110 protein-coding genes and 1 tRNA gene (2 of these 111 running past the window's edge) are annotated in these 115343 nt (G+C 38.3%); 43 read left to right on the top strand and 68 right to left on the bottom strand.

Going from position 1 to position 115343, the window contains the following annotated elements; genetic code table 11:
• On the bottom strand, window positions 1–130 hold the 5' portion of the coding sequence (locus DN064_RS02665; protein ID WP_115461056.1) for a SphA family protein. 920 nt of this gene lie to the left of the window's left edge; only the first 130 of its 1050 coding nucleotides appear in the window; its start codon is at window positions 128–130; the stop codon falls past the left edge of the window.
• 67 nt (window positions 131–197) lie between these two features.
• Window positions 198–1676 (bottom strand): arylsulfatase, encoded by a 1479-nt coding sequence (locus tag DN064_RS02660; RefSeq protein WP_115461055.1) that lies wholly within the window; start codon window positions 1674–1676, stop codon window positions 198–200.
• Between the two features lie 628 nt (window positions 1677–2304).
• On the opposite strand from DN064_RS02660, the gene rpsU reads away from it, so the two are divergent.
• The 3 genes from rpsU (at window position 2305) to DN064_RS02645 (ending at window position 3918) form a co-directional block, all read left to right on the top strand.
• The gene (gene rpsU, locus DN064_RS02655; protein WP_115461054.1) at window positions 2305–2508 is read left to right on the top strand and encodes a 30S ribosomal protein S21; all 204 of its coding nucleotides are present in this window, start codon (window positions 2305–2307) and stop codon (window positions 2506–2508) included.
• 82 nt (window positions 2509–2590) lie between these two features.
• Window positions 2591–3463: a sigma-70 family RNA polymerase sigma factor gene (locus DN064_RS02650; protein WP_115461053.1), complete on the top strand. Its 873-nt coding sequence runs from the start codon at window positions 2591–2593 to the stop codon at window positions 3461–3463.
• 263 nt (window positions 3464–3726) lie between these two features.
• Entirely contained in the window at window positions 3727–3918 is a 192-nt protein-coding gene (locus DN064_RS02645; protein WP_115461052.1) for a cold-shock protein, read from the top strand.
• A gap of 362 nt (window positions 3919–4280) precedes the next feature.
• Here DN064_RS02645 and DN064_RS02640 read toward each other — a convergent pair.
• The 5 genes from DN064_RS02640 to DN064_RS02620 form a co-directional block, all read right to left on the bottom strand.
• Window positions 4281–4354, bottom strand: a tRNA-Asp gene (locus tag DN064_RS02640).
• A gap of 73 nt (window positions 4355–4427) precedes the next feature.
• Window positions 4428–5357 carry a DUF58 domain-containing protein gene (locus tag DN064_RS02635; RefSeq protein WP_115461051.1) on the bottom strand — a complete coding sequence of 310 codons (930 nt, stop codon included), beginning with the start codon at window positions 5355–5357 and terminating at the stop codon, window positions 4428–4430.
• Between the two features lie 72 nt (window positions 5358–5429).
• Window positions 5430–5747, bottom strand: a complete 318-nt coding sequence (gene trxA / locus DN064_RS02630; protein ID WP_115461050.1) for a thioredoxin — start codon at window positions 5745–5747, stop codon at window positions 5430–5432.
• Between the two features lie 138 nt (window positions 5748–5885).
• A complete protein-coding gene (dnaE, locus tag DN064_RS02625; protein ID WP_115461049.1) occupies window positions 5886–10271 on the bottom strand; it encodes a DNA polymerase III subunit alpha in 4386 nt (1461 codons plus the stop codon).
• 90 nt (window positions 10272–10361) lie between these two features.
• Complete coding sequence (locus tag DN064_RS02620) at window positions 10362–10856, bottom strand: DUF6252 family protein (RefSeq protein WP_157962209.1); 495 nt, start codon at window positions 10854–10856, stop codon at window positions 10362–10364.
• Window positions 10857–11002: 146 nt separating this feature from the next.
• Between DN064_RS02620 and DN064_RS02615 the strand changes: the two genes are divergently transcribed.
• From DN064_RS02615 to DN064_RS02595, 5 genes are all read left to right on the top strand, one after another.
• A complete protein-coding gene (locus DN064_RS02615; protein WP_115461047.1) occupies window positions 11003–11503 on the top strand; it encodes a 30S ribosomal protein S16 in 501 nt (166 codons plus the stop codon).
• Between the two features lie 62 nt (window positions 11504–11565).
• Complete coding sequence (rimM, locus tag DN064_RS02610; protein WP_115461046.1) at window positions 11566–12093, top strand: ribosome maturation factor RimM; 528 nt, start codon at window positions 11566–11568, stop codon at window positions 12091–12093.
• Entirely contained in the window at window positions 12094–12810 is a 717-nt protein-coding gene (locus DN064_RS02605) for a tRNA1(Val) (adenine(37)-N6)-methyltransferase (protein ID WP_115461045.1), read from the top strand.
• Window positions 12811–12873: 63 nt separating this feature from the next.
• A complete protein-coding gene (locus tag DN064_RS02600) occupies window positions 12874–14052 on the top strand; it encodes an acyl-CoA dehydrogenase family protein (RefSeq protein ID WP_115461044.1) in 1179 nt (392 codons plus the stop codon).
• Window positions 14039–14788: an SGNH/GDSL hydrolase family protein gene (locus DN064_RS02595; protein ID WP_232827351.1), complete on the top strand. Its 750-nt coding sequence runs from the start codon at window positions 14039–14041 to the stop codon at window positions 14786–14788. Before DN064_RS02600 ends, DN064_RS02595 begins: the two co-directional genes overlap by 14 nt.
• On the opposite strand, the gene DN064_RS02590 is transcribed toward DN064_RS02595, so the two are convergent.
• From DN064_RS02590 to trmB, 7 genes are all read right to left on the bottom strand, one after another.
• Window positions 14785–15117: a 2Fe-2S iron-sulfur cluster-binding family protein gene (locus DN064_RS02590; RefSeq protein WP_115461043.1), complete on the bottom strand. Its 333-nt coding sequence runs from the start codon at window positions 15115–15117 to the stop codon at window positions 14785–14787. The genes DN064_RS02595 and DN064_RS02590 overlap by 4 nt on opposite strands.
• The gene (locus DN064_RS02585; protein WP_115461042.1) at window positions 15117–16172 is read right to left on the bottom strand and encodes an NAD(P)/FAD-dependent oxidoreductase; all 1056 of its coding nucleotides are present in this window, start codon (window positions 16170–16172) and stop codon (window positions 15117–15119) included. The genes DN064_RS02590 and DN064_RS02585 overlap by 1 nt, the downstream gene beginning before the upstream one ends.
• Window positions 16173–16233: 61 nt before the next feature.
• Complete coding sequence (locus DN064_RS02580; protein WP_115461041.1) at window positions 16234–16473, bottom strand: NifU family protein; 240 nt, start codon at window positions 16471–16473, stop codon at window positions 16234–16236.
• A gap of 2 nt (window positions 16474–16475) precedes the next feature.
• Window positions 16476–17615 carry an Mrp/NBP35 family ATP-binding protein gene (locus tag DN064_RS02575; RefSeq protein ID WP_115461040.1) on the bottom strand — a complete coding sequence of 380 codons (1140 nt, stop codon included), beginning with the start codon at window positions 17613–17615 and terminating at the stop codon, window positions 16476–16478.
• Between the two features lie 112 nt (window positions 17616–17727).
• Entirely contained in the window at window positions 17728–18063 is a 336-nt protein-coding gene (locus DN064_RS02570) for an MGMT family protein (protein ID WP_115461039.1), read from the bottom strand.
• Window positions 18063–18695: a LysE family transporter gene (locus DN064_RS02565; RefSeq protein ID WP_115461038.1), complete on the bottom strand. Its 633-nt coding sequence runs from the start codon at window positions 18693–18695 to the stop codon at window positions 18063–18065. The genes DN064_RS02570 and DN064_RS02565 overlap by 1 nt, the downstream gene beginning before the upstream one ends.
• Before the next feature lie 3 nt (window positions 18696–18698).
• Window positions 18699–19373, bottom strand: a complete 675-nt coding sequence (gene trmB, locus DN064_RS02560; protein WP_115461037.1) for a tRNA (guanosine(46)-N7)-methyltransferase TrmB — start codon at window positions 19371–19373, stop codon at window positions 18699–18701.
• A 145-nt stretch (window positions 19374–19518) separates the two neighbouring features.
• Between trmB and DN064_RS02555 the strand changes: the two genes are divergently transcribed.
• Window positions 19519–20571, top strand: coding sequence for a glycosyltransferase (locus DN064_RS02555; RefSeq protein ID WP_115461036.1), 1053 nt, complete (start codon window positions 19519–19521; stop codon window positions 20569–20571).
• Here DN064_RS02555 and DN064_RS02550 read toward each other — a convergent pair.
• Window positions 20545–21585: a sensor histidine kinase gene (locus DN064_RS02550; RefSeq protein ID WP_115461035.1), complete on the bottom strand. Its 1041-nt coding sequence runs from the start codon at window positions 21583–21585 to the stop codon at window positions 20545–20547. The two genes, DN064_RS02555 and DN064_RS02550, sit on opposite strands and share 27 nt — an antisense overlap.
• Complete coding sequence (locus DN064_RS02545) at window positions 21585–22271, bottom strand: response regulator transcription factor (RefSeq protein ID WP_115461034.1); 687 nt, start codon at window positions 22269–22271, stop codon at window positions 21585–21587. The genes DN064_RS02550 and DN064_RS02545 overlap by 1 nt, the downstream gene beginning before the upstream one ends.
• 216 nt (window positions 22272–22487) lie before the next feature.
• On the opposite strand from DN064_RS02545, the gene DN064_RS02540 reads away from it, so the two are divergent.
• Together DN064_RS02540 and DN064_RS02535 are read left to right on the top strand one after the other, a co-directional pair.
• Window positions 22488–24269: a T9SS type A sorting domain-containing protein gene (locus DN064_RS02540; protein WP_115461033.1), complete on the top strand. Its 1782-nt coding sequence runs from the start codon at window positions 22488–22490 to the stop codon at window positions 24267–24269.
• Between the two features lie 70 nt (window positions 24270–24339).
• Window positions 24340–25320 carry a LuxE/PaaK family acyltransferase gene (locus tag DN064_RS02535; protein WP_115461032.1) on the top strand — a complete coding sequence of 327 codons (981 nt, stop codon included), beginning with the start codon at window positions 24340–24342 and terminating at the stop codon, window positions 25318–25320.
• 101 nt (window positions 25321–25421) lie between these two features.
• On the opposite strand, the gene tyrS is transcribed toward DN064_RS02535, so the two are convergent.
• Window positions 25422–26717 carry a tyrosine--tRNA ligase gene (gene tyrS, locus DN064_RS02530; RefSeq protein ID WP_115461031.1) on the bottom strand — a complete coding sequence of 432 codons (1296 nt, stop codon included), beginning with the start codon at window positions 26715–26717 and terminating at the stop codon, window positions 25422–25424.
• An 86-nt stretch (window positions 26718–26803) separates the two neighbouring features.
• Between tyrS and DN064_RS02525 the strand changes: the two genes are divergently transcribed.
• Entirely contained in the window at window positions 26804–27820 is a 1017-nt protein-coding gene (locus DN064_RS02525) for an SDR family oxidoreductase (RefSeq protein WP_115461030.1), read from the top strand.
• Here DN064_RS02525 and DN064_RS02520 read toward each other — a convergent pair.
• From DN064_RS02520 to DN064_RS02510, 3 genes are read right to left on the bottom strand one after another with little or no spacing between them, the layout of a single operon-like run.
• The gene (locus DN064_RS02520; RefSeq protein ID WP_115461029.1) at window positions 27810–28238 is read right to left on the bottom strand and encodes a DUF4296 domain-containing protein; all 429 of its coding nucleotides are present in this window, start codon (window positions 28236–28238) and stop codon (window positions 27810–27812) included. The genes DN064_RS02525 and DN064_RS02520 overlap by 11 nt on opposite strands.
• A gap of 2 nt (window positions 28239–28240) precedes the next feature.
• Window positions 28241–29578 (bottom strand): dihydroorotase, encoded by a 1338-nt coding sequence (locus tag DN064_RS02515; protein WP_115461028.1) that lies wholly within the window; start codon window positions 29576–29578, stop codon window positions 28241–28243.
• Window positions 29579–29585: 7 nt separating this feature from the next.
• Window positions 29586–30308, bottom strand: a complete 723-nt coding sequence (locus DN064_RS02510; RefSeq protein ID WP_115461027.1) for a polyprenol monophosphomannose synthase — start codon at window positions 30306–30308, stop codon at window positions 29586–29588.
• A 108-nt stretch (window positions 30309–30416) separates the two neighbouring features.
• On the opposite strand from DN064_RS02510, the gene DN064_RS02505 reads away from it, so the two are divergent.
• Together DN064_RS02505 and DN064_RS02500 are read left to right on the top strand one after the other, a co-directional pair.
• Window positions 30417–31070, top strand: coding sequence for a DUF4271 domain-containing protein (locus tag DN064_RS02505; RefSeq protein WP_115461026.1), 654 nt, complete (start codon window positions 30417–30419; stop codon window positions 31068–31070).
• A gap of 13 nt (window positions 31071–31083) precedes the next feature.
• Entirely contained in the window at window positions 31084–31833 is a 750-nt protein-coding gene (locus DN064_RS02500) for a uroporphyrinogen-III synthase (protein WP_115461025.1), read from the top strand.
• Between the two features lie 55 nt (window positions 31834–31888).
• Here the strand turns inward: DN064_RS02500 and pckA are convergent, their stop codons facing one another.
• Window positions 31889–33508, bottom strand: a complete 1620-nt coding sequence (gene pckA / locus DN064_RS02495; protein WP_115461024.1) for a phosphoenolpyruvate carboxykinase (ATP) — start codon at window positions 33506–33508, stop codon at window positions 31889–31891.
• Window positions 33509–33563: 55 nt separating this feature from the next.
• Window positions 33564–33962, bottom strand: a complete 399-nt coding sequence (locus DN064_RS02490) for a DUF423 domain-containing protein (protein WP_198659393.1) — start codon at window positions 33960–33962, stop codon at window positions 33564–33566.
• A gap of 81 nt (window positions 33963–34043) precedes the next feature.
• On the opposite strand from DN064_RS02490, the gene DN064_RS02485 reads away from it, so the two are divergent.
• Complete coding sequence (locus DN064_RS02485; protein WP_115461022.1) at window positions 34044–35411, top strand: saccharopine dehydrogenase family protein; 1368 nt, start codon at window positions 34044–34046, stop codon at window positions 35409–35411.
• 51 nt (window positions 35412–35462) lie between these two features.
• Window positions 35463–35933, top strand: a complete 471-nt coding sequence (locus DN064_RS02480) for an Lrp/AsnC ligand binding domain-containing protein (protein WP_115461021.1) — start codon at window positions 35463–35465, stop codon at window positions 35931–35933.
• On the opposite strand, the gene DN064_RS02475 is transcribed toward DN064_RS02480, so the two are convergent.
• The 4 genes from DN064_RS02475 to leuS all read right to left on the bottom strand — a co-directional run bounded on the left by DN064_RS02475 (window position 35930) and on the right by leuS (window position 41609).
• A complete protein-coding gene (locus tag DN064_RS02475) occupies window positions 35930–36634 on the bottom strand; it encodes a Bax inhibitor-1/YccA family protein (protein ID WP_115461020.1) in 705 nt (234 codons plus the stop codon). The two genes, DN064_RS02480 and DN064_RS02475, sit on opposite strands and share 4 nt — an antisense overlap.
• 101 nt (window positions 36635–36735) lie before the next feature.
• Window positions 36736–37431, bottom strand: a complete 696-nt coding sequence (locus DN064_RS02470; protein WP_115461019.1) for a zinc metallopeptidase — start codon at window positions 37429–37431, stop codon at window positions 36736–36738.
• 74 nt (window positions 37432–37505) lie between these two features.
• Complete coding sequence (ald, locus tag DN064_RS02465; RefSeq protein ID WP_115461018.1) at window positions 37506–38609, bottom strand: alanine dehydrogenase; 1104 nt, start codon at window positions 38607–38609, stop codon at window positions 37506–37508.
• Window positions 38610–38795: 186 nt separating this feature from the next.
• A complete protein-coding gene (gene leuS, locus DN064_RS02460; RefSeq protein ID WP_115461017.1) occupies window positions 38796–41609 on the bottom strand; it encodes a leucine--tRNA ligase in 2814 nt (937 codons plus the stop codon).
• Between the two features lie 120 nt (window positions 41610–41729).
• Between leuS and DN064_RS02455 the strand changes: the two genes are divergently transcribed.
• The 6 genes from DN064_RS02455 (at window position 41730) to DN064_RS02430 (ending at window position 45578) form a co-directional block, all read left to right on the top strand.
• Window positions 41730–42608: a cell division protein FtsX gene (locus DN064_RS02455; RefSeq protein WP_115461016.1), complete on the top strand. Its 879-nt coding sequence runs from the start codon at window positions 41730–41732 to the stop codon at window positions 42606–42608.
• 55 nt (window positions 42609–42663) lie between these two features.
• Window positions 42664–43020 (top strand): hypothetical protein, encoded by a 357-nt coding sequence (locus DN064_RS02450; protein ID WP_115461015.1) that lies wholly within the window; start codon window positions 42664–42666, stop codon window positions 43018–43020.
• Between the two features lies 1 nt (window position 43021).
• Window positions 43022–43285: a DUF3098 domain-containing protein gene (locus DN064_RS02445; RefSeq protein WP_115461014.1), complete on the top strand. Its 264-nt coding sequence runs from the start codon at window positions 43022–43024 to the stop codon at window positions 43283–43285.
• A gap of 36 nt (window positions 43286–43321) precedes the next feature.
• Complete coding sequence (locus DN064_RS02440; RefSeq protein WP_115461013.1) at window positions 43322–44113, top strand: undecaprenyl-diphosphate phosphatase; 792 nt, start codon at window positions 43322–43324, stop codon at window positions 44111–44113.
• A complete protein-coding gene (truB, locus tag DN064_RS02435) occupies window positions 44107–44799 on the top strand; it encodes a tRNA pseudouridine(55) synthase TruB (RefSeq protein WP_115461012.1) in 693 nt (230 codons plus the stop codon). Before DN064_RS02440 ends, truB begins: the two co-directional genes overlap by 7 nt.
• Before the next feature lie 62 nt (window positions 44800–44861).
• Window positions 44862–45578 (top strand): hypothetical protein, encoded by a 717-nt coding sequence (locus DN064_RS02430; RefSeq protein WP_157962208.1) that lies wholly within the window; start codon window positions 44862–44864, stop codon window positions 45576–45578.
• Between the two features lie 67 nt (window positions 45579–45645).
• Here DN064_RS02430 and DN064_RS02425 read toward each other — a convergent pair whose 3' ends face one another.
• Window positions 45646–46260, bottom strand: coding sequence for a thioredoxin family protein (locus DN064_RS02425; RefSeq protein WP_115461010.1), 615 nt, complete (start codon window positions 46258–46260; stop codon window positions 45646–45648).
• Between the two features lie 89 nt (window positions 46261–46349).
• Here DN064_RS02425 and DN064_RS02420 point away from each other — a divergent pair, with 89 nt between their 5' ends.
• The 3 genes from DN064_RS02420 to DN064_RS02410 all read left to right on the top strand — a co-directional run bounded on the left by DN064_RS02420 (window position 46350) and on the right by DN064_RS02410 (window position 49029).
• Complete coding sequence (locus tag DN064_RS02420) at window positions 46350–46937, top strand: DNA-3-methyladenine glycosylase I (RefSeq protein WP_115461009.1); 588 nt, start codon at window positions 46350–46352, stop codon at window positions 46935–46937.
• A gap of 109 nt (window positions 46938–47046) precedes the next feature.
• Entirely contained in the window at window positions 47047–47763 is a 717-nt protein-coding gene (locus DN064_RS02415; protein ID WP_115461008.1) for a hypothetical protein, read from the top strand.
• Window positions 47764–47868: 105 nt separating this feature from the next.
• Window positions 47869–49029: a serine hydrolase domain-containing protein gene (locus tag DN064_RS02410; RefSeq protein WP_115461007.1), complete on the top strand. Its 1161-nt coding sequence runs from the start codon at window positions 47869–47871 to the stop codon at window positions 49027–49029.
• Here the strand turns inward: DN064_RS02410 and aat are convergent.
• The 3 genes from aat to DN064_RS02395 all read right to left on the bottom strand — a co-directional run bounded on the left by aat (window position 49026) and on the right by DN064_RS02395 (window position 51203).
• Window positions 49026–49655: a leucyl/phenylalanyl-tRNA--protein transferase gene (aat, locus tag DN064_RS02405; protein ID WP_115461006.1), complete on the bottom strand. Its 630-nt coding sequence runs from the start codon at window positions 49653–49655 to the stop codon at window positions 49026–49028. The two genes, DN064_RS02410 and aat, sit on opposite strands and share 4 nt — an antisense overlap.
• Window positions 49656–49920: 265 nt before the next feature.
• Window positions 49921–50298, bottom strand: a complete 378-nt coding sequence (locus DN064_RS02400; RefSeq protein ID WP_115461005.1) for a DUF3127 domain-containing protein — start codon at window positions 50296–50298, stop codon at window positions 49921–49923.
• A 35-nt stretch (window positions 50299–50333) separates the two neighbouring features.
• Entirely contained in the window at window positions 50334–51203 is an 870-nt protein-coding gene (locus DN064_RS02395) for a flavin reductase family protein (RefSeq protein ID WP_115461004.1), read from the bottom strand.
• A 123-nt stretch (window positions 51204–51326) separates the two neighbouring features.
• Between DN064_RS02395 and DN064_RS02390 the strand changes: the two genes are divergently transcribed.
• Window positions 51327–52487, top strand: coding sequence for a sensor histidine kinase (locus DN064_RS02390; RefSeq protein WP_115461003.1), 1161 nt, complete (start codon window positions 51327–51329; stop codon window positions 52485–52487).
• Here the strand turns inward: DN064_RS02390 and DN064_RS02385 are convergent.
• Window positions 52476–52865 (bottom strand): HIT family protein, encoded by a 390-nt coding sequence (locus DN064_RS02385; protein ID WP_115461002.1) that lies wholly within the window; start codon window positions 52863–52865, stop codon window positions 52476–52478. The genes DN064_RS02390 and DN064_RS02385 overlap by 12 nt on opposite strands.
• A 99-nt stretch (window positions 52866–52964) precedes the next feature.
• A complete protein-coding gene (gene greA, locus DN064_RS02380; RefSeq protein ID WP_115461001.1) occupies window positions 52965–53438 on the bottom strand; it encodes a transcription elongation factor GreA in 474 nt (157 codons plus the stop codon).
• A gap of 179 nt (window positions 53439–53617) precedes the next feature.
• On the opposite strand from greA, the gene DN064_RS02375 reads away from it, so the two are divergent.
• On the top strand, window positions 53618–54046 hold the full coding sequence (locus DN064_RS02375) for a Rieske (2Fe-2S) protein (RefSeq protein ID WP_157962207.1): 429 nt from the start codon (window positions 53618–53620) through the stop codon (window positions 54044–54046).
• Here DN064_RS02375 and DN064_RS02370 read toward each other — a convergent pair.
• The 8 genes from DN064_RS02370 to DN064_RS02335 all read right to left on the bottom strand — a co-directional run bounded on the left by DN064_RS02370 (window position 54043) and on the right by DN064_RS02335 (window position 61211).
• Window positions 54043–56229, bottom strand: a complete 2187-nt coding sequence (locus DN064_RS02370) for a TonB-dependent receptor (protein WP_115460999.1) — start codon at window positions 56227–56229, stop codon at window positions 54043–54045. The two genes, DN064_RS02375 and DN064_RS02370, sit on opposite strands and share 4 nt — an antisense overlap.
• Window positions 56230–56477: 248 nt before the next feature.
• Complete coding sequence (gene arfB / locus DN064_RS02365; protein ID WP_317047351.1) at window positions 56478–56888, bottom strand: alternative ribosome rescue aminoacyl-tRNA hydrolase ArfB; 411 nt, start codon at window positions 56886–56888, stop codon at window positions 56478–56480.
• Complete coding sequence (locus DN064_RS02360) at window positions 56875–58443, bottom strand: DUF4301 family protein (protein WP_115460998.1); 1569 nt, start codon at window positions 58441–58443, stop codon at window positions 56875–56877. Before DN064_RS02360 ends, arfB begins: the two co-directional genes overlap by 14 nt.
• Window positions 58440–59009 (bottom strand): AAA family ATPase, encoded by a 570-nt coding sequence (locus DN064_RS02355; RefSeq protein WP_115460997.1) that lies wholly within the window; start codon window positions 59007–59009, stop codon window positions 58440–58442. The genes DN064_RS02360 and DN064_RS02355 overlap by 4 nt, the downstream gene beginning before the upstream one ends.
• Window positions 58970–59602: a nicotinamide riboside transporter PnuC gene (pnuC, locus tag DN064_RS02350; protein WP_198659392.1), complete on the bottom strand. Its 633-nt coding sequence runs from the start codon at window positions 59600–59602 to the stop codon at window positions 58970–58972. The genes DN064_RS02355 and pnuC overlap by 40 nt, the downstream gene beginning before the upstream one ends.
• On the bottom strand, window positions 59586–59846 hold the full coding sequence (locus DN064_RS02345; protein ID WP_115460996.1) for a YkoF family thiamine/hydroxymethylpyrimidine-binding protein: 261 nt from the start codon (window positions 59844–59846) through the stop codon (window positions 59586–59588). The genes pnuC and DN064_RS02345 overlap by 17 nt, the downstream gene beginning before the upstream one ends.
• Before the next feature lie 2 nt (window positions 59847–59848).
• A complete protein-coding gene (locus tag DN064_RS02340) occupies window positions 59849–60586 on the bottom strand; it encodes a geranylgeranylglyceryl/heptaprenylglyceryl phosphate synthase (RefSeq protein WP_115460995.1) in 738 nt (245 codons plus the stop codon).
• Between the two features lies 1 nt (window position 60587).
• Window positions 60588–61211, bottom strand: coding sequence for a 4'-phosphopantetheinyl transferase family protein (locus DN064_RS02335; RefSeq protein ID WP_115460994.1), 624 nt, complete (start codon window positions 61209–61211; stop codon window positions 60588–60590).
• Between the two features lie 135 nt (window positions 61212–61346).
• Between DN064_RS02335 and ahcY the strand changes: the two genes are divergently transcribed.
• Entirely contained in the window at window positions 61347–62663 is a 1317-nt protein-coding gene (ahcY, locus tag DN064_RS02330; protein ID WP_115460993.1) for an adenosylhomocysteinase, read from the top strand.
• 158 nt (window positions 62664–62821) lie between these two features.
• Window positions 62822–63292 (top strand): DUF1569 domain-containing protein, encoded by a 471-nt coding sequence (locus DN064_RS02325; protein WP_157962206.1) that lies wholly within the window; start codon window positions 62822–62824, stop codon window positions 63290–63292.
• A 2-nt stretch (window positions 63293–63294) separates the two neighbouring features.
• Here the strand turns inward: DN064_RS02325 and DN064_RS02320 are convergent, their stop codons facing one another.
• On the bottom strand, window positions 63295–65382 hold the full coding sequence (locus DN064_RS02320) for a S46 family peptidase (protein ID WP_115460991.1): 2088 nt from the start codon (window positions 65380–65382) through the stop codon (window positions 63295–63297).
• Window positions 65383–65458: 76 nt separating this feature from the next.
• Between DN064_RS02320 and DN064_RS02315 the strand changes: the two genes are divergently transcribed.
• The gene (locus DN064_RS02315; protein WP_115461363.1) at window positions 65459–66601 is read left to right on the top strand and encodes a methionine aminotransferase; all 1143 of its coding nucleotides are present in this window, start codon (window positions 65459–65461) and stop codon (window positions 66599–66601) included.
• Between the two features lie 2 nt (window positions 66602–66603).
• Here DN064_RS02315 and DN064_RS02310 read toward each other — a convergent pair whose 3' ends face one another.
• Entirely contained in the window at window positions 66604–67755 is a 1152-nt protein-coding gene (locus DN064_RS02310; protein ID WP_115460990.1) for a serine hydrolase domain-containing protein, read from the bottom strand.
• A 73-nt stretch (window positions 67756–67828) separates the two neighbouring features.
• On the opposite strand from DN064_RS02310, the gene DN064_RS02305 reads away from it, so the two are divergent.
• Window positions 67829–68620: an amidohydrolase gene (locus DN064_RS02305; RefSeq protein WP_115460989.1), complete on the top strand. Its 792-nt coding sequence runs from the start codon at window positions 67829–67831 to the stop codon at window positions 68618–68620.
• Here DN064_RS02305 and DN064_RS02300 read toward each other — a convergent pair.
• Together DN064_RS02300 and DN064_RS02295 are read right to left on the bottom strand one after the other, a co-directional pair.
• The gene (locus DN064_RS02300) at window positions 68568–70193 is read right to left on the bottom strand and encodes an Ig-like domain-containing protein (protein ID WP_232827349.1); all 1626 of its coding nucleotides are present in this window, start codon (window positions 70191–70193) and stop codon (window positions 68568–68570) included. The two genes, DN064_RS02305 and DN064_RS02300, sit on opposite strands and share 53 nt — an antisense overlap.
• A 54-nt stretch (window positions 70194–70247) precedes the next feature.
• Window positions 70248–70925, bottom strand: coding sequence for a ComF family protein (locus DN064_RS02295; protein ID WP_115460987.1), 678 nt, complete (start codon window positions 70923–70925; stop codon window positions 70248–70250).
• A 16-nt stretch (window positions 70926–70941) separates the two neighbouring features.
• Here DN064_RS02295 and DN064_RS02290 point away from each other — a divergent pair, with 16 nt between their 5' ends.
• On the top strand, window positions 70942–71883 hold the full coding sequence (locus tag DN064_RS02290) for a hypothetical protein (RefSeq protein WP_115460986.1): 942 nt from the start codon (window positions 70942–70944) through the stop codon (window positions 71881–71883).
• Window positions 71884–71945: 62 nt separating this feature from the next.
• A complete protein-coding gene (locus DN064_RS02285; RefSeq protein ID WP_115460985.1) occupies window positions 71946–73481 on the top strand; it encodes a glycine--tRNA ligase in 1536 nt (511 codons plus the stop codon).
• Between the two features lie 13 nt (window positions 73482–73494).
• Here DN064_RS02285 and DN064_RS02280 read toward each other — a convergent pair whose 3' ends face one another.
• Both DN064_RS02280 and DN064_RS02275 read right to left on the bottom strand, forming a co-directional pair.
• Window positions 73495–74040 carry a DUF3575 domain-containing protein gene (locus tag DN064_RS02280; RefSeq protein WP_232827348.1) on the bottom strand — a complete coding sequence of 182 codons (546 nt, stop codon included), beginning with the start codon at window positions 74038–74040 and terminating at the stop codon, window positions 73495–73497.
• Window positions 74041–74115: 75 nt separating this feature from the next.
• Complete coding sequence (locus DN064_RS02275; protein ID WP_115460984.1) at window positions 74116–77484, bottom strand: hypothetical protein; 3369 nt, start codon at window positions 77482–77484, stop codon at window positions 74116–74118.
• A gap of 250 nt (window positions 77485–77734) precedes the next feature.
• Here DN064_RS02275 and DN064_RS02270 point away from each other — a divergent pair, with 250 nt between their 5' ends.
• From DN064_RS02270 to DN064_RS02260, 3 genes are all read left to right on the top strand, one after another.
• Window positions 77735–78499, top strand: a complete 765-nt coding sequence (locus DN064_RS02270; RefSeq protein WP_115460983.1) for an exodeoxyribonuclease III — start codon at window positions 77735–77737, stop codon at window positions 78497–78499.
• Window positions 78500–78520: 21 nt separating this feature from the next.
• Window positions 78521–79480 (top strand): OmpA family protein, encoded by a 960-nt coding sequence (locus tag DN064_RS02265; protein WP_115460982.1) that lies wholly within the window; start codon window positions 78521–78523, stop codon window positions 79478–79480.
• A 116-nt stretch (window positions 79481–79596) separates the two neighbouring features.
• Window positions 79597–80634: an aldo/keto reductase gene (locus DN064_RS02260; protein ID WP_115460981.1), complete on the top strand. Its 1038-nt coding sequence runs from the start codon at window positions 79597–79599 to the stop codon at window positions 80632–80634.
• Window positions 80635–80694: 60 nt separating this feature from the next.
• Here the strand turns inward: DN064_RS02260 and DN064_RS02255 are convergent, their stop codons facing one another.
• Window positions 80695–82239 (bottom strand): Rne/Rng family ribonuclease, encoded by a 1545-nt coding sequence (locus DN064_RS02255; protein WP_115460980.1) that lies wholly within the window; start codon window positions 82237–82239, stop codon window positions 80695–80697.
• Between the two features lie 300 nt (window positions 82240–82539).
• Complete coding sequence (locus DN064_RS02250; protein ID WP_115460979.1) at window positions 82540–82830, bottom strand: HU family DNA-binding protein; 291 nt, start codon at window positions 82828–82830, stop codon at window positions 82540–82542.
• 134 nt (window positions 82831–82964) lie between these two features.
• Between DN064_RS02250 and mutY the strand changes: the two genes are divergently transcribed.
• From mutY to gldD, 4 genes are all read left to right on the top strand, one after another.
• Complete coding sequence (gene mutY / locus DN064_RS02245; RefSeq protein ID WP_115460978.1) at window positions 82965–84014, top strand: A/G-specific adenine glycosylase; 1050 nt, start codon at window positions 82965–82967, stop codon at window positions 84012–84014.
• 69 nt (window positions 84015–84083) lie between these two features.
• Window positions 84084–84536 carry a single-stranded DNA-binding protein gene (locus tag DN064_RS02240; protein WP_115460977.1) on the top strand — a complete coding sequence of 151 codons (453 nt, stop codon included), beginning with the start codon at window positions 84084–84086 and terminating at the stop codon, window positions 84534–84536.
• Between the two features lie 26 nt (window positions 84537–84562).
• Window positions 84563–85873, top strand: a complete 1311-nt coding sequence (gene gldE / locus DN064_RS02235; protein ID WP_115460976.1) for a gliding motility-associated protein GldE — start codon at window positions 84563–84565, stop codon at window positions 85871–85873.
• Entirely contained in the window at window positions 85870–86451 is a 582-nt protein-coding gene (gene gldD, locus DN064_RS02230) for a gliding motility lipoprotein GldD (protein WP_115460975.1), read from the top strand. Before gldE ends, gldD begins: the two co-directional genes overlap by 4 nt.
• Before the next feature lie 63 nt (window positions 86452–86514).
• On the opposite strand, the gene DN064_RS02225 is transcribed toward gldD, so the two are convergent.
• From DN064_RS02225 to uvrC, 9 genes are all read right to left on the bottom strand, one after another.
• Window positions 86515–89127 (bottom strand): TonB-dependent receptor, encoded by a 2613-nt coding sequence (locus DN064_RS02225; protein ID WP_115460974.1) that lies wholly within the window; start codon window positions 89125–89127, stop codon window positions 86515–86517.
• A 120-nt stretch (window positions 89128–89247) separates the two neighbouring features.
• On the bottom strand, window positions 89248–90894 hold the full coding sequence (gene pgi / locus DN064_RS02220) for a glucose-6-phosphate isomerase (protein WP_115460973.1): 1647 nt from the start codon (window positions 90892–90894) through the stop codon (window positions 89248–89250).
• Window positions 90895–92193, bottom strand: a complete 1299-nt coding sequence (locus DN064_RS02215) for a peptidoglycan DD-metalloendopeptidase family protein (protein ID WP_115461361.1) — start codon at window positions 92191–92193, stop codon at window positions 90895–90897. It abuts the gene before it with no gap.
• 10 nt (window positions 92194–92203) lie between these two features.
• A complete protein-coding gene (locus DN064_RS02210; RefSeq protein ID WP_115460972.1) occupies window positions 92204–93139 on the bottom strand; it encodes a tryptophan 2,3-dioxygenase family protein in 936 nt (311 codons plus the stop codon).
• 3 nt (window positions 93140–93142) lie between these two features.
• The gene (locus DN064_RS02205) at window positions 93143–93925 is read right to left on the bottom strand and encodes a DUF3108 domain-containing protein (RefSeq protein ID WP_115460971.1); all 783 of its coding nucleotides are present in this window, start codon (window positions 93923–93925) and stop codon (window positions 93143–93145) included.
• Window positions 93926–94064: 139 nt separating this feature from the next.
• The gene (gene hppD, locus DN064_RS02200; RefSeq protein ID WP_115460970.1) at window positions 94065–95225 is read right to left on the bottom strand and encodes a 4-hydroxyphenylpyruvate dioxygenase; all 1161 of its coding nucleotides are present in this window, start codon (window positions 95223–95225) and stop codon (window positions 94065–94067) included.
• Between the two features lie 27 nt (window positions 95226–95252).
• Window positions 95253–96410: a homogentisate 1,2-dioxygenase gene (locus DN064_RS02195; RefSeq protein WP_115460969.1), complete on the bottom strand. Its 1158-nt coding sequence runs from the start codon at window positions 96408–96410 to the stop codon at window positions 95253–95255.
• A 190-nt stretch (window positions 96411–96600) separates the two neighbouring features.
• Window positions 96601–98931, bottom strand: coding sequence for a patatin-like phospholipase family protein (locus DN064_RS02190; RefSeq protein WP_232827346.1), 2331 nt, complete (start codon window positions 98929–98931; stop codon window positions 96601–96603).
• Window positions 98852–100657 (bottom strand): excinuclease ABC subunit UvrC, encoded by a 1806-nt coding sequence (gene uvrC / locus DN064_RS02185; RefSeq protein WP_115460967.1) that lies wholly within the window; start codon window positions 100655–100657, stop codon window positions 98852–98854. Before uvrC ends, DN064_RS02190 begins: the two co-directional genes overlap by 80 nt.
• 125 nt (window positions 100658–100782) lie before the next feature.
• Between uvrC and rimK the strand changes: the two genes are divergently transcribed.
• The 3 genes from rimK to DN064_RS02170 are packed head-to-tail and all read left to right on the top strand — an operon-like array spanning window position 100783 to window position 103188.
• On the top strand, window positions 100783–101658 hold the full coding sequence (rimK, locus tag DN064_RS02180; RefSeq protein ID WP_115460966.1) for a 30S ribosomal protein S6--L-glutamate ligase: 876 nt from the start codon (window positions 100783–100785) through the stop codon (window positions 101656–101658).
• 1 nt (window position 101659) lies between these two features.
• Window positions 101660–102628: a succinylglutamate desuccinylase/aspartoacylase family protein gene (locus DN064_RS02175; RefSeq protein WP_115460965.1), complete on the top strand. Its 969-nt coding sequence runs from the start codon at window positions 101660–101662 to the stop codon at window positions 102626–102628.
• Window positions 102625–103188: a 5-formyltetrahydrofolate cyclo-ligase gene (locus DN064_RS02170; protein ID WP_115460964.1), complete on the top strand. Its 564-nt coding sequence runs from the start codon at window positions 102625–102627 to the stop codon at window positions 103186–103188. The genes DN064_RS02175 and DN064_RS02170 overlap by 4 nt, the downstream gene beginning before the upstream one ends.
• Here DN064_RS02170 and DN064_RS02165 read toward each other — a convergent pair.
• From DN064_RS02165 to DN064_RS02120, 11 genes are all read right to left on the bottom strand, one after another.
• The gene (locus DN064_RS02165) at window positions 103160–103582 is read right to left on the bottom strand and encodes a hypothetical protein (RefSeq protein WP_115460963.1); all 423 of its coding nucleotides are present in this window, start codon (window positions 103580–103582) and stop codon (window positions 103160–103162) included. The two genes, DN064_RS02170 and DN064_RS02165, sit on opposite strands and share 29 nt — an antisense overlap.
• The gene (locus DN064_RS02160; protein WP_115460962.1) at window positions 103579–104193 is read right to left on the bottom strand and encodes a lipoprotein signal peptidase; all 615 of its coding nucleotides are present in this window, start codon (window positions 104191–104193) and stop codon (window positions 103579–103581) included. Before DN064_RS02160 ends, DN064_RS02165 begins: the two co-directional genes overlap by 4 nt.
• 8 nt (window positions 104194–104201) lie before the next feature.
• Window positions 104202–104864, bottom strand: a complete 663-nt coding sequence (locus DN064_RS02155) for a DUF4097 family beta strand repeat-containing protein (protein WP_157962205.1) — start codon at window positions 104862–104864, stop codon at window positions 104202–104204.
• Window positions 104865–104885: 21 nt separating this feature from the next.
• Window positions 104886–105269: a TraR/DksA family transcriptional regulator gene (locus DN064_RS02150; RefSeq protein ID WP_115460960.1), complete on the bottom strand. Its 384-nt coding sequence runs from the start codon at window positions 105267–105269 to the stop codon at window positions 104886–104888.
• 4 nt (window positions 105270–105273) lie between these two features.
• Window positions 105274–108681 (bottom strand): isoleucine--tRNA ligase, encoded by a 3408-nt coding sequence (ileS, locus tag DN064_RS02145; protein WP_115460959.1) that lies wholly within the window; start codon window positions 108679–108681, stop codon window positions 105274–105276.
• Between the two features lie 99 nt (window positions 108682–108780).
• A complete protein-coding gene (locus tag DN064_RS02140) occupies window positions 108781–110400 on the bottom strand; it encodes a sulfatase family protein (RefSeq protein ID WP_115460958.1) in 1620 nt (539 codons plus the stop codon).
• Window positions 110401–110468: 68 nt separating this feature from the next.
• Window positions 110469–111830 carry a DNA repair protein RadA gene (radA, locus tag DN064_RS02135; RefSeq protein WP_115460957.1) on the bottom strand — a complete coding sequence of 454 codons (1362 nt, stop codon included), beginning with the start codon at window positions 111828–111830 and terminating at the stop codon, window positions 110469–110471.
• Window positions 111831–111880: 50 nt separating this feature from the next.
• Window positions 111881–112033 carry a hypothetical protein gene (locus DN064_RS14130; RefSeq protein ID WP_157962204.1) on the bottom strand — a complete coding sequence of 51 codons (153 nt, stop codon included), beginning with the start codon at window positions 112031–112033 and terminating at the stop codon, window positions 111881–111883.
• The gene (locus DN064_RS02130; protein WP_115460956.1) at window positions 112020–113204 is read right to left on the bottom strand and encodes an alpha/beta hydrolase; all 1185 of its coding nucleotides are present in this window, start codon (window positions 113202–113204) and stop codon (window positions 112020–112022) included. The genes DN064_RS14130 and DN064_RS02130 overlap by 14 nt, the downstream gene beginning before the upstream one ends.
• A gap of 76 nt (window positions 113205–113280) precedes the next feature.
• Window positions 113281–114429, bottom strand: coding sequence for an alpha/beta hydrolase (locus DN064_RS02125; RefSeq protein ID WP_115460955.1), 1149 nt, complete (start codon window positions 114427–114429; stop codon window positions 113281–113283).
• A gap of 40 nt (window positions 114430–114469) precedes the next feature.
• Window positions 114470–115343, bottom strand: the 3' portion of a protein-coding gene (locus tag DN064_RS02120) for a lysylphosphatidylglycerol synthase transmembrane domain-containing protein (protein ID WP_115460954.1). The gene runs 89 nt beyond the window's last position; only the last 874 of its 963 coding nucleotides appear in the window; its start codon lies off the right edge, out of view — the gene reads right to left on this strand; its stop codon occupies window positions 114470–114472.

The following is a 115343-nucleotide window of genomic DNA, read 5'->3' as shown; positions in this document are numbered from 1 at the left end:
CCGGATAATAATGACCAGCCTGAAAAGCAGAGGCTTGCTGTGGCAACGCACTTAAAGGACTTAAAAGCAACCCTAGTATTACTAAGCGTCTTCTAATCAGTAGCCCGATATTACTAATGTATGTGTTCATCACCTGAAATATTCAATTAAATCTGGGCATCACCTTTGCCTTGCACTCAATCAACTCCTATTCATCTTTAATTACCAAATTTGGTCATGGATAATGGTTTTGGGTTTGGGTACTCTTGAAGTGTTTTGTAATATTCGGTTACTGTTTTTAAATATGGAGCAATAACCCATGCCACAAAACCCACTTGATTCCATTGCTCTCTCGGATCTTGCTTGATGTTATAAATTGCAGGGTAGCCCATACCGTCCACTCTATAACCTCCAATTCCATATTGGCTTGGTGTACCATCAGAGTTTGTGAATTGTCTTGGGTAGATTCGCCAGTGTTTCCATCGTACCGCAGCCACTTCACCATCAATGAAAGTGATTAAACTTTCTCTAGCCGATTTATTTTCACCCGTAAACAAACCCATCTGATTTACCCCATCTATGACCCTATCTTCAGGTATGTCTGCCCCGATAACTGCTGCAAGTGAAGGCATCAAATCATGAATAGACACCATACCATTACTAACAGATGGTTTAATTCTATTTGGCCATTTTATTATCCCAGGAACCCTGAGAGATCCTTCAAGCGCGTCCCCAATTTCACCTCTCCAAGGCCCGGCAGAGCTACCCATAAAGTCCCCATTAGTTCCTTGCGATTGAACTGGTCCATTATCAGAAATCCATATAACAATTGTATTGTTTTCAATCCCTGCATCTTTAATGGCATTCATAATTTGACCGGTCCTGTAGTCTAGCTCCATTACCATATCACCGTATGGACCTGAGCTTGATTTACCGACAAAATCCAAGTGCGAAAGTCCAGGATAATGTACATGAGACCACCCCACATATAAGAAAAATGGTGTTTTTGATTTGGCTTGTTTTTCTATATACTTTACAGAAGCATCGGCAATGTCCTTTTCAATTTGTCGACGGTATTCTAAATCGTAAGCCCGTACCTTAACTAATTCATCTGTTCCGTCTTGAGACTCCCATATATATGGCTGTGCGTTTTGTATAAACTCCTCGGGAAGTCCGGAGCGTCTCATGGTATCCGGATAAAGTGTGCCATCTGTTGTTTCGAGTATTCCAACATGGTACTCATCAAACCCTTGATTAGTAGGCAGGCTTTGTTGCTCTTGACCCAAATGCCATTTACCTACCATACCAGTATCATATCCCTTAGATTTGAACATCTCAGCCATGGTTAATTCACCATCCTGAAGGGTACTTGGGGTACCGGCTACGATAATACTGTTTAGACCAGATCTGGTTGAATACCGCCCTGTCATGAGCGCCGCACGACTTGGAGTACACCCTGGTTCTACAAAAAACTGTGTTAATTGAAGGCCTTCTTTGGCAATTTGATCAATGTTTGGGGTTGGCATTCCCCGTATTTCTCCACCACCATACACCCCCAAATCACCATAACCCATATTATCAGCTAACATAATCACTACATTTGGCCTCTCACCTTGTGCACAGAGATTGCCTGTTATAAACATAAATAAGGCCAATAATACATGGCAATTAAACTTGTTTTGAAAGATAAGCTTCATGATTCACTGGTTTAAATGTTATGACTATTCAATGATCTTGTACTCGTCTATTGAAAGAATACAAAAAGGTAAAGAAGACCTAAGAATTTTAAGTACTTGATTCGCTCAATTACATATAACTATAGACTAAAATGCAGTATCCGAAGATGATTGGATTATTTTTAATCCCATTTGCTTTTTAATACATGTCACAAGGATCATATCCTGTTTCTAAACGTGACTATCTTGAAGATGATAGGATCGGGTTACAACCCTGAAAGAATTTCCTTAAAACAAAAAAGCATCCCGATTTTCACTAAGTGAAAAAAGGAAAGCCTTTCATTGTTCAACTCTCAATTTCCTTGAGAATCTCACTACATATCCAGATCTTACTCTGGACAACACAACGTCTTAATACTAAAAAAGCTTCTCTGTCAAGAAGTTCTAATATTAAGTTGACTATTAATTGCATTACCCAATAAACGAATGTAACTTACCAACTCAAGTTCTTTAAAGTCCTTTTCCTTTTTTTAAGCGCACTTCAGCAGTATCTTTTTAGCATCTGGTCCTACTTCTGTGATACTTATCAATTCTGATACGGTTGCTTTTTAGAATTTAGTTAATTACTAATTTCAAAACTCAAGAGAATATGTTAAAAATCCTTATTAAAGAAGGTGAAAATATCGATCGTGCCATTAAACGATATAGACGAAAAGTAAAAAATGTTAAACAGAAGGAAGAACTAAGAGAACGCAAACACTTCACAAAACCTTCAAAGAAAAAACGACTTCAATTACAGAAAGCCCAGCACAAGGCTGCTTATCTTAGATCACAAGGCCATGAGGATATTTAATCAATTCAAGAAATTTGATTAAGGAGAATGAGTTGGTTTCAAATAGATCAAATGTTTAACCTTCACCTTTAAAAATTTTGGTATGAGACAGCTAAAAATTACTGAGAAAATCACCTCAAGGGATACTGTTTCTCTTGACCGGTATTTACTAGAGGTAAATAAACTCCCATTGATTAATGGTGAAAAAGAGGTGGAACTAGCTAAGCTCATTAGAGAGGGTGATAATAAAGCATTAAATACTCTAGTCTCAGCAAATTTACGTTTTGTGATTTCTGTTGCTAAACAATATCAGAATCGTGGTTTAAATTTGCCTGATCTTATAAACGAAGGTAATATGGGCTTGATTAAGGCTGCCCAGCGCTTTGACGAAACAAGAGGCTTTAAGTTTATTTCATATGCTGTTTGGTGGATAAGACAATCAATAATTCAATCCATCTCTGAAAACTCAAAAACAATCCGACTTCCTTTAAATAAGGTGTCAATGATGCAAAAGATGTATAATTTTCAATCGTTTTTTGAGCAGGAATATCAACGCCAACCTACAATAGACGAAATAGCACAACATATAGGAACTTCTAAAGAACAAATCCTACAATGCCACGAGCATTCTAAAAAACATATTTCCATGGATGCTCCGGTAAAGGAAGATTCGGAATCCACTCGGTATAACCTTATTGAAAATTTAAGTAGCCCAAAACCAGATGCTAATTTGCTACATGAGTCGATGTGCTCAGACATTAATACAGCATTGAGCGGACTTTCCGAACGTGAGGCCGATGTGCTTAAATTGTATTTTGGATTGAATGGGGATGAAGCTATGAGCTTACTGGAAATCGGCCATACTTTCAGCATTTCTCGTGAACGTGTAAGACAATTGAAGGATTTGGCTATTAAAAAATTACGCCTAAAATCAAGCATACAGGTTCTAGCTAATTACTTAAACGTAACTAGATAAGTTAATAACTACTCAATGAATTCATTATCAGATAAAAAAGACTTAACTTTGCGCTCGTTTAAATTAGAACACCTTTTTAATTATAGGGTATTTCAAGTAATTAGTTAAAAGAGTTTTACTCTCCTTCCTATTTTATTTTACATCACTTTATTTTTTTAGGTCTTAAACTAGATAGAACCTAGGCTTAATAAAAAAGAGCTTTCGTCTTATGCTTATTTACCTCTAATTAAACAAGATTAATTATTAACTTAAAATTTAATGTGATGCAAGAAGGCACCGTAAAGTTTTTTAACAACGCCAAAGGTTTTGGCTTTATCAAATCAAATGAAACCGGGGAAGATATTTTCGTTCATTCTTCTGGTTTAATTTCTGACATTAGAGAAGACGACAAAGTTCGTTTCATGACTGAAAAAGGAAAAAAAGGATTAAACGCTATTCAAGTAGAAGTTATTTAATAACTTATTTTAGTTCATTTTTGTAAAAAGGTTGTCTTTAAGACAACCTTTTCTTATTTCATGAAATTTTATCTGGTTTTAGATAAATAATTTTACCAGGACAGCTGATTTTACTTTAAATTATAGAAGCAAACTTCAGATTATTGTGCACACCTTCTTGGACACCTTTTAAGCAATTTAGACACCCTCCTAAAACAAAAAAGCATCCCGATTTTCACTAAGTGAAAAAAGGAAAGCCTTTCATTGTTCAACTCTTTCCTGACGATTCTGTCAGGATAAGAATCTCACTACTTATCCAGATCTTACTCTGGACAACACAACGTCTTAATACTAAAAAAGCTTCTCTGTCAAGAAGCTTTTTGCGGTCTGGACGGGACTCGAACCCGCGACCCCCTGCGTGACAGGCAGATATTCTAACCAGCTGAACTACCAGACCGTTGCGTAAATGCGAGGGCAAATATACATTGCTTTTTTGACCCAACAAACATTTTTATTCAAAATTCGCTCGCCTAAACAAATTTTTGCCGCTCTACCATATAGGTTGTTAAAATGGGATTAAAGCCCTGCTTGATATCCGCCTCCACGTATTTAATACCGTACTGTCCGCATTTAAGCTTTAAGTCCTTGAAATAGGTAGCAACTGCAGTTTCGTAATCTTGTTTGATATTGTCTGGATACAGATCTATATGATCACCGGTCTCCACATCAATAAATTGCTTGGGGTTGTTATCAAAATCAAAGATATATTCGGTGGCCTTGTCAAACACATGGAATAATACTACCTCGTGTTTATTGTACTTTAAATGGCGAAGCGCTTCAAACAGTTTTTGGTCGCTCTGTGCTGTTTGAAACATATCGGTAAATAAGAAGATCAACGACCGACGATGAATCTTTTCGGCTATTTGATGCAAATAGGTATAGGTAGCGGTTTGTTGGGCTTCATCCTCTTTAATAATGGCATTGGCCAATTGGGCCAATAGCATTTGATGATGTCGTTCACTCCCCTTTTCGGGGGCATAGAATTTATAGGTATCACTGTAAATACTTAAGCCTACGGCATCACGCTGCTTTTTAAGTATATGCATCAACGAAGCACAGGCTAAAGCCGAAAAACCAATTTTATTCAGATTGCTAATATCCGTTGACTTTTTTTCCGGATAGAACATAGAAGGACTGCCATCCAAAATCAAGTGGCACCTTAAATTGGTTTCCTCATCATAGCGTTTGGTATACAGACGGTCTGTCTTAGCAAAGAGTTTCCAGTCGATATGCCTGGTGCTTTCTCCCTGGTTATAGATTTTGTGCTCGGCAAATTCGGCCGAAAAGCCGTGGAAAGGACTCTTATGCATACCTGCAATAAAGCCTTCAACAACCCGCTTGGCCAACAAATCCAGGTTTTTAAACCCTCCTGCCTTATTTAACTCTAATTGTAAATCCATTTGCTAAATGTCCAAACTAAAAAAGGTTTGCCATTACGGCAAACCTTTTATCATTTCTTTTAGAAGTCTGTATTATAACAGGGCGTCTAAAGCTTCAGCATACGCATTTTTAGGTGCTACACCTACTTGACGACCTACAACCTCTCCGTTTTGAAACACTAAAACGGTTGGAATGTTTCTTACTCCGTATTTAGCAGCAAATTCCTGGTTAGCATCAACATCTACCTTTCCTACTACTGCCTTACCATCATACTCTGAGCTGATCTCATCGATGATAGGACCAACCATTCTACATGGACCACACCATGCAGCCCAAAAATCTACCATTACTGGTTTGTCGCTGTTTAAAACTGTTTCTTCAAACGTAGCGTCTGTTATTTCTAATGCCATATTATTATGTGTATATATTCTACTTCAATTAATGTGCAATATTAGTCAAAAAATCACCCATTCCTTACACCCCTAACATTTGTTTTGCTTATATGTGCATTGTTAAACCAAATCTCTATCAGCAGCCTAGACAGATCCCTAATTAATGCCGTACCGCACTTCAATTTCTTCAAGTTCATTCAGCAATTCCTGAGAGATGCTAACCTTTTGTTTTCTACTAGGCATTTGCAACTTGATCTTATCGGCATCATCATAAATCACAAAGTTTAAGGCCTGTTTACCGGTATGCATGCGCAACAGTTCATTAAGCTGTGTCACATGCTCTTTTTCTAAATCGTGAATGCTTAGTTTTATGGATAATTTTTTAGCATAGGTATCCATAACATCGTGCAATAGCTGGAAGTTATTGAATTGAATTCTCGGGTCCCCTTGTTTCCCAGTGTCACGATTGACCCATCCTTCACGCACCAGAACCCGAACATAAACAAAGGAATTGATAACCAGAAAATGACGGAACTTTAGATAGTCTTCTCCAAAAATTCGAAACTCAAAACTATCGTTATAATCTTCTATGGTAAATGCTGCCCAACCCTTACCTTGCTTGCTGGTGCGGTGCTGCACGTCGGCCACCACTCCTCCAAAGGTCACCTCCTTATTGACAATCTGCTGCAGATCATTAAATAGGGAGACCGTCCCATTGCAGAAATTGCGCATTTCAATTTTAAAATCATCCAGAGGGTGCCCGGAGATATAAATACCAACCACTTCTTTCTCACGAGCCAGTTTTTCCATGGTTCCCCAGGTTTCGCAAGGTGGTACTTGTGGTTCTGCTATTTGCACCTCGCTAGCCGCTCCAAATAAGCTTACCTGAGCCGAGTTCTCATTTTCCTGATGCTTGGCTCCATATTTTATAGCCTTCTCCAAAAAGGTAATACCATCTCCATCCTTTGCAAAATACTGAGCTCTGTGGGTTTCAGAAAAACAATCGAATCCTCCGGCATTGGCAAGCCCTTCAAAAGACTTTTTATTGGCCGCCCTTAAATCGATACGTTTGGCCAAATCAAAAATGGATTTGTAATGACCATTCTCTTTTCGGTCATCCACTATGGTGCGCACCGCCCCATGACCGACTCCTTTAATAGCACCCATTCCAAAGCGCACAGCATTGTCCTGATTTACCGAGAACTTATAATAACTCTCATTCACATCAGGCCCAAGAACTGGCAAACGCATACGCTTACACTCTTCCATAAAGAAGGTCACCGATTTAATATCATTCATATTATTAGACAGTACGGCTGCCATATATTCGGCCGGGTAATGGGCTTTTAGGTAAGCCGTTTGGTAAGCAATCCAAGCATAGCATGTTGAGTGCGATTTGTTAAAAGCATAACTCGCAAAGGCTTCCCAGTCTTTCCATATTTTTTCCAGTTTGTCCTTGTCCATGCCCTTAGAAGCTGCCTGGTCAATGAACTTGGGCTTCATCTTGTCCAGTACCGCCTTCTGCTTTTTACCCATGGCCTTTCGCAGGACATCTGCTTCACCCTTGGTAAAATCGGCTAGTTTTTGCGACAATAACATGACCTGCTCCTGATAGACCGTAATCCCATAAGTCTCCTTGAGATATTCTTCCATCTCTGGCAAATCGTAATCAATGTCTTCCCGCCCATGTTTACGAGCGATAAAGCTTGGTATGTATTCCATGGGACCGGGACGATAGAGGGCATTCATAGCAATAAGATCATCAAAAACGGTGGGCTTGAGATCCTTCATATGCTTTTGCATCCCCGGTGATTCGTATTGGAATATCCCAACCGTTTCACCACGCTGGAAGAGCTCAAAGGTCTTTTCATCATCCAGAGGGAAATTCTCAGGATTCAATTGCACTCCATGCTTCGCCTTCACGATTTTGACCGTATCCTTAATTAAGGTCAAGGTCTTTAACCCCAAGAAATCCATCTTGAGCAATCCAGCACTCTCCACCACAGAGTTGTCGAACTGTGTAACGTACAAATCGGAATCCTTAGCTGTGGCTACGGGAACAAAATTGGTAATATCGTCAGGTGTGATAATCACACCACAAGCATGAATCCCTGTATTTCTAACAGACCCTTCCAATACTCTGGCTTGATTCACCGTTTCGGCTTCCAGATCCTGACCTTCGGAAATATTGAGCAGTTCATTGACCTTATCCAGTTCCTCAGAACGGAACTTCTTAGCCAATTCCTTCTCTGGGACCCCAAAGATCTTCCCGAGTTTGGACATGTTGGGTATCAACTTTGCAATACGGTCGGCATCTCCCAAGGGTAAGTCCAATACCCTTGCCGTATCTCTAATAGACGACTTGGCCGCCATAGTCCCATAGGTGATGATTTGTGCTACCTGATTGGCTCCGTACTTATTGATTACATAATCCATAACGCGACCTCGCCCCTCGTCATCAAAGTCGATATCAATATCAGGCATACTTACACGATCTGGATTGAGGAAACGCTCAAATAGCAAATCGTACTTAATAGGATCTATATTGGTAATCCAGAGGCAGTAGGCTACAACGGATCCTGCGGCAGACCCTCGCCCTGGTCCCACTGATACGTCCATATTACGTGCCTCGCGAATAAAATCTTCAACGATTAGAAAGTACCCAGGGTATCCTGTATTCTGAATAACATCCAACTCAAAATCCAGTCGCTCCTTGATGGCCTCTGTTATCTCACCATAACGCTTCTTAGCTCCTTCGTAAGTTAGGTGTTTTAAATAAGCATTCTCACCGCGCTTGCCTCCATCTTCTTCATCTTCAGCATGCTTGAATTCCTCAGGAATATCAAATTTGGGTAGCAGGACATCGCGAGCCAACTCAAAGGGCTCAATCTTCTCTACTACCTCCTCAATGTTGATGATGGCCTCAGGGACATCCCTGAATAGAGCCTTCATTTCTTCAGACGACTTGAAGTAGTATTCCTGATTAGGCAAACCGTAACGGTAACCGCGACCACGACCTATAGGGGTCGATTGTTTCTCACCATCCTTAACGCAAAGCAAAATATCATGGGCATTGGCACTTTCCTGATCTACATAATAGGCATTGTTTGTGGCCACTAGCTTCACCTCATGTTTTCTAGCCAACTGGATCAACACCTGGTTCACACGGTTTTCATCTTCCTGATTATGACGCATTAGCTCCACGTACAAATCATCACCAAATTGTTCCTTCCACCAGATTAAGGCAGCTTCGGCCTGGGCCTCACCAACATTAAGCACCTTACTTGGCACTTCACCGTATAGGTTTCCAGTAAGACAAATGAGGTCTTCTTTGTATTGCTCGATTAAGTTTTTATCAATTCTTGGTACATAATAAAAACCATCGGTAAAGGCTTTGGAGGAAAGTTTAGCTAAGTTGTGATAGCCCTTCTTATTCTTAGCTAGAAGTACAATTTGATAGCCGTTGTCCTTTCTAGTTTTATCTTCATGATTCTCACAGACAAAAAACTCACATCCCACAATTGGGGTAATTAATTTGCCCTTGGGAGTTTCACCTGATTCTTCGGCAGCTTTATGTTGCGCCTTAACACTTTTGTTGTGGTTGGAAATTGCTTGTACAAAATGAAAGGCACCCATCATATTCCCATGATCGGTCAAGGCCACCGCTGGCATCTCTTCTATGGCAGCCGCAGAAACCAAATCCTTGATACTTATGGTGGACTGAAGGATGGAGAATTGAGAGTGGTTGTGCAGGTGTACAAACTCGACTGCTGCTAACTGCTCTTTAAGATCGCTACTTATCTCTGTGGTGGCGGAATCGTCCAGTGCTTTCTGAAGACGCTGATTAATCTTAGCACTTTCGCGCTTGAGATTGATATGCTTTAAACCAATAAACTGGATTTGCTTAGGGTTCTGCTTTGTAAACTGCTCAAAATAATCTGGCTGCACATCCAGTTGCTCCTTGGTGTATTCGCGTCTTCTGATGAGCTCCAGAAAACAACGTGTAGTGGCTTCCACATCGGCCGTCGCGTTGTGCGCCTCGGCAAATGGAATATTAAATAAAAACTGATGTAACTCTGTTAAGGTTGGTAACTTAAATTTACCACCACGGCCACCAGGTATTTGACATAAGACTGCCGTATGCTCTGTACAAGTATCCAAAACAGGCAATTCCTGTAATGGGTTAACAACATCACCTCGTACAAACTCTGCACCCATAACGTTGATGTCGAACTTGACATTCTGTCCAACCACGAACTTGGTCTTAGCCAAGGCTTTGTTGAACTTATCCAGAACCTCATTTAGAGGGATTCCTTGTTCCTGTGCTAATTCCGTTGAAATACCATGCACTTTTTCGGCATCGTATGGTACATTAAATCCTTCTGGGGTAATAAGATAGTCCTCATGTTCTATACAATTACCCATGGCATCGTGCAGTTGCCATGCAATTTGAACGGCTCTTGGCCAATTATCTGTATCTGTAATGGGCGCATCCCAACGTTTAGGAAGACCCGTAGTTTCCGTATCAAATATTAAATACATAAAGTACTATTGAAGTCAAAAAAGATAACTTTAAATATAACAATTAAGGGCCGTTAGAGCCCTAAAAGTTATCACAAGATGTGAACAAGCTTATTGGTCTTCTTTGAGTTGAACCTCAAAGAAAATACCATTAGATAGTGCCTGAGGATTTTGACCGTCCGGATCAAACGCCTCAAAGAAAAAAGTACCCGTAAAGGAATTATTGGATTCATTTCTGGAAGTGATTTCCACCTGTCCCAAATCGCGATAGACGGAGACAGATTCATCGGGTTCAACAGCCGTTGAAAAGGTGGTTCCAAAACCATCGATATACTCAGCTCTTGAACTATTTTCTGGACCCAGAGGCCTGACTCCAACACTAGCCGATGTTAATGTAAGTATCACTGTTTCAAAATTATTAGTACCAGTGATCACTAGATTTCCTGTTGGATCATACTTAGCACTGAAGGAGGTCGCGCGCCACAATTCATAATTCACATCAGCCTGAAAGGCAGGATTGTTAAACTGCACGTCTGAGCAATTACTGACTAGCAAACCAATCATAATTAGCACTCCAAATACACGCTTTAATTTCAACATCTTCATTGCTTCGTTTTCAAAAATTGAAACGTAAAAATACACTTTTTTAGTACTTCCAAATAAATACCCCTAAAGCGCTGTAAATTAAAAAAATGTCATAACTTTGCGCCCTCATTAATAACAGAGGTCGAGAACCTCACAAATTAATTTTTATGCCAGTTAAAATAAGATTACAAAGACACGGTAGAAAGGGAAAACCTTTTTACTGGATTGTTGCTGCAGATTCAAGATCAAAGCGCGATGGTAGGTACCTAGAAAAAATAGGAACTTACAACCCAAACACTAACCCTGCTCATATTGACTTAAATGTTGATGACGCTGTAAAGTGGTTAGAGAATGGTGCGCAACCAACGGATACTGCGAGAGCAATTTTATCTTACAAAGGAGCTTTACTTAAGAAACACCTTAATGGTGGAGTGAAGAAAGGAGCTTTAACTGAAGAGCAGGCTGAAGCAAAATTCAACGCCTGGATCGAAGAAAAAGCTGCTAAAGTTCAAGCAAAAGCAGAAGGTATTTCTAAAGCTGCTGCTGATGCTAAGGCCAAAGCTCTTGAAGCTGAAAAAGCGGTTAATGAAGCAAGAATTACAGCTGCTGCACCAGTAGTTGAGGAAGAAGTTGCTGAAGAAACTGAAGCTTCTAACGAAGAAGAATAAGACTTTAAAATGTCATATTTTTAACCCAGACCTTGTGTCTGGGTTTTTTATTTGATTCAACCATGAAAAAGACAGACTGTTTTTATTTAGGACGCATTGTAAAGAAATACAGTTACAAAGGTGAGCTTCTGGCTAAGCTAGATACCGACGATCCTGATCTTTACGATAATCTGGATGCTATTTTTATTGATATTCGTGGTCGACTTATTCCTTACTTTATAGAACATTCACAACTCCATAAATCGGATTTACTGCGCTTAAAATTTGAAGATGTAGATACCGAGGAGGATGCCGACGCACTATTAAAGTCGGAATTGTATTTACCCTTAAGTATTTTACCCAAATTAGAAGGGAATAAATTCTACTTTCATGAGGTTATTGGGTTTCAAATTGTCGATGTCAATTTTGGAGAGGTAGGCACCATTATCGCAATTAATGACAGTACGGCTCAAGCCTTATTTGTATTAGATCGCGATGGTCAGGAAATCCTGATTCCTATGAACGACCAGTTTATAAAGGAGGTCAATCGAGACACTAAAACCATTAGCGTTGAAGCACCAGAGGGATTAATAGACCTTTATTTAGAGTAAATGTCACAACAAGTATTTCAGTTTAAACAATTTCAAATTAAGCAGGATCGCTGCGCTATGAAGATTGGTACCGATGGGGTATTACTCGGGTCCTGGGTTCCAGTCGAACATTTCCCTGAAACGGTTTTAGACATCGGTTCAGGCACTGGCTTATTGTCATTAATGCTGGCCCAAAGAACATCGCATGCTTTTATTGAAGCTATAGAAATTGACCCGGATGCTTATGAGCAATGCAGTGAGAATTTTGAAGGGTCACCCTGGGCCGATCGCCTATTCTGCTATCATGCAGCATTGTTGGAATTTGTAGAAGAAGTAGAGGATGTATTTGATCTTATCATTTGCAACCCGCCGTTTTATAATCCTAGTCATAAATCTGGTGATAGTTCACGAGATCTGGCCCGATTTCAAGACGCCATGCCTTTTGAGCATCTCATATATGCTGTTAGGCACTTATTATCCCAGGGCGGTCGTTTTGCAACCATTATTCCTTATGAATCGGCAGAAGTTTTTACACAACTTGCTCACTCTGCAGGATTACAATTAAACAGATGTTGCGTTATTAAAGGAACCCCAGAGTCCAATCCCAAACGTCAACTCCTAGAGTTTTCATTCAATGGCAGCGATACTAAAGCAGAGACACTCATTATTGAAACTGAGCGCCATAACTACACTGACCAATACATTGCTCTAACCAAAGAGTTTTACTTGAAAATGTAGAGGCATTCTATGGCAATGAAAACGTTTTCGTTACATTTGCTAATCTTTTAATTTTAGCAAAAAATGAAGCCAGATCTATTTGAAGCTCCCGATTATTACAACCTTGATGATTTACTAACTGATGAGCACAAATTGGTTAGAGATGCAGCACGTGAATGGGTAAAACGTGACATCTCCCCAATCATCGAATCCTATGCTCAGAAAGCTGAATTTCCAACACAAATTATAAAGGGCCTAGCAGAGATTGGTGCCTTTGGACCTTATATCCCTGAAGAATATGGAGGTGCAGGTCTTGATCAGATATCTTATGGACTCATTATGCAGGAAATTGAACGGGGAGATTCTGGTGTGCGCAGTACGGCATCGGTTCAGTCCTCTTTAGTGATGTATCCTATTTGGAAATATGGTAATGAAGAACAACGTCAGAAGTACTTGCCAAAACTAGCCTCTGGCGAATGGATGGGGTCTTTTGGATTAACCGAACCCGATCATGGTTCCAACCCTGGTGGTATGGTTACCAATTATAAGGATATGGGTGATCATTACTTATTAAATGGAGCTAAATTATGGATTAGCAATTCTCCGTTTTGTGATGTTGCCGTGGTTTGGGCTAAGAATGAAGAAGGACGCATCCACGGATTAATAGTAGAGCGTGAGATGGAAGGCTTCTCGACCCCAGAAACGCACAACAAGTGGTCCTTGCGCGCCTCTGCAACTGGCGAACTAATTTTCCAGGATGTCAAAGTGCCAAAAGAGAATTTATTACCTAACAAAAGTGGTCTTGGAGCACCATTAGGTTGTCTGGATTCAGCACGTTATGGAATTGCATGGGGTGCTATAGGTGCAGCCATGGATTGTTATGATACAGCCTTACGTTACGCCAAAGAGCGTGTTCAATTTGGTAAGCCCATTGCAGCGTTTCAATTGCAACAAAAGAAGTTGGCGGAGATGATTACCGAAATTACTAAAGCGCAACTCCTAGCCTTTAGGCTCGGTCAGCTTAAAAACGAAAATCGTGCTTCATCGGCTCAAATTTCAATGGCCAAGCGTAATAATGTAGAAATGGCGATTACTATAGCTCGCGAAGCACGACAAATTTTAGGTGGTATGGGTATAACGGGTGAATACAGCATCATGCGTCATATGATGAATCTTGAAAGTGTTATTACCTACGAAGGCACCCATGATATCCATCTGTTAATAACAGGACTGGATATTACTGGTCATAATGCGTTTAAATAAGCTACATAAAACCTTTTTTTATTGGGGAGTTTGGTTCTTGTTATTGGTAACAATTGTTCCCTCCTGCTCCAGCAATGACTATTCGCCGCCTGAAGGGTCTCCAGAAATGGCCGATACCATTGCAGTTCATATTTTGTCACTTGGTGACAGCTATACTGTGGGCACCAGTGTTTGTGAGTCTTGTGGTTTCCCAATTCAGTTAAAGGACAGCCTCCTAATTAGTTCGGATCCTGTTTTCGACCCTTCTGTTGACATTCTTGCTACCTCTGGATGGACCACCTCCAATTTGCTTGGCGCCATTAACAGCACGGATCTTAACGAACCTTATGATCTGGTAACCTTGTTAATTGGAGTTAATAATCAATTTCAGGGGCAACCATTTGCCATTTATGATTCTGAATTTAGACAGTTACTGGAGGAGAGTATTGCTCTAGCTGGCAACGATCCAGATAATGTCTTAGTGCTTTCCATACCCGATTATGCGTTTACGCCTTTTGGGCAGAATTGGGGTAATCCTGTGGAAACAAGTTCTAACATAGACCTGTATAATGGGTTTGCAGAAACTGTCTGTGATGACAAAGGAGTTAACTTTATCAATATTACTGACATCAGCAGAGAAGGACTAAGCAGAACAGAATTAATTGCCGCTGATGGTTTGCATTTATCAGCGATTGCCTATAGCGAAATTGTTAAGCTGATACTGCCATTAGTGAGATTAAAACTAATAGAGGACTAACTTTCTGGTGCCAGTTCTACTTTAAGTCCTTCCATTTCAGGAGTCATTTGAATTTGGCATCCCAAACGACTGTTATCCTTAACATAAAATGCCTCAGATAACATGGCCTCTTCGTCATCTTGCATCTCAGGCAACTCATGGTCAGATAATACATAGCATTGACAAGAAGCACACATGGCCATTCCTCCACAGACTCCAATGGTACCTTCAGGAGCTAATTCAAAAGATCTAACCACCTCCATAAGGTTCATAGCCATATCAGTTGGAGCCTCAATGCTATGACTAACTCCCTCTCTATCGATTATAGTTATGGCTACGTCTTGTTCCATTATTCAATAGCTTTTACTACGGCTTTAGGTGCTTCTTTTCTGGTGCCATCAAACCCATCAACTCCACTCACAGTTGTATATTTAAGTACGTAGCGTTTGCCCGGATTGATAATTTTATAGGCTGCCTGGCACATTAAAGTCGCCTCGTGGAACCCACAAAGGATTAGTTTTAATTTACCAGGGTAATAATTGCCATCACCTATGGCAAAAATCCCTGGAATGTTGGTTTGGTAATCCAAGGCATTATTAACCTTTATGGCATTCTTCTCAATCTCTAAGCCCCAGTTAGCAATAGGACCTAATTTAGGAGAAAGGCCAAATAAAGGAATAAAGTGATCGGTTTCAATCAGTACCGGATCAGCATCTTTTTTAGTTATCTCCAGAGCTTCAACCTTATCTGCACCCTTAATAGCAGTGACCTCAGCAGGAGTAATCAGGTTGATCTTTCCTTGATTTTTTAATTCCTGAACTTTCTCAACAGAATCTAAATGCCCTCTAAACTCATTGCGTCGGTGCACCAATGTTACCGAAGCCGCCACATCAGACAAAAAGATACTCCAATCCAGTGCAGAATCGCCCCCACCTGCAATAATCACCTTTTTATCACGATACATTTCTGGCTCCTTGATCATGTACTCGACTCCCTTATCTTCAAAATCGGTAATGTTAGGAAGATCGGGTTTTCTTGGTTCAAAACTTCCTAGGCCACTGGCAATTGCTACAACGGGTGCTTGATGTTGCGTGCCTTTATTAGTAGTTACAATAAAAGTACCATCGTCCTGCTTTTCTATATGATCTGCACGTTCGCCAAGTGTAAACCCAGGTTCAAACTGCTTGCACTGCTCGAGCAATTTGTCAGTAAGATCACCTGCAAGAATTTCAGGGTAACCGGGAATATCGTAAATAGGTTTCTTTGGATAAAGCTCTGAGCATTGCCCGCCAGGCTGTGGCAAGGCATCAATGAGGTGGCATTTTAACTTAAGAAGACCAGCCTCAAATACTGCGAATAGGCCGGTAGGGCCAGCTCCGATAATAATTATATCTGTTGTGATCATATTGGACTAAACTTGCTGCAAATCTATAAATGTGAAATTGATGAGTTTGTGACAAATGTCACTATTCAACGTTTATCACCTGTTCTATTTGAGGAGCATACTTTTTAATAGTCATTTCTACACCAGATTTTAGGGTCATCTGGTTAACGCTGCAATTGGTACAGGCGCCTTCCAATTGGACCTTAACAAGCTTATCATCTTCTATGGATAAAAGAGAAATATTACCGCCATCGCTTTGTAAGAAGGGACGTATCTCTTCTAAAGCTTTTTCGACATTTAATCGTAACTCTTGTGAATTCATCATTAATTCTTTTTTACAGCAGAACACCCTGCCATGGTTGTAATTTTTATAGCTTCTGTAGCAGGTAAATTTTCATTTCTATCTACTACTTCTTGAACCACCTCTTTTGTAATGAGGTCAAAGGCAAGTGCCACAGGACTTCCTTCCTGCAATGCGGCCGGCCGCCCAACATCCCCAGCCTCTCTTATACTTTGCACCAAAGGCACCTCACCTAAGAAAGGTACATTTAAATCCATAGCCAGGTATTTAGCACCTTCTTGTCCAAAGATATAGTATTTATTATCAGGGAGTTCAGCCGGTGTGAAATAAGCCATATTTTCAATGATGCCAAGAACAGGCACATTAATATTATCTTGCTGAAACATTGCCACACCTTTTTTAGCATCTGCCAGGGCCACATTTTGAGGGGTACTTACTACCACTGAGCCCGTGATTGGTAAGGCTTGCATAATACTCAAATGAATATCCCCAGTTCCCGGTGGCAAATCGATGAGAAGAAAATCCAGTTCCCCCCAGGCTGCATCAAAAATCATTTGATTTAAGGCTTTGGAGGCCATAGGTCCTCTCCAAATCACAGCTTGATCTGGTTTTGTAAAAAACCCAATAGATAAAACCTTTACACCATAATTCTCAATAGGTTTCATCTTGGACTTTCCATCGATAGTAACTGACAGTGGACGCTCTGAAGCTACGGCAAACATGATGGGAATTGACGGACCATAAATATCTGCATCTAAGACTCCTACCTTAAAGCCCATTTTTGCTAAAGTCACAGCCAGATTTGCAGTAACCGTCGATTTTCCAACACCACCCTTTCCAGAAGCCACAGCAACTATATTACTAATCCCTGGAATTGGTTTGCCCTTTATTTCGTTCTTCTCCTGCTTAGGTGGCACCTCCTGTTTCACGTTAACCGAAATCTTAGCCTTAGCATAGACTTGATCGTGAATGGTTTTAAGAATAGCCACTTCCGTTTTCTTGCGCGCTTGAAGTGTAGGGTTTTTAATTGTAATATCAACAACTACCTCATCAGCAAATGTCATGATATTAGTTACCGCACCACTATCAACCATATTTTCCCCTTCACCAGGTACCGTTATGGTACGTAGAGCATTGTATATATCTTGCTTATTTATTTTCAAAGCTTATTCAGATTAATTCCAAATGCAAAGATACTTCGAATTGTTTGGATTTCCTTAGCTTGAGATGAAATGTATCTATGCTAAAATTTGCTTTAGTTATAGCAACTTTATCCTAATTTTTTAACTCTTTAAGAGGATCCCAGAAGAGCGCTTTAAAGTTCTTAATTTGATTATCTACAACAACCGCCCCTTCATTTTCTAATAATTGCTGCATGAGGTTTGTTCCCTCAAAATGATGCTTCCCTGTTAATAAACCATTTCTGTTCACCACCCGATGCGCAGGTACGTCTTTTCCATGCGAGGCATTCATGGCATAGCCTACCAATCTTGAGCTTCTTGCCGCACCAAGATACTTTGCAATAGCACCATAACTGGTAACCCTCCCCTCCGGGATCATCCTTACCACATCATAAACCCGTTCAAAAAAACTAAGTGTTTCCGGCTTCATTAGAGGTCTTTTAGAATATTTATAAAAGTGATTAATGCTACCAATCCAGTGATACTCCCAATAACATAATTCATGTTTTTTTGAGAAGTGAGGGGATTTGTTTTAATCTTATCAAAAAAGAAAATATACACATAAAGCATTACAAAGGTCCCCATGGTAGCCCCTGTTACATAGGTAATAATACTGGTTTTTTCAAAGTCCAACCACCCAAAAGAAGCCAATGTAATAGTCATATAAGCCTGATATGGAATTGGAAACAGATTTAATGAAGCCAGCATCATGCCATGTGCCAATCGACCACGCTTACTTTTAACCTCCTCTTCAACAATGGTCTCTTCCTTCTTTTTGGTGGCAATGGCCAGAAAATAAACCGATATTAGAATGAAAAGCACAAATGCCACCTTTTGAAGAATAGCAATAACATCTGGCCGGGTTGATAAATACCTAGCAAAAATGGCGGCCAAATAGGTTTGAATAAAAACAGTAATACAAACACCTGTAGAAAACATAATTCCCCTGCCCGGCCCTTCTTTTAAGCTAATTTTGGCAGCAGTCATATTTAATAATCCTGGTGGAATAACGCCAATCAAGGCTATAAATAAGCCCAGAAAAAAGATGAATGTAATATTCAAGCCTTAGTGGATTTTGAATCTAATATAGGTAATTGCTTTGTCTTGCTCTAAATATTGCTGTTCATAAAAGGTTTGAATGTTAGTAACTTCATCCGGGCTTCCTTTAAGGTGGTAGACATGATGATTGGCATATTCTATCTCAAAACCCAAACCATGTAAAAGACCAAGTGTGTAGCCATGCATAAACTCACTGTCTGTTTTTAAATGAACAATACCCCCTGGTTTCAAAATCTTCTTATAGCGCTCTAAAAACGTTTGATTAGTCAGGCGATGCTTAGTTCGTTTGTATTTGATTTGGGGGTCTGGGAATGTGATCCAAATTTCATCAACTTCACTTTTTGCAAAAGCATATTCAATTAATTCTATTTGAGTTCTGAGAAATTTAGCGTTGTCAATAGACTCCTCTATTGCGGTTTTTGCCCCACGCCAAAATCGGGCCCCTTTTATATCAATACCTATAAAGTTTTTATCTGGATAACGTTTAGCCAAACCAACGGTGTACTCTCCTTTACCACAGCCTAGCTCCAATACCAGTGGGTTTTTATTCTTAAAAATTCTGGACTTCCAATTACCCTTTAAAGCAAAAACCCCAGAAGTCAGCTCCTCACGAGTTGGCTGAAAAACATTATTGAAATTTTCATTCTCTTTAAAGCGTTTTAGTTTGTTTTTACTTCCCACGGTATTATTAACTATTTCTTAGCGTTTTTAATTTTTAAATAAAATTAAAGAAACATTCACGCTGTATATTTGGCTGCAATATTACGAAAGCTCTGGTATCTTTATTTGAAAAATTACAGATCTTATACCCAATTAGTGTTTGCTCATGAAACGAATTTTGGTTGCTCCTTTAAACTGGGGCCTTGGACATGCCACCAGATGCATACCCATTATTACATCACTTGAAGCACATGGTTTTGAGCCTATAATCGCTAGCGACGGTCAAGCATTAGCGCTCCTTAAAATGGAATTTCCCCATTTAACACATGTTGAGCTCCCTTCTTATAACATTACCTACGCAGACAAAGGTGAGAAGTTTAAACTAAAACTGATAAAAGACTCACCACACCTCATTAAAACCATCAAAAAAGAAAAAAAGGCCACTAAAAACATCATAAGCAAATACAACATTGATGGCATAATTTCAGATAATCGTTTTGGGGTGCGACATAAGCGCATTCCGTCCGTTTTTATAACACATCAGCTGCGTGTTTTAAGTGGCACAACCACTTGGTTGAGCACAGCTTTACATAAACAAATTATTGAAAAGTTCAATGAATGCTGGATACCCGACCAAAAGGATAACCCTAATTTAAGTGGAAAACTTGGGCATGTTGATAATATGGGACTTCCATTATGCTATCTTGGTCCATTAAGCAGATTTACTAAATCTAATCAGATTAAGCGCTATAAACTTATGGTCTTATTATCTGGGCCTGAACCTCAGCGTACAATGCTAGAGGAGCAATTACTAAATGAATTAGAGAATTATAAAGGTCCCTGTCTTTTTGTAAAAGGCAAAATTGAAAGTGCGCAAACTAAAGAAGAATATAATAACCTTACGATTTATAATTTCTTAACGAGTAAGGACCTGGAGGAGGCTCTTAATTCAAGTGAATTAATACTATCACGTTCTGGGTATACAACCGTGATGGACCTGGCAAAACTTGGGAATAAAGCCTTTTTTATTCCAACACCAGGGCAATTTGAACAAGAATATCTGGCTCAAAAATTAATGGAAGATGGGATTGCACCTTTTGCCACACAAGACAGCTTTCATTTAAGCCTATTAAAAGAAATAGAAAAATTTAAAGGCTTCAATGAACTTAACTACTTGGTAGATTATGCTACCTTATTTAGCCTTTTCAAGCGTAAATGAAAACTCACTACCCACTTCAGGCTCGCTCTCTACATAAATTTTTTCCTCATGGGCTTCAATGATGTGCTTTACAATGGATAAGCCTAAACCGGAACCACCTTCTTTTCTAGATCCGCTTTTATCCACTCTGTAGAAGCGTTCGAATAATCGAGGTATATGTTCCTCCGTGATACCTTCTCCATTGTCGGTTACACGAATAATAACCTTATTCTTAATTAAGTTTTCTATGCTAACTTCCGTTGTTCCTTTTTCGCGTCCATACTTAATTGAATTAACTACTAAATTGGTAAGAACTTGTTGAATACGCTCTTTATCTGCATTTACTAGAACGGGCTTACTGTAATCCATGTCAAAAGTCAGCGTTATGTTCTTTTTGGCTGCTTTCATTTCAAAAAGATCAAAAACATTTTCAACCAACTCCACAATATCAAAAACCTCTTTGTTTAGGCGCAGATCACCCACCTCTAATTTAGTGATCATATCCAGATCCTTGATGATATATATGAGACGTTCAACTCCCTTATTAGCCCGTTTTAAGTACTTTTTCCTAATGACTTCATCGTCCATAGCACCATCTAACAAGGTTAAGATATATCCTTGAACGGTAAAGAGGGGAGTCTTCATTTCGTGAGAGACATTACCCATAAACTCTTTACGGTATTCTTCTCTAACCTTTAAGGTCTCGATCTCCAGTTTTTTATCTCTGGCAAACTTATCAATCTCTCTTGTTAAGGTCCCCATATCGGTGGTGATAGGTTGCTGCCGTAAGTTGGTAGATTCTAAAAGAGTTAAATCGTCATAGATTTGCTTAACCCGTTTGTAGATGAACTTTTCTACGCGAAATTGAATAATTGCAAAGGCGAGCGGATAACACACTAAAGGAAAAAAGATAATTTGCCAGTTGAGCTGGTGGTAAAAAAACAAAAAAACACTCACTAAGAGTGTTGCAAAAAGCGTAATGTAAAGCGAAGTTCGATACGCGAACTTATAGGATTTTTTAAACTTTTCTTGCATCAGTCCACAAACTTGTAGCCAACACCTTTTACAGTTTTAAACGATTTGTCACCTATTTTTTCTCTGAGCTTTCTAATATGAACATCGATGGTCCTTCCTCCCACAACAACCTCATTGCCCCAGACTTTATCTAAAATCTCTTCTCGTTTAAATACTTTTCCAGGTTTGGTAGTCAGTAAAGATAGTAATTCAAACTCTTTACGGGGTAGAATTATCTCTTCGCCCTTATTGACAATCTTGTACTCTTCGCGATTAATCACCAGGTCACCTATCTTTACAATGGAATCTAACTGACCCTCAGAATTCTTGATTCGTCTTAGGAGTGCCTTTACCTTTGACACCAACACCTTAGGTTTAATAGGTTTAGTGATGTAATCATCTGCTCCAGCATCAAACCCAGCGACTTGCGAATAATCTTCACCGCGCGCGGTTAAAAACGTAATGATGGTTTGACCTAAATCCGGTATTTCACGCAATCGTTCGCAAGCTTCAATACCATCCATTTCCGGCATCATAACATCCAGAATAATTAAGTGTGGTTTGATTTTTTTAGCTTTCTCTATGGCCTGATTACCATTTTCACCAGTGTATACCTGATAACCTTCGCTTTCAAGATTATAGCCAACAATTTCCAGAATATCTGGCTCATCGTCAACTAACAGTATTTTAATATCCTTTTTCTTCACGCTGTAAAATTAAGCTTAACTCAGGTAAATATAAAGCTTATCTTAGATACCCTTTACATTGGCTAAAATTCATAACAATTCTCTAACATTAGCTGAACAAGTCTGTAGGCAATCTTTAATACTTTAACAACTGTTGATTATTATGGAAAGTTATTTTGTTTAACTTTTATCAACATTTTATATTTTTAAGTCTTCTAATTAATTAAATCAATCCTTATGAAAAAACTTTACATTACCATTTTATCCCTATTTACAACTTTGCTTTCCTTCGGACAGGTGATAGTTGCCGAGAGTTTTAGTTATCCAGACGGTAGTTTGGTGCCAAATGGCGGTTGGTTAAATTCTAGCGGTGCAGAAGGAGATTTATTGGTTGAATCAGGTAAAGCTGTAGTTCAACATGGTACTCCAAGCGAGGACGTTGAGATTACTTTTTCGGCTGTAAACGGTGACATTTACGCCGGTTTCGATTTCTCTGTTGATGATTTAGGTGCACCCTACTCAGATGCAGGTACTGATTTTGAATACTTTGCTCATTTTAGCTTTAGAGCACAAATGGATATTGTTCCACCTACAGGTGGCGGAGACTACTCCGTTGGTATTTCCTCTGATGACAACACTGCTGAAGATGTTTGGGCAACAGACCTTACTTATGGTGTAACTTATAGAGCTATCATAAGATTCAATCAAGACACTGGTACGGCTACTCTATGGATTGATCCGACAATGTCCTCTGACACTTCAATAACTGGTAGTCCTGACGGTGCTTTTTCTGTTACATCTTTTGATTTACGACAATCTGATTCAGATGAAAATGAAACTATTCGAGTAGATGATCTGATGATTGGTCAAACCTTCAATGATGTTGTAACTTTCGCTGAGCAAACAGATCCAGCCATTAACATAGATTCACCTGGTGACGGTGAAGTTCTTGATTCAGGAACCACATCTGTTGATGTTGAGTTTTCTATAGATAATGACCCTGGCGCAACCGTAAACATATCGGTTGTAATTAATGGTGGTACACCAGCCGTAAGTAATGGTGTAAGCAGTCCGTTCACCATAAATGGGTTAAGTGACGGAGATGCAATTGACGTGAATGTTGACCTTGTAGATGGCGGCGTTTTAGATTCAGATTCCATCAGCTTTAGCATAGCATCTGTGTCTCAAGTGGCAGACATTGCAGGCCTGAGAGCCGGCGTTCAAGGAAATTTATACCAAATTACAGGTGAAGTAATTGTGAGTTTTGTAACTGGGAACTCCAGAAATCAAATTTTCATTCAAGATTCAAGTGGCGGAATATTAATTGATGACAATAGTGCAATTATTACTACTGCATACAATACTGGTGATGGCATTACAGGATTAACTGGGGAATTAGGGGAATTTGGAAATGTATTACAATTAGTCCCTTCTAGCGACCCTGGTGCACCTTCGTCAACCGGAGTTAGCATATCTGCACAAGTGGTAAGCATAGATGATTTATTGAATAATATTGACACCTATGAGTCGCAACTTGTATTTATAAGTGATGTCACTTTTGCCGATGGTAATGGTGTAAATACCTTCTCATCCAGCACAAATTATGACATTTCAGACTCAAGTGGCGGGCCTCTAATATTTAGAACGAACTATCCAAATGATAATATGGATGGTGAACTTATCCCAAATTCTCCAACATCAATTACAGTGTTGGCGGGAGAATTTTTTGGAACAGTACAGGTATACCCAAGAGCACCAAATGAAGTATTATCCAACGATGAATTTGAAATTAGAGATTTTAGTATTTATCCAAATCCTGTTGAAAATGGTTTAGTCAACATAGTTCATCAAGGAAGCACTGAATTAGATATAACCGTTTATGATATCTTAGGCAAAGAGATCCTGGACACTCAAGTTTCCAACAACCAAATTGATGTATCTGACCTAAAATCGGGACTATACATCTTAAGGATATCGGACAATGGCAATTCCATTACCAAAAAACTAGTGATTAAATAAGACCACTATTCTTATAATCTTAAAAAGCGCTGTATGGTTACAGCGCTTTTTTATTTGATATTTTTGGGCCATGAAATTCACCCGGGATGTCTTTAATATTTCAAGCGAAGAAGAGTTCAATACAATTGCTATGGAACTCTTTGCCTTTCAATTTGAAAATAATCCTGTTTACAGATCCTTTTGCGATCTGTTGTACAAACATCCTGGAGATATTAATACTATTGAGGAGATTCCATTTCTGCCCATTTCTTTTTTTAAATCGAAGCAAATACTAAGTGGCACCGACCAAGTAGAGAAAACATTCACGAGCTCTGGAACCACAGGTTCAGTCACTAGCAAGCATGAGGTCTTAGATTTGGAATTGTACCATAAAAGTTATACTTCCGGTTTTCAACACTTTTATGGAGGCATTCAGGACTATGCTATTTTAGGACTGCTTCCAAGTTATCTGGAGCGTGAAGGGTCCTCTTTAATTTATATGGTAGAGGGACTGATTAAAACCAGCAAACATCCTCAAAGTGGGTTTTATCTTTATAATCATGAAGATTTAGACCTAACACTTAAAGAGTTGGAATCCAATCAGACTCCAACATTGCTTATAGGAGTGTCATTTGCGCTTCTGAATTTTATTGAGAAGTATCCCCAGAAGTTACAACATACCATCGTCATGGAAACTGGGGGTATGAAAGGGCGTCGTAAGGAACTAATACGAGAAGACCTTCATCAGTTATTACAAAAAGGGTTTGGGGTTGAGGCCATTCACAGCGAATATGGTATGACAGAACTATTAAGTCAGGCCTATTCTAAAGGACAGGGAATCTTTAAATGCCCTCCATGGATGAAAGTCTTAACAAGGGAGACAGAAGATCCCTTTCATATATTAGGGACCAATAAAACCGGAGGCTTAAACATTATAGACCTGGCTAATAGCAACTCTTGTAGTTTTATTGCTACTCAAGATTTAGGTCGGGTTGAAGCAAACGGGGATTTCCAAGTCATTGGCCGTTTTGACCATTCAGATATTCGCGGATGTAATTTAATGGCTTTGTAAGTTCAGGTAAACATTTACGACCAAGTCATCACTGTGAGGTATCAAAATTACAGTAGATTGGTTGGTTAGTAAAAGTGTCCCATTCTTCGGGACACTTTTCTTTATACAGCCTTGACTATATAAGTGTTACGTTTCCCTTTGTTAAGCACCACATATTTGCCATTAATAAGATCTTCATGACTTAAAAGATAATCTTCCTTCACCTTAGACTTATTAACGCTTATAGAATTTTCTTTTAAGGCGCGCCTGGCCTCTCCGTTAGAGTTTAGGAAATTAGTCTTAGCCGCCAGAGCTGCTATCATATCCACACCAGCATCAAACTCAGAGCTTGGAATTTCAGCCTGTGGCACTCCTTCAAAGACTTCTAAAAATAACGCTTCACTTAATGTTGCGATATCTTCTTTAAAGGATTTGCTAAATAATATCTGAGAAGCCTTTTCAGCGTTTTCAAAATCAGCTGAGGAATGAACCATTGACGTAATCTCCTTAGCTAGTCTTTTTTGCAATTGGCGTAAGTGCGGTGTTTCCCTGTGTTCTTCTATTAAGGCTTCTATTTGTTCTTCCTCTAAAAATGTGAAGATTTTAATATACTTTTCGGCATCTTCATCACTGCTATTGATCCAATACTGATAGAACTTGTAAGGAGAGGTGCGGTTCGAATCCAACCAGACATTACCTCCTTCAGATTTTCCAAATTTAGAACCGTCGCTCTTGGTTATTAAGGGACAGGTTATTGCAAAGCCTTTACCTTGAGCGATTCGTCGAATCAGTTCGGTTCCTGTGGTAATATTTCCCCATTGGTCGCTCCCCCCCATTTGAATAGAGCAGTCCATATCGCGGTATAAATGTAGAAAATCATAACCCTGAACCAATTGATAGGTGAATTCTGTAAAACTCATTCCTTCCGTGGCCTCACCTGTTATTCTATTTTTTACCGAGTCTTTGGCCATCATATAATTGACCGTAATATGCTTCCCAACATCACGAATAAATTCCAGGAAAGAAAACGATTTCATCCAATCGTAATTATTAACGAGTACAGCGGCATTATCAGCCTTACTATCAAAATCTAGAAAATGTGCTAGCTGCTTTTTAATTGCTTCCTGATTATGTCTTAATGTCGTTTCATCTAAGAGGTTACGCTCATTAGATTTTCCTGATGGATCACCTATCATTCCTGTTGCACCACCAACCAGGGCTACTGGTTTATGGCCGCAACGCTGGTAATGCGCTAAAAGCATAATGGGGACCAAATTTCCAATGTGCAGGGAATCAGCCGTTGGATCAAATCCAATGTAAGCACTGCGCATTGTTTCATTTAAATGGTCCTCTACTCCGGGCATTGCATCATGCAGCATGCCTCTCCAGGTCAACTCCTCGATAAAATCTTTAGCCATAAACTGATTCGTCTAATAAAAAGGCAAAGATATATTTCCATGATAAAAGAGAAAAGACAAAATCAAAAAAGCGTAATTTAGATACCATGATATTAGTTACTGGTGGCACAGGACTTGTTGGCGCACATCTCCTTGTAGAATTAACAAAACGCGATACTAAGATTCGAGCGATCTACAGAAGAGAACACAAGATTCCTTTGGTAAAAACCGTTTTTGAATATTTACCCAATTGCAGTCTTTCTCATTTCGAAAAAATTGAATGGGTAGAGGCAGATCTCAATGATATACCAAAATTAACAGAGGCCTTTAAAGACGTAAAACAAGTGTATCATTCTGCAGCATTTGTGTCTTTTGAGCCCGACAAATACAAACAGTTACGTAAGGTAAACATCGAAGGCACGGCTAATATTGTTAACCTATGTATCTCTCATAAGATTAACAAATTATGCTACGTTAGTTCTATTGCTGCCATAGGAAGTGAACTTAATCCTGAAATTTTAATTACCGAAAAAACGGCCTGGAACCCCGAGGAAGATAATAATGTTTATGCCATTACCAAATACGGTGCGGAAATGGAAGTTTGGCGAGGCTCACAAGAAGGAATTGATGTTGTTGTTGTCAATCCTGGAATCATTATCGGTGGTGGTTTCTGGAAAAGTGGTAGCAGCGGAAGTCTCTTTTACAAAATGTCCAAAGGGATGCGTTATTACACCAATGGTGTTGCGGGCTATGTTGGTGTATCGGATGTGGTTCATTGTATGACCTCACTTATGGATAGTAGCATTAAAAATCAAGGTTTCATTCTTGTGGCAGAGAACCTAAGTTTTAAAAAATTCCAATTTCTGGTCTGCGATGCCTTAGGTGTTTCACGACCCAAAAAGGAGGCCTCACCCTTCCTCTTAGCTGTTGCCTGGAGATTGGATTGGTTAGTACATAAAATCCTTGGTAAACGTCGACAATTAAGTAAGCATATGGCACGGTCGTCAACCGCCATAACTAAATACGATAACACCAAAATAAAAGAGGCTCTAAGTTTTGAATTTGAGCCCCTTGAATCTGTTATTGACGATACTGCTAATTGGTTTAAATCAGCTAACTTTTAGGCTTTTTTGGCTTGGCTTTTTTCGGTTTTACTTTACGTAATGAATCTGCTCTTCGTTTTGCCGCTGCCTGCTCTTCTTCCAGAACCTCCTCATAGTATTCTTTTTCTTCAGAAATACGCTCCTCAATCAAGGTCATTATTTCTCGGTAATCATCATAACTGTACGCATAATAGTTATTGCTATTTACAAAGCGGGTACTATCAATATCAAACCTTTCTAGCACATACTTATCAGGATCCACACCATTTTCCTGAAGTACTTTCATACTAGATCCTTTGGCCGAATTAATAATAAACATTTCGTACAAAATATTGGACATCTCCACCTTAGTCAACAAGTCTTCAGGAGGGTCTGGACGTTGCTTTTTATTGCAAGAAAACACAATGCATAGAACGAGGACAAGTCTTATTATTCGCATTTCTATCTGCTAAATGTTAAACGCTTTCCTGCTTTAACGTTAGACACCTCACCATTGTTATAAACCAATTGCCCATTTATGATGGTGTGGGTAATTTTACTTTTAAAGGTATGTCCTGTAAACGGTGACCATCCGCACTTGTATAACAAACTGTCTTCAGTCACGGTCCAGGGATTTTCAGGGTCTACCAATACTAAATCCGCAAAGAATCCCTCTTTTATATAGCCCCTTTTTTCAACATCGAATAAAATAGCTGGATTATGAGCCATTTTTTCTACAATATTCTCCACGGTAATTTTACCCTCGTGATATTTATCAAACATGGCCACTATGGCATGCTGCACTAAAGGCCCTCCGGAAGGAGCCTCTTTGTATTTGCCTTGCTTTTCCTCCTTTGTATGTGGGGCATGATCTGTAGCAATAACATCAATACGCCCATCCAATAAGGCTTCCCATAACTGCTCTCGATCAGAAGCTTTTTTAACTGCAGGATTCCATTTGATATGACTTCCCTTTTTTTCATAGTCTTCGTCAGAGAACCATAAGTGATGAATACATACCTCTGCTGTAATTTTTTTATCCTTTAACGGTATATCATTTCTAAACAAGTGGGTCTCCTTCCCTGTTGATAAATGAAATACATGCAATCGAGCCCCTGTTTTTTTGGCAAGTTCTATGGCCTTGGAACTAGAAAGGTAGCAAGCTTCCTCACTTCGGATCAATGGGTGAGCGGACATCGGAATATCGTCTCCATACTTTTCAGTGAAAATTTCAGTATTATTTCTAATAGTAGCTTCGTCTTCGCAATGCACTGAAATAACAAGACTAGTGCTGGAGAATATAGTTTCCAACACCTCTGGGTCATCCACTAACATATTTCCTGTTGACGATCCAAGGAACAGTTTTAATCCTGCAACAGTCTTGGTATTTACCTTCTTTATTTCGTCCAGGTTATCATTAGTGCCACCAAACATAAAGGAATAATTGGCATAGGCACTTTCAGCCGCCATGACAAATTTTTCTTCCAACTTTTCAACTGTCGTTGTCTGTGGTTTAGTATTTGGCATCTCAATAAAAGAAGTTACCCCACCTGCAACGGCTGCCCTTGATTCAGATTTTATATCCGCTTTATGGGTAAGACCAGGCTGCCTAAAATGAACCTGATCGTCAATGGCTCCAGGTATCAAATACTTACCGTTTGCTTCAATAAGATGGTAGTTAGGTTCTACCGGAATATCAACATCTATTTTACTTATGTAATTACCTGAAATTAAAAGGTCTTTTTTTTCTACAGTACCCTCATTAACAATTTTGGCACCCTTTATTAAAATTTCTTGCATTTGGAACTTAATAGGATTTAAACAAACTACTTACTTTAAGTGAAATCACTCCAAATATGGCTTCATAAACAATATTCCCACTCATTTTAGATTTACCCTTGGTTCTGTCTGTGAAGATGACTGGTACCTCAGTGATATTAAAGCCTCTCTTATACGCTTTAAATTTCATTTCAATTTGAAAAGCATAACCTACAAATTTAAGCTTGTCCAATTTAATAGCTTCTAAAACGGCCCGTCTGTAGCAGACAAACCCTGCCGTGGTATCACAGATTCGCATGCGCGTGATGAAACGCACGTATTTTGAGGCGAAGTAAGACAAGAGAACCCGTTTCATAGACCAGTTGACCACATTGACACCATTGACATAACGCGACCCAATGGAAACATCAGCTCCAGATTTACAGGCTTCAAGTAACTTAGGGAGGTCCTTAGGATCATGCGAGAAATCCGCATCCATTTCAATAATATAGTCGTATGACCTTTCCAAAGCCCATTTAAAACCAGCTATATACGCGGTGCCTAATCCACTTTTTCCAGGTCTGCTAAGTAAATGAAGTCGCTCAGGAAAGTCTTTTTGAATTTTAAGGACCTCATCAGCAGTTCCATCTGGAGAATTATCATCAACAACCAGAACACTAAAGGGCTCTTCCAATTCAAATACCGCCGCAATGATAGCAGCAATGTTTTCTATCTCGTTGTATGTAGGAATTATGACTAAGGCTTGCGCCATAAAGGAAAATTTTAACAAATGTAATGTATTTGTCAATGTTTGAGTATAAACAACCAGGCAATTAAAATAATTGAGAATCCATTTATTAATTCTTAATAACTTTACACGGTGCTACGACAGTTGGTTACATACGAGTGGTTTACTATTTTCCTCATTATTGGTTTGTTGTGCATTACTTCGGCCAAACAACTATTCAGGCTTAGATTTAACGATTTTGTGATGGTATTCACCAGCTCAAAATATCTTAAAATCTATACCAGAGATCAGAAATTTATTGACACTTTCGACGGTCTTTTGTTCGCAAACCTGGTCATTTCCTTAAGTATATTTATTTTCTTTGGTTACCATAGTTTTATAGAACCAGTTGTTTTTGACTTTTATAGTTTTTTAAAGGTAATGTTAGCCGTAAGCCTGTTTTTTCTCATCAAAATCATGGTAGAACGGCTAGTAGGAAGTCTCTTTGACATGGAACAATTGATGGACTCATACCTGTTTCAAAAGACGACTTACAAGAACTTTTCGGGACTAGTTATTCTTTTCTTTAATTTATTTCTATTGTATAGCGCGGTTGATCCTAAAATATTAATTTATAGTTGTTTAGTATTTATAGTGCTTATTAACATTATAGGATTTATAAATACATACCAAAATAATCTTAATGCTATTAATCTGAATATTTTCTATTTTTTGTTGTATCTTTGCGCACTTGAAATCGGGCCTTACATTTTGTTATTTAAGGCATTAAAGGAGTATAACGGTTAATAAGCCTTTGCGTATGAAAGTGAAAACGATTTTGGTGTCCCAGCCAGAGCCTAAAATTGAGAACTCCCCCTACTTTGACCTAGTTGAAAAACAAAAGGTAAAAGTTGATTTTAGACCTTTTATTCATGTAGAAGGGGTTGAAGCTAAGGAGATCAGACAACAAAAAGTCGATCTTTCCAACTACACAGCTATCATTCTTACTAGTAGAAATTCTGTTGATCACTTCTTTAGAGTGGCTGAAGAAATGCGCTTTAAAGTGCCAGACACTATGAAGTATTTCTGCCAATCGGAAGCTGTTGCGTACTATTTACAGAAATATGTGGTTTACAGAAAGCGTAAAATTTATGTCGGTAAAAGAACGTTCGCTGATCTTATGCCTTTAATCAAGAAGTATAAAGACGAGTCATTTTTGTTACCAACTACTGATAAAGTAAAACCAATTATTCCTGAAACTTTAGACAATTTAGGTGTTAATTGGAAACAGGCTACTTTTTACAAAACAGTTATTAGTGACTTATCTGATCTTGCAGATGTTTACTATGATATTTTAGTGTTCTTTAGCCCTTCTGGTATTGAGTCTTTATTCCATAATTTCCCTGACTTTAAGCAAAACAATACACGTATTGCAGTGTTTGGAAACACCACAGTTAAGGCTGTTAAAGAAAAAGGATTACGAGTTGATATTGCAGCGCCAACTCCTGAAACACCATCAATGACCATGGCGCTTCAAAAATATATTGACGAAGTCAACAAGCGTAAATAAACACTTGGATTGAAAACATAAAAAAAAGCGATTCTAAAAAGAATCGCTTTTTTATTTAAAACGCATATCGTTGCGGTCCGCCTCTTCTAATTTCTTCAGAAGCATTGGATTCAAACTTCTTAAAATTCTTTCTAAAAGAATTGGATAACTTAAAGGCCATTTTATAATACGCATCATCATCATTCCAAGTGGCTCTTGGACTTAAAACATCCGTTGGTACCCCAGGACAAGATCTAGGCTGAGCGACTCCAAATACCGAATGGATGTGATAGTCCTCATAGCTATATTTTCCTAAATGCCCTTCCAAAGCAGCTGTGATCATCGCTCTGGTATACTTAAGCTTTATTCTAGAACCAACTCCGTATGGCCCACCAGTCCAACCGGTATTTACCAACCAGACGTTGACATCGGCCTCCTTCATTTTCTTACTTAGCATTTCAGCATATACTGTTGGGTGTAATGGCATAAACGGCTCCCCAAAACAAGCTGAGAATGATGGGACCGGTTCAGTGATTCCTGCTTCTGTACCAGCAACCTTAGCCGTGTATCCCGAAATAAAATGATACGCTGCCTGAGCGGGTGTTAGTTTAGAGATGGGAGGCAAAACGCCAAAAGCGTCACAGGTTAAAAAGAAAATATTTTTTGGATTGTTAGCATAAGAGGGTACCTGAATATTATCAATATGGAAAATTGGATAGCTAACTCGGGTGTTTTGAGTAATACTACTATCCATATAATCCACTTCACCATTATCTTTAAAAATAACGTTCTCTAATATGGCACTTGGCTTTATAGCTCTGTAAATGTCTGGCTCTTTTTCTTCTGTTAGATCAATTACTTTGGCGTAGCAGCCTCCTTCAAAATTAAAGATACTGTTGCCTGCTGTCCAGCCATGCTCATCATCTCCTATGAGTTTTCTATTAGGGTCAGCTGAAAGCGTAGTTTTACCTGTACCTGACAGTCCAAAAAATAAGGCGGTATCACCTTTCTCCCCATAATTGGCCGAGCAGTGCATTGGTAATACATTCTTGTCAACTGGTAAGATCATATTAAGCGCTGAGAAAATGCCTTTTTTCATTTCTCCGGTATACGCTGACCCTCCAACCAAGGCCACCTTTTTTGTAAAGTTTAGGATAGAAAAGTTTCCTTGACGTAGTCCATAAGCTTCTGGATCTGGGCACTCATAACCTGGGGCACAAAGCACCAACCATTCCTCCTGAAAGCCCTCTAACTCATCTTCATCAGGTCTCAGGAACATGTTAAAAATAAACATATTAGACCACGGATACTCGGTGATGGTTCTCACATTCATTCGGTATTCAGGGTCGGCACAGACATACCCATCTCTGGCATAAATTTCTTTTTCGCTCAGGTAATTTTCAATTTCGCCTTGAAGAAAATCAAAGCTTTCAGGAGAAATACCTTTATTGGTATCACCCCACCATACTCGATCCTCGGTATAGGCGTCCTTTACCAGGAATCTGTCCTGAGGAGAACGTCCTGTATACTTCCCTGTGTTGATGGCTAGAGTACCGTTTGCAGACTCTCTACCCATTCCTAACTCAATGGTTTTAGCTTGTAATTCTGCAGGGCTTAATTGGTAATGAACAGTAGCATTCTTAATGCCGTATTTATCCAACGAAATCGTTTTCGTAAATTGGGTATGGTTTCCCATATTTTATTGATTTGATTAAAGCTGCAAAATTAAAACAATTTGCAAGAACACCCTCTTAATTTGAAAGATTCCTTGTCTCTTTTACAATTCCAACAAGTAAAAAGATCCAGCCAAAAATTAAGAGCAACCCACCGATGGGAGTCATAAAGGCAATTTGCTTAAAATCAAAGGAGGATAAGTTGTTGGTTGAAAGGCCATAGATAGATCCGGAAAAGAAAATAACCCCGGTAAGAATAACTATATAAATGGCTTTTAACCAAGAGTAGCTCACCAATTTAGTCGCCCCAAGAATCACTAGAAAAAAAGCATGATACATTTGATATCTAACACCTGTCTCAAATGATTTAATAGCATCTTCCGAGATAAGTTTTTCTAATCCATGAGCCGCAAAAGCTCCAAGGCAGATACCCAATATTCCTAAAACTGTTCCGGTGATAAGCATGGTTTTGTTCATAACTATTTGAATCGATTTTTAAGCAGTTTCCAGCGGTTTCTTACATTCGTCAAGTACAAATTTAGACTTTTTGTAAGCGGTATGCGAAAGATATTAATTATTGGGGCTGGAAAATCCTCATCCTACCTTATTCAGTATTTGATCTCTAAAACTATTTCCGAAAAACTGGAAATCACTATTGGAGATCTACATCCCGAAAATGTATTACAGCTAGTCAAGGGTTATGAAGACAAGGTTAATTGTATTCACCTTGATATTTTCAATGACGATTCCAGAGGACAAGCCATTAAAGATGCAGACATTGTAATTTCAATGCTGCCTGCAAGATTCCATATTACCGTTGCCAAAGATTGTCTAAAATTTGAAAAGCACATGGTCACTGCCTCATACGTCGGTAAGGAAATGCAGGAATTACATGAAGATGCCCGCTCTAAAAACCTGGTTTTTATGAACGAAATTGGGGTGGATCCCGGCATAGACCATATGAGTGCCATGCAAGTGATAGACCGTATTAAAGGTGCTGGTGGAAAAATGCTCCTTTTTGAGTCGTTCACTGGTGGCTTAGTGGCTCCCGAAAGTGATGACAACTTGTGGCATTATAAGTTTACATGGAATCCTCGAAATGTTGTTCTAGCCGGACAAGGAGGAGCGGCCAAATTTGTTCAGGAAAATCAATTTAAGTACATCCCTTATCACAGACTATTTCGCAGGACAGAATTTCTGGATATTGAAGGCTATGGTCGATTTGAAGCCTATGCCAACAGAGACTCTTTAAAATACCAACATGCCTATGGCCTTGACAATGTTAAAACGTTATACAGAGGCACCATGAGACGCGTTGGATTTAGCAAGGCCTGGCACGTTTTTGTTCAATTAGGGATGACGGATGATTCTTATACCATTGAGGACAGTGCCAATATGACTTATAGAGATTTTGTTAATTCATTTTTACCCTATAGCCCAACCGATTCTGTGGAATTAAAGTTCAGGCATTCCCTTAAAATAGATCAAGATGATATTGTATGGGACAAGTTCTTGGAATTAGATCTGTTTAGTTCGGAGAAACGGGTGGAACTACAGAAGGCAACACCAGCTCAGATCTTACAAAAGATTCTTATGGATAGCTGGACGCTGGATCCAACTGATAAGGATATGATTGTCATGTACCACAAATTTGGTTATGAACTGGACGGGCAAAAACATCAAATAGATGCTACCATGGTTGTTGAAGGTGAGGATCAAACCTACACAGCTATGGCCAAGACGGTAGGACTGCCCGTCGCTATGGCCACCATTGCCATTCTTAATGGTTCCATTAATACTCCAGGGGTACAAATACCTATCTCTAAGGAAATATACACCCCCATATTACATGAACTAGAGAGCTACGGCATTGCCTTCAAAGAAAAGGAAGTCACTTACCTGGGATACAATCCACTCAATTTATAATTTGAAATTAAAATCTTATTATTAACTTTCATATATAAATAGATTAGTCAAATGAAAGTTAAAAAAGAAGGTCTTTATATCGATGGTATTGATAAAAAGATACTTAGAGCCTTAATGGAAGATGCCCGAACTCCAATACTTCAGATAGCCAGAGAAGTTGGAATTTCTGGGGCAGCCATTCATCAAAGACTGCGTAAACTAGATAAATCAGGGCTTATTGCCGGATCTAAGTTTATCATCGATCCTAAAGTCATGGGATATACAACCATGGCTTTTGTTGGCATCTATCTGGATAAAGCTGTCAGTAATCCCGAAGCAGTGAAGCAACTTCATAAAATCCCAGAAGTGATTGAGTGCCATTACACCACAGGCCACTGGAGCATTTTTATCAAAGTACTCTCTAAAAACAATGAGCACCTCATGCATTTGTTAAATACAGAGGTGCAAAGTATTAAAGGGGTTTCCAGAACCGAAACTTTTATCTCATTGCAACAGCAAATTGATCGTCAGATTAAAGTTTAATCCCTGGACATAAATATTTGTAGGATATACCAGAATAATAGCATTAACGAAGCAAATAAACCAAGAGAAGCTGGTATGTAGTCGTCAACCCCATATTTATGGATAAGATTTGAAGTCTGATAGAGGATACTCCCCCCTGCTAATAAACACATGGCGACTGAAAACCAAAGGCCAAGACTAAAGCCAAATAAGGTCCCAGCTATTATTAAGCCAATGGCTATAAAAAAGCCAATGGTTAATCCTGTTCTCAAAAACGAAAAATCCTTTCTGGTTACAAAGACCACAGCCGTCAATCCTGTAAAAAGCGCCAGGGTGACCACTGCCGCCTGATTTAAAATCTCAGCTCCAGCATCCATATAAAATGCCGCTATGTAAATCAAAGGGACAAAAATGAGGGCTTGGGCAAGTATGTAAACCAAGTAGGCCAAATATTGTTTGTTCTTATCAGAAGTGCGCATGGTGGTAGACTCAGCATAATTAGTCACTAACATAAAGCCCCCTAGCATGATCAACCATTTATAACCATCCGTCATAGACAGCATAAAATCGACTATGGTATCGCTCTGCAATAACAAATATTCGAACATGATAAATAAGAGCATCCCGCCTGCCACATGAGAATAGGTTTTCTTATAAAAAGCAACCCGATCAGCATCGGTTAAATCGTTGAGTAGAACTTTTTGGGGAAGTTGATTTTCCATTGAAATTGATTTTTGGTTAGAATTTAAAAGTAGGAAATTACTTCAAATAAAAAAAGGATTCTTGATAGAACCCTTTTAATCTTTTACTAAGTATCTGATACTTAATCTCTTCCTCCAAACACTTGAAGAGCCCAGTATAATAGCGAAGCTAGAGCACCAATGGCAGCTACTAAATAGGTTCTTGCAGCCCATTTTAAAGCATCTTCAGCGCCTTTATACTCTTCCTGAGTAACCATATGCTTTCCTTTTAGCCACGCTAAAGCTCTGTTACTGGCATCATATTCTACAGGAAGTGTAATTAAACTGAATGCTGTTGCAAGGGCCATAAAAACAAGACCTGCAACGGCTACATAATAACCCAATCCAACACCAGCTGCAGCTCCCATGATCAAACCACCTATAACCAACCACTGAGACATACCAGAGGTAACACTCACCACAGGCACTAAAGACGATCGCATCTCCAGGGCTCTATAGGCCGTGGCGTGTTGTACCGCATGACCTACCTCATGTGCTGCCACAGCGGCAGCGGCAGCATTGCGCTGATTGTAAACAGCCTCACTCAAATTCACAGTTTTATTCTTGGGATTATAATGATCTGTCAATTGACCTCTTACCGATATCACTTCAACATCGTATATACCATTGTCAGCTAACATTTTTTCAGCAATTTCACGTCCACTCATGCCATTCCTCAAATGCACTTTAGAATAATGCGCAAACTTTTGTTTTAATTGATTGCTCACAAGCCAACTCACTAAGGCAATGGCTCCAATCAATACATAATATCCTAACATATCTTAACGATTTACGATTAATATAAGAGGAAGCGCAAAAAACAGGCCAAATAAATAGCAAGAAATTTTGTCAGTTAGGCCATAGCTTCAATATCCCAACCAAAAGCTTCGGCAATTTCAGGATAGACAATTTTACCATCAATGATGTTTAATCCTTTGGCCAAGGTCTTATCCTCATCACAAGCCTTGACCCAACCTTTATTTGCTAGTTTCAATACATAAGGCAAGGTCACATTAGTCAATGCTAAAGTAGATGTATAAGGCACCGCCCCTGGCATGTTTGCCACGCAATAATGAACAATATCATCAATAATAAAAATAGGGTCTTCGTGCGTGGTTGGCTTCGTTGTTTCTATACAGCCTCCTTGATCAACTGCCACATCAACCACAACAGTTCCCGGACGCATCTCTTTTAGCATGTCACGGGTAATTAAGTTAGGAGCTTTAGCTCCCTTTAATAAAACACCACCTATAATTAAATCGTGATTTTTAATGCGTTGTTTGATATTGTAGGCACTTGAAAACTCAGTTACCACATGATTTGGCATAATGTCATTAACATAGCGTAATTGGTTCATGTTAATATCCATAATGGTGACGTGCGCCCCTAATCCAGCCGCCATCTTTGCAGCTTGTATTCCTACAGTTCCAGCACCCAACACCAGAACTTTTCCTGGTGGCACCCCTGGAACACCTCCTAGCAGCACACCGCGTCCTTTTATTGGTTTTTCCAAATACTTAGCTCCTTGTTGAATGGCCATTCTACCTGCCACCTCAGACATAGGAATTAGTAAGGGTAAAGATCCATCTTCAGCTTCAACAGTTTCATAGGCTATACAAACAGCTTCACTTTTTATCATGGCCTTGGTTAAAGTCTCACTTGACGCAAAATGAAAATAAGTAAACACTACATGATGCGATTTGATTAAGGGATATTCCTTTTCAATTGGCTCCTTAACCTTAACAATCATTTCGCTGGAAGCATATACTTCCTCAATAGTATTTAAAATTTGAGCTCCTGCCTCACGATAATCAGTATCGGTAAATCCACTGCCAAAACCAGCATTTTCCTGGATATATATGGTGTGGTTGTTCTTGGTTAATTCGAATACACCAGCAGGGGTCATCCCCACGCGGTTTTCATTGTTCTTGATTTCTTTAGGGATTCCAATTTTCATCTTTGAGAAGTATAGTTAAGATTAGTAATTGGACTTAAATTTAAACTGAAAAAAACAAAGAAGAGATCTTAAAATCAGAAAGTTAAAATAATTATGATATTCACATTTTTTAACTCAAATACTGAGTATTCTCTAAAAAAAGAACCACGGTAAGAACCGTGGTTTCATTTATTATTTATAAAGCTGTTAGCCTACAATATTGACAATCTTCCCGGGCACCACAATTACCTTTTTGGGGGTACGCCCCTGTAACTGCGCCTGGGTTTTGTCATCTGCCAACACAGCTGCTTCAATATCCTCCTTGCTTAAGTCCAATGACAGTTCTAAGGTAAAACGCATCTTTCCATTAAATGAAATTGGATAGGTCTTTGTACTCTCCACCAAATGCGAGGCCTCAAAAACAGGGAACGTCGCTGTTGAAATGGACATATCATTACCAATTTGTACCCATAATTCTTCTGCTATATGTGGAGCATATGGAGAAATAAGAATTAACAAGGGTTCTAAAATGGCTTTGGACTGGCACTTCTGTGCTGTTAGTTCATTGACCGCAATCATAAAGGTAGATACCGAGGTGTTAAAAGAGAAATTCTCAATATCCTCTTCTACCTTTTTAATGGTCTTATGAAGCGTCTTTAAATTGTCTTTGGAAGGTTCGGCATCTGTCACTTTGAGCCCATTGTCATCAAGGTATAGTTTCCATAATTTTTTAAGAAAACTATGCACTCCTGTAATCCCTGCCGTATTCCATGGTTTGTATTGCTCCAATGGCCCCAGGAACATCTCATACAAGCGTAAGCTGTCGGCGCCGTATTGCTCACAGATATGATCTGGATTGACCACATTGTACTTAGATTTAGACATCTTTTCGACGTCTCTTCCCACCTTATATACCCCCTCTTCAAGAATAAATTCGGCGTCTTTAAATTCTGGCCTCCAATTTTTAAAAGCCTCAACATCCAATTCATCAGACGAATTTATGAATGACACATCGGCATGAATTGGCTGTACGTTTTGATCGCCGACAAGACCCTTGGAAACAAATTTATTTTCACCTTCTACTCGGTACACAAAAGCACTGGTGCCTAAAATCATCCCTTGATTGATCAGTTTCTTAGCAAATTCATCGACAGGTACATAGCCTCTATCAAACATGAACTTTTGCCAGAAACGCGCATATAACAAGTGTCCTGTAGCATGCTCACTACCTCCAATATAAAGGTCCACCTGCTGCCAGTAATCAATGGCTTCTTTAGAAAATATCTCCTCATTATTACGGGGATCCATATAACGATTAAAATATTGGGAACTTCCTGCCCAACCTGGCATGGTGTTTAATTCTAATGGAAATATGGTTTGATTATCTATCAGTTCATTAGCAACCACTGTATTTGTTTGGGTATTCCATGCCCAGGTAGTGGCGTTTCCTAAGGGCGGTTCACCAGTTTCAGTGGGTAAATACTTTTCTACTTCGGGTAGCGTAATTGGTAAATATGCCGCATCAATCATTTGGGGCATGCCCTCCTTGTAATACACTGGAAATGGCTCCCCCCAGTAACGCTGTCTTGAAAACACCGCATCTCGTAATCGGTAATTGGTCTTGCCCTTACCCTGCCCAATTTGTTCTAACTCATATATAGCCCGCTTAACTGCCTTCTTATAACTTAATCCGTTTAAGAAATCACTGTTGGCAATTTTTGTATTGTCCTTATCGGCAAAAGCTGCTTCAGATATATCTACACCTTCAAAAATATTAGGGATGGCAATTCCAAAGTGCTTCGCAAAATCATAATCTCTCTGGTCTCCACATGGAACAGCCATTACTGCCCCAGTACCATAACTCGCGAGTACATAATCTCCAATCCAAATTGGCACCGGTTCTTTGGTAAATGGATGTTCTGCATAAGCCCCGGTAAAAACTCCTGAAATAGTCTTAACATCAGCCATTCGGTCACGTTCACTGCGCTTTGCTGTTGCTTCAACATAGGCATCCACTTCAGCCTTTTGAGCAGAAGTGGTAATTTTTGACACCAACTCATGTTCTGGTGCCAAGGTCATAAAGGATACCCCAAAAATGGTATCAGGTCGCGTTGTGAATACTTCAATAACATCGTCGAAATCCTTAACCTTAAAGGTGACACTTGCCCCAACCGATTTTCCAATCCAATTACGTTGACTTTCCTTCAGTGAATCTGTCCAGTCGATGGTTTCCAATCCTTGCAGTAGTCGCTCTGCATAGGCAGAGATACGCATGCTCCACTGGGTCATTTTTTTCCTTACTACCGGATGCCCTCCACGTTCGGAAACCCCATTAATAATTTCGTCATTAGCCAATACCGTTCCTAAAGCCGGACACCAGTTGACTTCAGTTTCTGCCAAATAGGTTAAACGATATTTTAAAAGCAGTTCTTGTTTTTCAACTTCAGTAAAGGCGTTCCATTCATCAGCTGTAAAATCTGGGGTGTCTTCATCACAGGCTGCATTTATTTCAGAATTACCAGAGCTTTCAAATAATACTACCAGTACTTCAATAGATTCTGCCTTATTAGAATCATAATTATACCAGGATTCAAATAACTGGATAAAGACCCACTGGGTCCATTTGTAATATTTAGGATCGCTGGTGCGAACCTCACGAGACCAATCAAATGAAAAACCTATTTGATCTAATTGTCTTCTGTAAGTTTTTATGTTTTGTTCGGTGGTAATAGCAGGATGCTGACCAGTCTGGATGGCGTATTGCTCTGCTGGTAATCCAAAACTATCGTAGCCCTGGGGATGCAACACATTAAATCCTTTATGGCGCTTGTAACGCGCATAAATATCAGAGGCAATGTAGCCTAAAGGATGACCAACATGTAAGCCTGCACCACTAGGATATGGAAACATATCAAGTACATAGTATTTTGGCTTTTCAGAATTATTATCTGCCTTAAAGGTCTGATTCTTGGCCCAATAGTCTTGCCACTTCTTTTCAATGGTATTGAAATCGTATCTCATGGTTGCTTTGTCCTGAAATGAAGCTGCAAATTTAATCTTATTACAACACTATTAAAAGTTAATCGTTGTATATCGGTAGCATCCATTAGTTTTTTATTTTTACCATTAATTCACAGATATATGGCATCTTCCTTTGAGAATTATCAAAGACGAAAACTCATCTCATCTTACGTCTCTGTTGTAATAAGCATTGCGCTGGTCTTGTTTTTATTAGGCTGCCTTGGAGTCTTGCTTATTAACTCTAAGCGGATGGCCGACCATTTTAAAGAAAATGTTGCCATAAGTATTTTTTTGCAAGACGACACCAAGAGTATTGAAGTTGAGGAATTAAAGAATAGCCTTGCTATGGCTGATTATACCAAAAAGGCGGTTTATGTATCCAAAGAAGATGCTGCTGCCGAAATGGAAGCCGAAACTGGCGAGTCTTTTACTGACTTTTTAGGTTATAATCCTTTAAAAAACTCCATAGATGTGTACCTCAATGCCGACTTTGTGAACAACAGTGCCATCACTGAAATTGTCAATACCCTAAGTCAGAAAGAGTTTATTGAGGACATCACTTATGACGAAGTTCTGGTAGACCTCATGAACGATAATGTGAGGAAGATCTCGTTTTGGGTGCTAGTTGCCTCCATTGTATTTACGGTAATTGCCATGTTACTCATTAATAGTTCTATTCGATTGGCAGTATATTCCAAGCGCTTTATTATTAAAACAATGCAGATGGTTGGAGCTACCAAATCCTTTATTAGACGCCCTTTTATCTGGAGGAGTGTTCAACTTGGCATCTTAGGTTCTTTATTTGCTTTGGCGGGTATAGCAGTGGTGTTGTATTATTTAAACAACAGCTTTCCTGAATTGAATATGCTTCGAAACCCCGTATTGTTAGGCGGCTTGTTCATCGTCATATTTGGGGTTGGAATCATCATCACCTGGGTCAGCACGTTTATCGCTACGCAGCGGTTTTTAAATTTAAGAACAGACCAACTTTACTACTAGGGCAACTACTATACTAAGTATTGGCCAAATAGCGTTGTACTACAAAACCAATGCAATGCGTAAACTTTTGATTATTCTGGCTTCAGTTGGGACCACCCTCTTTCTGCTTCTAGCACTTTTTATAGCCACCTTTAGTATTCGAAATACCCAACCAGAAGATTGTACTGTGGTAGATACTGAGATTATAAACGTAATAGAAGGCTCTACTTATGACATTGTATTTAAGAGCCCGTATCAGGACTCCTTCTATATCAATCGAGGGTTGGAGCAGGGCCTAAATTTAGATTCTCTTAGGAGCAAAGTATTAAATAAAACTGTTACTTTGCATCTGGCTAAATTGCCTTTAGGAACTTCACACCACATTTCGCAATTGGCAGTTGGTGAAGAAGTTCTATTTACAGAATTTGATTGAAATGGGAGAAAAGAAACGCAAAGAAGCTCAGAAACCGACCTTTATTTTTGAAAAGAAAAATTACAAGTGGTTTTTTATTGGTCTCGCTTTTATAACCATTGGCTTTATACTTATGGCCGGAGGAGGAAGTGATGATCCTAATGTATTTGATCCTTCCATTTTTAGTTGGAGACGCATCCGTTTGGCACCAACTATTGTTCTTATTGGTTTTGGGATTCAGGTGTATGCCATTCTCGCCAAACCCAACAAGGAGAAGAAATCCTGAAAATAAATCCGCCTCTAATTTCACTTTTAAAATCTCATGGACACATTAGATGCACTCCTTTTAGGTATTATTCAAGGACTCACGGAATTCTTACCTGTCTCGTCTAGTGGTCATCTGGAACTAGGAAAAGCCATCTTAGGAGACAACTCCATCCCAAAAGAGTCTTTACTTTTTACGGTGATTTTACATTTTGCAACGGCCTTAAGTACGCTTGTTGTCTTTAGAAAGGATGTGCTTGATATTATCAAAGGAGCGCTTAAGTTTAAATGGAACGAGGAGTTGCAATTTGTCTCTAAAATTGCGCTATCTATGATTCCGGCAGCGTTTGTAGGCCTCTTTTTTGAAGACGAACTGGAACAGCTTTTTGGTAGCCAGATTTTATTGGTGGGTTGCATGCTTATAGTAACCGCAGCCCTTTTAATATTGGCAGATCGCGCTAAAAACACCAATAAAGGAGTATCCTTTAGCAATGCCTTTGTCATTGGTATAGCTCAGGCTATCGCCATATTACCAGGAATATCCAGATCTGGAGCTACCATTTCTACCTCAGTGATTTTAGGAAATGATAAAACTAAAGCAGCGCGCTTTTCCTTTTTAATGGTGGTGCCCTTGATCTTTGGGAAAATTGCCAAGGATATACTAAGTGGAGAGATTAGCTATGAGAGTTCCAATTTCATGAGTTTGAGCATTGGCTTTATTGCAGCCTTTGTTTCGGGTTTGTTTGCCTGCACCTGGATGATTGCTCTAGTTAAACGCAGTAAGTTGTCCTACTTTGCTGTGTATTGCATCGTCGTTGGTGTTCTCGCAATTATTTATGCCTTATGGTAAGCGTTGAAGACTATTTAAAAGGGCAGGTTATCCTTATTGATAAACCTTTGGAATGGACCTCATTTCAAGTGGTTAATAAACTGCGCTGGGCCATTAGAAAAACCTTTAATCTTAAAAAAATTAAAGTTGGTCATGCTGGTACACTCGATCCCCTTGCTACGGGATTATTAATTATCTGCACCGGTAAAAAAACCAAGGAAATCAGCATCTATCAGGGTCAGGAAAAAGAATATACAGGGACGATTCGTCTGGGCGCTACTACGCCATCTTATGATCTAGAAACCGAGATTGACGCCGAATTTGAAACCGACCATATTACTACTGAAGCCATTCATGAAGCCACCAAAAGGTTTTTAGGAGTCATTGAGCAATACCCACCTATTTTTTCAGCTGTAAAAAAAGATGGGAAGCGCTTGTATGAATTCGCACGCGCTAATGAGTCTGTAGAAATCAAGCCAAGACAAATTGAAATTTCCTCCTTTGAAATCACCGAGATCAACGGATTGGACATCAACTTTAGGGTTCGTTGTAGTAAAGGCACCTACATACGTTCCTTAGCCCATGATTTTGGAAACGCACTCAAATCTGGAGCACACCTCACGGCACTACGTCGCACAGCAATTGGGGACTTTAAAATTGAAGACGCTCAAACACTAGATGGGTTTTTATCATCGTTAGAACAGTAAGGAAACCTTTTATCATCCATCGCGCCTAAATTTTCGTATATAGCTTTAGCCAAACCTGTGTTTTGAATTGGATCCTACGACATAAAGCAGCCATTATAACCTTGTTAATAACTGGTATCATCACCTTTGGGATGTTTAGTATACATATTACCCAAAGCATGCCCCAAATTGCTGAAACCTTTATTGATATAACTCCACTTACGGAAGAAGAGGAAACGGCTATTGAAGAGTTTCTCAACCAAACAAAGGTCACGGATAAGGCTTTTAATGAGGATGCCTCTTATAAAGAAATGATGCAACAGTTTAAGTCGGTTCCTGCAGATGATTTTGAACAAACCATGGAAGAAATAGCCTCTGAGCCAGTGGCTTCTGAAACTGTAAGTAGCAGACAAATTAATTCTTATACAGGATCCAGCTATGCTCTAAATGACGAGGAGCGACAAAAATTTGACCAAATTAAAAAGTCTATGCAGAAGGATGCTATTGCAGAACATTCCAAGTCAGCCAGTACCTTTAGCTATTCCTTAAAAGACCGTCAGGTTTTGTATTATGACACTCCAAGGTATTTATGCGATGCCGGGGGAAAAGTGATTATTAATGTTCTAGTGACGGCCAGTGGAAAAGTTAAAGAGGCTTATGTCAATGGTACTACCAAGGTGACCAATGAGTGTTTGTTAGACAGTGCCTTAGATTATGCTAGAAACGTCACTTTTAACTCAGGTTCGAAATCGGAACAATTGGGGTCTGTCACCTATTATTTTAAATCAAAAAGCAACTAAGAATTGGATTGTTTCCAAACTCCTAGTTGCTCTTACATATCTATTCCCCAAGTATTGGGTCTATGTCTTAGCTGAGTACCTTCACAAGGTCAGCAATAATTGTTTGCCCTTTGTCCTTGTTATACCAACGCTGAAGGTCTTCTTTAAATTCTGGTGTTAAGGCGCCATGTGCTTCTTTGTATGCCATAACCATTTCTGTAGCTGTTGAGGGTCTTGGACCGTATGTATCCACTACATTATGAGCCTCATCTAAAATGATGAGCTTGGGTATGGATCGCCCTCCATTGGTAAGAAATTGATCCATCAATTCTGGATTATCGTCTCTTAGCACAATACGAAGATTGATATTAGGGTTGATATCGGCCACTTTCTTCAAGACCGGTATAACATGAGCGGCATCACCACACCAACTTTCCGAAATAACCAACCAGGTCACCTTATGATTAAATTGTTGGATAGCCCTTAGATCGGCTTCCAAAATCTTAACCGTTTTATCCCAACGCTTCATACGTCTTTCGTTAAGCATGGTATAATTGGCTAAGGCTGGAGTCTTTTCATTACCCGTTGTGGATTGCTGCTCCACTAAAGTGGTCATTAATTCCTGGTAGCTTTCGTAGCTCATGCTGTTAGCTAAACCGTCTTGAATAATATCCTTAATAGTTGTATGTTCTAAAGTTTCCATGGTACAAATTTACGATGCAAAGCTCAATGGTTTTGCAACTCTTGTTACATTAGTAGGACTCGTTTAAAAACCTTACATTGTATTGGTCTATGTCTGAAAACACAACAAAAAAACGCTGTGGCTGGTGCGAAGGAGATCCCTTGTACGAGGCCTATCACGACAACGAGTGGGGTGTCCCCCTTTATGATGACGATCTCCTGTTTGAATTCTTAATTCTGGAGACCTTTCAGGCTGGCTTAAGTTGGATTACCATTTTACGTAAGCGTGAAAATTTTAGGGTGGCGTTTGATCATTTCAACTATCAAAAAATCGCTCGTTACAAGGAGCAAAAAATTGAAGCCTTACTTCAAGACGCTGGGATTATAAGAAACCGGCTTAAGATCAAGGCCACCGTTAGCAACGCCCAGGCCTTTATCAGGGTACAGGAAGAGTTTGGCAGCTTTGCTAAATACATCTGGGGCTTTGTAGATGGCAAACCTATTAACAATGCTTTGACCTCCTACAAAGACGGACCGGCTAATACACCACTTAGCGACACCATAAGTAAGGACCTTAAAAAGCGCGGTTTTAAATTTGTAGGCTCTACGGTTGTCTATGCCCATATGCAGGCCACTGGTATGGTTAATGATCATGAGGTGAGCTGTTTTAGATTCCAGGAGGTACAGGAGTTGGCATAGCTAGCTCTTATGGTTTGGCACCCTAGTTTTTTCTAAGTATTTTGTAGGAAATTTATAAACAAAGTAAACACTAATTGTTTATTTGGTTGTTTCTACACATTTAAACGAAATGAAAAAAACACTACAAATCTTAATATCTATAGCATTACTTACCTCTTGTGGTAATATTGAAAAACCAAAAGTAATCTATGAAGAAAATCAAAATGTTGGCACAGCTGAATTGAAAAGAGATTCGACCTTAATTGAAATAGCGGATATTCCAATACATATTGACAGTACAACCTACCTTATACATCCAATTGGAGAATATAAAATATATGGCTCAAGAGGAAAGTCTTATTTTGGTTCATCAAGTTCTGGTTTTGGAACTTTTGCGATTTCGAATTACAATAGATACGAAATAACAGGTGACCTTTATAATTTAAAATTTCAAGAATTAAACTCAGAAAACCTTTCTTCTTTAACTTCAAAGAATATCCGAATTAAATCAGTGTCATTCCTTCGAGACGTCTTTGATAATAATAAAAAACAGTTTTTAGTTTATCGCATATTGGATAGTGACACTAATAAGGACAATGAACTCGACGATACTGACATAAAATCCTTGTATATAAGCAATATTGACGGAACGAATTTCCAAAAATTAACAGCCGAATTTCAAGAACTAATTGACTGGAAAGTTATTCCAATAAAAAATCGACTATACTTCAGAAGTATAGAAGATTCAAATAAAAATGGAGAGTTTGATAAGGAAGATAAAATCCATTATCAATACGTGGATTTTAATAAAAACGAAATTAAGGTAACCGAATACAAACCGTTATAAAAAACAATTTGCCAACAACACCTATAATGCATGGCTTATACCTATGAAATGAGTAAAATAACTCAATCGCTTTTTAGTAACTTGGTTTTTTAAGTGTCCATTCAAATGAAAAAAGCCCTTAAGTACCTTATTGTATTTCTTTCTCTAATCCTATTAACACTTTGGATCACCGACACCAGCTATTTGTTACGTGGTGTAAGAACCGTCTATTTAAGGGGTAATCTGGATGTTACCATTGATGATTATACGGTGCAAGAAACAGCCCTAATCAAGGCTACTGATGCCAAAGCATGGCTATTGCATCCCAAGTACAATACCATAGAGCTGTCCGACGATTTTGTAAACTTTAATAAAGAACAGCGGACTATTGCTTTTCTGGTCATTAAAGATGGTGAACTCTTGAGCGAAACCTATTTTGATGAAGGTAGTATGGATCATCTATCGGGTATTTGGTCCATCTCCAAGACCTATACCTCTCTTCTACTTCTTAAGGCCCAACAAGATGGCCTCATCGATAGTATTGACGATCCCGTTAGTCAATACCTCCCAGAATGGCAGGTTACGCAAGAGGAGCCTTTGACACTTCGCCATTTGGCCTCTATGAATACAGGTTTGTTTTGGGACGAATGGGATCACAGCCCCTTTTCCCTCATCGCCAAACTGAATTTCTACGGGGATCTTGAGAAGTACACACTTGAAGATCTATATGCTATTGGCACCCCTGGCGGGCAGCAGCACTATAATTCTGGTGGCACCCAATTACTGGGAACGGTTTTAAACCGTGTATTGGCCCCAAAAACCATTAGCGAGTATCTGCAAGAGTCGTTTTGGACTCCTCTTAATTATGAGCATGATGGGTTATTTATATTGGATTCTAAAAAGCACCAGCATGAAAAGACCTTTGGAGGGCTCGTAAGTACCGCTCGTAATGTATCCCGCATTGGGCAACTCATTAATAATAACGGAGTCTGGAATAATCAACAAATTCTAACCGAAGCTGATATGCAGTTGATCAAAACCCTTCCCTATAACAATACCACCTATAATTATGGACTTTGGACAGGCCTATACGAAGGAGACCGCTTTTATTACCAGGCTGGATTTGGCGGGCAATACTGTATTTCCTTCCCCAAACACAGTTTGGTGATTACGCGTCTTGGCCATAAAACCACGAAAAAAAACAATATCAATGAGGTTTCGCCAGATACTGAGGTTTACATAAGGGAGGCCTTACGCATTGTTGATCAGCTTAATCAGACCAACTAAAACACCAGATACTTAAGAAAGGTATCTCTAGACATATGTTTTCCACCCAGACTTTCCAGATGTTTGGTGTGTAATTGACAATCTATCAAATCGTAGTTACCAGTTTGCACCAAATGTATAAAGGCAACCTTACTGGCATTACTCACCAGACTAAACATACTTTCACCACAAAACACACCATTACCAAGATCAACACCATACAAACCACCTACTAATTGTTTGTTTTGCCATACCTCATAGGATTTAGCATAACCCGTCTTAAAGAGATTACTATAGGCCTGTTTCATTTCTTCAGTAATCCAGGTGCCATCCTGTTGTTTTCGCTTAATAGCCGAACAATGATCCACCACCTCATCAAAAGCCTTATTAACCGTAACTTTAAACAAACCTTTCCTTAAAATAGCATTCATACTTTTGGACACCTTTAAATCTTCTGGCATTAGTACAAACCGAGGATCGGGAGACCACCAGAGAATAGGGCCACCTTCTTCGTACCAGGGAAAAATGCTACATTCATAGGCATGAAGCAAGCGTTCAGGAGACAGGTCTCCTCCAACGGCAAGTAAACCATCGGAAGAAGCTTTGCTTACATGTGGAAATTGTATTTTTTCGTCTAAAAAGTACATAAATCACTCTTTCGCAAACGTTTTCGTAAGCTAATTATCCGTTAAATGGGCATTTTTACTTTGAAAGTAGAATATTTTTTTTGATATTTGACATGACCTTTGTGTAATAAATTTGTTCATCATTGCTTTTTTTTGAGTTTGTTTATGAAGGTCAAAACCTAAAACCACAATACTAAGTCCTGATTCACGTCAGGACTTTTTTCTTGGCATAAAAAAAGACTTGCGTTCCGGCAAGTCTTTATATGTTTTAAACTGATCACCATTTTTAGAACGGTAAATCATCGTAGTCATCCTCTTTGACATTGGTAGCAGGTTCAAAAGCATCTGCTGGTGGAATTGGAGGCATCTCATTTGGTGCCGATTCCGATTGTAAGGCTTCGATTCTCCAACCTTGAATGGTATTGAAATACTTAGTCTCACCTTGAGGACTCACCCACTCTCTACCACGCAAGTTAATACTGATTTTAACTTGTTGTCCAACGGCATACTGATCTAAAAGACTGGTCTTGTCTTGAATAAATTCTACCATGATATGCTGTGGGTATTGCTCTTCGGTAGTCACCACAACCTCACGCTTTCTAAACCCGTTACTTCCAAATTCTTTGGTCGCTCCTAATACCTTAATTCTCCCTTGAATCTCCATCTGTTTCTCTTAAAAATTATACTGATTAATTACAGCTACGAAAGTAATAACTTCCATGCACTTTCTACGTCTCCGTAGCTCAAATAATTCTTCGCTAATTTGTGTTTATCGCGATGGGACGCTTCAGCAATATTTGGGTAGCGTTCCTTTATATCCTCAATAAAGGAAGTCACCTCAGCCTCTTTAGGCAAAGCCTCAACATTCCCTAACATTCCAAGGTCGTTACCCGTAAGAATCATGCTGTTTTTCACATGATCTGGCATGGCATCAACGCCCATTCCAAGTTTTTTAAGTGGTTTAGGTATTTCAAAAAAACCAGATTTTGCTCTGCTGTAATAACTGCTCCCCGCACGTGCTACTAAATCCAATTTTTCCTGGTTGATACTCTGATCAGGATTAGTAACCTCATCCGCTATATGCATTTTTAGCACCTCGCATAAAATTAAGTTTCCTGCTCCTCCATTGTCTCCTAAGTAAATAATATCATTGACCTGACACTCAAATTGCACAGGAGATTCTGCTACCCTAAAAGGCTTAATGGTTTCTGAAGGCAACATGGTTAGTCCTGCTTTCTCAAATTCGTTTATATCAGAAGGGTATTCTGTGCTACTGAGAGACATTTGATGGACTATGTCAAAATTGACAACATTAATCACCACCTCTTTAACCGCTTCAATATTGGTCAGGGTATCTTTAACCGAATTATCACGAACTCTTCTAGCAGGTGAAAAGGCTAAAATTGGCGGATTAGAACTAAAGACATTAAAATAGCTAAACGGTGATAAGTTGGGTTGCCCTTCTTTGTTAATTGTACTGGCAAAAGCAATTGGTCTTGGTGCTACTGCGCTTAATAAATAGGAATGTAATTGGGCCGTTGATAGGTCTTTCGGAAAATACGAAATCATGTAGTGCTTTGATTTTCAACAAATATAACTAATAGGGGCTTCTCAAAAAACCCTTTGAAAATTCTAAGCAGACAATAATTCTTTCATAATTGCATTATATTTAGGCGTCGGTAAAAAGAGAGAATGACCCTTAACTTCAATAGAAATTTATTCCGCTGGATTTTAATTATTTCGTCTTTTGTTATTATCACGCTCATCCTCTGGAATACATACTCATTTTTTCAAAAGTTTAAAGAAGAGGAACGGGCCAAGATGGAAACCTGGTCCATTGCTCAAATAGATTTAAACAGCAATAATGATCTCAATGCAAATATCAATCAGGTTACTTCTCATGTAATAACAGAGACTATACTAAGCACACCTGTTCTGGTGCTCAACGATAAACAGAACTTATATAGTTCGCAGAACATAAGCGAAGCGCTACTTCAGGATAGTGCGTCTGTACAAAAACTAATAGTCAAATTCAGTTCTGAGAATCAACCAATTCCTGTACTAGTAGATGGGAAAGTTAGTCTTATGATCTACTATGGAAATTCACCCATACTAAATAAGCTTAAGTATTATCCTTTATTTCTATTGCTGATCATTGTTTTGTTTGCTGCCGTAGTTTTCTTTTTTTACAAGAGCACCAAAAATGCCGAACAGAATCGACTTTGGACTGGTATGGCTAAGGAAACAGCACATCAAATCGGCACCCCGCTTTCTTCTCTGGTGGGATGGACCGAGATTCTCAAATCAGAAAATGTTAATCCTGAGTATATTACAGAGATTGAAAAGGATATCAACCGCCTTCAAACCATAACAGATCGCTTCAGTAAAATTGGATCCATACCCATTTTAGAAAATTTAGATGTGGTTGAACTTACTAAAAACTCCTATGAGTATATAAAGGCCAGGAGTTCGAAGCTTATTGACTTCAGCTTTTCGGCCCCCGAGGAGTCATTACATGCTCATGTAAACCCTCAGCTATTTAGCTGGACTATTGAAAATTTGGTGAAAAATGCCATTGATGCCATGAAAGGAAAAGGCGCTCTAAACATCAGCATTGAGAAGACTTCAAATATTGTTTTGGTTAATATTTCGGATACCGGAAAAGGGATCAGCAAATCTAATTTTAAGAAGATTTTTGAACCGGGTTATACCACGAAAGCCAGAGGTTGGGGACTCGGACTCTCCTTATCTAAGCGCATTATTGAAGATTACCACCAAGGTAAAATACGTGTTCTTAAATCGGAAATTGGGGTGGGTTCTACCTTACAGATTGCCCTAAGACTACAAGGCTGAATTAATCAAGGCAGCTGTTTTCTCAAATACTTCTGGAGTTAGCTTTTGCTTGGATGTAAATCGTGCATCTTCCATTGTATGAAGAGGAATAAGGTGCACATGTACATGAGGCACTTCCAAACCAATCACAGTCATACCTACACGCTCACAAGGAATTACCTTTTCAATAGCTTTGGCTACTTTTCTAGAAAAGGCCATGAGACCCATATAGGTATCTTCATCAAGGTCGAAGATCTTGTCCACTTCTTTTTTTGGGATGCATAGTGTATGCCCCGTGGAATTTGGATTAATGTCTAAAAACGCATAAAAATCCTCTGATTCAGCAACTTTGTAAGAAGGAATATCTCCGTTAATGATTTTGGTGAAAATGGATGCCATAAAAATACCTTTACATAAAAATAAAAAAGATTTTTACACCCTTCAAGCTATTCACTTGAAAAGAGAATAAGAATCTCATTTAAAGATATTTTGTTATAACTATCTGGAAATTTCCAGGATGTCAAATTTCATAACACCATTGGGCACTTGGATTTCTGCCACATCACCAACAGACTTTCCTAGCAATCCTTTTCCAATTGGAGAATTAACAGATATTTTACCCGCAGCAAGATCCGCTTCGCTTTCAGCAACCAGGGTGTAGGTCATTTCCATACCATTTACCTGATTTTTAATTTTCACTATAGACAAGGCTAAAACCTTTGAGGTATCTAATTGTGATTCGTCAATAACGCGAGCATTTGCCAAGGTCTCTTCCATCTTTGAAATTTTCATTTCTAGAAGTCCTTGCGCCTCTTTAGCTGCATCATATTCGGCGTTTTCACTTAAATCACCTTTATCTCTTGCCTCAGCAATTGCTTGAGAGGCTTTTGGTCGTTCAATATCTTTTAGAACACGTAGTTCTTCTCTTAATTTTTTAATACCCTCTAATGTATAGTAAGATACGTTACTCATAATTCTTTCGTTTAATCCTTAAACCGATTTATTGTATTACCCCGTTTGTTTTATGTGAGACAAGATACGCTCTTGGGTAAATGCAAAAAATCTCGCGTCAACGAGATTGAATAGCAAATATACGAAACTTTTAACGGATGGACTTAAAATTGTACCTTGCAAGCCCTTTAAAACTGATTATGAAAGCACTTAAAATACTTATAATAGCCGTATTAATTACCAGTTGTTCTGGCGACAGTGTCGGCTCTAATTGTAATTTTTTGCCCAACGTAACTGTAGATGCTGTGATCAACCTTAATCTTCCACAGTTCAATGACCTAAACTTTACCAGTGGAGTTGTAAGATTGGGAGGTCAAGGTAATGCCGGTGTCTATCTAATAAGAGCTAATAATCAGACGATTTTGGCCTGGGATGGAGCAGACCCTGCCCAACCACTTGCTTCATGTTCTACCATGACCTTAGATGGTACGGAAGTCTCAAGTAGTTGTGCAGGAGATAATGTCTATTCCTTATTTACAGGCGGCCCTGTCTCTGGGTCCACCAACTGTACCCTTAAACCTTATCGCGTTACTCCAATTGGAGATAATGTCTTCCAATTATCCAATTAAAAGAATAAGGAAACTCCTATTAGAAAGTTAATAGTTGCCTGTGGGTAATAGCCAACCCCTTCAACAGTTGTAATCGTTCCTGGATCTGTAAAATCATCATCATATGTGAAATAGTATCCATTGGACACATACTCCTCATTGAAAAGATTATTTACCAATCCGGTAATAACAACTGAATCAAACACCTTATTCGTCTTTATCGTATAAACAACATTTAAATCGTTGATGAAGTAGGCATCTAATTTTGAAAGTTGCGCTTCTGTGTTACTCATAAATTGTTCCCCAACATATTTGGACAATAATGAAATTTGAAGTGGCTCAATTGGACTATAAACTATGGCATTTGCACCAATAACATTGGGTGTAAATGCGATAGCAGTGCTCCCTAGATTTACTAGTTCTCCATCAATAGAAGTAATGGTTTCTCTATTGCGATTGGTGCTTAAGGTTAAATTAGGTTGCAAGGCCCACTTAGACCCTAAAGGTATAACGGCCTCTAATTCCAATCCAATTCTATAACTCTCACCGCTATTGGTACGTATTGGATTCCCAACATCATCTAATTCCCCGGATAATACAAGCTGTTCGTTGTAGAGCATAAAGTATGAGTTGGCATTAAAACTAAAGCCGTTTTTGGCATGGCGCCAACCTAACTCAAAATCATTTAAGACTTCAGGTCTAATATCTGGGTTACTTTCAAAATCTGTTCTGTTTGGCTCACGATTAGCTCGCGCATATGAGAAGTATAAATCATTGGTGGTATTAAGGTTATACGTAAGTCCGGCCTTAGGATTAAAGAAGGTAAAGTTCTTATCTACCTCAAAAGGATCAAGGTCCGAGTTGGTACCTACTGTCTTGTAGGTTACATTTCTCAGTTGTAAATCTCCATATAATAACAGCTTATCATTTAGGCGGTAATTCGCCTTAGCAAACCCAGATAAGTCAGTCTTTTTACTGTTACCATCATAATAACGATCTCGAATTTCACTACCAGGTCCAAACTCTGCCCAGATGACCTCACCAAAATGATCCCCATCATAAGAACTAAACGATCCACCAAACACAAAATCTACCGAATCTGTTTTGTAATTGGCGTTCGCGTTGACAACATAAAAGTTATTATCCAACCATCTTCTTCGAATTAAGTTGGTAGTATCCACAAGTTCCCCGTTGACAAAAATGGGTTCAAAACCGTAGGTGCTAAAGTCATCATCTTCACGAAACTGCTCAAAATATCCGCGACCGTAGGTGTAATTTAAACTTAGGGTGGTGGACCAATTTCTATTATAGCGCTGATTCCAGTGTAACTGGTAATGATCCTGGTTATAATTATCTACCTCGTTGTCATAGAAAGTAATATTACCATCGCGACCAGTGTAGATCCCTGCTGGGTTAAACGTTCTGTCTGTTGCCAATGTTTCTGCATCAATCCCAAACCAGGATTGGTATGTTACTTCTTTTCCACCAAAAACAACGGCCTTAATAAACGTATTGTCCATTATAAAAGACCCTTGAAGAAAATAGGATTTTAAATCTGCACTGGCTCTATCAATGTAACCGTCAGAAGCTATATTGGAAAGGCGTCCCGAAATTTCAAAATGATCATTCATGAGACCAGTACTAAACTTTACCGTATGCTTACGCGTATTAAAACTCCCAAAGGAATTGGAAATCTCGCCAGATGGTTCATAGGTGGTTGCATCTGTTAAGATGTTAATACTGGCTCCAAAGGCTCCAGAGCCATTGGTAGAGGTCCCTACCCCACGTTGTAACTGTAAGCTTTCAGTTGAGGAAGCAAAATCTCCTAAATTAACCCAAAAGGTTCCTAGAGACTCGGCATCATTATAGGGTATACCATTGATGGTAACATTAGTGGATTGGGGGCTTACCCCACGGATTCTAATTCCGGTATAGCCAACACTCGCTCCAGCGTCTGAGGTATTAACTACAGACGGTAAAAACTTGAGAATTTCAGGCATATCCTGACCGAGGTTACGTTTTGCAATCTCAGTTTTGGTAATATTTGTGTGGGTAATTGGCGACTCTGCATCCACCCTCACGGCCTTTACTAAGACCTCATCTAATTTCTCAACCTCTGTTGAGTCCTTTTGCTGCTGTTGTTGTTGCGCAAAAAGGTTAGTAGCAACAAATAAGGCTACTACAAATACGAATAAATTTTTCATTACGATTAGTTACTAATCGAATAAAAAGAGGTAATTATTCTTGTTACTATTTTGATTAAACAATACGCCAAAACTGAGCTGTTGCACATCAGATTTAGCATTTTTCCCTAAACAGCATTACCTGTTCCAGGTTCTATGGGTATGATCTCAGCCCTTTGAAGGGCACCCCTTTTGAGAACGCCGCAAAAATACGATAGAAATTAGATTGATTACGCAGTTGAAAGATTTTTTTACTACTCTTTAAAAACTTAACCTATTTTCGGTGGTTTTCGGCTCGATTTTTTGTCCGAATGTCGGCGTTTATCTTCCTGACGCTTTCTTTTTACAGCTCGCGGCACAGTGGTAGACTTCCGCTTTTTCTGAGTCTTTAACCCGGCTTCTAAAAGATCAAATAAGCGCTGGGTTACCAGTTCCTTATTTCGTAACTGGCTACGTGTCTTACCAGAGCTCAAACGTAATACCCCCTCTTTGCTTAGCATAGAAGCGTAAGTCTGTATCAACTTTTGTTTTTGGTCAACAGAAAGAAACAATGATGACTGCAAATCGAAGCTAAGCTCTACCTTGGTAGCTACCTTGTTGACATGCTGACCCCCACTTCCAGAACTCCTTATGGCTTTAAATTTTAGTTCTCTGCCTATGCCCTTTTTATCTAATATCACCTCTTTGGTGTGGGGGTTTTAGAAGATCGTTCACTGTTTTTACAGGATTAAATGTAACTATAGGTACTTCAACAAAAATTGAGTTCCAAAAGGCCATGGACCCGTTCCAAAGACCTGGCAATTCCAATGCCTTAATGGCTTTGCCATTTCTAGTCTTATTGGTTATAAATGCCGATTTTTCGTCAACAAATTCATTTAAATCAAACTTATTTCCCTTGTAATCTTTAGTGGCACATACTAAATCTACCGGATTGAAATGGGTGGCATTCTTAAAAATGTTTTTTTGAGCTGGGTCATTTAAGTTAACCTGTGCCGATTCTACAATTTGTAAGGAAGCATTCCAGTTTTGATCACGCACCCAAAACGGACCACCACCAGGCTCACCCTCATTCTTAACCATTCCACATACTCGAATGGGTCTGTTAAGCTTTTCTCTTAAATACTCGCGCTTGTATGCGTCTGAGTACCTCTCGAACTCATGAGAAATCTTAACGTTTAAACGGCGGGTTAAAAACTCGGCAATACTATTTAATTCAGCTTCCTCAAGGGTATCTGCGTCCAATTGATGCATAAATTCGAAAGCTTCTTTTTGAACCTTCATGAGAATCCCTGCCAGTATTTTTTTATACTTGGCAACCTCTTCTTTAAGCATAAACATGACTACATTATCAATATTCTTAATGAATATGATATCAGCATCTAATTCGTTAAGGTTTTTTATTAAGGCCCCATGACCTGATGGCCTGAAAAGAAGCGATCCATCTTCTTCCCTAAAAGGCTCATTATCTGGGGTTACTGCAATGGTGTCTGTAGATTGCATTTGAAACGAATATTCGATCTCAAATTTTAATCCCGTTTTCTTCTCTACTTTGTGTTCGATCCTTTCTGTTTCTTCAACAAATTTATCTCTAAATTTCTCCGAAACTGTAAAATGCAAATGTGCTACCTTATCATCTGAAGTATACAGTGCCGTTTCAAATAAATGCTCTTCAAAAGCCGTTGAAATCACTTTATTTTTATACTCATGGAATGGTAAAAGTCCTTTTGGAAAATTACCATAGTCAAGCTTATCCTCATCCAACATGGCATGAACAAATGTCAGAACTCGTTCTCTAATACTTTCAATTGCATAGTAGTCCGAACCATCTCTAGACATTTGTTTTATTACCAAATCGTAAAACGGAAATTTCTCCAACCCAACAAGAAATAAAGACAAATCCTTAAGCTCATGCTTATTGATATAAGAATTAATTGATTCTACTTGAGGATCATAACTTTTTAAAAATTCAAACAAGAATTTAAACATTCGCGTTGCTGCCCCCGATGCCGGCACAAATTTTAGCAAATGCAGGCCTTTTCTGTGAGTTTCAAAAAAATCAATAGTTTCTTCGATCAGTTCGTCACTCAATTTGGTAATGCCATTTCCAATGGTAGCGGTATCCACAATATGAGTGTACGGTAATCCTGTTTTAAAGGTCTCAATCTGTTTGTTAACCTGCTTTAAGGTTAATCCTTTTTCTTCAATTTTTTTTAAATCCTGATCTGATAGGTTCATGAACGCGCTTCTAGCAATTGATTGATATTGTCAACAGCTAAGTTAAAACGTTCCTCGGGATTTCCCTTTAATAAAACAAAAGGTTTATCATAAGTTAACAATGCCTCATAAAATGCCTGAAACATGCGCTCTCGCTCATTAGGCTTGTCTCTCAGATCATCCGCTACCCAAGGAGTATCAATATAAGTCAACAAATACAATTCATACTGGTTTTTCTGAGCATAAGTATCTAATATTGAATCACATGAACCGGTATAGTATGCCTCACTGTAAACTTTTGTTTCAAGAAGATCTGTATCACAAATTAATACCTTATTTGCCCTTTGAGCATAAGCATTCTCTAAAGCCATCTGCCCAATTGCAATAGGTAACAAGTCATGAGGTTCACAAACCTTTTTTTCTCTATCCCACTTTTCCTGAAGATAATCCCTCGCAAATTCTGGTACCCAGAGCGTATTGTAATACTCGGCTAATTGCTTAGAAAGTGTGGTTTTACCCGTGGACTCAGGTCCAAATAACACAATTTTTATGCAGTCTGCAGGTTGTTGCTTAAGCTTTTCTTCCATTCTAAATAACCGTAAATAGCCAAGACTGTAAAGATAAGATATTGCAGGGAGAGCATTCCCAAGCCGCGATAGGCATATAAAGGAATTGTTATGAGATCACCGATGATCCACAATGTCCAATTCTCAATCTTTTTATTAGCCATATACCACATGGCGGTAAAAAAGATTCCTGAGGTGATAATATCAATATAATTAGGGATTTCTAAGGTATAATCAAAAGCATTGTAAACTCCATAAGTTACCAGCATCGTCACGACAAAACAAAACACCCCAATTTGCTTCTCTTTAGTATTGGTTCTTGAAATGGGCACCATGTATTTATTGTCCTTTTTGCGAGACCAGTTCCACCAGCCATAAATACTCATTCCAGAATAGTAGAGATTCATCATCATGTCGCCTAGGTAACTATTGATGTACAGAAGGTAGACTGTAATAATTGTACAAATTATGCCCGTTGGATAGACTAGAATATTCTCCTGTTTAGCGTACCATACGCTGGCAATTCCAAATACAAAAGCTATGGCTTCAAGAGCTATTTGCCAGCTTGGTGTATTCTGGTAGGCATCGAGAAAAAACTCAAAAATGGGGTTCATAATCGCTTCTATTGGTTTTAACGATTTTCATGTTAAGAACCGCAAGGTCCATGCCTTCGAATGATTCTTTAATAACCTGATTGAGAAAAGGCATAATTTGATCATAGTCCCCAAAGATCTGTGTACTTAAAGGGTTTTCTAGAACTGTAAATTCAGAGGCTCTCAAAGCCTTTATAAAGCCGATGATGTGTGGTTCGTAATCGTCTTTAAGTGGTGTAAGAGTAAATTCTATGGATATGTCCATACCTATTTTATTATCATTTTCTGATTTAATTGAGTCTCAAAGACACTCGTGTTTTGTTCAAAGGCTGTCCCTACTACTACCATATCGGCACCAGCCTCATAGGCAGCTTCTAACTGTTCTTTTGTTTTGACGCCACCACCAACTATCAATGGGATATTGAGATTATTTTTTACAGCTCTAATCACCTCCTCAGGAATTGGAAAGGACGCTCCACTACCGGCTTCGAGATACACAAGATTCATACCAAGTAATTCCCCTGCTTTCGCCGTCTTTACAATGGTTTCGATATTATTTATAGACAAAGGTTTTGTCTTACTAACACGCTCTACAGCTGAAACTGAACCCCCTTCAATTAAGATATAAGCTGTTGGAATAACATCAAGTCCAGCTTCAATAATTTTGGGAACTGCAGTTACGTGTTTTCCAATAAGATAATCAGGATTCCGCCCTGAAATTAAACTCAAAAATAATAAGGCGTCTGCCGAAGCTGATATTTGATTGGTATCACCAGGAAATATTACAACTGGAAGAGCTGTATGCTTTTTGATCTCTTTGATAACAGCATCTGTCCTTGAGTCAGGATCCGTGCTCCCACCAACGAATATATGTGTGGCAGCAGAAGAATTGATTTTTTTGATTTTAGGTGCTATCTGCCATAAATGTTCATTCTCAGGGTCTATTAAGACTGCCAGGAGTTTATTCTCTTTTTCTGAAACTATGTTTTTATAAACCTCTTGCATATCAAATGGTGTAGGCGCAACTAAATCCTTCAAATTCTATAAACCCTACTTCATACTTTTGTTTAAGACCCTTATAGTCAATCCAGGCCGTAGTCCCCAGGTCCTGAAGCATAAAGGGTATTACCAAAAAATGTTCTTTAAATAGCATACCAGCGGTCGCAAACAATTTATACAGCGATTCCTTCACCGCCCAAATAATGGTCAATTGTCGAATATACTCCTCGTGTTTAGTGTCCAGATAATCCCATTCGTAATCAACAAACTTCTTTGCAATTATAGCAATCTTAGGACGCTGCATTTCGATGTCAATCCCTACTGGATGCTCGCTGACAATAATTCCTGAAAAAGTAAATGAATGCGTAATTGAAATGTGCTTACCGTCTTTAAGGTGGGGTTTACCCCGATCATCGTAAAAAATATCCTGATCCGTATAACCTAATTCGCGCAGTAAATGCCTAACGCTTAGGAAACCTCTTTGATGAATCTCACTTTTCATACTCCTAACGCGTTCTAAACTCACTGGTTTAAGATCCAAAGATTCCATGAGTTGATCATAGCTTTCTGTGATCTTCCAAATCTTAACGATAGTTGAAGGGTTTGGATTAATTGATTTATAGAGTGGCATTTACCTTTTTTCAGACTTAATGATTACCTTTGCACCGCCTTGCGCATAAGAGGTATAACTAAAGAACGAAATTACTGTTTTTAAGTTCGTTTGCAAAGGAAGCCTCACACTTAAAAAACATCAAAAAAAATACCTATGAGTACTAAAACAATGGCATACATTCCTTATAAAGTAAAGGACATTTCTTTGGCAGACTGGGGAAGAAAAGAGATTGAATTGGCAGAAGCAGAAATGCCAGGTTTAATGAGCTTAAGAGAGGAATATAAAGATAGTCAACCTCTTAAAGGAGCGCGTATTGCAGGCTGTTTGCATATGACTATTCAAACAGCTGTTTTAATTGAAACATTACAAGCATTAGGTGCCGAGGTTACTTGGAGTTCATGTAATATATTCTCTACTCAAGATCAAGCCGCTGCGGCAATTGCGGCTGCTGGAACCGCTGTTTACGCTTGGAAAGACATGACCGAAGAAGAGTTTGACTGGTGTATTGAGCAAACCTTATTCTTTGGGGAAGACAAGCAACCATTAAACATGATTTTGGATGATGGTGGAGATCTAACCAATATGGTATTAGACAAATACCCTCATTTAGCAGCTGATATTAAAGGATTATCAGAAGAGACTACTACTGGTGTACACCGTTTATACGAACGCGTTAAAAATGGTACACTTCCAATGCCTGCCATTAACGTGAATGATTCTGTGACCAAATCTAAGTTTGATAATAAATACGGTTGTAAAGAATCTGCAGTAGATGCTATTAGAAGAGCTACTGATGTCATGTTAGCAGGAAAACGTGTTACTGTTTGTGGTTATGGCGATGTTGGTAAAGGTACGGCCGCTTCATTTAAAGGAGCAGGAAGTATTGTTACCGTAACTGAAATCGACCCAATATGTGCTTTACAAGCAGCCATGGATGGCTTTGAAGTAAAACGCCTTGAAACTGTTGTTGGTAATTCTGATATTGTTATTACAACTACCGGAAACAAGGATATTGTTCGATCTGAGCATTTCCAAGCAATGAAAGACAAGACCATCGTTTGTAATATTGGACATTTTGACAACGAAATACAAATGGCCTGGTTAAATGAAAACTATGGTGATACGAAAGTAACCATCAAACCTCAAGTTGATAAATATACCGTTAATGGTAAAGACATTATTGTGTTAGCAGAAGGTCGATTAGTAAACCTTGGTTGTGCCACTGGCCATCCAAGTTTTGTGATGAGTAACTCCTTTACAAACCAAACGTTAGCACAAATTGAGCTTTGGAACCATTCAGACAAGTATGGTAATGAGGTTTATATGTTACCTAAGCACCTTGATGAAAAGGTTGCGAAGTTACACCTTGAGAAAATTGGTGTTGAATTGACAGAGTTGAAACAGGATCAGGCAGACTATATTGGTGTTACTGTTGAAGGGCCCTTCAAACCAGAACACTATAGATATTAATAGAATTAATACGACTATTTGAAACCCAGACGCCTTCGTCTGGGTTTTTTTATACCCCAAATAAAGATGTAACTTACTGCTATTAAAGACCTATGAAGCGAAAACTCATTATATTCATTATCATTATATCCGGTCTTTTTATCTATTCAAATTACAAAATGAGCACAAAGAACCCCGACATATTAAAGCCTCTCATTGATGAGATTGAAACCAACATTGTTAACCGCGATCGTCGAAAGGCAAAAATCAGTCAGTCCGATGTTGCCTGGCAATTGGATCACGCCTTAAAAGTTATTAATCGCGTTTCGGACACCCTGATAGCATCGAACCCCGAAGCCTATTCCTCTAATTTCAATGCAGGAAGGGTTTTTACCCTAACAGGGGGCTATATTCCAAGAGGGGTGGCCAAATCACCAGATGTTGTAAGACCCCCAGAGATCATATTAACAGAAGATCTTAAGGCCCAGGTTCAAGAGGCCAGAAAGAATATTGCTAAAATGAAAGACTTATCAAATTCAGCGAATTTTACACACTTTGCCTTTGGACAAATGGACAAGGCACAGACCATAAGGTTCTTAGAAGTCCATACCAAACATCATTTGAAAATTGTGCGGGATATTTTAAAATAATGCTACCGCTTAGGATGCACCAAATCCATTTCGTCAATTAGATGCTTAGCACCAGCGTATTTATCTACAATAAAGAGTACATAACGCAGATCTACCATGATATTTCTGCAAATTTCAGGATCGTAATAAATATCACTCATTGTTCCTTCCCAAACACGATCGAAATTCAATCCTATTAAGTTTCCTTCAGCATCAAGAGCTGGGCTTCCTGAATTTCCACCAGTGGTATGATTGGTGCCAAGAAAACAAATTGGTAATTTGCCATTGGCATCTGCATAATCGCCATAGTCTTTAGCAGTATATAACTCTCGCAGTTTTTCAGGAACATCAAATTCATAATCGCTAGGTTGGTACTTTTCAATAACTCCATCTAAATAGGTGACAGGATTGTAATACACCGCATCTCGTGGTGCATAACCGTTAACTTTTCCGTAAGTGACTCTCATTGTACTATTGGCATCTGGGAAATAACGCTGATCTGGCATGACCTGCATTAAGGCCTTCATATAAGTCGTTTGCAGTCCATTGATCTCTGTATTCATGCGTTGAAATTCCGGTTCGTATTGATTGAAGAACTCCATTATCATGGGTTTCGCATAAACATAGGCTGGATCACTATTTAATTTTGTGATAACATCTTCCATATCGCCTTCCAAAACTGCCAGAGCCTTATCCAAATCCACAAAGGCTGTGGTCTCATATATAGATACATCTATCTTATCTGTATACAAAGGCATTACCTTTTCATAAACCCCACGATCGACTTTAACAGAATAATTTTTGTGAATTCGCTTTATCTGATTTATAGTAGAATTTCTTGCTCTATTAAAGGCAGCTTGGCCATTTTTAGATGCCATTTCCAATTGTGCCACTCTCAGCATCATCTGCATAAGCTCATTAGTCACCAGAAAAACCTGAACAAAACTATTACGCTTGACGTTAACAGGCTCAAATTCTGCATATAACCTCTCAAATTCAGGTAATATAGCACCATACTCAGACTCTAATCTTTGCGCTTTAAGAGCTTTCGTAAATTCCATTTCAAAGTCACGCTTTATCTGAATAGCACCACTCTTCTCGATGCCTAAATTTTCACCAATCCACTTTTTCCAGGCATTAGCTATTCTGGCCTGTTTAGAGGCATATTGTATTCGTACCAGATCATCCGTTTGCATATTGGCATCAATTACTTCAAGTGCCGCTTCTCTAATGGCAATATTAGATGGATTCACCTTTTGGGTAATCTGCTCAACCGCAACTGCAGGGAGGTACTCGTTGGTTCTTCCTGGAAACCCAAACACCATCGTGAAATCCCCTTCTTCAATACCATCTAACGAAACCGGTAAGTAATGTTTTGGTTTATACGGTACATTATCTTCACTGTAACTTGCGGGCCTGTTGTTCTTGTCCGCATAAATTCTAAATAGCGAGAAATCACCAGTATGCCTTGGCCATACCCAATTGTCAGTATCGCTTCCAAACTTACCAATACTGGCTGGAGGAGCACCTACCAATCTAATATCCTCAAACCTTTCTGTAACAAACAGATAATATTGGTTTCCCTTATAAAACGGACGTATTTTTATTCCTTGCCAATCCTCTTTTTTTATTTTTTTCTCAACACCATTTCTATTCTTATCAATCAGTGACTGCTTTTCACGTGCAGACATTTCATCTGTTATACCCTTGAGCATGGCTGTGGTAACATCCTCTATTCTTACAATAAACTCCACATACAGTCCTTCATTTGGTAGCTCTTCGTTTAAGTTCATTGCCCAGAATCCGTTCTTGATATAATCATTCTCCAGTGACGAGTGTGACTGAATTTGACCATAACCACAATGATGATTTGTAAGTAATAAGCCCTGAGAGGAAATGATTTCGCTAGTGCATCCTCCATTAAAATGACCTATAGCATCCTTTAAACTCGAATTGTTGACATCATAAATATCTTTGGCAGTTAGTTTACTTCCGAGACTCTGCATTTCGTCTTCGTTCATTCCCTCTAGAAGTGATGGGATCCACATGCCACCCTGCTGAGCGTAAACTTGAACTACAAACAGAAAACAAATAAGCTTAATTAATCGCATGGAATTGAATTTTTAGTTAGAGCTTAAAGATAATAAAGGCTATTTTTATACTGCAACATAGATGGCAAAATTCATGATAAAATTGAGCTCTAAACTTCCAGATATTGGCACCACTATTTTTACTGAAATGAGTGGCCTGGCCAATGAATACAATGCCATTAATCTTTCTCAAGGATTTCCCAATTACACTAGCGACCCACTCTTGTCTAAATTAGTACAGAAGGCTATGAATGAAGGCTACAATCAATACGCACCAATGGCTGGCTCTTTGGACCTTAGGGTAGCTATTTCAAATAAATTTATATCCCTGTATAATTCAACCTACCATCCTGATGATGAAATCACTGTAACGGCTGGTGCAACTCAGGCTATTTACACCGTTATTTCGACATTTGTAAAATCGGGCGATGAAGTATTGATTTTTAAGCCTGCTTATGATTGCTATCAGCCCGCCATTGAAGTAAATGGAGGTATAGCAGTCCCTATTCAATTGTCGGCACCAGAGTATTCCATAGACTGGCTTGAAGTAGCTTCTAAATTATCCTCCCGAACCAGAATGATCATCATAAATACCCCTCATAATCCAAGCGGTACAATTTGGACTAAAGAAGATATACGTGCGTTGGAACGATTGACTCATGATACCAATATCATTGTGCTCAGTGATGAGGTTTATGAACATATTATTTTTGATGATCTCCAACATGAAAGTGTTTGCAAATACCCTGAACTAAAGGCCAGAAGCTTCATTACGGCCTCTTTTGGTAAAACTTTCCATAATACTGGTTGGAAAATTGGTTATTGCTGTGCACCAAAAGTGCTAATGACAGAATTTAGAAAAGTGCATCAGTTCAATGTATTTTCGGTACACCATCCCAGTCAAATAGGAATTGCTGAGTACATGGCGGATGCTTCAACTTATGATAACCTCAGTTCTTTCTTTCAACGAAAGCGAGATCTCTTTTTGAGTTTAATTGCCGATTCTGGGTTTAAATTTATTCCATCCAAGGGAACCTATTTTCAAGTCCTCGATTTTAGCGATATCACAGACGAAGGGGACATCGACTTTGCCAAACGATTAACCCGAGAAAAAGGTATTGCATCTATTCCCTTATCGGTTTTTAATGAGGGCGGTAGAGATGATAAAGTTTTGAGGTTTTGTTTTGCTAAAACAGAGGAGACTTTAGTTAAAGCCGCTGAAATTCTTAATTCAATTTAAAGTTAGAACGCTTTATTTAAACGCTGTAAAAATCCTTCTAACTGACTAGGTTCAAGCCAACGTGTAACGGCCACTACATTGGTACTAGGATCAACAATAATAAAATTGCCTCCAAAACCAGCCGCATAAAACACCTCATTTGAAACACCCTCCATTTGTGAGTCCAAGTCTTTATTAAGCCACCACATATAACCATATCTTGAATTTGGAATCGATGGTGCAATTGCACGATCAATCCAGTCTTCGCTAATTAGTTGTTGCTCTTTCCAACGGCCTTTATTTAGAAATAACAAACCAAATCGCGCCATGTCTTCAGCCGATATGAAAATCCCTCCACCAGAATGTCCACCGCCAGTAACCGACTTCATTTGAATACCATCTATCGTGGCCCAGGCATTCTTGTAACCAAACCACCGCCAAGTAGTGGAGGCCCCAATAGGGTCCATAATACGGTCTTTAAGCACTTTTGGTAAGGGCTGTCTCCATACGTGCAATAAGGAGTAGGCCAAAACATTGACACGAACATCGTTATACTCCATAACTGTTCCGGGCGTATTCAATGTTCGATTTCTCCAATCATCCAACCCCCCTTCCCTTGGAGGCCGGTCTGCCCAGTCTTTCCCACCCCAAAGTTCGCCTGACCAGTCTGAATTTTGCTGGAGTAAATGTTGCCAGGTAATTTGTGAATTATGCTCACCACTATAAGTCCCGTCCCAAACATAACTTTTAGCAAAATCCATTTCACTTTTAATTAAATTCTGATCTACTGCCAGGCCGGCCACAGTTGATAAGAAACTTTTGGTTACACTAAAGGTCATATCTACACGATTAATATCACCCCAGGAGGCGATCATATAACCATCTTTTAATATGATTCCCGCTGGGCCTCCACGTTTTTTGGTGGGTCCAAGAATTTCGTGAAACGGTTCTCTTTCAAAACCTTTTAAAATGGCAATTCTTAGGTCTCTGGATCCAGAGTATTCATTAGCCTCAGCAAAGGCTACGACCTCCTTTATGGCCTCATCATTAAAGGAGAGCTCTTCTGAAGATCGGGTCTCCCATTCTGCATGACGCTCCGGAAAATAGGTGATTTGACTGTAGCATACATTTAGGGTTGCGAAAACAAATGACAACACGAAAACAATCCTTTGCATTTTAGTATCTGATTGGTTAAGAATGCTGAAATTACGGATTAATATAACAGGTTGAAAATTGTATTTTTAAACCATGAAAAATGATCTTGTAGTCACCCTTGTTGAAACCGACTTAATATGGGAGTCCCCTGAAGGCAATCGAAAAGCGCTTGCAGAGAAAATCCTCAGCCACGTATCGGCATCAGACCTTTTTATTTTACCTGAAATGTTCACCTCCGGCTTTACTATGAATCCAGAACTAGTTTCAGATACTATGGACGGTGAAACAATACCTTGGCTAAAAGAACTTAGTATTACTAAACGAGCGGCCATTTGCGGTTCCTTTGTAATTAAGGAAGGAAGTGATTTTGTAAATCGTTTTGTGTTTGTAACCCCAGAAGCAGAGCTCTGGTATTATGATAAAAAACACACCTTCACTTTGGCCGGTGAACATGAGGCATACAAAGCCGGGGCCAAGAAAGTCACCTTTGAGTATTTAGGTTGGAAGATTTGCCCCATGATTTGTTACGATCTTAGATTTCCAGTCTGGGCAAGGAATACGGAAGATTATGACCTACTCATATACGTTGCCAATTGGCCTAAACCAAGAATTAATGCATGGGATGCCTTACTCAAGGCCAGAGCTATTGAAAATATGAGCTACTGTATTGGGGTTAACCGGGTTGGATTTGATGGAAACGGTCACGAATATCCAGGGCATTCCAATATTTACGACGTCCTGGGCAATATACAAGACCTAAGAACTGATGTTGGATCTGGATTAAAATATGCTGAACTGAATAAAAATAGTGTCGCGAAGTACCGAAGTAAACTTAATTTTCTGGGGGATCGGGATTGGTTTCATCTAATAAATAAAAGTCAGTAACATATTCGAAATTGGCCTTTACCTCCTGCATCTTGCTATCATAAGAAATTCTCTCGGGTTGTTGCTTGGTTAAGAAGTTCCCCGAATCCCACTTGCTATTGTTGTTACTATCAAAAATTGCACGGATATAGTAGTTACCAGGGATAATATCTGTAAAATCTACAATCGATGATATTTTTGCGAACCTCCGGTATTTTACATCCCCGGCTTCATTAACAAGCTCCACAATCATTGGCACCTGACCATTATGTACTATCACACGCATATTGCCAAAATCAGATTTAGCTTTAGTAGCAAATGAAAACCTTAACGTATCACTTTTATTACCATAAAAATCCTCAATTGCACCTGGTAACATAAGGACTGCATAACCTTCGCTCTCCTTAAGTTTTACAGGGAATTCATAACGATTCATTAGAGTATCCAAACGAACATCAAAATCAACTTCCGCAGAATCTCTATCAATGATTTGAATTAAAGATTTATCAATACTTTTAAATGGTGTTGCGTTTTCTATGGTAAAAACCTCATCAAAATCAATCCTTCCCGAAACTAGCGCCTTAACATTCATCGTATCCTTATCAATTACTCTAAATCGGTGTTTTAAGGTATCTTGAAACGTTTGAGACACGACCCTAAACAAGGTAGAGTCTCTCTTAAATTCTGGCTTATACCAATAGTTAATAGAATCTGTATCTGGCTCCTTTACCAATCTATATTCAAAATCGTCTGGCAGACTATCAGAAAGCATCTCTATTTGCATAGGCTCCAATTCTCCTTTATAAGGAAATAGTATTCTTGTTCTACCAATTTGTTTCGGTCTCTCCATTTCAAAGGGGAGTTCTTCTTGAAACAATTTGATTTGGTAAAGTGTATCCTTTGGCACCTCAATAAACCCTTCTACAAATCCAATCTTATCACGTTCCGGATCAAAAAGATAGTTGGAGTTATTATCTTTCATAGCTACCATTTTATAGGTGCCTGCCTTAACATTATCAATTGAAAATATTTTTATACTGTCTAGAGTATTAGTAATGTAACGCGGTCTGGATTTGTAAACTATAGAATCTGAATACGTGCTATCAGCTTCATAAAGCATAACTGACACATAGGCATCTGCTTTCCTCTCCAACGCATCTAATACAACGCCCTGCACACTTAAAGAATCAATTGTTTGCCCAGTAGAAAAGACATATCTAAAATATGGAAATGGATTTTCCTCATTATTATCCACAATACTGTTGCCAAAATTAAATGCATATGTTGTATTTGGAGGTAAGGTATCCTTGATTCTAATTCTAATAAACTTACTAGCCGTGCCCAGAGGTGTAATGTCTGGATCGTACTTTAATGGAGGTGAAATTATAAGCTGCTTTTGTAAGTCCTTGACTTTTATAAATTCATCAAAGGTGATCTTTATTTCCGTGGCATCGAAATTAGTACTATAGTTTTCAGGGGATGAACTAACTATTACCGGCGGATCAAAGTCTTTAGGGCCACCTTCCGGTCGCCCCCTGTTTGCACAATTAGACAAAATCAATGCGGCTGCTATTATAAAAAGTAACTTTTTCAATTTTATTTTTTGATGCATGTAAAGAAACGACTTAAATATTCACTAATGAAACAATTATTCTGCAATTGCCATAGTAGCCAAACTTAATTTAATTCCAGGAATGTCCTGTAAAACTTGAGAACAATTCTCTATGGTAGATCCGGTTGTTATTATGTCATCCACTATTAGAATATGATGATTAGAGAACTCATTAGTATGAGTGATATAGAATTTAGTCTTTGAATCGTCATAACGTCCAATCCTATTTTTAAAAACCTGAGTTTTTGTAGCAAAACGCTTCTTAAGTAATTCTCTTTGAAACGGTATCTCAAGAGCGCTGGCTATGGCCCTACCAAATCTATCAACTTGATTATAACCTCGTATTCTTAATTTTTTGGGATGTAAAGGAACTGGAACTACTACGTCAATATCCTGAAAACTCATAGAGTCTTTAAGTTCTTCACCAAGCCATTCACCTAAACACTGGCCTATATGTTCATGCCCACGATATTTTAGATTATGCAATAGTTTTTGAACTAACCCTCCTTTGGAAAAATAAAACAAAGAGGTAGCCTCCTCTAACTTAACCCGTCCAAATAAGACCCGCTTAACGGCATCACTTTTTGTATAATGGATATTGGTAACAGGGAGGTCATGTCGACAAACGGAACAAATAACCTGTTCATTATCTGAGAGGTATCTGCTACAAGCCTCACAAACCTTCGGAAAAAACAAGTTTAACAAATTTATCATCACTTAATCGATTAAAATGGAAGTAGTGATTGACAATGCCATAATTTCGCTACAAATTAAGAAATTAATAATGATAGTTAACCCTCAGATATTTAACTACAGATTAATTATTAGTTCATTGATCGTCATATTAATAGCTCTTGGAGTTTATAGTTATTCCAATTACGAGTCTATTAAATCACATGAATTATTTATCCTTCAGGAAAAAGAACTAATTGAGTCTGAATTATCGGAAATGCTTCAGAATTATGAAGATATTTCTGAGGATTATGTTTTAGTTTCAGACGAATTGGCCAAAACAAAAAAGGAAATTCGGACAGCCTTAGATTCCTTGAAAATTTTAAATGGGAATTTGGAAGTGGTGTCTAAATACAAGACCCAATTGAAGGCCCTTAAAACAAAAAACAAAGTCTTACTCGCTACTATTGACTCCCTCAATGTTGAAAATGAAAAGTTGATCAATGAGCGTCGTTTAGCATACAATTCCATTCGTCGAAAGGAGCAAACCATTTCAAATTTAGAATCTGAAAAGGATTCTTTGAACGAGACCATTACAAAAGCTGCTTTAATTGCGGCCACCAATGTTGAAACAGAAGCGTTTAGAATCGGAAGAAAAAATAGTAAGAAACCTACTGAAAAGGCAAGACGAACGGATGCTTTGGATATATGCATTACCTTAGCTGAAAATCCACTCGTAGACGCCGGAAATAAAGATCTTTACATTCAGGTACTCACACCTGAGAATAATGTATTAGCAGATCAAGGATCTATAAAATTTGGTGAAACTGTACTTATATACAGCAAGAAAGAAGTTGTGGATTACAGTAATAAAACCATTGATATTTGCACAATGATTAAGGCAAGTAATAACGATAAGCCTCTGGAAAAAGGCTTGTATTATGTCAATGTCTTTAATGATGATCGATTACTCAATTCATCAACTTTTGAACTTAAATAAACTCTTACATAAATAAGTTGGAACCGCATCACATTTTTGATGCGGTTTTTTATTTTTGCAGCATGGCAAACGAGGATCAGTTTAAAAAAGTAATATCACATGCCAAAGAGTATGGTTATGTGTTTCAGAGCAGTGAAATTTATGATGGCTTAAGTGCCGTTTATGACTATGCTCAAAATGGGGTAGAATTAAAAAATAATATCCGCAATTATTGGTGGAAAGCCATGGTGCAAATGCATGAAAATATTGTAGGTATTGATGCGGCCATTTTCATGCATCCGACAACCTGGAAAGCATCAGGACATGTCGATGCTTTTAACGATCCTTTGATTGACAATAAAGATTCAAAAAAACGCTACCGTGCCGATGTACTTGTAGAAGATTATTGTGCTAAGATTGAAGCTAAAATTGAAAAGGAAGTAAAAAAGGCTACCAAACGTTTTGGCGATGCTTTTGATAAGGCTCAATTCCTTCAAACCAACCCTAGAGTTCTTGGTTATCAAGAAAAAATTGACTCGATCCTAAGTAGACTAGGTAAGTCTCTCGAAAATGAAGATTTGGCGGACGTTAAAAACCTGATTGAAGAACTGGAAATTGCAGATCCCCTGACGGGCAGTAAAAACTGGACGGATGTAAAGCAATTTAATTTAATGTTTGGGACTAAGTTAGGTGCATCAGCTGAGAATGCTATGGATCTTTACTTAAGACCCGAGACTGCACAAGGGATTTTTGTAAATTATCTTAACGTACAAAAATCCAGTCGCTTAAAAATTCCATTTGGAATTGCGCAAACTGGAAAGGCATTTAGAAACGAAATTGTAGCCAGACAATTTATTTTTAGAATGCGTGAGTTCGAGCAAATGGAAATGCAATTCTTTATAAAACCTGGTACTCAGAAAGAGTGGTTTGAGCATTGGAAGGAACACCGACTCAAATGGCATCTTTCCTTAGGTCTGGGTGAAGATAATTACCGTTATCACGATCATGAAAAACTGGCCCACTATGCTGATGCTGCCACGGATATTGAGTTTAGATTTCCGTTTGGTTTTAAAGAGCTCGAAGGTATACACTCCAGAACCGATTTTGATCTAAAACAGCATGAGGAATATTCTGGTAAAAAACTGCAGTATTTTGACCCTGAAAGCAATGAGCATTACACACCTTATGTACTGGAGACCTCTATAGGATTAGACCGCATGTTCTTGGCCGTTTTCTCTAATTCTTTGGTGGAAGAGACTCTTCCAAACAACACCACTAGAACCGTATTAAAGCTACCAGCCGTTTTAGCTCCAACAAAGGCCGCTGTACTTCCGTTGGTTAAGAAAGATGGACTTCCTGATATTGCTAAAAAAATCGTTGAGGACCTTAAGTGGGATTTCAATGTTATTTATGATGAAAAGGATGCTGTAGGTCGTCGATACCGACGTCAGGACGCTGCTGGAACACCATTTTGTATAACGGTAGATCATGACAGTTTAGACGATAATTCTGTAACCTTAAGACACCGGGATACAATGGAGCAATCGCGAGTTAAAATTGAGGATTTATCCACAATTATAAATAATGAAGTGTCTGTAAAAAACTGGTTAAAAGGCTAAAGGACAACGGCTTCTAGAATCGGTAACCTAAATTAAAACCAAACTTCCCGATTATTGCTGAATCGCTATGTTCCTTTGTATTAAAGAGGTTTCGTCCAATGCCGGCATTTAGTTCAAATACTAAACCTTTTTTAGTAACCCATTTACCACCCAGACCAATCCCTAAAGCAAAATCTATCACATCTTTATTAATGTTTTCAACAAAATTGTAGCGTTCGGCAGAATTCAACATTCCGAAACCTTCAAAAAAGAAGCCCGCGGCATACTTTTCACCAAAAAAGACGCGATAATAAGGCGATATGTAATAATTGAGAGTCCAGTCGATGTCCTCTTGAACAAAAGGTACTAAAACTGATATTCCAGCAGAACTCTGTTCATTGATATTTCTTTCATAAAACACCTCTAAAGCACCTGCTAAAAGAAAAACTGCATTCACTTTAATTTCATTCTTCCGAATAGCATCAGTTTGAATGGAATCATTATCACTTTGGTTTTGAGCCTGGACAAATTCAGAGGCTATTAGAAGTACTAGAATTATTGAAATTATTTTCAATTTCATGATTATTTGGTTTTTAGATTGATCATTAATAAGATCAGAAATATACAAAAGCGTTGCGTACGAAAATGGCTATTTTTAAAAATAGGCTCGCAATTGTACTGATCCTGTATGAATGGTATTAGAACCCTCGGTCTTTCTTCCTAAATAGTTGAGATTCAAATCCAGAAATTTGGTCAATTTCTTTTGAGCGAGAAGATTCCATGTGAAGTTATTACCTGGCTGTAAGCCTTCCAGCATCTGATAGGCCACAGGTGAGTTAGCATTGCCTGTAAAGTCGTTATCAAAATAATTGAACTCTCCTATAAGGGCAATGGCCTTTGGATTGTTATAGGTAAAGGATAGCCCAAAATTATTTTGTTTCAAAGCTTCCATAACCGCTATCTGATTTTGTTTGCTGCTGTATTGATAAAAGACATCAAACTGGGCATTTTCATTAAAAATATATGACAGCTTCGGTAAGAATCTTTCTGTTTTTATTCTAAAATTTCGACTCTCAAAATTCTCACTAATACTTTCATTTTCATCAAAATTAAACTGTGTATTGAACAACCAACTCTGAGCAAATTTGTGAATAAAACTAAATTGGTGACTTAACAGTTTGTTCTCCTGTAAACCAACAGATAATAAGTTCCGAGTTCTGTTAGACAGAAAAGTATACGATGAGGTATAGCGCTGCCTTCCACGATTAAAGAAAAATACATTCCTAATATTATTATTGATACCAAGGGTAGTATCCCCTCCACTATCTATTGGACTCAAATCAAAATCGTCGGGTTCTCTCAGTATTCTTCTATCAAGTAAAAAGGCAGTTTGATTATAAAAATGAGACCAGAATTTTTTCCCTTTACTTTCAGATTTTGCCCATTGACTAGGATTAAGTGTTAAAGTCTGACTTAAGCGATTTTGATGGGTAGGCACAAAAATCTGGTTTGGCAATAATACCCTAATATATTCCCCTTGATCCTGAAATTGAGCCAATTCAAATTCATCCAATTCCTGAATGCCATTATTATTATAGTCAATCCAGGTATAAGCACCTTGACCGGGTTCTACTTGTACATAGGTGAACTCCTGTTGTGCTTGTGTCCCTGAATTGGTTTCAAAATTGATATTCCACAGAATGACATTTTGTAAGAACCGCTGACTAAAATTCAATCGACTGTTGAGTGACTGCTCATCAACAGACAGTTCATCTTCGGCATTAAGGTCTCTGAAGTTGACAAACAATTGGAGATTTGTATTGGCAGTTTGCACCAAACGGGATTTTAAATAGTAGGTATTGGAGTTATTAACCCGCTTAACTGTATTATTCCGCAAACTATCATTATGGCGCTTAATGTAGCCAACCTCAGCATAGATTTTAGTACTATCACCAAACCCAGTAAAAAGTTCGTAAGAAACAAAACGTTGACTCAAGGGAGATAAAATACCTGTAGCCTTTTCTTTTTGAACATTATCCTCCAAGGCTATTTTGGTTCCTGCCCAAAATTTTTGCTTTCCATAAACAGCTCGGTTGTGAGATCTCGTAAATTGAGCATCGTTAATACTACTTTCATTGTTCATTATACTAGACTTGGTGAAAAGCAAAAAACTTCCAAGTCGCAAATTGGCAGAAAGGTTATGTCTATTACCTGAATAATTTTCTGAATAATTTAAATATTCGAAATTGTAATCAATCCTTCCTTTTTGCTGATGAAATAAGTTGACTCCTGTTGTAAACAGTAACTGGTCACCTAAAGGATCATCTAGGTTCCAATCACGACTAAATTCAGGTCTGTAAAGCCGCTGTACCGTTCTAAAATCATTCTGAATAAAATCTGAATCCAACTTAACCAATAGGTTCCAAGTACTATCTTTTTTAACTATAAATTGATTAAGGCGTAGCTTACCTGCCACACCGTCGTTGTCGTCATTATCCAAGTCTGAAAATAAATTGAGATCATTGTTACTAGCCGCCAATTCAACAAATAAGTTGGTTTTATCACTGGGTTTGTATTCTGTATTTAAAACTGCTACCTGAAGTCGTTCTGGAGCCACTAACTGGATTACTGGTGCAAAACTTCCCTGTGGGACACCATTGACTGGAGCTACATATTCGTAGATATTGCTAACCGCACTAGAATTAGCCAATTGATAATTACCGTTATTATCACCAACATTTGAAAAGGTAACGCTAAAAAGTTCGTCATCGGGGTTATTTGAAAAAACAAAAATCTCCTCCGTTCCAATTAGTTCTTTACGATAAAGAATGCGGTTTTCAGAGAATTCTGCGGGGCGCTCAGATGGTGCAATCATTGCGGAACGGTCATCACCAGCATCAGCCAAAATTTGAACCTGTTCTTCAGACAGATCTTGCTGCAGCGGTTGGTTCTTAGCATCACTTTCGGAATATATGGACACATTAACATTAAATTCTTCCTTTTGATACGACCCACCACCATACACTATAAATCTTGAATAGTTGCGCTCTGTATATTGATAATCAATAGTGATTCGCATCTCAGAAGTAATTGGATAAGTAGAATTAAAAATAAGTTCCGCAGCATTGTAATCGATAATATAATCTCTGTTTTCACCCCGAACTAAAGGTATGCCATTGACATAAACAGTCTCAGTACCTGAAACCATTAGCACATTAATCTCGTTGTTAGGCCCTAATATTTTATAAGGCCCTTGATTACCCTCCTGTGCCACGAACTGTGTGGTTGTCCATTGCCCACGCACAATAGCCCCCGATGCAAACAAATTGGTGGCATTGCTCAAATTGGCATTAACAAATAAGCCTTGAACCCGTTTGGTAAAATTGGCATAATAGCTTTTGGTATTCATTAAGTCTATATCACCAGCACGGATATTCCAGTCCTCACTTAGTATTTCAATAAACACCTGGTCAAATTCATCTAACTGCTGCGAATAGCCCGCCGCTTGCAAAGGAATATTAGCATCCTGAATACTCGCCCTTAAAGTCACCTTCTCACTGAGTTTTCCAGAAATTTGAAGGTCTAATTCACTATTGAGTACAGAATTCTGGTTATTACCAATCGTCACGGCTCGCGAGATACTTCCAGAGGTGTTTAAGCCATCAAAGGGTTTAAACGTCGATTTTTTCTCGTTACGCTGAATCTTATATAGGCGTTGCAAACCACTAGAATTATTTACAATGATCGATTCATCCAGCTGCTGATAGGTCTTTGTAAAAAAAAGCGGATATCTCAAATACGACACATCGACCGAATCGGCATTTAGCTTTTTATTCAGAACAATAATGGACTTCGCGAAGTCAACCCTATAATAAGTTGAATCAATGAGTTCACCTGTTTTGGAACGCAATACAAATCTTGATGGGTTAATACTAACAGAATCTATTCTCATAGTATCGGTAACTGCAATTCGTTTTGTACGGTAATTTTCGACATTCTCCTGTGCATGGGAGTACATGCTCATTACCCCAAAGACCAGTAGAATAGCCAGTCTTTTAAAACAGGTTAGGGATTGATGCCAAAAGCATATCTGAATTTCCGCTATCAATTGAAGAATAACTTGGTTATAGCTTAGTCTATTGAATAACTACGATTATGAGTAATTATTTTATCGTTAAAACCGCGCTAAAATAATAGTGTAAAATTACAGCATTAATTACTTTAGCTTTACTTGCAGTAACAGAATAAAATTAACTTCCTTATTATTAACGTTAATGAAAATTGCATCCTATAATGTTAATGGTATAAGAGCAGCCATTAACAAGGGTTTTATAGATTGGCTCACAGCAGCAAATCCAGATGTTATTTGCCTTCAGGAAATTAAAGCCAACAAAGAACAACTAGATCTAAGTCTTTTTGAAGAGGCTGGTTACCCATATCATTATTGGTTTAGTGCACAAAAGAAAGGTTATAGTGGTGTGGCTATATTAAGCAAAACTGAACCTAATCATGTAGAATATGGCACTGGAATCGATTCTATGGATTTTGAAGGAAGAAACTTAAGAGTGGATTTTGATAAGGTCTCTATCATGAGTTTGTATTTACCTTCAGGTACGAACGACGCACGCCTCCAACACAAATTTGATTACATGGACATGTTCCTGGAATATATCTCAAAACTTAGACAGACGGTTCCTAATCTAGTTGTTTGTGGAGATTATAATATTTGCCACGAACCAATAGATATTCATAATCCAAAAATGAAAGGGGTCTCAGGGTACCTGCCGGAGGAACGCGAATGGCTGAGCGATTTTATCAATTCGGGAATGATCGACAGTTTTAGGTACTTGCATCCTGAAATGCAGAAATACTCCTGGTGGAGTTATAGAGCCAATGCACGAGCAAATAACAAAGGCTGGCGACTTGATTATGCCATGGTTAGTCAACCACTACAAGAAAATATAAGTAGAAGCGTTATCCTAAATGAAGTAGTGCATAGTGACCACTGCCCAATAATGGTAGAACTAGAACATATTTAAATATAAACTTAACCGAAACAAATGATGAAACGAATTTTAATACTATTGCTATCAGCCGGAGTTTTAAGTTCTTGTGTATCTAAAAAGGTCTATACTGATCTTGAAGATAAATACGCCAATCTTAAGAAGGAAAATAGGAGGCTTAATGATGAGCTAAGCGAATTGACCACTGCGAATAATAGTCTGCAAAACGATTATGACGCTTTAAAAAGATCCTATGAAGAAGCAATTACAGAGCGTGATCAACTATCTTCGGATTTGGCTGCAACCAAGGCAAACCTCAAAACTTTAAAGGATAGCTATGAAGCCTTAGAAAAAAATAGTTCGGCTGCCATTGCCGAAAATGTTCAGAAAAATAGAGAACTACTAGCTCAGCTCGAAGCCAAAGAGCAGGCCCTTGCAGCCGAAAGTGAACGACTCAATGGATTACAAAAAGAATTGGAGAGTAGATCGCAGCGCGTTGCCGAACTTGAACGTGTTATCGCTTCAAAAGATGCCGAGATGACACAATTAAAAAATGCCATTTCCAAAGCATTGACTGCATTTGAAGGCAAAGGTCTTACCGTAGAGCAGCGCAATGGAAAAGTGTATATCTCTATGGAGAATAAACTATTGTTCAAATCAGGAAGCTGGTCTGTTGGATCTGAAGGACGAACGGCGGTTCAACAACTAGGTAGCGTTCTAGCGGACAATCCTGATATTTCCATATTAATTGAAGGCCATACTGATGATGATCCCTACAAAGGCAATTCGCAAATTAGCGGTAACTGGGATTTATCTACCAAGCGTGCTACAGCTATTGTTAACATCCTAAGAGAAAATAACGGTATCAATCCAGAAAATTTAACCGCCGCAGGACGAGGAGAATTTGCCCCAATCGCTTCTAACGACACTAGTGAAGGCAAAGCAAAGAACCGTAGAATTGAAGTGATATTAACGCCTAAACTTGATGAAATCACCAAATTACTCAATGAGATGTAAGCATCCTTAACATACTTTTATAGAAAGGCCTTTCACTATCGTGGAAGGTCTTTTTTATCTTTGACATTCTTAAAAATTGCATTTAACCAAAAAGAAGCCCGCCTCAGGGATTAATTATGAAATATACCACCCTACCTAACACTGATATTGAAGTAAGTAAAATTTGCCTTGGTACGATGACCTGGGGGAACCAGAACACCCAGGACGAAGGTTTTGCCCAGATGGACCTCGCTTTAGATATGGGAGTTAACTTTTTTGATGTGGCTGAATTGTATCCCGTGCCTGCCACCGCAGCTACTTATGCTGATACCGAGCGCATCATTGGAAACTGGTTTGCTAAAACTGGAAATCGCGATAAAGTAATTTTAGCTACTAAGATAGCTGGTCCCGGAGACTATACAGCGCATATTAGAACCACCGGATTTAGTAAAGAAGCACTTCACGAAGCCGTTGATAATAGTTTAAAACGACTGCAAACAGATTATATTGATTTATACCAATTACACTGGCCGGAACGCCAGACCAATACCTTCGGCATGCGTGATTATAAACACAATCCTAATGACCCATGGACAGATAACTTTAATGAAATCCTACAAACTCTGGAGGAAATCATTAAAAGTGGTAAGGTAAGACAGGTAGGACTTTCCAACGAGAAGGCATGGGGCACCATGAGGTATTTGGAAGAATCCAAGACAAATGCCTTACCGAGAATGATCACCATCCAAAATTCCTATTCACTTTTGAATAGAACCTTTGAAGGAGATCTGGCGGAAGTAGCCGCGAGAGAAAATATTGGTTTATTGGCCTATTCCCCAATGGCTTTTGGGGTGCTCTCCGGAAAATATATTAAGGGTACTGCGGCAGATAATGCCCGTCTAAAACTGTTTCCAAGGTTTGCTCGCTATAGTGGAGATAATTCTACCGAAGCAACTAAACGTTATTTGGCCATAGCAGAGAAACATGGTATGACTCTAGCCCAGATGTCCTTGGCCTTTGTAACGGGACGCCCGTTTGTAACCAGTAATATTATTGGTGCTACTAATTTAGATCAGTTAAAAGAGAATATTGACAGCATCGCCATTGATTTAAGCCCCGAAGTATTAGCTGAAATCAATGCCGTACATGCAGACATTCCCAACCCCGCACCTTAAGAAAACATCCTTAAACATAAAAAAACCCCTTCCGCTTGGAAGGGGTTTTTACATTAGATATTATTTGATTTTGTCACCATTTTTATCCAAAAAATGGTATTCAAGATAAGTGTAAGCATCTCTGGGTATAATCTTTACCCATTTAAAATTACTAAGGAACCATTTAAATCTTATTGATGGAACTCCTTTGGTTAAAAAGGCTGCAATAAAGGGGTGTGTATTTAAAACCACCTTATTATGATCCTTTTTATACATGCGCTCAAGATCTTGCTCTATACGTTCTATCACCTTAATTGGGGCCTCAATTTCGTCACCACCAATAAGGTTAGGGTTTTGCTCTTTAGTTTTAATATTACGTTCTGGCCTCACGCGCTGTCTGGTGATCTGTACTAATCCAAACTTACTCGGCGGTAATATTTTGTGCTTTGCCTTGTCATCTTTCATTTCTTCACGAAGATGATTGTACAGGGCTTTTCTGTTTTCGGCACGACCCATATCAATAAAATCAATTACAATAATGCCACCCATATCTCTTAAACGGAGCTGGCGTGCAATTTCAGATGCTGATATTAGATTGACTTCTAGAGCTGTGTCCTCTTGATTTTTTTCTTTGTTAGAACGGTTACCACTATTAACGTCTACAACGTGCATGGCTTCTGTATGCTCAATTACAAGATAAGCACCTTTTGCCATGGAGACCGTTCTCCCGAATGAGGTTTTTATTTGTCGCTCAATTCCATATTTCTCGAATATAGGAACCCCATTTTTGTAATACTTTACTATACTTTCCTTTTTAGGAGCAATTTTCTGTAAATACTCCTTTACCTGAAAGTAGAGTTCTTCATCATCTACTACAATTCCAGTGAACGAATCGTTAAAAATATCTCTCAATATTGATGAAGCTTTATTAACTTCTCCCAACACCTTAGTAGGATGGTGTGCTTTATGTAATTTCTTGCACATCGCATTCCAGCGGTTTAAAAGGTTTTGTAAATCAGCGTCGAGCTCGGCAACCTTTTTGCCTTCTGCGACGGTTCTGATTATAACACCAAAGCCTTTGGGAGTAATACTTCTTACCAAACGTTTTAAACGGTCCTTTTCTTCAGATGACTCTATTTTCTGTGAAATAGATATACGCTTCGAAAAAGGCACCAGTACTATGTATCGTCCGGCAATTGAGAGTTCTGAGCTTATCCTTGGTCCTTTTGTAGAGATGGGTTCTTTAACCACCTGAACTAGGATGGATTGATTGGATTTAACAGCATTGGCAATTGCCCCATGCTTGTCTAAATCTTTTTCAAAAGGAAAATCTTTAAGCGAAAAGTCTTTTAATTTTCCTGTGCTTACACGTTTAATGAATTTCAAAAGCGAAGGTAACTGTGGCCCAAGGTCATGATAATGCAAAAAAGCATCTTTCTCATAACCCACATTAACAAATGCGGCGTTTAGTCCTGGAACAACTTTTCTAAGCTTAGCGATAAAAATATCACCAACAGAAAACTTGTTATCTTCTTCGTCTTTGTGTAATTCAATTAATTTTCCATCTTTTAATAAGGCAAAATCAACAACATCTGAACTTGATCTTACGATTAATTCCTTGTTCATATCGTCAATTTATATCTAGCTCTTAATTGAGTTAGATGGATTACATTAAATTTTTGACACAGGACCCGACTTATGTCGGGAATCCAACGAAGCTCCACCTGCGGCAGAGTTTCTATATCAAAGAACGTTTTTCTAAAATCGAAAAAAGTAGTTGAAGAACTACTTTTTCGACTTATTTCTTTTTGTGACGGTTGGCACGTCTACGCTTTTTACGCTTGTGCGTAGCTACCTTATGTCTCTTTCTTTTTTTACCACTTGGCATAATAAAACAAGTATTTTTTTAATTAGTGTTGGTGTAGGTTAGTTTACCTCAACGTTAGATTTTACACCCTCTAAAAATACCTTAGCAGGTTTAAATGCTGGGATATTATGAGCAGGGATTTTAATTGTTGTGTTTTTTGAAATGTTTCTACCAGTCTTTTCAGCTCTGGTTTTAATGATGAAGCTTCCAAATCCTCTTAAATAAACATTGTTTCCATTTTCTAAAGATGCTTTTACTTCATTCATAAAAGACTCTACAGTTGCCTGAACATCTCCTTTTTCCATTCCTAGTTTATCGGAAATTTTGGCTACTAAATCTGCTTTCGTCATTGTAATTTAATTTTTGTTTGCTATTAATTATAAGGGTTGCAAATATATAGAATTTAATTTCATTTTTTCAAGCGTAATTAATTAAAATTTAACGGTATAAACGTTTAATTTTGCTCATTTGATCCTAAAAAGGAATGAATTTTCAAAAGATCTTAATTAACTGGTATTCAATACATAAGAGAGATTTACCTTGGCGACAAACTAATGACCCTTATTATATATGGTTATCAGAGATCATGCTTCAACAAACGCAAGTCAAGCAAGGTTTACCTTATTATGAAAGATTTGTAAATCTTTATCCTACAATTTTTGATTTGGCTAATGCCAAAGAGGAAGAGGTCTTAAAAAACTGGCAAGGACTAGGATACTACTCGCGTGCACGCAATTTACATTTCACAGCTAAGTATGTGGCCAATGAACTAGGCGGAGTATTCCCTGATAACTACAAACAACTTGTATCTTTAAAAGGCATTGGTGATTATACAGCGAGCGCCATAGCATCCATAGCGTTTAATGAAGTTAAAGCGGTTCTCGATGGCAATGTCTTTAGAGTCTTATCGCGATATTTTGGAATTTCAGAACCTATTAATTCCACAATTGGTCAATCAAGATTTAAAGAGTTATCACAATCTTTAGTCGTCAACCATAATCCAGGCAACTACAATCAGGCTCTTATGGAATTTGGTGCACTTCAGTGCAAGCCTACAAATCCTGATTGCAGCATTTGTCCCCTAGCTAGATCGTGCAAAGCCTTAAAGGAAAATGCTGTAAGTCAGCTTCCTATTAAGCTCAAAAAAAACAAAGTTCAAAAAAAGTACTTTAACTATTTGGTTGTTCTTGATCCTGTTGGAAATACTTCTTTAGAAAAGCGAACTTCGAAAGGTATTTGGCAAAACCTATATCAATTCCCTCTCGTCGAAACCCCACATGCCATTGATATAAATGACTATCAAATTCTATTAGAAAAGAGAAGTTTTGTAGCTAGTACTGTTGTAGACATCCATTTATTCAATGAGAAGGATATTGTTCACAAATTAAGTCATAGACACCTATATACCAAGTTTTGGATCGTTACTCTTAATGATCAAATAATGAATGGCATTCCTTTGAATGAACTCGATAAGTATCCCGTACCAGTTCTTATTGCAAATTTCATAAACGAATTCAAAACCAAAAGCCTATAAGGTCTGTTTTTTTATTATTTTTAATAATCCAACTAACAGCAACTTCTAATTAATTTAAACTAAATATCAATGTCTGGAACTCTCAATAAAGTAATGCTCATAGGCCATTTGGGTGACGAAGTAAAGCTTCATTATTTTGACGATAAAAATTGTGTGGGCCGTTTCCCCTTAGCTACTAATGAAACCTACACTAATAAACAAACTAACGAACGCGTTACCAATACAGAATGGCATAATATTGTTGTGCGCAACAAGGCAGCCGAAATATGTGAAAAGTACCTTACCAAAGGGGATAAAGTATACATTGAAGGTCGTTTAAAAACAAGAAAATGGCAAGATGACCAGGGTAATGATCGTTATTCAACCGAAATTCAGTGTACGGATTTTACATTCTTAACTAATAAAAATGAGCAGGGAAACAATTCTCAATCTCAAAACCAAATGGGAAGCCCAGCGACAACTGAAAAAACCCAAACACCTGATCCAATGGCTCAAATGGGCGATGATGACCTCCCTTTTTAATCTAATTAGCAACTAAACTTATAACCTTGGACATTGAGCCCCCAGATTCCATTCTTCTTTTACTAGGTCTAAGCGATTCAGCCATTTTTAGCGGCATCCTATTACTTGCCCTATTATTTTGTTCTGCTTTAATATCAGGTGCAGAGGTAGCACTATTCTCATTAACGAAGGCCGAGATTGATAAAGGTATTGAAGAAGGATCTGATGAAATGCAGGTTGTTTCGGATTTATTAGAAAAGCCTAAAAAATTATTAGCTACCATCTTGGTTGCTAACAACTTTATCAATATTGCAATAGTACTTTTATTCGCCTATCTAGGGGAGTTTTTATTTAGTTCCATGCCCTCACCACTTGTTAAGTTTCTGGTGGAAGTAGTAACTGTAACCTTTTTAATATTGTTGTTTGGTGAAATTATCCCAAAAATCTATGCAAGTAGAAATAATGTGCGCTTTAGTTCATTCATGGCCAAGCCCTTAAAGGTCTTGGATACTATTTTTTCTCCCTTTAGTACACCTATGCGCTACATTACTTTAAGACTGGAGCGTAAGCTGGGCAGTAAGAAATCTAACTTAAGCGTTGATCAATTGTCTCAAGCTCTTGAACTAACAAACCAAGATGACACCACCGATGAAGAGCAAAAGATTCTTGAAAGTATAGTGTCGTTTGGAAATACTGACACCAAGCAAGTCATGCGTCCGCGAATGGATATTTTTGCTCTCGACAGTTCCTTAAGTTTTGAAAAAATACTCCCTCAAATAATCGACAAGGGCTATTCTCGAATTCCAGTTTACGAAGAAAACATTGATAAGGTCATTGGTATTCTGTACGCAAAAGATCTTCTTCCTTATATCTCTAAAGAAGCAAATTTTAAATGGCAACAGCTCATAAGAGATCCGTTCTTTGTGCCTGAAAATAAAAAACTTGATGACTTAATGCAGGAATTTCAAAAACGAAAAGTGCATTTGGCGGTTGTAGTAGATGAATATGGAGGTACCTCAGGAATAGTCTCATTGGAGGATATCATTGAAGAAATTGTTGGTGATATTAGCGATGAATACGACGATGACGATCTTAATTATACCAAAATTGATGACTCCAATTATCGGTTTGACGGAAAGACTACACTTAAGGATCTCTATAAAATCATAGAAATTGAGGATTCAGATGATTTTGAACAGAAAAAAGGCGAGGCTGAGACCATTGCCGGATTTATACTTGAGATTTCAGGAGGTTTCCCAAGAATTGGGAGTAAAATAAATTTTAAAAATTTCGTTTTTACTGTAGAGTCCTTAGAAAAACGACGAATAAAACAGATTAAACTGACCATATTAAAATGAATACCATACGACAATTAATCTTGTTATTTGCAGCTTTATTTATTACTGCATGTGGAGATGACCCCGTGCCAAAACCAAAGGCCTATCTAAGGTTGGATTACCCTGTTCCAAACTATGAGCGTTCCAGAGAACAGCTGCCTTTTAGTTTTGATATAAATAGCATTTCGCAAATTGAAGAAGAGGTTAAGTATAACGCTGAAGATGGTTCTATTGGAGTTAATATCGATTATCCCAATCTTAAAGGAACCGTTTACCTCACATACAAGCCAGTAAGAGATAATTTAATTGAATTATTGCGTGATGCACAGAATCTAACTCAAAAGCATACTATTAAAGCTGCCGAAATAGAAGGCTCCCTTTTTGAAAATGATGACAATAGAGTATATGGGATGTTTTATGAAGTTGGGGGCAATGCGGCATCTCAATCACAGTTCTACGCTACAGACAGTCTTAAGCATTTCTTGAGCGGCTCGCTTTATTTTTATACTAAACCAAATTACGATTCTATTTATCCAGCTGCCGTTTATCTCAAAAACGATATCAAGCATATCATGGAGAGTCTTCAATGGCAGGAATAGTTGTGAAATATAAACCATAAAAAAAGCAGCCAGTTGGCTGCTTTTTTTTATTACTTTCTTTTCTTAGAATGTATATCTTAAGCTAGCATTCCAAGTTCTACCGATTCCTAAATAAGAACCAAAGTTATTTGTTTGACTTATGTAAGATGAATTCAATAAGTTGAAACAGTTAACTCTAAAAATTATAGGCTTACTTCCACTTAAATTAAAGTTATACGTTAAACCTGCATCAAATAAAGAATATGGATCTAATCTTAAAGGTTGATATACTTCTCCTATTAAAGCAGCTTCAATAGCATCCTCAACATTAACAAACTCATAAAGGTCTGTATAGACATTCCAGTCCATGTCAAAAGATAATCCTTCAGCAACCTGAGCAATAAAACCTAAACCGAATGACGTCTGAGCTGCTTGCCCAATTTGCACTCCAGTTAAGTTAATTGTGCCGCTTTCAATAAAATCGCCAGTATCATCATTTTGAAGTGTGTAAGGAGTTGTTCCATCATACTTCCAGTTACCTAAAGATGCATAACCTCTAAAGCTAAATTTGATTTCAGGTACACGATATTCAAAGTCCATTTCAAAACCATTGTGAATCTGAGTTACATTAGTAAATCTATAGATTCCAAAATCGTCATTAGGAAGACTTGTACCAAATGAGATAAATCTGTTACCCCATTCTGTACTGTACACATCTACGTTAACCCGTAGTCTATTACCTACAAATCGGTAACCACCTTCAAATCCTGTGATCTCCTCATTATCAATATCTGGTTGAACAAGTGCATTAGAATTTCTAATATCCGTAAAGATATTATCCAAGAAAGGCTGTCTGGAGAATCTACCTGCGTTAGCAAAAATGGAGTGTTCAGGTGTAAATCTGTAAGCTGCACCACCTTTTATCTGGTATCCGGTTTTATTAACCTTAGCAGATTTACCAAGACCGTTTATGCCATCAACTTCTCGTCCTGTAAACCTACCTGTTCTTTGATAAGACTGCGTAGATACAGCTCCCTGAGCAAATACTGAAAACTTGTTAGTAGTAAATTCAACTTGACCAAACGTTCCTATATAGTTGATATTTTCTTCGTAATCAAACTGTGTTCTATTAGCTTCATCAGCAAAACTGAACAAGGCTGCCCAAGGATCAGCTGCAAACTCCTTAGTAAAGACATAATCATCAGGACGATCTGTTCTAAAGTTATCGAGGAAACCATTGAGTCCCATTAAATCGTTTACTTGTCTAAAATGCAAACCATTGTACAAACGACCATCTACACCAATGTTAAAAGACCAGTTTTCATTAGCTTGGAAATTCAAGTTAGATAAAAGACCGTACCAGTTGTGGTTGTTAACAGAAGATCTTCTAATATAAGAATCACCAAAGTTACCAAATCCATTTTCATCTGCAGTGGCGATGTTATTTTCAACAATTTGATCGAAGTCGATTCCAGCTAAAGGATCGTTGTCATTATATCTAACTCTACCTCTACCTAGTCCACCGGTTCCTCCACCACGTCCCCATGAGGCATAAAGAACTGTTGATAAATCTAACTTATCATTGATGTCAAAATCCCAGTTTAAGTTTGCTACCGGCTTGTGATAATAGTTACGTCTTTCTGTAAAACGTGAACCATCTCTAAAACCTGAATTACGGTTGTGCTTTTCTCCATAAACTCTGTAAGCCTCTAAATCCTGAGAAAAGAGTTGATCATGCCACTGTGGCGCACCAGTGATTAAGAAGTTAAATGAGTGCTTATCGTTTGGCTTGTATCCAACAGAAAATAAATAGTTTTGCCCTTGACCAGCTGTTCCCTCAGAATATTTTCTGAAAGCCTGCCAATGGTCAACTAAGAAAGAAAAAGCCCATCCTTTGTCATTAGTTCCTGTGTTATAGGCAACTGTAGCTTTAACAAAGCTATCGTTACCACCCATAAAACGTACAAAACCTCCTTGTCTTTGATCTGTCGTCTTAGAAACAATATTTACCGTACCACCTACTGAGGAAATAGCAAGTTTAGAAGAACCTAAACCTCTCTGCACCTGAACAGCATTTGCAACGTCTGCCATACCTGCCCAGTTAGACCAGAACATCCGCCCATCCTCTGGTGAATTTATTGGTTGACCATTTAGTAGGAAAGCTGTATTTGTATCATCAAAACCTCTTAAGAAGATTCGGCTATCACCAAAACCTCCTGATTGATTAGACACATAAACAGAAGGTGTATTCTTCATAGATTCAGTAAATTCAGCATTACCAGAAATTTTTAATTGAATATCCTTTCCTTTGATAGTTGAAACCGCCACAGGCGTATTTCTATCTTCAGCAAGGTCAATTACACCTGTACCTATTAGAACCACCTCGTCAAGGGAATTATCAACAGTCAGATTAATTTCTCCAAAGTCAGTATCACCATTAAAGGCTAAGACTAAAGTGGCAAAACCCACATAAGTGATTTCAATTTCACCTGATGGTGATTCAGTAGTCAATGTAAAATTTCCTTCGAAGTCTGTAGTAGTTCCATTAGAAGTACCTTTTTCGATTACATTGGCACCTGGAAGCGGAGCATTTAAGTCAGGGTCCATCACTTTCCCCTTAATAACACTCTGCGCAAATATGGCTGTTGTAAACAACATCATAAATGCCATCGTGGTTAGTTGCGTAATTTTTTTCATACTTAATTTAATTTGGTTTAATCAGGGCAAAATTACGCATTAAGCAAGTGCATATATTAAGACAATGTTAAGAATTTCAACAAATTACTTAACAAAATATTGGCGCTTTACCTGTGGCCCCTACGAGTTACCAATAAAGTGCTTTAGTAGCGCTGATGTGGAAGCATCATGAGCCCCGCCAGAATTACCTTGCTCAACTTCACTTAGGATTGTCTTAGCCAGCTGTTTTCCTAGCTCAACACCAAATTGATCATAACTGAATATGTTCCAAATAATACCCTGAACAAAAATGCGATGCTCATATAAGGCAATAAGTTTTCCAAGGCTTTTAGGGGTAAGTTGATCAATTAGAATCGATGTGGTTGGTTTGTTACCTTGAAACACCTTAAATGGGGTTAATCGCTCAATATCCTCCTCTGACGCATTTTGAGATTCAAATTCTTGCCTTACCTCATTCTCAGTTTTACCATTCATTAAGGCCTCAGTTTGAGCGAAATAATTAGACATCAGTTTGTCATGATGGTCCTTATTCCCGTATAATGGCTTGACATAACCTATAAAATCAGCAGGAATAAGCTTAGTTCCCTGATGTATTAACTGAAAAAAAGCATGCTGTGAATTGGTACCAGGCTCCCCCCAAATAACGGTTCCTGTTTGATAACGGATGCTTTGTCCGGATCTATCCACACTTTTACCATTACTTTCCATGATACCTTGCTGGAGGTAGGTAGCAAATTGATTTAAATACTGTGTATAAGGAATCACGGCTTCACTTTCTGCTTCAAAGAAGTTATTATACCAAATGGTCAATAACCCAGCAATTACAGGAATATTAGAGTGAAAATCCTCGGTTCTAAAGTGTTCATCCATTTCATAGGCCCCTTGTAATAATGAATTAAAATGATCAAATCCTAAAGCCAAACTAATAGACAAGCCCACGGCACTCCATAAAGAAAAACGGCCTCCAACCCAATCTTTCATTGGGAAGATGTTTTGTTCGCTAATCCCAAACGATTTAACACTTTCAATATTAGTTGAAACAGCTACGAAATGCTTAGACACCGCTTCAGATGGTAATGTCTTTAAAAACCAAGCTCTTATAGAATTGGCATTAGACAGCGTTTCTTGAGTTGTAAAGGTCTTAGACACTATAACAAACAAGGTTGTTTCAGGGTTAAGATTCTTGACAACCTCTTGATAGTGATCCCCATCTACGTTACTTACAAAATGAGCATGAAGATGGTTTTTATAAAACTTTAGGGAATCCACCACCATAGCCGGCCCTAAATCAGACCCACCAATGCCAATATTGACGATATCAGTTATGGCCTGTCCTGTATGTCCCAAATGGTCACCATTAATTACGGCATTTGAGAAGGACTTCATCTTTTCCAAAACAGCATGTACACCCGGCATCACATTCTCACCATCAACCAATACCTCTGTTCCTTGAGGCTTTCTTAAAGCCGTATGTAAGACCGCACGTCCCTCAGTTTCGTTTAATATATCACCTGCAAACTGTTTCTCAATGGCCTCTTTTAATTTGACTTCATCAGCTAATTTTACCAGCAAATCTATGGTCTTCTCTGTGATTCTATTTTTGGAAAAATCAACATAAAAATCCTCCCATTCAAAGGTTAATTTCTCTGCCCGATCCGTATCGGCCTTAAAAAGGTCTTTTAAGTGCAGATCTTTAATTTCTTTATAGTGTTCTAACAACTGATTGGAAGCTGCTGTGCCAGTTGGGTTAATTCTTGGTAGTGCCATTTACTTTGCTGTTCTAATTTCTAATTGGTCTTCGGATAACTCACGTTCCTCCCAAGGAGTAAACTCAATTGCATCAAGCTGCAACTTTATTGGTTTCATATACGTTAAGAACTCCGCTTTTAAACTATCGGATATGGGTTTGGCTTCAGGTAGTTTTTGCTTGAAGGGATCCACCTGACGACCATTTTTCCAGAAGCGGTAACATACATGCGGGCCACCTGTATTTCCGGTCATACCTACATAACCAATAACATCTCCTTGCTTCACAAACTCACCTTTCTTTACCGCCTGTCTACTCATATGTAAATATTGGGTACTGTAAGTGGCATTATGCCGAATCTTCACATACTTTCCGTTACCACCACGCCTCGTCGATTCGGTTACCGTTCCATTGGCCGTTGCCATAATTGGAGTTCCCACAGGAGCGGCGAAATCAGTGCCTTTATGAGGTCGTCTCTTGTAACCGTAATAAGCAATACGCCTGTTTAAGTTATATCTTGAGGAAACACGACCAAACTTGACAGGAGATTTTAGAAATGCGCGTCTTAAGTTTTTGGCTTCGTCGGTAAAATAATCAACTATCCCCTTGACACTGTCGGTTGCAAATTCAAACGCATAAATTGGTTCATTCTTATGCTCAAAATATGCTGCTTTAATTTTATGTACACCAGCATATATGGTGTCATCAATATACTTATCCACATATATTGCCTTAAATCGGTCACCTGGCTGTAATCTTCTAAAATCAATAGTCCAAGCATAAATATCATCAGCCATTATAAAAGCAAGTTTAGGACTTAGTCCTTGCCCTTCCAGAGTTTCGGAGATACTGTTCTGAATAATTCCCGATGCCATTCGTTCCACATACTTAATTGGTTTTCTGCTGGTATAGGCATGGATAGAATCCTTAAAATTTATAACTACGTACTCTTCTTTGTTTGGCTGATAAATAAAGGACTGTGCCATCTCTAAACTGTCTTGCGAACAAAGAAGTGTGTAGGGTTTACCAACTTGGAGCTTTGCTATATTGAAAGTATCCTTAGCCTTCTCAACAATTTGAAAAATTTTAGGATAGCCAATTTTATTGCGCTCCATGATAATCCCAAAAGTGTCACCCTTTCTTATAGTATCACGTTTAACCACATACGCGTTAAGGTTAAAACCAAACTCATAGCGTGGTTGTTCTTCTACCACTGCTAAATCTACCGTCTCTATTTCTAAATCTTCTGATTTTTCAGATTTGCAAGACCATAAACAAACTATGGTTAATAGTAAGATTCCAATTTTTGATAATTGCATGAAGTTATTCTTAAACATTCATCCCCCAATTTTGAAGTTCTTTCTCTGACCATAAATCGGGGAAAAATATACGTCTTTGATACTTTGGGTGCATGTATTTTTTCCAATCACTACCCCCAGTAGCCTCACCATCACCTAACCCACTCTCAATATAGTGCACTGCAGCGTTATAATGTGCCATTACCCATGTAACATTAACTGTATAATCATAATGTCTCATAGCCTTTACCAGGGGCGGATCATTCTGGTCTTTCTCAGGAAGTTCTTTAAATCGTGTCCAAAGATTTTTAGTGTTGTAGGCTTCCATAAAGTTTAGAAAATCACCTTTGTAACGGCGCTCAAAATTAACTAAAAGTGTGGATTTTTTACCTGTTTTATGATCCTTTCCAGCAGCCTGCCAATACAAATGCTCGAAGGCATGCGTGTATGGGGTATCTCTGTTGATAGTAGCTCTAAAACGATAGTCAATCAAGTTGATTAATTCCGTAGAAGCAAACTCGATCAGACGGTATTGAGCACTCTGAAAACCACTGGCCGGAGTTAAGGTATATCTGAATTTCATATACTGTTCAACTTCCATGCCTTCTCTCATTATATCAAAAGAAGTTGTGAGCATATCAAAATAACGGCTCACTCTCATGATTTTAGATTCAAAAAAGTCTGTTGTGAGATCTTGGGCTTCTGCCACCTGTTCAATCTCCCACAGGATCATTTTAAAAATGAGCTCATTGATCTGATGGTAGGCAATAAATACCATTTCATCAGGTAATACAGTTCTTTGGATTTGAAGGTTTAGGAGGGCATCCGTTTGGATGTAATCCCAATAGGTAATTGGTTTACTGTATAAAAGACCTTTTAAATGGTCTTCAGTATTTTGGTCAATTGCTTGATACTTGTCTTCAAGCGATTCAATTATTTTTTTGTGCTTTTCTTGATTGATTGTCATTAATTAGTCATAAATAATCTCGAAGGAGTGTTTCAAACCCTTAAAAGCATCGAGGTCCGCGCGAAGACTCCCAACCGCTAAATCAGCCTGTATCTTTAAAGGAATCTTGTTCTTATCTGCTGTTACCCAAAGCGTTAAGCTTTCTTCTTCTTTGAATACCCTCCCTGCAAGAACATAAGGCCTAAACTTAAGCGTTTTTACTTTACCAAACTCCGTTTTTATTATTTCTTCTCCAAGAAATTTTAGCTTGAATACATAGTTTTCTTCGTCAAAAAACATGTTCATTTCAATACTTTCACCAACCTCAACGTCCTCAATATTATAGTTGTTTCTCAGGAAGTAATACGCGGAAACCATATCCTGAACATTTTGCTCTATAGGAATGGTTTTCTTATTATCATTCTTTTTATCATGGACTAAGGCTTTATTCTCCTCATGATCAAAAGCAATTTCTATATCCTTTGTATAACCTCCTTCATCTACCTTTCTTATAAATTTATAGGGTTGGCCAGATTTAGAATCAAAGTAACTCTCATACTGATCTTCAACTTTAAAGAACCAGCTTACCATGCCAGTCGTCCAACCTTTTCCAATAACATGGAAACAGTCCTTTCCATTAATCTTAGTTTCAGATACAGATAAAGTGGCATTACCTGCCTTTAACCAACTGCTATAACTCATTCTAAAGCGAAACCACTCACCCCCCTGAAATGCCGGTTCAGCTTTTTGCGAGTGTCCAGAGATGAGTAAAAATGACAGTAGAATTAAGGGATAAAAGGCTTTCATAATCAATAATTAAAATTCATAACTCTTCTAGTAAAGCAATTATTGTTGATCAGTTAGAATCAATTATTATTCCAAAGTTAAGAAAAGAAAAAACTCTAACTTTCTGAGTTAGAGTTTTAGTCGATATTTAACAAATCCTTTACAGGGTTCCGCGTTTGGCCTGTTCTCTTTCTATGGATTCGAATAATGCTTTGAAATTTCCAGCACCAAAACCTTTAGCGCCCATGCGTTGAATAATTTCATAGAAAAGTGTGGGCCTGTCTTCGACCGGCTTAGTGAAAATTTGGAGCAAATATCCCTCCTCATCGGCATCTACCAAAATTGACAACTCTTGAAGTTTAGCAATGTCCTCCTTCATAATATCCATATGAGATCCCAAACGTTCGGGAATCATGTCATAGTAAGACTGTGGAGGCGGTGGTAAAAACTCAACTCCTCTGGCTTTCAACTGGGCGACAGTTGCAACAATATCATCCGTGGCAAGTGCCAAATGTTGTACTCCTGGACCTTCATAAAAATCAAGGTATTCTTCAATTTGTGACTTCTTTGCTGCCTCAGCTGGTTCGTTGATTGGGAATTTAATTCTCCCGTTACCATTGCTCATCACCTTACTCATTAGAGCAGAGTATTCTGTATGAATTTGTTTATCATCAAAGGATAAGAAATTTACAAAGCCCATGACCTCTTCATACCATTTAACCCAGGTATCCATTTCACCCCAGCCAACGTTTCCTACCATATGGTCAATGTATTTTAGCCCTACAGATTCAGGATTGTAGTCACTTTTCCACTCAACAAAACCAGGTAAAAACAAGCCAGTGTAATTTTTACGTTCCACAAACATGTGCACTGTCTCTCCATAAGTATAAATTCCTGCTCTAACGATTTCTCCGTACTCATCAGATTCCACCTCAGGAGCCATATAGGATTTAGCACCTCTACTAATGGTTTCGTCGTATGCTTTTTTAGCATCGTCAACCCATAAGGCAATGACCTTTACCCCATCGCCATGTTTAACTATGTGGTCATTTATTGGTGATTGACTATTAAGGGGAGTTGTTAGAACGAGCTTTATTTTGTCTTGTTTAAGTACATAGCTCACCTGATCTCTCGATCCTGTTTCTAAACCCTTATAGGCATAGGACTGGTATCCAAATGCCGTTTTATAATAATGAGCAGATTGCTTCGCATTACCCACATAAAACTCGACATAATCGGTTCCTAAAAGCGGTAAAAAGTCCTGAGCTCCTTCAAATATTTTTTCTAGTCCATATTCTACGGATTCTAATTCTTTAGCCATATTGTATTTATTTATTGATTGATATTGTTATTCTAACCACGATTTATAATAATCTTCATCGGCAATTTTCAGAGCCTCAGCAGTGACCTTTAATGGTTTAAAGGTATCTACCATTACCGCTAACTCATCTGTTTTCACCTTTCCTATACTGCGCTCCATCGCTCCAGGGTGTGGTCCATGTGGAATTCCAGCGGGATGTAATGAAATGTGACCTGCAGCGATATCATTTCTACTCATAAAATCACCATCAACATAATACAACACCTCGTCGCTGTCTATGTTGCTATGATTGTATGGAGCTGGAACACTAAGTGGGTGGTAATCGTAAAGTCTGGGCACAAAACTACATATCACAAAAGCATCTGTTTCAAATGTCTGGTGTACTGGTGGTGGTTGATGGATACGTCCTGTTATTGGTTCGAAATCATGAATTGAAAATGCATAAGGGTAATTATAGCCATCATAACCAACCACATCGAATGGATGGGAGGCATATACCATGTCAAATATCTCATCCTGTTTCTTGATCTTTATCAAAAAGTCTCCTGATTCGTCATGAGTTTCTAGTTCGTGAGGCCTCCTCATATCGCGTTCACAAAATGGGGAGTGCTCCAATAATTGCCCAAACCAATTCCTGTAACGTTTTGGTGTGTAAATAGGTCTGTAGGACTCTACTATGAACAAACGGTTATCATGCGTATCAAAATCAAGTTTGTATATGATACCTCGTGGAATGAGTAAATAATCCCCATATTTAAAATCCAGATTACCCAGATGTGTTCTTAGTTTCCCAGAACCTTTATGTATAAAAATCAACTCATCCGCATCTGTATTCTTATAGAAATAAGTGTTTGTTGATTCCTGAGGAGCTGCTAAAATAATATTACAATCACTGTTAGTAAGCACGATCTTTCTGCTATCTAGATAGTCTTTTTCAGGTTTCACCTGAAAGCCTCTAAATCTGTAAGACTGCATATTATTAGGTTTAACAACCTCAGGTGCAATACTGTATTGTTTTATTATCTCTTTTACTTGTGTTGGTCTTTGAACATGATAACTATTGGTATACATACCATCAAAACCAATTGTTCCAAATAATTGCTCGTAATAATATTCGCCATTTGGCTTTTTAAATTGTGTATGCCGTTTAGGAGGAATGGACCCTAATTGATGATAAAAAGGCATCTTTAGAAAATTTAATTGTTGATAATTCTATTAAAAAAGTAGGTAGCTATTGTTTACCGGGCAGGACGACCAGATTCTTAAAATTACAAAAAAGTGAAGCTACTCAGGATTCCTCTTGATCAAAAAGTGAAGGTATGCTTTAAGTCCTTGCCAAATAGACATCATACCCACAAAGTTGATTAAAAAAAGTTTAAAACCAAAATCCAATGTTAAACCACCAAAAACCATCACTTAATTCTGGGGATTTGGAATATTTAATCTCTATGGGCCCAATAAAGGTCTCCAAAGAGTATCCCACGGCAAAGCCAGTGTAGTCTGGCGTCGAAAACCACTCGCCAGTTCTAAAAATATCATCTTCAATATTGGCCATATTGATAGCTCCAATCAGATGATGCTTTTTAAAAAGTTCATAGTCAAAATTCAAAACAGCCTTAACAAAACTATTCCCTGTAATGGATAAGAAATCATATCCATAGAAACCATAAAAATTATTGACGAAATTCCTGGCATAACCTCCAAAGGCAAAGTCCAAAGAGTTTGTTGTGTTACTTCCCAGTTTAAATCCACCGGAAGTCTCAGCCAGTATCGAGAAGTCCCCTATAGAAAAAGCATAACCGAACTCAGCCTTGGCTATGGAAAAAGGCTGAAAATTAGTATTGAAATCTGAAGCTCTAATATACCAGTGGAAATCGCCTTTTAAATAGAATCCATTATTTGGGAAATACAAGTTATCTAGGGTGTCCAGGTTTAAAGTACCAAATACGCTTAGATAATCTGTATTTTCAAAAACAATCTCATTTTGATCTTGATCCTCACTGAGAAGTGTTTCGGTTTTAAACGTCAGGTGTTTGTGTTCCAAACCTAAACGAAGTGCAAAGTCCTTTACAAATAGTGTTTGCACATAAATTTGATTAGTCCAATCTCTAAAACGTGCGTCAATTTTATTGACCTCATTAAGAACTGAACTGTTACGTTCTACTACCAAATCAGCACTTAGATTGCGCTCAAACTGATTGTATCGTGATTTTATCCCTAAACTCAAATAAAACCCCTTATCCAGGAAGTAGTCAAAATCATACCTAATATTATCACCTAAACCAATATCAATTGAAGCAATATCATTATTAAACAACAATTTCTTTTTAGTGAGGTTAACCATTATTGCACTGCGATAGAGATCATCATAATGCAGACCTAATTTTATAAATGATCGCCCTTTAGATTCTCTAATGTTTAATTTTAATTGGTAACTGTCGGTACTAGGAAGGTATTCTAAATCATACCTAACAGTCTCAAAATTATTGGTAGCCACAAGATTAACAATACCCTCATTAATCTCATCAATGGTTACTCGTTCTTCTCGTTTTAGCTTTAACTTACCCAATAGATATGAATTGGTATAATCTTTATTTCCAGTGAAAGAAATATTACTAATCAAATACGTCTGGTCATTTTTGGTGTTTAGAGGCTTTTTGTCATAAGGAATACGTCGGGATAGTTTTTTTAATTCTGCGTAATTCTGAAGTGTTGCCTCCTCACCACTATCAATAATATCTCTCCCTTGAGAAAAAGAAATCACACTAAAATCTGTAATATCTGGTTTAATATAAATATCAGTCAACTTAGCCTTATCACGCATATCATTGATAGTTCTGAAGTTATTGATCTGCACCAGAATTTCAGTCGCCGAGCGCAAATCATTTCTGTCTCGAAGTCCATCCTGAACATCGGCGCCAATGATAATATCCATACCCTTCTCTCTAAGTAATTCGATCGGATAATTATTCGTGACCCCACCATCAATATATAACTGGTCACCTATCATTACTGGTTGAAACAATGACGGAAAAGCTCCACTTGCAGATACGGCCTCTGCCAATTTACCCTGGTCTAATACCACTGGTTTTCCAGTTTCTAAATTGGTAGCAATACAGAAAAAAGGAATTGGAAGCTCTTCAAAATCGGTTATACCATTAACCGGCAGCATAAGCTTATATAGCAGATTGTAAACGTTTTGCCCTCTTGAAATACCAGAAGGTAAGGATATCTTAAAATTATCAAAGGGCAAACTGGCAATATAACGCTCATCATTAGAACGCTCGTAGAGTGACTTTGAGGCTCTAGGATAATCATCGTTTATAAGTTTATCAAAATCTGTAACAGTAAATATTGAATCCAGTTGTTTCCCTGTATACCCTGCGGCATACAAGGATCCTATTATAGCCCCCATACTGGTGCCAGCAATATAATCCACCTTTACATCAAGACTGTCTAACACCTTAAGAACACCAATATGCGCGAAGCCCTTAGCTCCACCTCCGCTTAGGACTAGGCCTACTTTTGGCTCAGATTGTTCCTGACCTTGAAGCAACTGAAGTGAGAACACAAACCCGATTAATACCGAAACTATCAGTAGCTTATTCAATTGGATATGACTGGTTTTAATTGGCATTTTGTACGCCGTGATAGTGGTTATAAATTTTCTCAGCTTTGGACTTACCAACCACTTCTTCAAGTTCATCAAGTTTGGCGTTTCCAATACGTTTCACGCTCTTAAACGCTTTCATTAGTTGTACTATTGTTTGTTCACCAATGCCGTTAATCGATTCCAATTCTGTTGTTAAAGCTCCTTTACTGCGTTTATTTCTATGATGCTCAATTCCAAAACGGTGCGCTTCATTTCGCAATTGTTGAATAATCTTCAGTGTTTCACTTTTTTTATCTAAATAGAGAGGAATTGGATCATCGGGATAGAAAAGCTCTTCCAATCGTTTCGCAATGCCCAAAATGGCAATTTTACCGCGCAATCCAAGGCGATCCAAACTTTTAAGTGCCGATGATAACTGCCCTTTACCTCCATCAATAATTATTAATTGTGGAAGCGGCTCATCTTCCTCGAGCAACCTTCTGTATCGTCTATGAACGACTTCCTCCATGGAGGCAAAATCATCTGGCCCAACTACTGTTTTTATATTAAAATGTCGGTAATCTTTTTTACTTGGCTTTCCATTTTTAAATACCACACAGGCAGCCACAGGATTGGACCCTTGAATGTTGGAGTTGTCAAAGCATTCAATATGTCGTGGCTCTGTAGATAGTTTCAAATCCACTTTCATTTGAGCCATGATCCGATTGGAATGCCTGTCAGGATCTACAATTTTTATTTGTTTCAAACGGTCAAGTCTGTAATACTTAGCATTACGTTCAGATAGGTCTAAAATCTTTTTCTTGTCACCAAGTTTAGGAACCGTCACCTTTATACCTTCCCCCAACTCCAAATCAAAGGGCACATACACCTCTTTGGACTGTGAATGAAACCGCTGTCTGATCTCAGTAATTGCCAGGCTCAATAATTCAGCATCTGATTCCTTCAACTTTTTCTTAAGTTCCAATGTGTGAGATCTTATGATATTACCGTATGACAACTGAAGAAAATTTACATAGGCATAGGTTTCATCACTAATTATTGAGAAGACATCAACGTTGGATATTTTGGGATTAACCACTGTTGATTTGGCTTGATAATTCTCAAGTACATCCAACTTTTCTTTAATCTTTTGCGCTGACTCAAATTCCATGGCCTCAGCATGCGATTTCATTTGAGAACGAAATTGCTGTAAGGAATCTTTAAAATTACCTTTTAATATGGCACGAATGGCATCAACGTTGGCGTGATAGGAAGTCTCCGTCTCTAATCCCTCACAAGGCCCTTTACAATTCCCTAAATGATATTCTAAGCATACTTTGTACTTACCAGCTTCTACTTTTTCCTGACGCAAATCGTAATTACAAGTGCGTAATTGGTATAACCCCTTTACGAGATCCAGCAATGTTCTCACGGTCTTCATACTTGTATAGGGGCCAAAATATTCAGAGCCGTCCCTTATGACACGTCGTGTTGGAAACACCCGCGGAAATCGTTCGTTTTTTATACAAATCCAGGGATACGATTTATCATCTTTTAAAAGAACATTGTAACGGGGCTGATGCTTTTTAATGAGGTTGTTTTCAAGAAGCAGGGCATCCGTCTCTGTAGCAACCACAATATGCTTTATCGAAGCAATGTTTTTTACAAGGACTTTGGTCTTGCCATAATCGTGATGTTTGGTAAAATAACTACTCACCCGTTTTTTAATATCCTTCGCCTTTCCTACATAAATCAATTGATTATCAGAATTAAAATACTGATACACTCCGGGTTGGTGTGGTAGGGTTTTTATTTGGACATCAAGGGCGGATTCAGACATAAATCAAAGGTAAGAATAACTTTGAAAGCAACTGAAATTCAATGGATTTTCGCATTGCTAAAAGAATCTCTTAAATTAGCACATATGCTTTATTACCAACTTTTCCATTTTTCCTGTAAACGACCATGAATATTGTTATTCTCTCCAGGAACCAGAACTTATACTCCACACGCCGCTTGATTGAAGAAGGTGAAAATCGCGGTCATGAAGTTGAGGTTATTGACCCGTTGAAATGTGACATCATAATAGAGCGCGAAAAACCAACCATTTACTATAAAGATCGCTATCTGGATTATGTGGATGCCATTATCCCAAGAATAGGAGCCTCGGTTACTTTTTTTGGTTGTGCTGTGGTACGTCAGTTCGAAATGATGAATGTATTTACCACCGTATCTTCGGATGCCATTCTAAGATCTCGAGATAAACTGAGAAGTTTTCAGCGCCTTTCAAAAGCAGGAATAGGTATGCCAAAGACTGTTTTCACCAATTATTCAAGAGATATCGAGGAAGTACTACGCCATGTTGGTGGACCGCCTGTTGTTATAAAACTTCTTGAGGGTACCCAAGGCCTTGGCGTCGTTTTAGCCGAATCAAAAAATGCAGCAGAGTCCGTAATGGAAGCCTTTAGTGGTTTACAAGCTAAGGCTCTTGTTCAGGAATACATTGCCGAAGCTCAAGGAGCCGATTTGAGAGCTTTGATTGTTGATGGACAAGTTGTAGGTGCTATGAAACGCCAGAGTAAGGAAGGCGAATTTCGATCAAACCTGCATCGTGGTGGCACCTCTGAATATGTCCGCCTTTCGGAAGACGAATTAAAACTTGCCATAAAAGCAGCACGAGCGTTAAAACTACCTGTTTGTGGTGTAGATATGTTACAGTCCAAACGAGGACCGCTGATCATGGAGGTAAACTCTACGCCTGGTTTGGAAGGGATTGAGGGAGCCACAGGAAAAAATATTGCGCGGGCCATCATCACCTACGTAGAACGTAACCGAGGATAATATGAGTGAAAAAGATGTCCTAGAAATACTCGGTGAAGAAGTAGCTCTTGGTGAAAGTGCCATTGTTAACTTTGAAGTAGCTAAACTGCATACGCAAAATCAAATACGTGTTCCAATTATTATTGAACGATCTAGAATACCTGGACCTACGGTATTAATTACGGCCGGAATTCATGGAGACGAAGTTAACGGCGTTGAAATCGTAAGACAGCTGATTTCCAAGGGTATTAACAGACCAAGTCAGGGAACCATTATTTGCCTGCCGGTGATCAATGTTCTAGGGTTTATACATATGGATCGTGAATTCCCTGATGGGAGGGATCTAAATCGTGTTTTTCCAGGCAGCAAAAATGGCTCTTTAGCCAGTCGTGTAGCACACAAGCTAATGACGGAGGTAGTGCCATATGCAGACCTAATTATGGATTTCCATACAGGTGGATCTGACCGATTTAATGCAGCTCAAATTCGCATCGCCAATGGCAATAAGGATCTTAAGAAATTAGCCAATATCTTTGGAGCCCCCTTCATTGTCTATGCCAATAACATCAATAAATCATTTCGTCATGCCTGCGCTAAACTAGGCATCCCGATGCTCTTATTTGAGGGAGGAAAATCCTTTCATATTGACTCCAGTATTACCAACACAGGAGTTAATGGAGCCAAACGTGTTTTGAGTCATTTTGATATGCTTAGAAGCAAATTTAAAGTGTCCTCTCCCAAAAATACCGGTATTAAAATCATTAAAAGCAAATGGATTCGTGCTAACCACTCCGGTATGTTTAGACCAAAGGTGCGATTGCATACACAGGTAGAAAAAGGTGATGTTCTGGGCCACATTACAGACCCTTACGGTAGTTTTAATTTTATTGTTAAGGCTCCGAGTGAAGGCTATATATTTAATGTAAACGAGTCCCCAATCATCTATCAAGGGGATGCTATTTTTCATATTTCTACTGAACTAGAGGCATGACCAAAAACGAGCTCAGAAAAAAATACAAAAGCCTCAGACAAGCACTAAGTGAAGATCAAGTTGAGGATAATAGCCTTAATATTGCCAATCAGCTCCTAAATCTAGATATCTGGAATCACTCTTTCTACCACATTTTTTTGACGATTACCAATCAAAAAGAAGTGAACACGGACTATATTTTAAATATTCTGGCAGGTAAAGATAAGCACGCAGTTATTTCAAAGAGCAATTTTGAAGATTATAGCATGTCCCATTTTCTTTTATCTGATGATACCAGTTTAACAATCAATTCCTATGGCATTCCTGAACCAAGCAATGGCATCCCAATAGCTACGCAAATGATAGATGTGGTCTTGGTACCACTCCTAGCTTACGATACTAAAGGTAATCGCATTGGTTATGGCAAAGGATTTTATGATCGATTCTTAAATGAATGCCGTGGAAATGTTTTAAAAATTGGCCTGAGTTTTTTTGGGCCTGAGCAAGATGTTTTCGAGGTGGATCCAAACGATATACCTCTTGACATATGCGTTACACCTGACTCAGTTCTACGTTTTTAGACTGATTTTGCCTATAAAACCTTTGAACAAGGAAAAGTAGAATTAACCAAATTAATATGAAGGGAATTAATGATATGAAAGCCTGATCCCAATTTTTAAACTTCAAATTCGCAAAATTTATTATCATAAAGCCGACTAAAAAGATAATAGGCCTGAGCTTAAATTTCTTTTTTGATGGAATAGATAACAAGCTTATAATAGGAATTTGAATTGCTAATAGTACCAACAACAATAGAAATTCAAGGATACCTGCATTGCCTTGAACGAGTTCATAAATAATCCCTATTTCCATTAATCCATAAGGAATTAGCATTCCTTTTGAATCTCCCGTAAAATAAGGGATAAGTGTACTGATAAAAAGTACTATTATTAGTGTTCTAATAATGATTTTCATCTAAAGGCTTTCTTATTAAATATTAAAAGAACAAATATCCCCGAAGTAATAGCCATATCGGCCACATTGAAAACGGGATCAAAAAACGAGACATAACGCCCTCCAATAACTGGAAAGGATTCTGAAATGCGACCACTCCAAATAGGAAAATGGAGCATGTCAACCACCTTGCCATAAAACACTGTGGAGTATCCACCTCCTTCTGGAAAGGCCTGAGCAACCTCACCCAGGCTATCGCTAAAGATCATTCCGTAAAAAACCGAGTCAATAATATTCCCTAGAGCACCAGCAAATATGACAGCAATGGATAAAACCAAGAGTTTTGATTTATGGTTGATGATACTTGAATACAACCAAAGTGCAATTCCACAAACCGCTGTGATTCTGAAAAGGGTTAAAACCAACTTGGCTTTACCTTGTGAAATAAAGGGAATAATATCAGACAATCGGGTCCCCCAGGCCATGCCTTCATTTTCAATAAAAACAATGCGAAACCAAGGAAGTACTTCAACATCCTCAAACAACTGAAAATGCGTCTTAACATAAAGCTTTGAAGCTTGGTCTACGAGGAGTACCAAGACAATAAGTAGTAAAGAAGGTCTAAACTTCATATGAATTATTACTCCAGGGCTTCCACCCAAATATTACCGTTAATACTTTTTAAGGTGGCAGAACCATTTCCTTGAATTGAATTTGAGACCGTCACAACCCCATTACCGGACCTTGCTTCTACATTTACATTCTTTGTTTGAAGATGAATATTTCCATCTCTGGTTTCAACTTCAAGAAAGTCTACCAGGCCTTTAAACCGACAAAATCCCGTTTGTAAACTTGCTCTAAGTGTCTTGAAATTACCCTCTATTTCCAGGTTACCGACATCACTGACAACATCAACAATAAAGCCTTCTGGTAATTTCAATAGCATTTTAGCCGCAACTACCTTATGGGCATTTCGCTTATCATCTTCAATTATAGACAACTGCGACTGCCATAGACTAATGGTGTAAACGTTGTTTATCAGCTTAATATCAAACTGAAAGTGGTCGCCATATTCGCCGTCAACAATGGATACTAATTCAATAGTTTTACGAGCCTCAGTTTGAATTTCAATTTCAAAAACCTGATTTCCATTAATTCTTACCTGATTGTATTTACCAGGATCAATAGTTTTTTGCAATTGATTCTGAGCCCCAATTGAAAAGGAAAAAAAAAGGAGGCACAAAAAAACCTTGGAATACAACTTCCAAGGTTTCTTTAATATGTTCTCAAAGAACAAGTTCATTTACATGAGATGTTCTAGACTTTATTTCTGCATGTTTTTAGCCTCAATACTCAAAGTAGCATGCGGTACTAATTTCAAACGTTCTTTGTTGATGAGTTTACCAGTAACACGGCAAATACCATAGGTTTTATTCTCTATGCGTATTAATGCATTCTTTAAATCACGAATAAACTTTTCCTGTCGGATAGCAAGAGCCGAATTTGCCTCTTTACTCATAGTAGCACTCCCCTCTTCAAAGGCTTTAAAAGTAGGTGATGTGTCATCCGTTCCGTTATTATGATCATTCATATAAGCACTTTTAATTAATTCTAAGTCGTGCTCTGCCTTGTCAATTTTTTCTTGAATAAGTACTCTAAATTCCTCTAAATCTTTATCGGAATATCTGTTATTAGTATCTATTGCCATAATCTTAATGTTTTTGGATAAACAATCGGGTACTGACACCGTCGAAATCAATATCGATACCATTGTTTACCTGATCCATAATTTTTAAATCTTCGGTTAAGGTCTCTGATTTGATATACATCTCATTTGAAGCAATTGCTAACTCTACATTAGGGTCTTTTTGTAGTGCCACATCAATACGGTCAGTAACCTCAAATCCTGAATCTTTACGAAGGTTTTGAATGCGATTAACCAACTCTCTGGCTATTCCTTCGTTTCGTAAGTCATCGGTAATTGAAACATCCAGTGCTACAGTTAGAGCCCCTTCATTGGCTACCAGCCATCCTTCAATATCTTGAGATGTAATCTCTACATCCTCCAATCCCAAAGTAATATTTTTTCCGTTAATGTCAAGTTCCACGCTACCTTTTTGCTCTATTTTTTTGATGTCGTTTGCATCAAACTGATTTATAGCACTGGAAATCAATTTCATATCTTTTCCAAATCGAGGACCTAAGGCCTTAAAATTTGGTTTAATCTTTTTAACAAGAATGTCTGAGGCATCTTCTAAAAGCTCAATACTTTTTACGTTGACCTCGTGTTTTATTAAGTTAGAAACCGCTTCTATCTCTTGTTTTTGAAGTTCTGAATCCACTGGAATCATGATTTTCTGCAGCGGCTGTCTCACCTTAATCTTTTCTTTTGCCCTTAAGGACAATACCAATGACGCGATAGTCTGAGCGTTCTCCATTTTGCGCTCTAGGACCTTGTCTATTAAATTTTCATTAGCGACAGGAAAATCCGCTAAATGCACACTTTCAAAAGCATCTTTATCTGTAGCTTTTGTAAGATCCAAATACAAGCGATCCATAAAGAAGGGTGCAATTGGTGCTCCTAACTTTGCAAGGGTAACCATACAGGTATACAATGTCTGATAAGCCGATATTTTATCAGTCTCATAATCCCCTTTCCAAAAACGCCTTCTACTCAAACGCACATACCAGTTACTTAAATAATCTTGAGTAAAATCAGATATTGCTCTTGCGGCCTTGGTAGGTTCGTAATCTGCATAATAGGCATCAACCTTTTTTATTAAGGTATTCAATTCAGACAGAATCCAACGGTCCAATTCTGGTCGCTCATCATGCAGAATATCCACTTCTGCGTATGAAAAGGCATCAATATTGGTGTATAAACTGAAGAAGGAATAGGTATTGTAGAGCGTACCAAAGAATTTTCTACTCACCTCTTCTACTCCTTCTAGATCAAATTTTAGATTGTCCCAAGGATTGGCATTGCTAATCATATACCACCTAGTAGCATCTGCACCGTACTTATCAAGGGTTTCAAAAGGATCAACTGCATTCCCAAGACGCTTGGACATCTTTTGACCGTTCTTATCAAGAACCAAGCCATTAGAAACCACATTCTTATAAGCCACAGAATCAAAAACCATGGTTGCTATGGCGTGCAGGGTATAAAACCATCCTCGTGTTTGATCTACTCCCTCGGCTATAAAATTAGCTGGAAAGGCTTCTTTATTATCAATTAAATGAGCATTTTCAAAAGGGTAATGCCATTGTGCATAAGGCATGGAACCAGAATCGAACCAGACATCGATAAGGTCTGATTCTCGCTGCATAGCCTGACCGGACTCAGACACTAAGGTGATCTTATCAACCACATTTTTGTGAAGATCCACAAGGTCATAATTAGCTTCATCCATATTACCTACTTCAAAGTCAGCAATTGGATTACTGTCCATTAATCCAGCGGCAACCGCCCTATCAATTTCAGACTGTAACTCTTCTATTGAACCAATACACTTTTGTTGTTTTCCATCCTCTGTTCTCCAGATTGGTAGTGGTATTCCCCAAAATCTAGAACGGGATAAATTCCAGTCGTTAGCGTTGGCCAACCAATTTCCAAAACGACCTTCGCCAGTTGATTTTGGTTTCCAGTTAATGGTGTTGTTCAACTCAAACATGCGGTCTTTGACGTCAGTTACTTTTATAAACCAGGAATCCAATGGGTAATAAAGAATTGGTTTATCTGTTCTCCAACAGTTTGGATAGCTGTGCTTGTATTTTTCAACCTTAAAGGCCTTATTGTCTGTCTTAAGAACTATAGCTAATTCAACATCTACGGAACGCTTTGGAGCTTCACCATCGTTGTAGTACTCGTTCTTCACATATTTTCCACCTAAACCATCACCAACTTCTGGTCTAAAGCGTCCTTGAAGGTCTACTAATGGCACTAAGTTTCCATTCTTATCCTTGACCAACATAGGTGGTACTTCAGGGGTCACCTGCTTGGCAACAAAGGCATCATCGGCACCAAATGTTGGCGCCGTATGCACAATACCTGTACCATCTTCAGTGGTTACAAAATCACCTGAAATGACTCTGAAGGCATTTTCAGCATGGTCATTTGGCAATGTGTATTGTAAAAGTTGTTCGTAACGAATCTCAACTAAGTCCGAACCTTTAAATTCTTTTAATACTTTGAAAGGTATTTTCTTGTCCTCCTTGGTATAAGAGACTAATTGCTCATCTGATTCAGCTTCAAAATATTTTCCTGTAAATTGCTTGCTAACTAAGGCTTTGGCTAAAACAACCTTAATCGGTTCAAAGGTGTATTGATTGTAAGATTGCACCAATACATAGTCAATTTTTGGACCGACGGTTAAGGCCGTATTACTTGGCAAGGTCCAAGGAGTTGTCGTCCAGGCCAGAAAATGAATATCACCTTCATCCTTTAAAAACTCAGGTAGTGATGCTTCAACCGCTTTAAATTGAGCTGTTACGGTAGTATCCGTAACATCTTGATAGGTTCCTGGCTGGTTAAGCTCATGTGAACTAAGACCAGTTCCTGCCTTAGGAGAATACGGTTGAATGGTGTATCCTTTGTACAAGAGGTCCTTATCATAAATCTGCTTGAGTAACCACCATACACTTTCCATATACTTGGATTTGTAGGTGATATAAGGGTCATCCATATCTACCCAATAACCCATTTTTTGAGTCAAATCGTTCCAAATATCCGTGTAGCGCATTACGGCTTTTTTACAAGCCTCATTGTATTCTTCTACGGTGATCTTGGTGCCAATATCTTCTTTGGTAATGCCCAGCTCTTTTTCTACACCCAATTCAACAGGTAAGCCATGCGTATCCCAGCCAGCCTTGCGCTTCACCTGATACCCTTTCATGGTCTTGTACCTGGGAAAAATATCCTTAATGGCCCTTGCTAATACATGGTGCACCCCAGGAAGTCCATTTGCAGATGGGGGACCTTCAAAAAATACATAAGGCTCCTTGCCTTCTCTAGTACTGACACTTTTTTGAAAGATATCGTTGTCCTGCCAATAGCTCAGAATCTCTTCTGCAACTTTTGACAAGTTAAGTCCTTTATATTCAGGGAACTTTACACTCATTACTCGCAATTCTAATAAGGTTGCGAAATTAATGATTTTTAAGGAAATATTTTAGACTATTCTCTAGGACTTTAAAGCCTAACTAAATCTTGACTTAGGTCAGTCCCAGCCTAGGCTCTTTAGCCTTTCAATATCTTTATCTATCCAATCTTGATTAAGGCTATCTGAAGCATCCTTGTATTGAATACGAATTTCTTCCAGTTTATCATGCATTTGGGTCTGAACCTCAGCATATTCAGGAGTATCGTAGACATTATTCAATTCCTGAGGATCGGTTTGTAAATCATACAATTCCCAGGCTTCTACATTATAGTAAAAGCGTATGAGTTTGTAGCGCTCTGTCCGCACCCCATAATGACGTTTAACCATATGAATACCAGGGTATTCGTAGTAATGATAATACAGAGCGTCACGCCATTCCACAGTATCAGAATTTAATAAGGGTACCAGACTGCGACCTTGCATATCTTCTGGAATGGGCACACCGGCTACCTCTAAAACAGTAGGAGCAAAATCAATGTTCTGAACAAGATGCTTATCTGAACTCCCAGGTTTTATAAGCTTAGGATATCTCACTAACAACGGAGTCCTAAACGATTCTTCATACATAAACCGTTTATCAAACCAGCCGTGCTCCCCTAAATAAAAGCCTTGATCGGAGGTGTAAATAACCATGGTGTTTTCAGTTAAGCCTGAATTGTCCAACTCGTCCAAAACGCGACCAATATTTCTATCCACACTTGAAATAACACCCAGGTAATCTTCCATATAACGCTGGTATTTCCAAAGGGCCAGAGCTTGTCCCTTGGGGGCATTGGATTCAAATTCTTCATTAATTGGACCATAGACTTCTTGCCAGGCTTTTTGCTCCTCCTCAGACAGACGACTTAAACGCTCTAAGTAGGCTCCTTCATACCAATCTAAGAACTCGTTGTAATTAAGTTTTTCAAGAATATCCGGATGAATCTTATTATCGGCACTCAGGGCCATATGATCGGCAATCCGCATTTCGGCCTCCTTGGAAGCCGGGCTCTTGGTCTTATAATCATCAAAAAAGGATTCAGGCACTGGAATCTTTTGGTCTTTGAAAGCTCTTAAATCTTCCATACTTGGCCACCATTGCCTATGTGGTGCCTTGTGATTGTACATAAGCATGAAAGGTTTGGACTTATCCCGTTTATTTTTAAGATACTCTATGGCCTTATCAGTAATAACATCCGTAACATAGCCATCCTCCTTTATCTCACCATTTTCAGTCAGGAATTCTGGATCGTAATAATGCCCCTGGTCAGGAAGCACCTCCCAAAAATCAAACCCCTTAGGTTCTGATTTTAAATGCCACTTCCCATAAATGGCCGTTTCATAGCCACCTGTTTGAAGCAATTTTGGAAAGGTAACCATTGTCGTATCAAATACATCCAAATTATCGCGTACACTATTCAAATGACTCAATTTACCAGTAAGCGCCACAGCCCTACTGGGGGAGCATATAGAATTTGAGACATAAGCTTTTTCAAATAGCATCCCCTCTTTTGCTATGCGATCTATATTAGGCGTTTGGATCAAATGATCCTCATATGCACTTAAAGCCTGATACGCATGGTCATCTGTGATAATAAAGACAATATTAGGAGGTACATTGGTAGCACTATTTACCTTATCATCACTGTTGTTACAAGCCAACAATAATAAACATGCTAAGGAATAGAAATACTTCATTTATTGATTGTTTAGTTCAGTAATTAAAAATCCGTGAACTCCTAGATTAAACGAGAGAATTTAAAACTCTAAATCAAAAAACTAGTTAGATCTTCAACCTTCGTAATTAACTGCACCTTTATCGAACTATTTTTCAAAGAGATCTTATTGTATTTAGAAACGAAAATAGTTGAAAAACCAAGTTTTTCGGCCTCCTGAATACGTTGATCAACTCGTTGTACTGGACGTACTTCACCCGACAAACCCACCTCAGCCGCAAAACAAAAATCACTAGAAATGGGCACGTCTTCATTGGAAGATAAAATAGCCGCGACAACAGCCAAATCAATTGCAGGATCATCAACACTTATACCACCTGTAATATTTAAGAATACATCTTTTGCCCCCAATCTAAAGCCAGCACGTTTTTCTAAAACTGCTAATAGCATATTAAGGCGCTTTGCATTAAACCCGGTAGCCGATCGTTGAGGAGTGCCATAAACAGCTGTACTTACGAGGGCCTGAACTTCAATCATTAAGGGTCGCATGCCTTCCAGTGTAGCGGATATGGCATTTCCTGATAATTCTCCGTCTTTTTCTGAGATTAAAATTTCTGAGGGATTGCTAACCTGTCTGAGTCCGGATCCTAGCATCTCATAAATACCTAATTCATTGGTAGACCCGAAACGGTTTTTATGCGCCCTTAAAATTCTAAATACATGGTTCCTGTCCCCCTCAAACTGTAACACAGTATCGACCATATGCTCCAATATTTTTGGCCCTGCGATATGACCATCTTTGGTTATATGACCAATCAACAAAACTGGAGTTGCAGTTTCTTTTGCGAATTTGATCAACTCAGTTGTACATTCTTTAATCTGTGAAATACTTCCGGCTGATGATTCTATATAATCGCTATGAAGCGTTTGAATTGAGTCAATAACAACTATATCTGGCTCTAGATCTTCAACTTGCTTAAAGATATTTTGAGTTTTAGTTTCTGTGAGGATAAAGCAGTTCTCAGAATTTGGATCCACACGTTCTGCACGCATTTTTATCTGTTTCTGACTTTCTTCCCCAGAAACATACAGTGTTTTATAGGGAAGTTGTAATGCTATTTGAAGTAGCAAGGTGCTTTTTCCTATACCAGGTTCCCCACCTAAAAGTGTTAGTGATCCAGGAACCATTCCACCACCTAAAACACGATTAAACTCAGTATCCTGCATGTTTAATCGCGCCTCCTGAGTCACATCGATCTCATTGATACGTAGTGGCTTTGAAGTGCGTTGAGAAGTTGTTGACGAATTGGACTTCCAATCATTCTTTTGAGGTTTCTGAATAACCTCTTCAGCGATGGTATTCCATTGTTTACAAGAATTACATTGCCCTTGCCATTTGGCATACTGAGCACCACAGTTTTGACAATAGAAGGCAGTTTTGACTTTAGCCATAAATTCTAATCAGAAATGATCCAAGAATAAAAAACTAAAGTAACACAATTTTAAATTCCAGTCTTAAACCAGGAGATGATTGTAATAAATTTTACAACGGCAATTTTGGTCTGCCAGTTATTGACCATACTATCCTTCATGAAAATGTAAAAACCTTCAAAATAGTAATCGGTCGCATATGGGGCCTTTCTAGTTCTCTTCATCTTCGTCCTCCTCTTCTGTTTCTAAATCTTCGGTTGCAAGATTAGTTTCCTCAACCATTGCCATAATAAATTCTTTATCAATGACAGGAGAATCCCCCATAGCAAGTGCCGCTTCATATAGTTTAGCCGCTTTCTTCTTTTTACCTACCCGATCCGCGTGCATGGCCAAGTAATAGGTTCCTTGTGGGGAATCAGGATATAGCTTTTGTGTTAGTTTACCTAGCTTGTATAGCGACTCTAGGTCCTCTCTTTGTTCTGCTACCTTAACTACTTTTTCTAATTCTTCTTCTGTAATTGGTTTTTCAATACCAAATAAGTCCTCTATTCGTCTGTACCTATCCGTTATGTACTTATCGAGCGTCCCATCGTAAGGGAGAACCTTTTCTTCAATTTCTTTTTCCCTCAATGGTTTATAAATATCAAATATCTTGTCAAATGCCCTAGATATGGCACTTGTGACTAAGGTATAATGGGTTTCGCCTTTAAAATTATCGAAGTAATAAGTTAAATTTTGATTCTCCAGAGATGATAATGCCTCATCTGTATTTTCAACCGAATTCCGTATATACCGTACATCTTTATCTGAAGTAGCCAAATAATAGAAAATTTGATTTTGAAGGTAGCCAAGGCGTTCTGGTAATTGACTTTCTATTGCCCCTTTGTAATCTGGACTAATAACAACATAAGCCTGAAAAGCTTGCTCTTCTTGGAATAAAAAGGAATTGATATAATTTCCCATTAAATCATGACCAACAGCGACTCTAAATTTACTTGTCTTATAATTTGCGTCCAGATAAGGGAGGAGTTCTTTTTTTACAAAATCATGAAATCTTAATCCCGATTCTGTTGGCAAACCAGAAACATCATCAACATAGCCATCATAAAAACGTTCCTTACCTTGAACGACACCAACAACAATTGATCCAGGCATATCATCAAAATACGTTTGAAAATCTACCTGCCCAATTACAGGTTCAAATAAATAGTCACCATCGAAAACCACAATAACAGGGTGTTTTAACTCCGAAGATGGATCGTAGTCTTTTGGCAGTTTAATTTTAAGCTTTCTATGGGTATTAAGCTTTACCGAAGTTATTTCTTTATAACTCACCTGTGCTATTAAAGCACTAATGGTAAAAAGTAGGCATAAGGATGAAATTGTCCTTTTCATCGAACAGTCGGTTTGATTTGGAAGTCAAATATAGAATAAATATCGGTTAAGTGTACATTTTTTCGACGAAATGCATTTATCTCTTTAATTCATCTTGTATCTCATACATTTTTTCCAACAAAACTTCCTTGTCTATAAATTGGGATGGCGCCAACAAAAGACCTGACTGATAACGCTGCAATGCACGCTTGAGATTGCCATATTTTTCTTGTACCATACCGGAGTAGTAGGCGCTTAGCATAGATTCAGGAAATTCTTTTTTAACCAGCTTTGCCAATTTTTCCAAAGATTCTAAATCATCTTTTTTAATGCACGCTGAGGCAATGGCCCTAACATCATTCTCTATCAGTTGTTTTTCAAATCCATAGAAGTACTCGATATCTTCATACTTTTTCTCTAAGTATTCATATGGTGTTCCTTCATAGGGTAAAATTTTGTCATTGTATTCTGCAGAACTGATTGGTTTGTAGAGTTCAAATATCTGATTGAGCGCTTTTGGAATACTTCTTCCTACGAGCGAATAGTGATTAGCTTCCTCAAAAAAATCATATTTGTAATGAAACTTTGAGTTACTAATGGTATCAATTTTTGGTTGGAACTCCTCAATAGTTGTTTTTAATCTTTTAACATCGTTCTCTGCAGATGACATATAATAGAATGTCTCTTGCTGTAACCCAGACAATCTTTGAAGCAGCCGACTCTCCATTTCTGGTGCAAAATCTGGACTTATTAATACGAAGGCACGAAATAAGGGTGGGTTTTTAAAAAGATAGTAGTTTATATAATTGGCACTTAAGTCATGTCCAATGATGATTCTAAAATCGGATATATTGTAACTACCCTCTAAATATGGTATTAATTCCATGGTTATAAACTCGAAGAAATCAGCCCCTTCATGAGCAGGGAAGAAGGTTTCATTATCATAGAAAAAATCTTGGCTTCTCGAAGAAGCTTGAGATATGCCAACTACTATGCAATCTGGGATATCTTCCCAATAGGCCTGATAGTCAACATTTCCTGCTACTGGTTCAAATAAATAGTCTCCATCCAGAACCAAAACCAAAGGATACTCTCTTTTATCTTCTGGATTGTAATTTCTTGGAACTTGAATTTTGAGCTGTCTGGAATCTTCTAGCTTACCAGAGTCGAAAGTTTCGTAAAGTGCCTGGGAATAGGACTGATTAAATAGAAGTAGGGCGCAAACTACTGCAATGAAGGTTTTCATTTAATAAAGGCTATAGTCTCAAGCAAGTTATAAAATATTTCTATACCTCTTTTAACTTACGGTTATAGATAGGTAAATAAATCAATGATAACCCCCCAAGAATTATAATGGCTAAAGTCTGAGCAGACCACATAATCCATCCAAATGCTCGACTTGGATCTTCTGGTAAATTAAATAAAGTGAATGCAATAACAACAGCCTCAGGAAAAGAACCAATCCCCCCATTCGTCGCCGCAATACTAAAACTTGCTAAGATGAATCCCACCAATACTGCCCCAAAGGGAATAGCACTAAACTCTGAAAGTGATAGTGTTGTTACATAAAACATTAACACATACATCACCCAGATAAAAATGGTATGAGCAATGAAGTACCATTTATTTTTCATCTTAAATATGCTCAAAACCCCTTCGAGGAGTCCTGTTAAAAAATTGCGAATCTTCGTCGCTATACTGCCTTTGGACTTTAACACAAACAGAATTACAAGGCTTCCAAACGCTAATCCTAGAACTAAAAGTGTTACAAGTGTGGATGTTTGAAACTTGGAATTAAAGAAATCCATCAAAAAATCATATTGATAAACCATTGCTAACCCAATGACCAACAATAACATTAAGGTATCTGCAACCCGTTCTGAAACAATAGTGCCAAACCCTTTTTCAAATGGTACATCTTCATAGTTTGCAAGAATACTGGCTCTGGCAATTTCTCCGGCACGTGGAACTGTCATATTAATTAAATAGGCCGCGTATACTGCCATGAAGCTGTTGGCAAATTTTGGTTTAAATCCTAATGGCTGGGCCATGTATAACCATCTGTAGGCTCTTGAAGCGTGACTTAATATACCGAATGTTACACCCAAGGCGATGTACCAATAATTAGCTCCTTTGGCATAATTATAGAGTTCTTGAACA

The sequence above is a fragment of the Winogradskyella aurantiaca genome (assembly GCF_003362725.1).
Classification (GTDB): Bacteria; Bacteroidota; Bacteroidia; order Flavobacteriales; family Flavobacteriaceae; genus Winogradskyella_A; species Winogradskyella_A aurantiaca.
The sequence above is the reverse complement of the archived record's forward strand: the minus strand, read 5'-3'. Positions and strand labels throughout refer to the sequence as shown.

Bases quoted from the DNA above. Each gene is read 5' to 3' on its own strand.
- gldD (WP_115460975.1), top strand. From the start codon at position 85,870: ATGAATACCATACGACAATTAATCTTGTTATTTGCAGCTTTATTTATT.
- DN064_RS02535 (WP_115461032.1), top strand. From the start codon at position 24,340: ATGAAATTCACCCGGGATGTCTTTAATATTTCAAGCGAAGAAGAGTTC.
- DN064_RS02485 (WP_115461022.1), top strand. From the start codon at position 34,044: ATGCGAAAGATATTAATTATTGGGGCTGGAAAATCCTCATCCTACCTT.
- DN064_RS02595 (WP_232827351.1), top strand. From the start codon at position 14,039: ATGCGTTTAAATAAGCTACATAAAACCTTTTTTTATTGGGGAGTTTGG.
- truB (WP_115461012.1), top strand. From the start codon at position 44,107: ATGGTAAGCGTTGAAGACTATTTAAAAGGGCAGGTTATCCTTATTGAT.
- DN064_RS02480 (WP_115461021.1), top strand. From the start codon at position 35,463: ATGAAAGTTAAAAAAGAAGGTCTTTATATCGATGGTATTGATAAAAAG.
- DN064_RS02335 (WP_115460994.1), bottom strand. From the start codon at position 61,211: ATGCCACTCTATAAATCAATTAATCCAAACCCTTCAACTATCGTTAAG.
- DN064_RS02585 (WP_115461042.1), bottom strand. From the start codon at position 16,172: ATGATCACAACAGATATAATTATTATCGGAGCTGGCCCTACCGGCCTA.
- tyrS (WP_115461031.1), bottom strand. From the start codon at position 26,717: ATGGCTAAAGATTTTATCGAGGAGTTGACCTGGAGAGGCATGCTGCAT.
- DN064_RS02600 (WP_115461044.1), top strand. From the start codon at position 12,874: ATGAAGCCAGATCTATTTGAAGCTCCCGATTATTACAACCTTGATGAT.
- DN064_RS02240 (WP_115460977.1), top strand. From the start codon at position 84,084: ATGTCTGGAACTCTCAATAAAGTAATGCTCATAGGCCATTTGGGTGAC.
- ald (WP_115461018.1), bottom strand. From the start codon at position 38,609: ATGAAAATTGGAATCCCTAAAGAAATCAAGAACAATGAAAACCGCGTG.
- DN064_RS02500 (WP_115461025.1), top strand. From the start codon at position 31,084: ATGAAAGTGAAAACGATTTTGGTGTCCCAGCCAGAGCCTAAAATTGAG.
- DN064_RS02525 (WP_115461030.1), top strand. From the start codon at position 26,804: ATGATATTAGTTACTGGTGGCACAGGACTTGTTGGCGCACATCTCCTT.
- DN064_RS02320 (WP_115460991.1), bottom strand. From the start codon at position 65,382: ATGCGATTAATTAAGCTTATTTGTTTTCTGTTTGTAGTTCAAGTTTAC.
- DN064_RS02290 (WP_115460986.1), top strand. From the start codon at position 70,942: ATGGAAGTAGTGATTGACAATGCCATAATTTCGCTACAAATTAAGAAA.
- DN064_RS02425 (WP_115461010.1), bottom strand. From the start codon at position 46,260: ATGGAAACTTTAGAACATACAACTATTAAGGATATTATTCAAGACGGT.
- DN064_RS02250 (WP_115460979.1), bottom strand. From the start codon at position 82,830: ATGACGAAAGCAGATTTAGTAGCCAAAATTTCCGATAAACTAGGAATG.
- DN064_RS02305 (WP_115460989.1), top strand. From the start codon at position 67,829: ATGAAAAATGATCTTGTAGTCACCCTTGTTGAAACCGACTTAATATGG.
- DN064_RS02325 (WP_157962206.1), top strand. From the start codon at position 62,822: ATGAGCACAAAGAACCCCGACATATTAAAGCCTCTCATTGATGAGATT.
- DN064_RS02515 (WP_115461028.1), bottom strand. From the start codon at position 29,578: ATGCAAGAAATTTTAATAAAGGGTGCCAAAATTGTTAATGAGGGTACT.
- DN064_RS02130 (WP_115460956.1), bottom strand. From the start codon at position 113,204: ATGAAAAGGACAATTTCATCCTTATGCCTACTTTTTACCATTAGTGCT.
- DN064_RS02170 (WP_115460964.1), top strand. From the start codon at position 102,625: ATGACCAAAAACGAGCTCAGAAAAAAATACAAAAGCCTCAGACAAGCA.
- DN064_RS02275 (WP_115460984.1), bottom strand. From the start codon at position 77,484: ATGAGCATGTACTCCCATGCACAGGAGAATGTCGAAAATTACCGTACA.
- DN064_RS02415 (WP_115461008.1), top strand. From the start codon at position 47,047: ATGAAAAAAACACTACAAATCTTAATATCTATAGCATTACTTACCTCT.
- pckA (WP_115461024.1), bottom strand. From the start codon at position 33,508: ATGGGAAACCATACCCAATTTACGAAAACGATTTCGTTGGATAAATAC.
- DN064_RS02450 (WP_115461015.1), top strand. From the start codon at position 42,664: ATGCGTAAACTTTTGATTATTCTGGCTTCAGTTGGGACCACCCTCTTT.
- DN064_RS02160 (WP_115460962.1), bottom strand. From the start codon at position 104,193: ATGAAGTTTAGACCTTCTTTACTACTTATTGTCTTGGTACTCCTCGTA.
- greA (WP_115461001.1), bottom strand. From the start codon at position 53,438: ATGAGTAACGTATCTTACTATACATTAGAGGGTATTAAAAAATTAAGA.
- pnuC (WP_198659392.1), bottom strand. From the start codon at position 59,602: ATGAACCCCATTTTTGAGTTTTTTCTCGATGCCTACCAGAATACACCA.
- DN064_RS02550 (WP_115461035.1), bottom strand. From the start codon at position 21,585: ATGCAAGAAAAGTTTAAAAAATCCTATAAGTTCGCGTATCGAACTTCG.
- hppD (WP_115460970.1), bottom strand. From the start codon at position 95,225: ATGGCTAAAGAATTAGAATCCGTAGAATATGGACTAGAAAAAATATTT.
- DN064_RS02445 (WP_115461014.1), top strand. From the start codon at position 43,022: ATGGGAGAAAAGAAACGCAAAGAAGCTCAGAAACCGACCTTTATTTTT.
- DN064_RS02165 (WP_115460963.1), bottom strand. From the start codon at position 103,582: ATGAAAATCATTATTAGAACACTAATAATAGTACTTTTTATCAGTACA.
- DN064_RS02620 (WP_157962209.1), bottom strand. From the start codon at position 10,856: ATGAAGATGTTGAAATTAAAGCGTGTATTTGGAGTGCTAATTATGATT.
- DN064_RS02455 (WP_115461016.1), top strand. From the start codon at position 41,730: ATGGCATCTTCCTTTGAGAATTATCAAAGACGAAAACTCATCTCATCT.
- DN064_RS02125 (WP_115460955.1), bottom strand. From the start codon at position 114,429: ATGAAAACCTTCATTGCAGTAGTTTGCGCCCTACTTCTATTTAATCAG.
- dnaE (WP_115461049.1), bottom strand. From the start codon at position 10,271: ATGTATTTAATATTTGATACGGAAACTACGGGTCTTCCTAAACGTTGG.
- DN064_RS02280 (WP_232827348.1), bottom strand. From the start codon at position 74,040: ATGAAATTGAAAATAATTTCAATAATTCTAGTACTTCTAATAGCCTCT.
- DN064_RS02605 (WP_115461045.1), top strand. From the start codon at position 12,094: ATGTCACAACAAGTATTTCAGTTTAAACAATTTCAAATTAAGCAGGAT.
- rpsU (WP_115461054.1), top strand. From the start codon at position 2,305: ATGTTAAAAATCCTTATTAAAGAAGGTGAAAATATCGATCGTGCCATT.
- DN064_RS02270 (WP_115460983.1), top strand. From the start codon at position 77,735: ATGAAAATTGCATCCTATAATGTTAATGGTATAAGAGCAGCCATTAAC.
- DN064_RS02150 (WP_115460960.1), bottom strand. From the start codon at position 105,269: ATGGCAATAGATACTAATAACAGATATTCCGATAAAGATTTAGAGGAA.
- DN064_RS02410 (WP_115461007.1), top strand. From the start codon at position 47,869: ATGAAAAAAGCCCTTAAGTACCTTATTGTATTTCTTTCTCTAATCCTA.
- trxA (WP_115461050.1), bottom strand. From the start codon at position 5,747: ATGGCATTAGAAATAACAGACGCTACGTTTGAAGAAACAGTTTTAAAC.
- DN064_RS02210 (WP_115460972.1), bottom strand. From the start codon at position 93,139: ATGACAATCAATCAAGAAAAGCACAAAAAAATAATTGAATCGCTTGAA.
- DN064_RS02490 (WP_198659393.1), bottom strand. From the start codon at position 33,962: ATGAACAAAACCATGCTTATCACCGGAACAGTTTTAGGAATATTGGGT.
- DN064_RS02140 (WP_115460958.1), bottom strand. From the start codon at position 110,400: ATGAAGTATTTCTATTCCTTAGCATGTTTATTATTGTTGGCTTGTAAC.
- DN064_RS02650 (WP_115461053.1), top strand. From the start codon at position 2,591: ATGAGACAGCTAAAAATTACTGAGAAAATCACCTCAAGGGATACTGTT.
- DN064_RS02175 (WP_115460965.1), top strand. From the start codon at position 101,660: ATGAGTGAAAAAGATGTCCTAGAAATACTCGGTGAAGAAGTAGCTCTT.
- DN064_RS02225 (WP_115460974.1), bottom strand. From the start codon at position 89,127: ATGAAAAAAATTACGCAACTAACCACGATGGCATTTATGATGTTGTTT.
- DN064_RS02440 (WP_115461013.1), top strand. From the start codon at position 43,322: ATGGACACATTAGATGCACTCCTTTTAGGTATTATTCAAGGACTCACG.
- ahcY (WP_115460993.1), top strand. From the start codon at position 61,347: ATGAGTACTAAAACAATGGCATACATTCCTTATAAAGTAAAGGACATT.
- DN064_RS02645 (WP_115461052.1), top strand. From the start codon at position 3,727: ATGCAAGAAGGCACCGTAAAGTTTTTTAACAACGCCAAAGGTTTTGGC.
- DN064_RS02570 (WP_115461039.1), bottom strand. From the start codon at position 18,063: ATGAAGCCGGAAACACTTAGTTTTTTTGAACGGGTTTATGATGTGGTA.
- DN064_RS02615 (WP_115461047.1), top strand. From the start codon at position 11,003: ATGCCAGTTAAAATAAGATTACAAAGACACGGTAGAAAGGGAAAACCT.
- DN064_RS02420 (WP_115461009.1), top strand. From the start codon at position 46,350: ATGTCTGAAAACACAACAAAAAAACGCTGTGGCTGGTGCGAAGGAGAT.
- uvrC (WP_115460967.1), bottom strand. From the start codon at position 100,657: ATGTCTGAATCCGCCCTTGATGTCCAAATAAAAACCCTACCACACCAA.
- DN064_RS02635 (WP_115461051.1), bottom strand. From the start codon at position 5,357: ATGGATTTACAATTAGAGTTAAATAAGGCAGGAGGGTTTAAAAACCTG.
- rimM (WP_115461046.1), top strand. From the start codon at position 11,566: ATGAAAAAGACAGACTGTTTTTATTTAGGACGCATTGTAAAGAAATAC.
- DN064_RS02195 (WP_115460969.1), bottom strand. From the start codon at position 96,410: ATGCCTTTTTATCATCAATTAGGGTCCATTCCTCCTAAACGGCATACA.
- DN064_RS02340 (WP_115460995.1), bottom strand. From the start codon at position 60,586: ATGCAAGAGGTTTATAAAAACATAGTTTCAGAAAAAGAGAATAAACTC.
- DN064_RS02190 (WP_232827346.1), bottom strand. From the start codon at position 98,931: ATGAACTTGAAGAAGTGGTTGGTAAGTCCAAAGCTGAGAAAATTTATA.
- DN064_RS02310 (WP_115460990.1), bottom strand. From the start codon at position 67,755: ATGCAAAGGATTGTTTTCGTGTTGTCATTTGTTTTCGCAACCCTAAAT.
- radA (WP_115460957.1), bottom strand. From the start codon at position 111,830: ATGGCTAAAGTCAAAACTGCCTTCTATTGTCAAAACTGTGGTGCTCAG.
- DN064_RS02360 (WP_115460998.1), bottom strand. From the start codon at position 58,443: ATGAACCTATCAGATCAGGATTTAAAAAAAATTGAAGAAAAAGGATTA.
- DN064_RS02510 (WP_115461027.1), bottom strand. From the start codon at position 30,308: ATGGCGCAAGCCTTAGTCATAATTCCTACATACAACGAGATAGAAAAC.
- DN064_RS02580 (WP_115461041.1), bottom strand. From the start codon at position 16,473: ATGAATTCACAAGAGTTACGATTAAATGTCGAAAAAGCTTTAGAAGAG.
- rimK (WP_115460966.1), top strand. From the start codon at position 100,783: ATGAATATTGTTATTCTCTCCAGGAACCAGAACTTATACTCCACACGC.
- DN064_RS02395 (WP_115461004.1), bottom strand. From the start codon at position 51,203: ATGATTTCGTATTTTCCGAAAGACCTATCAACGGCCCAATTACATTCC.
- ileS (WP_115460959.1), bottom strand. From the start codon at position 108,681: ATGAGTGTAAAGTTCCCTGAATATAAAGGACTTAACTTGTCAAAAGTT.
- mutY (WP_115460978.1), top strand. From the start codon at position 82,965: ATGAATTTTCAAAAGATCTTAATTAACTGGTATTCAATACATAAGAGA.
- leuS (WP_115461017.1), bottom strand. From the start codon at position 41,609: ATGAGATACGATTTCAATACCATTGAAAAGAAGTGGCAAGACTATTGG.
- DN064_RS02555 (WP_115461036.1), top strand. From the start codon at position 19,519: ATGAAACGAATTTTGGTTGCTCCTTTAAACTGGGGCCTTGGACATGCC.
- DN064_RS02370 (WP_115460999.1), bottom strand. From the start codon at position 56,229: ATGAAAAATTTATTCGTATTTGTAGTAGCCTTATTTGTTGCTACTAAC.
- DN064_RS02215 (WP_115461361.1), bottom strand. From the start codon at position 92,193: ATGCAATTATCAAAAATTGGAATCTTACTATTAACCATAGTTTGTTTA.
- aat (WP_115461006.1), bottom strand. From the start codon at position 49,655: ATGTACTTTTTAGACGAAAAAATACAATTTCCACATGTAAGCAAAGCT.
- DN064_RS02390 (WP_115461003.1), top strand. From the start codon at position 51,327: ATGACCCTTAACTTCAATAGAAATTTATTCCGCTGGATTTTAATTATT.
- DN064_RS02540 (WP_115461033.1), top strand. From the start codon at position 22,488: ATGAAAAAACTTTACATTACCATTTTATCCCTATTTACAACTTTGCTT.
- DN064_RS02590 (WP_115461043.1), bottom strand. From the start codon at position 15,117: ATGGAACAAGACGTAGCCATAACTATAATCGATAGAGAGGGAGTTAGT.
- DN064_RS02400 (WP_115461005.1), bottom strand. From the start codon at position 50,298: ATGGAGATTCAAGGGAGAATTAAGGTATTAGGAGCGACCAAAGAATTT.
- DN064_RS02660 (WP_115461055.1), bottom strand. From the start codon at position 1,676: ATGAAGCTTATCTTTCAAAACAAGTTTAATTGCCATGTATTATTGGCC.
- DN064_RS02295 (WP_115460987.1), bottom strand. From the start codon at position 70,925: ATGATAAATTTGTTAAACTTGTTTTTTCCGAAGGTTTGTGAGGCTTGT.
- DN064_RS02205 (WP_115460971.1), bottom strand. From the start codon at position 93,925: ATGAAAGCCTTTTATCCCTTAATTCTACTGTCATTTTTACTCATCTCT.
- DN064_RS02345 (WP_115460996.1), bottom strand. From the start codon at position 59,846: ATGGACATATCCATAGAATTTACTCTTACACCACTTAAAGACGATTAC.
- DN064_RS02260 (WP_115460981.1), top strand. From the start codon at position 79,597: ATGAAATATACCACCCTACCTAACACTGATATTGAAGTAAGTAAAATT.
- DN064_RS02265 (WP_115460982.1), top strand. From the start codon at position 78,521: ATGATGAAACGAATTTTAATACTATTGCTATCAGCCGGAGTTTTAAGT.
- DN064_RS02470 (WP_115461019.1), bottom strand. From the start codon at position 37,431: ATGTTAGGATATTATGTATTGATTGGAGCCATTGCCTTAGTGAGTTGG.
- DN064_RS02385 (WP_115461002.1), bottom strand. From the start codon at position 52,865: ATGGCATCCATTTTCACCAAAATCATTAACGGAGATATTCCTTCTTAC.
- DN064_RS02285 (WP_115460985.1), top strand. From the start codon at position 71,946: ATGGCAAACGAGGATCAGTTTAAAAAAGTAATATCACATGCCAAAGAG.
- DN064_RS02475 (WP_115461020.1), bottom strand. From the start codon at position 36,634: ATGGAAAATCAACTTCCCCAAAAAGTTCTACTCAACGATTTAACCGAT.
- DN064_RS02155 (WP_157962205.1), bottom strand. From the start codon at position 104,864: ATGAACTTGTTCTTTGAGAACATATTAAAGAAACCTTGGAAGTTGTAT.
- DN064_RS02375 (WP_157962207.1), top strand. From the start codon at position 53,618: ATGAAAGCACTTAAAATACTTATAATAGCCGTATTAATTACCAGTTGT.
- DN064_RS02355 (WP_115460997.1), bottom strand. From the start codon at position 59,009: ATGGAAGAAAAGCTTAAGCAACAACCTGCAGACTGCATAAAAATTGTG.
- pgi (WP_115460973.1), bottom strand. From the start codon at position 90,894: ATGGCACTACCAAGAATTAACCCAACTGGCACAGCAGCTTCCAATCAG.
- DN064_RS14130 (WP_157962204.1), bottom strand. From the start codon at position 112,033: ATGAAGAGAACTAGAAAGGCCCCATATGCGACCGATTACTATTTTGAA.
- DN064_RS02255 (WP_115460980.1), bottom strand. From the start codon at position 82,239: ATGAACAAGGAATTAATCGTAAGATCAAGTTCAGATGTTGTTGATTTT.
- DN064_RS02520 (WP_115461029.1), bottom strand. From the start codon at position 28,238: ATGCGAATAATAAGACTTGTCCTCGTTCTATGCATTGTGTTTTCTTGC.